General features: G+C 73.4%; 107 protein-coding genes and 1 pseudogene (2 of these 108 cut by a window edge). 58 read left to right on the top strand and 50 right to left on the bottom strand.

The genetic code is table 11. The annotated features are described in order from the left end of the window. On the bottom strand, positions 1–213 hold the 5' portion of the coding sequence (locus tag ABZ312_RS02210; protein WP_500330340.1) for a winged helix-turn-helix transcriptional regulator. The gene continues 195 nt to the left of window position 1, outside the view; the window shows 213 of its 408 coding nt (coding positions 1–213); the start codon lies at positions 211–213; its stop codon lies beyond the left edge, outside the window. 137 nt (positions 214–350) lie between these two features. Between ABZ312_RS02210 and ABZ312_RS02205 the strand changes: the two genes are divergently transcribed. Both ABZ312_RS02205 and ABZ312_RS02200 read left to right on the top strand, forming a co-directional pair. After that, entirely contained in the window at positions 351–1,253 is a 903-nt protein-coding gene (locus tag ABZ312_RS02205) for an NADP-dependent oxidoreductase (protein ID WP_500436210.1), read from the top strand. A gap of 139 nt (positions 1,254–1,392) precedes the next feature. Next, positions 1,393–1,973, top strand: a pseudogene (locus ABZ312_RS02200) (Uma2 family endonuclease). A 28-nt stretch (positions 1,974–2,001) separates the two neighbouring features. Here the strand turns inward: ABZ312_RS02200 and ABZ312_RS02195 are convergent. Next, positions 2,002–4,782, bottom strand: coding sequence for an FAD-binding and (Fe-S)-binding domain-containing protein (locus tag ABZ312_RS02195; protein WP_500436208.1), 2,781 nt, complete (start codon positions 4,780–4,782; stop codon positions 2,002–2,004). Positions 4,783–4,868: 86 nt separating this feature from the next. On the opposite strand from ABZ312_RS02195, the gene serC reads away from it, so the two are divergent. Next, positions 4,869–5,987: a phosphoserine transaminase gene (gene serC, locus ABZ312_RS02190; RefSeq protein WP_500360207.1), complete on the top strand. Its 1,119-nt coding sequence runs from the start codon at positions 4,869–4,871 to the stop codon at positions 5,985–5,987. Between the two features lie 74 nt (positions 5,988–6,061). Here serC and ABZ312_RS02185 read toward each other — a convergent pair whose 3' ends face one another. Together ABZ312_RS02185 and ABZ312_RS02180 are read right to left on the bottom strand one after the other, a co-directional pair. Continuing rightward, positions 6,062–7,078 (bottom strand): TolB family protein, encoded by a 1,017-nt coding sequence (locus ABZ312_RS02185; RefSeq protein WP_500330334.1) that lies wholly within the window; start codon positions 7,076–7,078, stop codon positions 6,062–6,064. Between the two features lie 25 nt (positions 7,079–7,103). Continuing rightward, positions 7,104–7,709 (bottom strand): mycothiol-dependent nitroreductase Rv2466c family protein, encoded by a 606-nt coding sequence (locus ABZ312_RS02180; RefSeq protein WP_500360209.1) that lies wholly within the window; start codon positions 7,707–7,709, stop codon positions 7,104–7,106. A 242-nt stretch (positions 7,710–7,951) separates the two neighbouring features. Here ABZ312_RS02180 and ABZ312_RS02175 point away from each other — a divergent pair, with 242 nt between their 5' ends. From ABZ312_RS02175 to ABZ312_RS02165, 3 genes are all read left to right on the top strand, one after another. Further along, positions 7,952–8,644 (top strand): GDSL-type esterase/lipase family protein, encoded by a 693-nt coding sequence (locus ABZ312_RS02175; protein ID WP_500330374.1) that lies wholly within the window; start codon positions 7,952–7,954, stop codon positions 8,642–8,644. Between the two features lie 33 nt (positions 8,645–8,677). Then, positions 8,678–9,673, top strand: a complete 996-nt coding sequence (locus ABZ312_RS02170) for an aldo/keto reductase (protein ID WP_500360210.1) — start codon at positions 8,678–8,680, stop codon at positions 9,671–9,673. A 69-nt stretch (positions 9,674–9,742) separates the two neighbouring features. Further along, the gene (locus tag ABZ312_RS02165; RefSeq protein ID WP_326575072.1) at positions 9,743–10,162 is read left to right on the top strand and encodes a CBS domain-containing protein; all 420 of its coding nucleotides are present in this window, start codon (positions 9,743–9,745) and stop codon (positions 10,160–10,162) included. 155 nt (positions 10,163–10,317) lie between these two features. Here ABZ312_RS02165 and thpR read toward each other — a convergent pair whose 3' ends face one another. Both thpR and ABZ312_RS02155 read right to left on the bottom strand, forming a co-directional pair. Next, the gene (gene thpR, locus ABZ312_RS02160) at positions 10,318–10,887 is read right to left on the bottom strand and encodes an RNA 2',3'-cyclic phosphodiesterase (RefSeq protein WP_500436206.1); all 570 of its coding nucleotides are present in this window, start codon (positions 10,885–10,887) and stop codon (positions 10,318–10,320) included. Between the two features lie 24 nt (positions 10,888–10,911). Continuing rightward, complete coding sequence (locus tag ABZ312_RS02155) at positions 10,912–12,012, bottom strand: citrate synthase 2 (protein WP_500330329.1); 1,101 nt, start codon at positions 12,010–12,012, stop codon at positions 10,912–10,914. A 330-nt stretch (positions 12,013–12,342) separates the two neighbouring features. Between ABZ312_RS02155 and pdxH the strand changes: the two genes are divergently transcribed. Beyond that, positions 12,343–12,966: a pyridoxamine 5'-phosphate oxidase gene (pdxH, locus tag ABZ312_RS02150; RefSeq protein WP_500330373.1), complete on the top strand. Its 624-nt coding sequence runs from the start codon at positions 12,343–12,345 to the stop codon at positions 12,964–12,966. A 395-nt stretch (positions 12,967–13,361) separates the two neighbouring features. Continuing rightward, positions 13,362–14,693 carry a PAS domain-containing protein gene (locus ABZ312_RS02145; RefSeq protein WP_500330328.1) on the top strand — a complete coding sequence of 444 codons (1,332 nt, stop codon included), beginning with the start codon at positions 13,362–13,364 and terminating at the stop codon, positions 14,691–14,693. Positions 14,694–14,701: 8 nt separating this feature from the next. On the opposite strand, the gene ABZ312_RS02140 is transcribed toward ABZ312_RS02145, so the two are convergent. Next, on the bottom strand, positions 14,702–15,451 hold the full coding sequence (locus ABZ312_RS02140; protein ID WP_500436204.1) for an SIS domain-containing protein: 750 nt from the start codon (positions 15,449–15,451) through the stop codon (positions 14,702–14,704). A gap of 111 nt (positions 15,452–15,562) precedes the next feature. On the opposite strand from ABZ312_RS02140, the gene ABZ312_RS02135 reads away from it, so the two are divergent. After that, complete coding sequence (locus ABZ312_RS02135; protein WP_500330325.1) at positions 15,563–16,255, top strand: iron-dependent transcriptional repressor DtxR; 693 nt, start codon at positions 15,563–15,565, stop codon at positions 16,253–16,255. A 354-nt stretch (positions 16,256–16,609) separates the two neighbouring features. Next, entirely contained in the window at positions 16,610–17,515 is a 906-nt protein-coding gene (locus tag ABZ312_RS02130; RefSeq protein WP_500330323.1) for an alpha/beta fold hydrolase, read from the top strand. Between the two features lie 51 nt (positions 17,516–17,566). Here ABZ312_RS02130 and purU read toward each other — a convergent pair whose 3' ends face one another. After that, complete coding sequence (gene purU / locus ABZ312_RS02125) at positions 17,567–18,445, bottom strand: formyltetrahydrofolate deformylase (RefSeq protein WP_499512450.1); 879 nt, start codon at positions 18,443–18,445, stop codon at positions 17,567–17,569. A 108-nt stretch (positions 18,446–18,553) separates the two neighbouring features. Then, on the bottom strand, positions 18,554–19,000 hold the full coding sequence (locus ABZ312_RS02120) for an SCO4402 family protein (protein WP_499516865.1): 447 nt from the start codon (positions 18,998–19,000) through the stop codon (positions 18,554–18,556). 160 nt (positions 19,001–19,160) lie between these two features. Here ABZ312_RS02120 and ABZ312_RS02115 point away from each other — a divergent pair, with 160 nt between their 5' ends. Next, the gene (locus ABZ312_RS02115; protein WP_500330321.1) at positions 19,161–20,435 is read left to right on the top strand and encodes an ABC transporter substrate-binding protein; all 1,275 of its coding nucleotides are present in this window, start codon (positions 19,161–19,163) and stop codon (positions 20,433–20,435) included. Between the two features lie 146 nt (positions 20,436–20,581). Here the strand turns inward: ABZ312_RS02115 and ABZ312_RS02110 are convergent, their stop codons facing one another. Both ABZ312_RS02110 and ABZ312_RS02105 read right to left on the bottom strand, forming a co-directional pair. Continuing rightward, positions 20,582–21,865, bottom strand: coding sequence for a hypothetical protein (locus tag ABZ312_RS02110; protein WP_500330319.1), 1,284 nt, complete (start codon positions 21,863–21,865; stop codon positions 20,582–20,584). A 204-nt stretch (positions 21,866–22,069) separates the two neighbouring features. Next, the gene (locus ABZ312_RS02105; protein ID WP_500330317.1) at positions 22,070–23,452 is read right to left on the bottom strand and encodes an NsdA family TPR-like regulatory protein; all 1,383 of its coding nucleotides are present in this window, start codon (positions 23,450–23,452) and stop codon (positions 22,070–22,072) included. 251 nt (positions 23,453–23,703) lie between these two features. On the opposite strand from ABZ312_RS02105, the gene ABZ312_RS02100 reads away from it, so the two are divergent. Genes ABZ312_RS02100 through ABZ312_RS02090 form a run of 3 tightly spaced genes read left to right on the top strand, consistent with a single transcriptional unit; the run spans position 23,704 to position 26,835 of the window. Continuing rightward, positions 23,704–24,375: a bifunctional DNA primase/polymerase gene (locus ABZ312_RS02100; protein WP_500330315.1), complete on the top strand. Its 672-nt coding sequence runs from the start codon at positions 23,704–23,706 to the stop codon at positions 24,373–24,375. A gap of 34 nt (positions 24,376–24,409) precedes the next feature. Continuing rightward, the gene (locus tag ABZ312_RS02095) at positions 24,410–25,270 is read left to right on the top strand and encodes an ABC transporter ATP-binding protein (RefSeq protein WP_500436202.1); all 861 of its coding nucleotides are present in this window, start codon (positions 24,410–24,412) and stop codon (positions 25,268–25,270) included. Next, positions 25,267–26,835 (top strand): transporter, encoded by a 1,569-nt coding sequence (locus ABZ312_RS02090; protein WP_500330312.1) that lies wholly within the window; start codon positions 25,267–25,269, stop codon positions 26,833–26,835. Before ABZ312_RS02095 ends, ABZ312_RS02090 begins: the two co-directional genes overlap by 4 nt. A 46-nt stretch (positions 26,836–26,881) precedes the next feature. On the opposite strand, the gene ABZ312_RS02085 is transcribed toward ABZ312_RS02090, so the two are convergent. Next, positions 26,882–28,186: a maleylpyruvate isomerase N-terminal domain-containing protein gene (locus ABZ312_RS02085; protein WP_500330310.1), complete on the bottom strand. Its 1,305-nt coding sequence runs from the start codon at positions 28,184–28,186 to the stop codon at positions 26,882–26,884. After that, positions 28,183–28,731, bottom strand: coding sequence for a sigma-70 family RNA polymerase sigma factor (locus ABZ312_RS02080; RefSeq protein WP_500330308.1), 549 nt, complete (start codon positions 28,729–28,731; stop codon positions 28,183–28,185). Before ABZ312_RS02080 ends, ABZ312_RS02085 begins: the two co-directional genes overlap by 4 nt. Before the next feature lie 219 nt (positions 28,732–28,950). Between ABZ312_RS02080 and ABZ312_RS02075 the strand changes: the two genes are divergently transcribed. The 3 genes from ABZ312_RS02075 (at position 28,951) to ABZ312_RS02065 (ending at position 32,512) form a co-directional block, all read left to right on the top strand. After that, the gene (locus ABZ312_RS02075) at positions 28,951–29,328 is read left to right on the top strand and encodes an STAS domain-containing protein (RefSeq protein WP_500330306.1); all 378 of its coding nucleotides are present in this window, start codon (positions 28,951–28,953) and stop codon (positions 29,326–29,328) included. A 243-nt stretch (positions 29,329–29,571) separates the two neighbouring features. Then, the gene (locus tag ABZ312_RS02070; protein ID WP_500436201.1) at positions 29,572–30,945 is read left to right on the top strand and encodes a glycosyltransferase family 2 protein; all 1,374 of its coding nucleotides are present in this window, start codon (positions 29,572–29,574) and stop codon (positions 30,943–30,945) included. A gap of 178 nt (positions 30,946–31,123) precedes the next feature. Beyond that, positions 31,124–32,512 (top strand): cellulose binding domain-containing protein, encoded by a 1,389-nt coding sequence (locus ABZ312_RS02065; RefSeq protein ID WP_500330302.1) that lies wholly within the window; start codon positions 31,124–31,126, stop codon positions 32,510–32,512. A 28-nt stretch (positions 32,513–32,540) separates the two neighbouring features. Here the strand turns inward: ABZ312_RS02065 and ABZ312_RS02060 are convergent, their stop codons facing one another. Next, a complete protein-coding gene (locus ABZ312_RS02060; protein WP_500330301.1) occupies positions 32,541–33,644 on the bottom strand; it encodes a tetratricopeptide repeat protein in 1,104 nt (367 codons plus the stop codon). A 62-nt stretch (positions 33,645–33,706) separates the two neighbouring features. Continuing rightward, positions 33,707–35,206 carry a class I adenylate-forming enzyme family protein gene (locus ABZ312_RS02055; protein ID WP_500436199.1) on the bottom strand — a complete coding sequence of 500 codons (1,500 nt, stop codon included), beginning with the start codon at positions 35,204–35,206 and terminating at the stop codon, positions 33,707–33,709. Between the two features lie 169 nt (positions 35,207–35,375). Between ABZ312_RS02055 and ABZ312_RS02050 the strand changes: the two genes are divergently transcribed. The 4 genes from ABZ312_RS02050 to ABZ312_RS02035 all read left to right on the top strand — a co-directional run bounded on the left by ABZ312_RS02050 (position 35,376) and on the right by ABZ312_RS02035 (position 39,448). Then, positions 35,376–36,572: an amidohydrolase family protein gene (locus tag ABZ312_RS02050; RefSeq protein WP_500358720.1), complete on the top strand. Its 1,197-nt coding sequence runs from the start codon at positions 35,376–35,378 to the stop codon at positions 36,570–36,572. Then, complete coding sequence (locus ABZ312_RS02045; RefSeq protein ID WP_500436197.1) at positions 36,563–37,684, top strand: acyl-CoA dehydrogenase family protein; 1,122 nt, start codon at positions 36,563–36,565, stop codon at positions 37,682–37,684. Before ABZ312_RS02050 ends, ABZ312_RS02045 begins: the two co-directional genes overlap by 10 nt. A gap of 6 nt (positions 37,685–37,690) precedes the next feature. Next, positions 37,691–38,596: an acyl-CoA dehydrogenase family protein gene (locus ABZ312_RS02040; protein ID WP_500436195.1), complete on the top strand. Its 906-nt coding sequence runs from the start codon at positions 37,691–37,693 to the stop codon at positions 38,594–38,596. A 378-nt stretch (positions 38,597–38,974) separates the two neighbouring features. Next, positions 38,975–39,448, top strand: a complete 474-nt coding sequence (locus tag ABZ312_RS02035) for an ATP-binding protein (protein WP_500330292.1) — start codon at positions 38,975–38,977, stop codon at positions 39,446–39,448. Positions 39,449–39,463: 15 nt separating this feature from the next. On the opposite strand, the gene ABZ312_RS02030 is transcribed toward ABZ312_RS02035, so the two are convergent. Next, the gene (locus ABZ312_RS02030) at positions 39,464–40,390 is read right to left on the bottom strand and encodes a cyclase family protein (protein WP_500330290.1); all 927 of its coding nucleotides are present in this window, start codon (positions 40,388–40,390) and stop codon (positions 39,464–39,466) included. Between the two features lie 95 nt (positions 40,391–40,485). On the opposite strand from ABZ312_RS02030, the gene ABZ312_RS02025 reads away from it, so the two are divergent. From ABZ312_RS02025 to ABZ312_RS02010, 4 genes are read left to right on the top strand one after another with little or no spacing between them, the layout of a single operon-like run. Continuing rightward, complete coding sequence (locus ABZ312_RS02025) at positions 40,486–41,388, top strand: SDR family oxidoreductase (protein WP_500330288.1); 903 nt, start codon at positions 40,486–40,488, stop codon at positions 41,386–41,388. Between the two features lie 28 nt (positions 41,389–41,416). Beyond that, complete coding sequence (locus ABZ312_RS02020) at positions 41,417–42,562, top strand: acyl-CoA dehydrogenase family protein (RefSeq protein ID WP_500436193.1); 1,146 nt, start codon at positions 41,417–41,419, stop codon at positions 42,560–42,562. Further along, positions 42,559–44,025: an aldehyde dehydrogenase family protein gene (locus ABZ312_RS02015; protein WP_500358724.1), complete on the top strand. Its 1,467-nt coding sequence runs from the start codon at positions 42,559–42,561 to the stop codon at positions 44,023–44,025. The genes ABZ312_RS02020 and ABZ312_RS02015 overlap by 4 nt, the downstream gene beginning before the upstream one ends. Continuing rightward, on the top strand, positions 44,025–45,074 hold the full coding sequence (locus ABZ312_RS02010; RefSeq protein ID WP_500330283.1) for a Zn-dependent alcohol dehydrogenase: 1,050 nt from the start codon (positions 44,025–44,027) through the stop codon (positions 45,072–45,074). Before ABZ312_RS02015 ends, ABZ312_RS02010 begins: the two co-directional genes overlap by 1 nt. Positions 45,075–45,080: 6 nt before the next feature. On the opposite strand, the gene ABZ312_RS02005 is transcribed toward ABZ312_RS02010, so the two are convergent. Beyond that, complete coding sequence (locus ABZ312_RS02005; protein WP_500330281.1) at positions 45,081–46,106, bottom strand: GlxA family transcriptional regulator; 1,026 nt, start codon at positions 46,104–46,106, stop codon at positions 45,081–45,083. Positions 46,107–46,176: 70 nt separating this feature from the next. Here ABZ312_RS02005 and ABZ312_RS02000 point away from each other — a divergent pair, with 70 nt between their 5' ends. Next, a complete protein-coding gene (locus ABZ312_RS02000) occupies positions 46,177–47,511 on the top strand; it encodes an MFS transporter (protein WP_500330280.1) in 1,335 nt (444 codons plus the stop codon). 88 nt (positions 47,512–47,599) lie between these two features. Then, positions 47,600–47,926, top strand: a complete 327-nt coding sequence (locus ABZ312_RS01995) for a hypothetical protein (RefSeq protein ID WP_500330278.1) — start codon at positions 47,600–47,602, stop codon at positions 47,924–47,926. A gap of 20 nt (positions 47,927–47,946) precedes the next feature. Here ABZ312_RS01995 and ABZ312_RS01990 read toward each other — a convergent pair whose 3' ends face one another. The 4 genes from ABZ312_RS01990 to ABZ312_RS01975 form a co-directional block, all read right to left on the bottom strand. Beyond that, positions 47,947–48,564 (bottom strand): flavin reductase family protein, encoded by a 618-nt coding sequence (locus tag ABZ312_RS01990; RefSeq protein ID WP_500436191.1) that lies wholly within the window; start codon positions 48,562–48,564, stop codon positions 47,947–47,949. A gap of 402 nt (positions 48,565–48,966) precedes the next feature. After that, positions 48,967–49,803, bottom strand: a complete 837-nt coding sequence (locus tag ABZ312_RS01985; protein ID WP_500330275.1) for an enoyl-CoA hydratase/isomerase family protein — start codon at positions 49,801–49,803, stop codon at positions 48,967–48,969. After that, the gene (locus ABZ312_RS01980; RefSeq protein ID WP_500330273.1) at positions 49,796–52,003 is read right to left on the bottom strand and encodes an acetate--CoA ligase family protein; all 2,208 of its coding nucleotides are present in this window, start codon (positions 52,001–52,003) and stop codon (positions 49,796–49,798) included. The genes ABZ312_RS01985 and ABZ312_RS01980 overlap by 8 nt, the downstream gene beginning before the upstream one ends. 269 nt (positions 52,004–52,272) lie before the next feature. Then, positions 52,273–53,466 (bottom strand): flavin-containing monooxygenase, encoded by a 1,194-nt coding sequence (locus tag ABZ312_RS01975; RefSeq protein ID WP_500358726.1) that lies wholly within the window; start codon positions 53,464–53,466, stop codon positions 52,273–52,275. 132 nt (positions 53,467–53,598) lie between these two features. Here ABZ312_RS01975 and ABZ312_RS01970 point away from each other — a divergent pair, with 132 nt between their 5' ends. The 4 genes from ABZ312_RS01970 to ABZ312_RS01955 all read left to right on the top strand — a co-directional run bounded on the left by ABZ312_RS01970 (position 53,599) and on the right by ABZ312_RS01955 (position 56,136). After that, a complete protein-coding gene (locus tag ABZ312_RS01970) occupies positions 53,599–54,051 on the top strand; it encodes a DoxX family protein (RefSeq protein ID WP_500358728.1) in 453 nt (150 codons plus the stop codon). After that, complete coding sequence (locus ABZ312_RS01965; protein WP_500330268.1) at positions 54,048–54,482, top strand: Zn-ribbon domain-containing OB-fold protein; 435 nt, start codon at positions 54,048–54,050, stop codon at positions 54,480–54,482. Before ABZ312_RS01970 ends, ABZ312_RS01965 begins: the two co-directional genes overlap by 4 nt. Positions 54,483–54,486: 4 nt before the next feature. After that, positions 54,487–55,038 (top strand): GNAT family N-acetyltransferase, encoded by a 552-nt coding sequence (locus ABZ312_RS01960; RefSeq protein ID WP_500358730.1) that lies wholly within the window; start codon positions 54,487–54,489, stop codon positions 55,036–55,038. 267 nt (positions 55,039–55,305) lie between these two features. Next, positions 55,306–56,136, top strand: a complete 831-nt coding sequence (locus ABZ312_RS01955; RefSeq protein ID WP_500358731.1) for a glycoside hydrolase domain-containing protein — start codon at positions 55,306–55,308, stop codon at positions 56,134–56,136. A gap of 62 nt (positions 56,137–56,198) precedes the next feature. Here the strand turns inward: ABZ312_RS01955 and ABZ312_RS01950 are convergent, their stop codons facing one another. Then, positions 56,199–57,365 carry a thiolase C-terminal domain-containing protein gene (locus ABZ312_RS01950; RefSeq protein WP_500330265.1) on the bottom strand — a complete coding sequence of 389 codons (1,167 nt, stop codon included), beginning with the start codon at positions 57,363–57,365 and terminating at the stop codon, positions 56,199–56,201. Positions 57,366–57,437: 72 nt separating this feature from the next. Here ABZ312_RS01950 and ABZ312_RS01945 point away from each other — a divergent pair, with 72 nt between their 5' ends. After that, the gene (locus ABZ312_RS01945) at positions 57,438–58,688 is read left to right on the top strand and encodes an acyl-CoA dehydrogenase family protein (RefSeq protein WP_500436189.1); all 1,251 of its coding nucleotides are present in this window, start codon (positions 57,438–57,440) and stop codon (positions 58,686–58,688) included. After that, complete coding sequence (locus ABZ312_RS01940; RefSeq protein ID WP_500436188.1) at positions 58,685–59,185, top strand: nitroreductase/quinone reductase family protein; 501 nt, start codon at positions 58,685–58,687, stop codon at positions 59,183–59,185. Before ABZ312_RS01945 ends, ABZ312_RS01940 begins: the two co-directional genes overlap by 4 nt. 153 nt (positions 59,186–59,338) lie before the next feature. On the opposite strand, the gene ABZ312_RS01935 is transcribed toward ABZ312_RS01940, so the two are convergent. After that, positions 59,339–59,986 (bottom strand): TetR/AcrR family transcriptional regulator, encoded by a 648-nt coding sequence (locus ABZ312_RS01935; RefSeq protein WP_499512412.1) that lies wholly within the window; start codon positions 59,984–59,986, stop codon positions 59,339–59,341. A gap of 193 nt (positions 59,987–60,179) precedes the next feature. Between ABZ312_RS01935 and ABZ312_RS01930 the strand changes: the two genes are divergently transcribed. Together ABZ312_RS01930 and afsK are read left to right on the top strand one after the other, a co-directional pair. After that, entirely contained in the window at positions 60,180–60,980 is an 801-nt protein-coding gene (locus ABZ312_RS01930; RefSeq protein WP_500330261.1) for a VOC family protein, read from the top strand. Between the two features lie 135 nt (positions 60,981–61,115). Beyond that, positions 61,116–63,497 carry a protein serine/threonine kinase AfsK gene (afsK, locus tag ABZ312_RS01925; protein WP_500436186.1) on the top strand — a complete coding sequence of 794 codons (2,382 nt, stop codon included), beginning with the start codon at positions 61,116–61,118 and terminating at the stop codon, positions 63,495–63,497. Positions 63,498–63,816: 319 nt separating this feature from the next. Here afsK and ABZ312_RS01920 read toward each other — a convergent pair whose 3' ends face one another. Genes ABZ312_RS01920 through ABZ312_RS01910 form a run of 3 tightly spaced genes read right to left on the bottom strand, consistent with a single transcriptional unit; the run spans position 63,817 to position 66,122 of the window. Continuing rightward, positions 63,817–64,596, bottom strand: a complete 780-nt coding sequence (locus ABZ312_RS01920) for an enoyl-CoA hydratase/isomerase family protein (protein ID WP_500331506.1) — start codon at positions 64,594–64,596, stop codon at positions 63,817–63,819. Then, positions 64,565–64,972, bottom strand: coding sequence for a Zn-ribbon domain-containing OB-fold protein (locus ABZ312_RS01915; protein ID WP_500331508.1), 408 nt, complete (start codon positions 64,970–64,972; stop codon positions 64,565–64,567). Before ABZ312_RS01915 ends, ABZ312_RS01920 begins: the two co-directional genes overlap by 32 nt. A gap of 1 nt (position 64,973) precedes the next feature. After that, on the bottom strand, positions 64,974–66,122 hold the full coding sequence (locus tag ABZ312_RS01910) for a lipid-transfer protein (RefSeq protein WP_500331510.1): 1,149 nt from the start codon (positions 66,120–66,122) through the stop codon (positions 64,974–64,976). 57 nt (positions 66,123–66,179) lie between these two features. Between ABZ312_RS01910 and ABZ312_RS01905 the strand changes: the two genes are divergently transcribed. Next, positions 66,180–67,754, top strand: a complete 1,575-nt coding sequence (locus ABZ312_RS01905; RefSeq protein ID WP_500436184.1) for a FadD3 family acyl-CoA ligase — start codon at positions 66,180–66,182, stop codon at positions 67,752–67,754. Positions 67,755–67,770: 16 nt separating this feature from the next. Here the strand turns inward: ABZ312_RS01905 and ABZ312_RS01900 are convergent, their stop codons facing one another. The 3 genes from ABZ312_RS01900 to afsR all read right to left on the bottom strand — a co-directional run bounded on the left by ABZ312_RS01900 (position 67,771) and on the right by afsR (position 71,477). Continuing rightward, positions 67,771–67,914 (bottom strand): hypothetical protein, encoded by a 144-nt coding sequence (locus tag ABZ312_RS01900; RefSeq protein WP_500331514.1) that lies wholly within the window; start codon positions 67,912–67,914, stop codon positions 67,771–67,773. 317 nt (positions 67,915–68,231) lie between these two features. Continuing rightward, positions 68,232–68,366 (bottom strand): hypothetical protein, encoded by a 135-nt coding sequence (locus ABZ312_RS01895; protein ID WP_500331516.1) that lies wholly within the window; start codon positions 68,364–68,366, stop codon positions 68,232–68,234. A 174-nt stretch (positions 68,367–68,540) separates the two neighbouring features. Beyond that, the gene (afsR, locus tag ABZ312_RS01890) at positions 68,541–71,477 is read right to left on the bottom strand and encodes an SARP-family global regulator AfsR (RefSeq protein WP_500331517.1); all 2,937 of its coding nucleotides are present in this window, start codon (positions 71,475–71,477) and stop codon (positions 68,541–68,543) included. A 302-nt stretch (positions 71,478–71,779) separates the two neighbouring features. Between afsR and ABZ312_RS01885 the strand changes: the two genes are divergently transcribed. The 7 genes from ABZ312_RS01885 (at position 71,780) to ABZ312_RS01855 (ending at position 80,211) form a co-directional block, all read left to right on the top strand. Next, positions 71,780–72,493, top strand: coding sequence for an AMP-binding protein (locus tag ABZ312_RS01885; RefSeq protein ID WP_500331518.1), 714 nt, complete (start codon positions 71,780–71,782; stop codon positions 72,491–72,493). A gap of 577 nt (positions 72,494–73,070) precedes the next feature. Continuing rightward, positions 73,071–74,306: an amidohydrolase family protein gene (locus tag ABZ312_RS01880; protein ID WP_500436182.1), complete on the top strand. Its 1,236-nt coding sequence runs from the start codon at positions 73,071–73,073 to the stop codon at positions 74,304–74,306. A 211-nt stretch (positions 74,307–74,517) separates the two neighbouring features. Further along, complete coding sequence (locus ABZ312_RS01875) at positions 74,518–75,390, top strand: TIGR03619 family F420-dependent LLM class oxidoreductase (RefSeq protein ID WP_500331521.1); 873 nt, start codon at positions 74,518–74,520, stop codon at positions 75,388–75,390. 12 nt (positions 75,391–75,402) lie between these two features. Further along, on the top strand, positions 75,403–76,167 hold the full coding sequence (locus ABZ312_RS01870) for an SDR family NAD(P)-dependent oxidoreductase (RefSeq protein ID WP_500436180.1): 765 nt from the start codon (positions 75,403–75,405) through the stop codon (positions 76,165–76,167). A 92-nt stretch (positions 76,168–76,259) separates the two neighbouring features. Beyond that, positions 76,260–77,381: an LLM class flavin-dependent oxidoreductase gene (locus ABZ312_RS01865; RefSeq protein WP_500331525.1), complete on the top strand. Its 1,122-nt coding sequence runs from the start codon at positions 76,260–76,262 to the stop codon at positions 77,379–77,381. Positions 77,382–77,541: 160 nt separating this feature from the next. Further along, positions 77,542–79,281 (top strand): N-acyl-D-amino-acid deacylase family protein, encoded by a 1,740-nt coding sequence (locus tag ABZ312_RS01860; protein WP_500331527.1) that lies wholly within the window; start codon positions 77,542–77,544, stop codon positions 79,279–79,281. Positions 79,282–79,380: 99 nt separating this feature from the next. Further along, positions 79,381–80,211 (top strand): TIGR03619 family F420-dependent LLM class oxidoreductase, encoded by an 831-nt coding sequence (locus ABZ312_RS01855; protein WP_500331529.1) that lies wholly within the window; start codon positions 79,381–79,383, stop codon positions 80,209–80,211. A 13-nt stretch (positions 80,212–80,224) separates the two neighbouring features. On the opposite strand, the gene ABZ312_RS01850 is transcribed toward ABZ312_RS01855, so the two are convergent. From ABZ312_RS01850 to ABZ312_RS01835, 4 genes are all read right to left on the bottom strand, one after another. Continuing rightward, positions 80,225–81,331: an ADP-ribosylglycohydrolase family protein gene (locus ABZ312_RS01850; RefSeq protein ID WP_500331531.1), complete on the bottom strand. Its 1,107-nt coding sequence runs from the start codon at positions 81,329–81,331 to the stop codon at positions 80,225–80,227. Between the two features lie 151 nt (positions 81,332–81,482). After that, positions 81,483–81,965 (bottom strand): hypothetical protein, encoded by a 483-nt coding sequence (locus ABZ312_RS01845; protein WP_500331533.1) that lies wholly within the window; start codon positions 81,963–81,965, stop codon positions 81,483–81,485. Between the two features lie 17 nt (positions 81,966–81,982). Further along, a complete protein-coding gene (locus ABZ312_RS01840; RefSeq protein WP_500331576.1) occupies positions 81,983–82,723 on the bottom strand; it encodes an SCO2400 family protein in 741 nt (246 codons plus the stop codon). A 203-nt stretch (positions 82,724–82,926) separates the two neighbouring features. Beyond that, complete coding sequence (locus ABZ312_RS01835) at positions 82,927–85,500, bottom strand: bifunctional FO biosynthesis protein CofGH (RefSeq protein ID WP_500331534.1); 2,574 nt, start codon at positions 85,498–85,500, stop codon at positions 82,927–82,929. A gap of 123 nt (positions 85,501–85,623) precedes the next feature. Here ABZ312_RS01835 and ABZ312_RS01830 point away from each other — a divergent pair, with 123 nt between their 5' ends. Together ABZ312_RS01830 and trxA are read left to right on the top strand one after the other, a co-directional pair. After that, positions 85,624–86,043, top strand: coding sequence for a MerR family transcriptional regulator (locus ABZ312_RS01830; RefSeq protein ID WP_499512394.1), 420 nt, complete (start codon positions 85,624–85,626; stop codon positions 86,041–86,043). Further along, on the top strand, positions 86,040–86,375 hold the full coding sequence (gene trxA / locus ABZ312_RS01825; RefSeq protein ID WP_500436178.1) for a thioredoxin: 336 nt from the start codon (positions 86,040–86,042) through the stop codon (positions 86,373–86,375). Before ABZ312_RS01830 ends, trxA begins: the two co-directional genes overlap by 4 nt. Positions 86,376–86,434: 59 nt before the next feature. On the opposite strand, the gene ABZ312_RS01820 is transcribed toward trxA, so the two are convergent. From ABZ312_RS01820 to ABZ312_RS01810, 3 genes are all read right to left on the bottom strand, one after another. Then, positions 86,435–87,967, bottom strand: a complete 1,533-nt coding sequence (locus ABZ312_RS01820; RefSeq protein WP_500436176.1) for a sodium:solute symporter family protein — start codon at positions 87,965–87,967, stop codon at positions 86,435–86,437. Positions 87,968–88,248: 281 nt separating this feature from the next. Further along, on the bottom strand, positions 88,249–89,034 hold the full coding sequence (locus tag ABZ312_RS01815; RefSeq protein WP_500331540.1) for an SDR family oxidoreductase: 786 nt from the start codon (positions 89,032–89,034) through the stop codon (positions 88,249–88,251). Between the two features lie 51 nt (positions 89,035–89,085). After that, complete coding sequence (locus ABZ312_RS01810; RefSeq protein ID WP_500436174.1) at positions 89,086–90,279, bottom strand: aminotransferase-like domain-containing protein; 1,194 nt, start codon at positions 90,277–90,279, stop codon at positions 89,086–89,088. Positions 90,280–90,385: 106 nt separating this feature from the next. On the opposite strand from ABZ312_RS01810, the gene ABZ312_RS01805 reads away from it, so the two are divergent. Next, complete coding sequence (locus ABZ312_RS01805) at positions 90,386–91,231, top strand: hypothetical protein (protein ID WP_500436172.1); 846 nt, start codon at positions 90,386–90,388, stop codon at positions 91,229–91,231. A 79-nt stretch (positions 91,232–91,310) separates the two neighbouring features. Here the strand turns inward: ABZ312_RS01805 and ABZ312_RS01800 are convergent, their stop codons facing one another. The 3 genes from ABZ312_RS01800 to ABZ312_RS01790 all read right to left on the bottom strand — a co-directional run bounded on the left by ABZ312_RS01800 (position 91,311) and on the right by ABZ312_RS01790 (position 93,496). Then, the gene (locus ABZ312_RS01800; protein WP_499512388.1) at positions 91,311–91,520 is read right to left on the bottom strand and encodes a DUF397 domain-containing protein; all 210 of its coding nucleotides are present in this window, start codon (positions 91,518–91,520) and stop codon (positions 91,311–91,313) included. A 160-nt stretch (positions 91,521–91,680) separates the two neighbouring features. Beyond that, positions 91,681–92,538, bottom strand: a complete 858-nt coding sequence (locus tag ABZ312_RS01795; RefSeq protein WP_499512387.1) for a helix-turn-helix domain-containing protein — start codon at positions 92,536–92,538, stop codon at positions 91,681–91,683. 247 nt (positions 92,539–92,785) lie between these two features. Next, positions 92,786–93,496 (bottom strand): GOLPH3/VPS74 family protein, encoded by a 711-nt coding sequence (locus tag ABZ312_RS01790; protein ID WP_026251155.1) that lies wholly within the window; start codon positions 93,494–93,496, stop codon positions 92,786–92,788. 483 nt (positions 93,497–93,979) lie between these two features. On the opposite strand from ABZ312_RS01790, the gene ABZ312_RS01785 reads away from it, so the two are divergent. Continuing rightward, the gene (locus tag ABZ312_RS01785) at positions 93,980–96,211 is read left to right on the top strand and encodes a D-alanyl-D-alanine carboxypeptidase (protein ID WP_500436170.1); all 2,232 of its coding nucleotides are present in this window, start codon (positions 93,980–93,982) and stop codon (positions 96,209–96,211) included. Positions 96,212–96,270: 59 nt separating this feature from the next. Here ABZ312_RS01785 and ABZ312_RS01780 read toward each other — a convergent pair whose 3' ends face one another. Together ABZ312_RS01780 and ABZ312_RS01775 are read right to left on the bottom strand one after the other, a co-directional pair. Beyond that, positions 96,271–96,459: a hypothetical protein gene (locus tag ABZ312_RS01780; protein WP_500331548.1), complete on the bottom strand. Its 189-nt coding sequence runs from the start codon at positions 96,457–96,459 to the stop codon at positions 96,271–96,273. A 74-nt stretch (positions 96,460–96,533) separates the two neighbouring features. After that, positions 96,534–97,751 carry a winged helix DNA-binding domain-containing protein gene (locus ABZ312_RS01775; RefSeq protein ID WP_500436169.1) on the bottom strand — a complete coding sequence of 406 codons (1,218 nt, stop codon included), beginning with the start codon at positions 97,749–97,751 and terminating at the stop codon, positions 96,534–96,536. Between the two features lie 157 nt (positions 97,752–97,908). Here ABZ312_RS01775 and ABZ312_RS01770 point away from each other — a divergent pair, with 157 nt between their 5' ends. Further along, entirely contained in the window at positions 97,909–98,334 is a 426-nt protein-coding gene (locus ABZ312_RS01770; protein WP_499512383.1) for an SsgA family sporulation/cell division regulator, read from the top strand. 52 nt (positions 98,335–98,386) lie between these two features. Here ABZ312_RS01770 and ABZ312_RS01765 read toward each other — a convergent pair whose 3' ends face one another. Both ABZ312_RS01765 and ABZ312_RS01760 read right to left on the bottom strand, forming a co-directional pair. Then, entirely contained in the window at positions 98,387–100,675 is a 2,289-nt protein-coding gene (locus tag ABZ312_RS01765) for a heavy metal translocating P-type ATPase (protein WP_500331552.1), read from the bottom strand. Then, complete coding sequence (locus tag ABZ312_RS01760; protein ID WP_500331554.1) at positions 100,672–100,881, bottom strand: heavy-metal-associated domain-containing protein; 210 nt, start codon at positions 100,879–100,881, stop codon at positions 100,672–100,674. The genes ABZ312_RS01765 and ABZ312_RS01760 overlap by 4 nt, the downstream gene beginning before the upstream one ends. Positions 100,882–101,164: 283 nt before the next feature. Between ABZ312_RS01760 and ABZ312_RS01755 the strand changes: the two genes are divergently transcribed. Next, positions 101,165–101,434 (top strand): hypothetical protein, encoded by a 270-nt coding sequence (locus ABZ312_RS01755; protein ID WP_500331555.1) that lies wholly within the window; start codon positions 101,165–101,167, stop codon positions 101,432–101,434. 689 nt (positions 101,435–102,123) lie between these two features. Here the strand turns inward: ABZ312_RS01755 and ABZ312_RS01750 are convergent. Then, positions 102,124–102,519 (bottom strand): nuclear transport factor 2 family protein, encoded by a 396-nt coding sequence (locus ABZ312_RS01750; protein ID WP_500331577.1) that lies wholly within the window; start codon positions 102,517–102,519, stop codon positions 102,124–102,126. A gap of 258 nt (positions 102,520–102,777) precedes the next feature. Here ABZ312_RS01750 and ABZ312_RS01745 point away from each other — a divergent pair, with 258 nt between their 5' ends. Together ABZ312_RS01745 and ABZ312_RS01740 are read left to right on the top strand one after the other, a co-directional pair. Continuing rightward, complete coding sequence (locus tag ABZ312_RS01745) at positions 102,778–104,136, top strand: transaminase (RefSeq protein WP_500436167.1); 1,359 nt, start codon at positions 102,778–102,780, stop codon at positions 104,134–104,136. A 5-nt stretch (positions 104,137–104,141) separates the two neighbouring features. Further along, positions 104,142–104,582 (top strand): Lrp/AsnC family transcriptional regulator, encoded by a 441-nt coding sequence (locus ABZ312_RS01740; RefSeq protein ID WP_500331560.1) that lies wholly within the window; start codon positions 104,142–104,144, stop codon positions 104,580–104,582. 13 nt (positions 104,583–104,595) lie between these two features. Here ABZ312_RS01740 and ABZ312_RS01735 read toward each other — a convergent pair whose 3' ends face one another. Beyond that, a complete protein-coding gene (locus ABZ312_RS01735; RefSeq protein ID WP_499512378.1) occupies positions 104,596–104,817 on the bottom strand; it encodes a S1 domain-containing protein in 222 nt (73 codons plus the stop codon). A 138-nt stretch (positions 104,818–104,955) separates the two neighbouring features. Between ABZ312_RS01735 and ABZ312_RS01730 the strand changes: the two genes are divergently transcribed. From ABZ312_RS01730 to ABZ312_RS01720, 3 genes are all read left to right on the top strand, one after another. Next, positions 104,956–105,375 (top strand): hypothetical protein, encoded by a 420-nt coding sequence (locus ABZ312_RS01730; protein WP_500436165.1) that lies wholly within the window; start codon positions 104,956–104,958, stop codon positions 105,373–105,375. A gap of 62 nt (positions 105,376–105,437) precedes the next feature. Beyond that, entirely contained in the window at positions 105,438–106,022 is a 585-nt protein-coding gene (locus ABZ312_RS01725; RefSeq protein WP_500331564.1) for an RNA polymerase sigma factor, read from the top strand. Positions 106,023–106,033: 11 nt separating this feature from the next. Further along, positions 106,034–106,768 (top strand): hypothetical protein, encoded by a 735-nt coding sequence (locus ABZ312_RS01720; protein ID WP_500436163.1) that lies wholly within the window; start codon positions 106,034–106,036, stop codon positions 106,766–106,768. 22 nt (positions 106,769–106,790) lie between these two features. On the opposite strand, the gene ABZ312_RS01715 is transcribed toward ABZ312_RS01720, so the two are convergent. Then, positions 106,791–107,090, bottom strand: coding sequence for a hypothetical protein (locus ABZ312_RS01715; RefSeq protein WP_500331567.1), 300 nt, complete (start codon positions 107,088–107,090; stop codon positions 106,791–106,793). A 6-nt stretch (positions 107,091–107,096) separates the two neighbouring features. Between ABZ312_RS01715 and ABZ312_RS01710 the strand changes: the two genes are divergently transcribed. Next, positions 107,097–107,219, top strand: coding sequence for a hypothetical protein (locus ABZ312_RS01710; RefSeq protein ID WP_499512371.1), 123 nt, complete (start codon positions 107,097–107,099; stop codon positions 107,217–107,219). 109 nt (positions 107,220–107,328) lie between these two features. Here ABZ312_RS01710 and ABZ312_RS01705 read toward each other — a convergent pair whose 3' ends face one another. Beyond that, on the bottom strand, positions 107,329–107,796 hold the full coding sequence (locus ABZ312_RS01705) for a hypothetical protein (RefSeq protein ID WP_500436162.1): 468 nt from the start codon (positions 107,794–107,796) through the stop codon (positions 107,329–107,331). An 80-nt stretch (positions 107,797–107,876) separates the two neighbouring features. Next, positions 107,877–108,011 carry a hypothetical protein gene (locus tag ABZ312_RS01700; protein WP_500331570.1) on the bottom strand — a complete coding sequence of 45 codons (135 nt, stop codon included), beginning with the start codon at positions 108,009–108,011 and terminating at the stop codon, positions 107,877–107,879. Positions 108,012–108,242: 231 nt separating this feature from the next. On the opposite strand from ABZ312_RS01700, the gene ABZ312_RS01695 reads away from it, so the two are divergent. Further along, complete coding sequence (locus ABZ312_RS01695) at positions 108,243–108,599, top strand: hypothetical protein (protein WP_500360253.1); 357 nt, start codon at positions 108,243–108,245, stop codon at positions 108,597–108,599. 79 nt (positions 108,600–108,678) lie between these two features. Here ABZ312_RS01695 and ABZ312_RS01690 read toward each other — a convergent pair whose 3' ends face one another. Next, positions 108,679–108,975 (bottom strand): GYD domain-containing protein, encoded by a 297-nt coding sequence (locus ABZ312_RS01690; RefSeq protein WP_500331574.1) that lies wholly within the window; start codon positions 108,973–108,975, stop codon positions 108,679–108,681. A gap of 297 nt (positions 108,976–109,272) precedes the next feature. Between ABZ312_RS01690 and ABZ312_RS01685 the strand changes: the two genes are divergently transcribed. Continuing rightward, on the top strand, positions 109,273–109,794 hold the full coding sequence (locus ABZ312_RS01685) for a SigE family RNA polymerase sigma factor (protein ID WP_500360255.1): 522 nt from the start codon (positions 109,273–109,275) through the stop codon (positions 109,792–109,794). Beyond that, complete coding sequence (locus tag ABZ312_RS01680; protein ID WP_500436160.1) at positions 109,791–110,855, top strand: hypothetical protein; 1,065 nt, start codon at positions 109,791–109,793, stop codon at positions 110,853–110,855. The genes ABZ312_RS01685 and ABZ312_RS01680 overlap by 4 nt, the downstream gene beginning before the upstream one ends. A gap of 109 nt (positions 110,856–110,964) precedes the next feature. Here the strand turns inward: ABZ312_RS01680 and ABZ312_RS01675 are convergent, their stop codons facing one another. Continuing rightward, on the bottom strand, positions 110,965–111,347 hold the 3' end of the coding sequence (locus ABZ312_RS01675) for a zinc-dependent alcohol dehydrogenase family protein (RefSeq protein WP_500436158.1). Its footprint extends 478 nt past the window's final position; 383 of the gene's 861 nt are visible here — the last part of the coding sequence; its start codon lies beyond the right edge, outside the window; it ends in the stop codon at positions 110,965–110,967.

Below are 111,347 nucleotides of genomic sequence, written 5' to 3'. Positions count from 1 at the left end.
CAGCGTCTGCGTGAGCATCTTCTGGCTGACGCCCGCGATGCGGCGGCCCAGGTCGCTGTAACGCTGCGGCCCGTCCTTGAGCGCGGCCATGAGCAGGCCGGCCCACTTGTCGCTGATCCGGATGAGCAACTGGTTCGTCGGGCAGCCCTTCATGAACGCGTTGTAAGCCACGCGTGCCTCCTCGCGCCGCTGGGACGCGGTGGTCGTCGCCATGGGGGCTCCCCTCCGGACTCCTCGGTTCGGTACGCACTTCCAGGTACGTACTTACCCGTAGAGAGTAGCTCTCCCTAGGTTTGTGATGGCGGCGGGACCAGTCGCCACCACATCCTCAGGAACAGGGAGCTTCTGCCATGCGTGCTGTCGTGATCAGGGAATTCGGCGGGCCCGAGGTGCTGGAGGTCGCCGAGGTGGCGCTGCCCGAGCCGGGCCCCGGCGAGGTCCGGGTGCGGGTGGCCGCGGCCGGGGTCAACCCCGCCGACCTGGCCGTGAGGGCCGGTCTGCTCGGGGCCGGGGCGCTGGTGCCCGGGGCCTTCCTCGGGATGGGCTGGGACGTCGCGGGGACCGTGGACGCGGTCGGCGCCGGGGCCTCCGCCCCCGTGCCGGGCACGGCCGTCGTGGGCGCGGTGGGCGGGTTCGGGCAGCGGACCAAGGCGCACGCCGAGTACGTCGTGCTGGGCGCGGACGCCCTCGCCGCGGCCCCCTCGTCCGTCGACCCCGTCCACGCCGCCACCCTCCCGACCAACGCCCTCACCGCCGACCAGGCGCTCGGCCTGCTGGCCGCCCGGCCCGGCGACCGCGTGCTGGTCACCGGCGCCGCGGGCGCGGTCGGGGGCTACGCCGTCCAGCTGGCCCGCCACGCGGGGCTGCACGTCGTCGCCCTGGCCCGCCCCGCCGACCTCCCGCTGCTGCGGGAACTGGGCGCCGACGAGGCCGTGTCGTCCCTGGACGGCGTCCGCGCCGACGCCGCCCTCGACGCGGCGGCGCTCGGCGCCCCCGCCCTGGCGGCCGTACCGGACGGCGGCGGCTACGTCACCGTCCGGCCCGACGCGGTGCCCGCCGCCGAGCGCGGCATCCGGGTCGCCGCCGTGCAGGTCCAGCCGGACGGCGGGCGCCTCGCGGAACTCGTGGCCTTGCTGGACCGGGGCGTGCTCACGACGCGGGTGGCCGACACCTACCCGCTGGAGGAGGCCGCCAAGGCCCACGCCCGCCTCGCGGAGGGGGGTGTGCGGGGGAGGCTCGTGCTGGTGCCGTGACCCCGGTGCCGGCGTCGGTGACCTCGGGGGTGCTTCATCGTTTCGAGTGAATGTGCGATCGGGGCACCCCGGGCGGGCGGCGGCTGCCTGAGAATCGGAGGTGTCGTCAGTCGCGTGTGCGGAGCCCTCTGGAGGACCGATGAGCTCACAGCCCCACTGGGCGTCTCGGGCGGCCGCCGGTTCGTACGCGCCGGACGACCCGGAAACCGCGCTCAAGTACGCGATCCGGCACCACGGGGGGGGACCGGGTGCAGATCGTCGAGGGGGTCATCCGGCAAGTGGTGCCACCTACGTGGGGGCATGAGAGGGCCGCAGCCATGATCCGTCGGCAGATCGACCCCGTCGTGCAGAAGATGGGCTGCCTCTCGGGCTCGGGAAACCTGGACCTTCCCGGCAGTGGCAACTGGTACGTGCCGGATCTGGCCGTCGTGCCGGAAGCCTTGGCGGAAGCCGACGCTCTCGTCCCCCACCAGACCCTGCTGGTGGTGGAGGTCACCTCCGAGTCCAACAGTGACACCGACCCGGATCGTCAAACGCCGCCGCTACGCCGAGTACGGCGCCCCGCTGTACCTCCTCGTCGACCGTCAGGAGCGCAGCTGCACCCTGTACGCGGAGCCGGGGGAGCTCGGCTACCGGGTGGTGGACGGCCCGCATCCCTTCGGCACGCCGCTGCGGCTGCCCGAGCCCTTCGGACTCGTGCTGGACACAGCGGAGTTCTGAGGTCCGGTCCTCGCCACGGTCCGCCGACTCACAGCCCGTCCGCCAGCAGCTCCGCGAGGTGCCGGGCGCGTACCCCGCCGAGCTGGGCGAGCTGGGTGCGGCAGGAGAAGCCGTCCGCCAGGACGGCCGTGCCGGGGCGGGCGGCGCGGACGGCGGGCAGCAGACGCTCCTCGGCGCAGGCGACGGAGACCTCGTAATGGCCACGCTCGAAGCCGAAGTTCCCGGCCAGGCCGCAGCAGCCGGAGGCCAGGGTGCCGGTGAGGCCCGCGCGGGAGCGCAGCCGGCGCTCGGCGGCGTCGCCCAGGACGGCGTGCTGGTGGCAGTGGGTCTGGCCGGTGACCGACCGGTCGAGGCGGGGCGGCGTCCAGCCGGGGGCCCGCTCCTCCAGCACCTGCGCGAAGGTGCGTACGGAACCGGCCAGGGCCGCCGCCTCGTCGGTGCCCAGGAGTTCGGGCAGATCGGTGCGGAGCGCCGCCGCGCAGCTCGGCTCCAGGACGACGACGGGATGACCGGCGGCGACCACGGGAGCCATCCGCCGGACCGTGCGGCGCATCACCTGCCGGGCCCGGTCGAGGCGGCCGGTCGAGACCCAGGTCAGGCCGCAGCAGACGCGTCCCGGCGGCAGCACGACGCGCAATCCGGCCGCCCGCAGGACGCGTACGGCGGCGCGGCCGACCTCGGGGGAGAATCGGTCGGTGAAGGTGTCCGGCCACAGCACCACGGTCCCTCCCGCCTCCGGCGCGGGCTCCTGCCGCCGCCACCAGCGTACGAAGGGCTCCTCGGCCAGCGGCGGCAGTTCCCGCTCGGGCGCGACGCCCGCCGCCCGCTTGGCCACGGCGGCCAGCGGCCGTACCCGTGCCAGGGCGTTCACGGTCCCGGCGAGCGGGGCCGCCGCGCGCAGCCACGTCGGCAGCCCGCCCATCAGGTAGTGCGCGGCGGGCCGCGGCCGCCGCCGGTAGTGGTGGTGGAGGAACTCCGCCTTGTAGGTTGCCATGTCGACGCCGACCGGGCAGTCCGAGCGGCAGCCCTTGCAGGACAGGCAGAGGTCCAGGGCGTCCAGGACCTCCGGCGAGCGCCAGCCGCCGGTGACGATCTCGCCGGCGAGCATCTCGTGCAGCAGCCGGGCCCGGCCTCGGGTGGAGTGCCGCTCCTCGTGCGTCGCCCGGTACGAGGGGCACATGACGCCCGCCCCCGGATCCCCGGCCCCCGGACCCCCGCCCGTGTCACGGCACTTGGCGACGCCGACGCAGCGGCGCACCGCCGCCGAGAAGTCCCCTCCGTCGTGGGGGTAGCCGAAGGCGACGTCGACCGGCCGGTGCGGCAGGACGGCGAAGCGCAGGTGGGCGTCGAGCGGTTCGGGCCGCACCAGCATGCCGGGGTTGAGGCCGCCCGCGGGGTCCAGTGCGTCCTTGAACCGGCCGAAGAGGGCGACCAGTTCGTCGCCGTACATCCTGGGCAGCAGCTCCGCGCGGGCCTGCCCGTCGCCGTGCTCCCCGGACAGCGAGCCGCCGTGGGCGACGACGAGCTCCGCGACGTCCTCGGAGAAGCGCCGGAAGCGGGCCACACCGGCCGCGCCGAGCAGGTCGAAGTCGATGCGCACGTGGATGCAGCCGTCGCCGAAGTGCCCGTAGGGGGTGCCGTGCAGGCCGTGCTCGCGCAGCAGCGCGCGGAATTCGCGCAGGTAGGCGCCGAGCCGCGCCGGGGGCACCGCGCAGTCCTCCCAGCCGGGCCAGGCCTCCGCGCCCCCGGGTGTCCGGGTGGCGGTGCCGGCGGCCTCCTCGCGGATCCGCCACAGCCTGCGCTGCGCGACGGGGTCGGTCACGACGACCGAGTCGCCCGCGTCGGCGAGCCGCCGCAGCGCCTCCGCCTCGCCGGTGCCGTGCATCTCGACGAAGAGCCACGCGCCGCCCCGCGGCAGCAGCCCGGCGGCCTCGCCGCCCACCAGGTCGGCGGCCATGCCCTCCACCGTCAGCGGGCCGTACGGCAGCAGGCCGTTCGCGGCGTCGGCGGCGGCGCCTTCGTCCGGGTAGCCGAGGACGACCAGGACGCGCACCGGGGGCGCGGGCACCAGCCGGACCTCGGCCTCTGTGAGCACCGCGAGCGTGCCCTCGCTGCCGGTCAGGGCCCGGGCCAGGTCCCGGCCGCGTTCGGGGAGCAGGGCGTCGAGGGCGTAGCCGGAGATGCGGCGGGGGAGCTGCTGCGGATAGCCGGTGCGCAGCAGGGCGAGATGGCCGTCCACCAGTTCCCGCAGGTCGGCGCGGAGCGGGTCGGCGGTGCGCAGCGGCTCGCCGTCGTAGGTGAGGCACTCCAGGGCCCGGACGTTGTCGGCGGTGGTGCCCCAGGCGACGGAGTGGGGGCCGCACGCGTTGTTGCCGATCATGCCGCCGAGGGTGCAGCGGCTGTGGGTGGACGGATCGGGGCCGAAGGTCAGCCCGTGCGCGGCGGCGGCGCGCCGCAGGTCGTCCAGGACCACTCCCGGCTGCACACGGGCCGTCAACGCCTCGGGGCTGAGTGACACGATCCGGTGCATGTGCCGGGTGAAGTCGAGGACGACCCCGGTGCCCGTCGCCTGCCCGGCGATCGACGTGCCGCCGCCGCGCGGCACCACCGGCACCCCGTGCGCCCGGCACACGGCGAGCGCCGCGGCCACGTCGTCGGCGTCGCGCGGCGCGACCACGGCCACCGGAACGCGCCGGTAGTTGGACGCGTCCATCGTGGTCAGCGCCCTGCTCTGCGGGTCGAAGGAGACCTCGCCCCGCACCGCCCGCTCCAGCTCGCGGCGCAGTCCGTGCCGCAGATCGTCCGCCATGCCCCTCAGCCTGCCCCACCGCGCCGCATGTCTCACCGGATGGACCGGAGCCCGTAACCGGGTCGTCACGCACTACGCTGCGAGACGTGGCCGAGATCCAGATTCCCGCTGACATCAAGCCCGCCGACGGACGATTCGGTTCGGGCCCCTCCAAGGTGCGGCCCGAGGCGCTCAGCGCCCTGGCCGCCACCGGCACCTCGCTGATGGGCACCTCTCACCGGCAGGCGCCGGTGAAGGACCTGGTCGGCCGGATCCGGGACGGCATCCGCGAGCTCTTCTCGCTCCCCGAGGGCTACGAGGTGGTGCTCGGCAACGGCGGCTCCACCGCCTTCTGGGACATCGCCACGCACGGGCTCATCGAGCGCAAGTCGCAGCACCTCAGCTTCGGCGAGTTCTCCTCCAAGTTCGCCAAGGCGGCCAAGCTGGCGCCGTGGCTGGACGAGCCGACCGTGATCTCCGCGGACCCGGGCACGCACCCCGAGGCGGCCGCCGAGGCCGGCGTGGACGTCTACGCCTTCACCCACAACGAGACCTCCACCGGTGTCGCGATGCCGCTGCGGCGCGTGGCCGGCGCCGACGAGGGCGCCCTCGTCCTGGTCGACGCCACCTCCGGCGCGGGCGGCCTGCCGGTCGACATCGCCGAGACCGACGTCTACTACTTCGCCCCGCAGAAGTCCTTCGCCGCCGACGGCGGGCTGTGGATCGCCGCGTTCTCCCCGGCCGCGCTGGAGCGCGCCGCGCGGATCGCCGCGTCCGGCCGCCACATCCCGGCCTTCTTCGACCTGCCGACCGCGATCGACAACTCGGGCAAGAACCAGACGTACAACACCCCCGCGCTCGCCACCCTGTTCCTGCTGAACGACCAGCTGGAGTGGATCAACGGCCAGGGCGGTCTGGACTGGGCCGTCGCGCGCACCGCCGACTCCTCCTCGCGCCTGTACACCTGGGCCGAGGACTCCAAGTACGCCACCCCGTTCGTCACCGACCCGGCCAAGCGCTCCCAGGTCGTCGGCACGATCGACTTCAACGACGAGGTCGACGCGGCGGTGATCGCCAAGGTGCTGCGCGCCAACGGCGTCGTCGACACCGAGCCGTACCGCAAGCTGGGCCGCAACCAGCTGCGCGTCGCGATGTTCCCGGCCGTGGAGCCGGCCGACGTCGAGGCCCTGACCGCCTGCGTCGACTTCGTCGTCGAGCGGCTCTGAACCCGGGCCCCACGGGGCCACCACCGCCGGCGGGCGGGGCGATCGCCCCGCCGCGCCGGTGTTCCCGGGGCGTCTCAGCGCTCCCGGCGCAGCAACCGGCGCACCCCCACCAGCAACGCGGCGACCGCGGCCAGGGTGACGGCGCCCAGTGCGAACTGCCGTGTCGAGACCGCCTCGTCGGCGCCGGAACCGGCGGCGTCCGCCGAGGAACTCCCCGACGGCCCGGGGGAGGAGGAGGCGGCACGGCGGGCCGCGTCGGGCAGGTCGTCCCCGTTCAGCGGTACGCGCCAGACCTCGCTGTCCGCGCCCTCGCTGCCGTACATCAGGGCCCGGCCGTCCGGGGTGAAGGCGACGGACTCGCCCTGCCGCTGCAGCGGCACGTGCATCTGGTCGATCCGGCGCGCCGTGCCGTCGGACCAGCGGTACATCAGGGCGCCGAGGTAGCCGCGCAGCACCAGCCGGCTGCCGTCCGGGGAGAAGGCGCCGTCGGTGATCCACAGCGGGATGGCCGCGATGCGCCGGAAGACGTTGGTGCCGCTCGCGGAGAGCTTCGCCGGGCCCTCGTAGAGGGCGCCGCCGTCCTCGTTCTTGCTCGCGATGTACACCCGCCCGGTCGTGGGGTCGACCATCATCGCCTCGGCGTTGCGCGGGCCGCCGTCGTACTGGACGGTGTACTGCGTGGCCGTCACCGTCCGGTCCGTCAGCCGTTCCGGCTCCGGGAAGCGGTAGATCCACACGTGCGGCCAGGAGCCGCCGAGGTTGTCGCCGATGTCGCCGACGTACAGGGCGCCGTCCGGGCCCATCGAGATCGCCTCGACGTCGCGCGGGCTGCCCACGCCGCGCAGGGTGACGGTGGCGACCGTCTTGCCGGTCGCGGAGTCGACGGCGTAGACGTACGGGCCGTCGTCGCTGTCGTTGTGCGTCCAGTAGACGCCCTTGTGGAGGCGGCTGGCGACCAGGCCGCTCGACTCGGTGATCCGCGGGTCCGACATCGTGAAGGCCACGGACTCCCCGTCGTCGGCGGCCGCGCTGCCGACGAGGGGACCCATGACGAGGACGGAGGCCGCGGCCGCGGCGAGCAGTGGGCGCATGCGCCAAGCCTGCCAGGTGGACGGCTCAGGCGAAGTCGAGGCCGCCGGTGCGGCTGCGCTTCAGTTCGAAGAAGGTGGGGTGGCCGGCCAGCGCCCGGACCCCGTCGAACAGCCGCGCCGCCTCCTCGCCGCGCGGGATCGAGGTGAGGACGGGGCCGAAGAAGGCGGCCCCGTCGATGTGCAGGGTGGGCGTCCCGACCTCCTCCCCGACCGGGTCCATGCCCTCGTGGTGGCTCCTGCGCAGCTCCTCGTCGTACGCGGTGCCGCCCGCGGCCTGCGCCAGCTCCGGCGGCAGGCCCGCCTCCGCCAGCGCCTCGCGCAGCACCTCGTCGGAGGCCGGGCGGTCCTGCACGTGCAGCCGGGTGCCGAGCGCCGTGTACAGCTCGCGCAGCACGTGCTCCCCGTGGTGCCGTGCGGCGGCGACGCACACCCGTACCGGGCCCCAGCCGGTGCTCAGCAGCCGCTCGTAGCGCTCGGGCAGGCCCTCGCGGCCCTCGTTGAGCACGGACAGGCTCATCACCCGGAAGCGCAGGCGCAGTTCGCGTTCCCGCTCCACCTCCAGGATCCAGCGGGAGGTGATCCAGGCGAAGGGGCAGATGGGGTCGAAGTAGAAGTCCACCGAGTGCGTCATGCCCGTCACCGTATGAGCGGAACGGCCCGCTCAGCAGGGCCATTCGAGGGCTTCTCCGCTGGGCCAATCACCGTGACCGCCCGGCCTTCCCGGCCCCGCGGCAGTGACGGTGCTAACACCGCCGGACCCGAGGTCAGGGCCCTGCCGGGGAGCCCGCGGGCCCTAAGATCCCCTCCATGTCCAGCGCACCCCCCGGCCCCGGCGACGGGCCCCGCCGCACGCCCGGACGCCGCACGGCGTGGATGTTCGTCGGCGACTCCATGACGATCGGCAGCGCGGGGGAGCACACCTGGCGCTACCGCATGTGGCAGCACCTGCGGTCGCTGGGGACGGAGGGCGAGGACTTCGAGATCGTCGGCCCGCGGACCGCGCTGCACGACCCCGGTGCCGACGCGGCCGTCTCGCAGCGCTACGCCGACCCCGCCTTCCCCGTCTCCGCGCGCCGCCACCTGGCCGGCTGGGGCGAGGGGTGGCTGCACATGGCGCCGCTCATCGAGGGCGCCGTGCGGGAGCACCGTCCCGACGTGCTGCTGGTCTCGCTGGGGCTGATCGACCTTGGCTTCTACACCAACCCCGAGCAGACCGAGGCCAACGTGCGGCTGTTCGTCGGGCGGGCGCGGGCGGCCAACCCCCGTGTCGCCGCGGTGCTGCTGCCCGTCATACCCAACTCGCGCTGCGACCAGGACCCCGGATTCGGCGCACAGTGCGAGGAGTTCAACACCCGCCTGGCCAAGACCGTCGCCGACCTGGGCACCGCGGCCTCGCCGCTGCTGCTGGCCTCCCGCCCGGCCGGCTACGACATCGCCCGGGACACCTACGACGGCACCCACCCCAACGCCTCCGGGGAGCACCGGCTGGCGGCCGCGTTCGCCGACGCCGCGCACCAGGCGTGGGGCCTGGGGGCGCCGTACCGACACCCCCTCAACTCCGCTTGATTCGAGCGCACTCCAAGAGCTTGGCTGGTCCCCATGGAGTACACACAGCTCGGACGCACCGGACTCAAGGTCAGCCGGCTCGTACTGGGAACGATGAACTTCGGCCCGCAGACGGACGAGGCCGACAGCCACGCGATCATGGACGCCGCGCACGACGCGGGCGTCAACTTCTTCGACACGGCCAACGTCTACGGCTGGGGCGAGAACAAGGGCCGCACCGAGGAGATCATCGGCAGCTGGTTCGCCAAGGGCGGCGGCCGCCGCGACAGGACCGTCCTGGCGACCAAGGTCTACGGCAACATGGGCACCGACGGCACCCCCTGGCCGAACGACGACAAGCTCTCCGCGCTCAACATCCGGCGTGCCGCCGAGGCGAGCCTGAAGCGCCTGGGCACGGACCACATCGACGTCTACCAGTTCCACCACATCGACCGCGCGACGCCGTGGGAGGAGATCTGGCAGGCGATCGACGTCCTGGTGCAGCAGGGCAAGGTGCTCTACGCCGGGTCGTCCAACTTCCCCGGCTGGGGCATCGCCAAGGCCAACGAGGCCGCCGCGCGGCGCCATTCGCTCGGCCTGGTCAGCGAGCAGTGCCTGTACAACCTCGCCGAGCGCCGCGCGGAGATGGAGGTCATCCCGGCCGCGCAGGAGTACGGCCTGGGCGTCATCCCCTGGTCGCCGCTCCACGGCGGCCTGCTGGGCGGCGCGCTGCGCAAGGAGCGCGAGGGCGGCGGCTCCCGCTCCACCTCCGGCCGCAGCGCCGACTCGCTGAAGGACAGCGCCCTGCGCGAGCAGGTCCAGGCGTACGAGGACGCCGTCGACAAGGCCGGCCTGCAGCCCGGTGACGTCGCCCTGGCCTGGCTGCTGGGCCGTCCCGGGATCACCGGCCCGATCGTCGGCCCGCGTACCCGCGAGCAGCTGGACTCCGCGCTGCGCGCGGTCGAACTGGAGCTGCCCGCGGAACTGCTCGCCGAGCTGGACGAGATCTTCCCGGGCCCGGGCCCGTCCCCGGAGGCCTTCGCCTGGTAGGCGCCCGCGGTGGTCCGCCCCGTCGTGCGCCCGGTCGCAGATTCACCCGGTCGGGCGCACGATGAGGGTATGACCACAGCCAAAGAGATCATGCATCCCGGCGCCCGTGCGATACCGGCGACCGAGACTCTCGACCGGGCGGCGCAGCTCATGCGCGAGCTCAACGTCGGCGCGCTGCCGGTCCACGACGTGAACGACCGGATGTGCGGCATCATCACCGACCGGGACATCGTCACCAAGTGCATCGCCGCGGGGCGCGACCCCTCCAAGGTGACCTGCGGCGACCTGTGCGAGGGCACGCCCCGCTGGATCGACGCGGACGCCGACGTCTCCGACGTCCTGACCGAGATGGAGTCGCACCGCATCAAGCGGCTCCCGGTGGTCGAGGACAAGAAGCTGATCGGCATCATCACCGAGGCCGACCTGGCCCGCCACCTCACCGACGAACAGGTGGCGGAATTCGTCGAGAGGGTCTACGCCGGCGCCTGAGACGAGCCGGCCGAGACGGGCCGGCCCCTCCCCTCCGGTCGTCTAGCCGCGCACGACGGTGCCGACGATCACCACGACCACCAGCAGGGCGAGGGCGGCGGTCATTACTCGGGTACGGGTCTTCGGGTCCACACGTCGAGGTTAACGGGGCGGCCTCAGTGCCCCAGCGGGCAGGTCCGCACCGTCTCGTAGCGGGGTTGCGCCCCCGGCACCCCGGGTGTGGGCGGATGGCTCCGCACCAGGGAGATCGCCGCCGCCGTCCACGGGGTCCCCGCGAACTGCGCGAGGGCGTCCGTGAAGGGCCTCAGGCCCACCCTGGTGCGCCCGGCGCGCTGCCGGGCCAGCGTCAGGTGGGCGTGGAAGCGGCCGTGCTCGTCCTCGTGGTGGACGCCCGCCCGCCGGGCGGCCGCCTGCGCCGCGGCCGCGGTGCGTCCCAGGTCGTCCCCATCCAGTCCGGCCCAGAGCGTGCGGTCGCCGAAGCGGCCGCCGCCGGTCAGCGCGATCCGGCAGTGCGGATGGCGCCGCGCCGCCCGGTCCAGACGTTCGACCAGACCGGGCAGCAGGGCCTCGTCCACCTCGCCGAGGAACGCCAGCGTCACGTGCCATCCGCCACGCTCCGTCCAGCGCAGCCCGTCCGCGCCCGGCAGGGCGCGGAGCGCGTCGACGGCGCCCCCCAGTTCGGCGAGGGCGGACCTGGGGGGCACGACGGCCACGAACAGCCTCATCCCCCCAGGGTGCACCGCACCGGACTAGCGTGCGATGTCCGCGTAGCCCTCGACCTCGCGCGGGTCCCGGGAGCCCGGGCCGACGTAGCGGGCCGAGGGGCGCACCAGGCGGCCGGTGCGCTTCTGCTCCAGGATGTGCGCGGACCAGCCGGCGGTGCGGGCGCAGCTGAACATCGACGTGAACATGTGGGCCGGGACCTCGGCGAAGTCCAGGATGATCGCCGCCCAGAACTCCACGTTGGTCGCCAGCACGCGGTCCGGGCGCCGGGAGTGCAGCTCCTCCAGGGCCGCCTTCTCCAGCGCCTCCGCGATCTCGAAGCGGGGGGCGCCCAGCTCCCTGGCCGTACGGCGCAGCACCCGCGCCCGCGGGTCCTCGGCGCGGTAGACGCGGTGGCCGAAGCCCATCAGACGCTCGCCCTTGTCCAGGGCCTGCTTGACGTACGCCTCGGCGTCGCCGGTCCGCTCGATCTCCTCGATCATGCCCAGCACGCGCGAGGGCGCGCCGCCGTGCAGCGGGCCCGACATGGCGCCCACCGCGCCGGACAGCGCGGCGGCCACGTCGGCACCGGTGGAGGCGATAACGCGCGCGGTGAAGGTGGACGCGTTCATGCCGTGCTCGGCGGCGGAGGTCCAGTAGGCGTCCACGGCCTTGACGTGCTTGGGGTCCGGCTCGCCGCGCCAGCGGATCATGAAGCGCTCGACGACCGTCTCCGCCTTGTCGATCTCGCTCTGCGGCACCATCGGCAGCCCCTGGCCGCGCGCCGACTGCGCCACGTACGACAGCGCCATCACGGCCGCGCGCGCCAGGTCCTCGCGGGCCTGCTCGGCGTCGATGTCCAGCAGCGGCTTCAGACCCCACACCGGCGCGAGCATGGCCAGCGCCGACTGGACGTCCACGCGGATGTCACCGGAATGGACGGGGATCGGGAAGGGCTCGGCGGGCGGGAGGCCGGGGTTGAAGGCACCGTCGACCAGCAGGCCCCACACGTTCCCGAAGGAGACGTGGCCCACCAGGTCCTCGATGTCCACTCCGCGGTAGCGCAGGGCGCCGCCTTCCTTGTCGGGTTCGGCGATCTCCGTCTCGAAGGCGACGACTCCCTCGAGTCCGGGTACGAAGTCGGACATCAGGCGGCTCCTCTTGATGCGGTCGACGATCCGGTGGTGCTTGTGGCACGCGGGGTGGTGCAGGGGTGGTGCATGGGGGTTGGCACTGGGTGCCCCGCACGATATCCCCCGATGTCGAGAGGGCACAGATACCCGGCCTGTAAGTCTGTCCCCTCCCGCAGGTGACGTGAAGCGTGAGGTCCGGCACATGTTCCGGCGGGTGTTCCGGCGCAGGTCCGGCGCAGGTCCGGCGCAGGTCCCGCGCGGGTTCCGGCGCACCGTCCGGCACACGGTGCCGCCGCCGTGCTGCAAGATGTGCGGGTGCAGCACAGCCACCACGACCCCGCCGCCATGCGCAAGCAGTACCGCGCCCACGGACTGACCGAGGACGAACTGGCCGGCGACCCGTACACGCAGTTCGCGCGCTGGTTCGCCGACGCCGTCAACGCCCGCGTCGACGAGCCCAACGCCATGGTGGTCTCCACCGCGGGGGCGGACGGACTGCCCAGCTCGCGCACGGTCCTGCTGAAGAGCTACGACCACCGCGGCTTCGTCTTCTTCACCAACTACGGGTCGAGGAAGGGCCGGGAGCTCACCGAGCGGCCGCACGCCTCGCTGCTCTTCCCCTGGCACCCGATCGCGCGCCAGGTCATCGTGGCGGGCGCCGTCGAGCGCGTGTCGCGCGAGGAGACCGAGGCGTACTTCCGCACCCGTCCGCACGGCTCGCGGATCGGGGCCTGGGCGAGCGAGCAGTCCTCGGTGGTGGGCTCGCGGGAGGAGCTGGAGCACCGCTACGAGGAGCTGACGGCCCGCTATCCCGAGGGCAGCGACGTGCCCGTGCCGCCGGACTGGGGAGGCTTCCGGGTGGTCGCGCGCAGCGTGGAGTTCTGGCAGGGACGGGAGAACCGGCTGCACGACCGGCTGGTGTACACCACCGCGGAGGACGGCTGGACGGTGCGGCGCCTGTCGCCCTGAGGGCCGCGCGACGCCGGGGGAGGGGGCGGGACAGGTCACCGCCCGCAGACGCAGGCGACCCGCGGGCTGCTCCCCGGACGGCGGGCCGTCCGGGCATCGGCCGGACGAATCCGACGAGCCCGCGGGTCGGGTGACTGCGATGGATTTGGCCCGCTACGCACATCGCGCGCAGGCGAGGAGCGCAGGCGTCAGCCCGCAGCCACCTCACGCGTCCGATGGGAACTCATTCTCCGGACCACCTCCCTTCGTGTGTGTCCGCAACCTTAGGAAAGGCTCCGGCGGACGACAAGCGGTTTTTCTCGCGGTTCTTTCCGCCCCGTGGACCACGGCCTCGCGGCCACCGAATTTCGTGAAGTTCCTGTGTCGTCGGTCACACAGGGGTTGAATGTCCAGACGTGCAGTCATTCGATGCGACGCCGCAACTGCTCGCCGCGCTCCTCGACGGCATGGAGGCCGGCCTCTGTGCCCTGGACCGCGACGGAGTGATCACGCACTGGAACGCGGAGGCCGCCCGCATCCTGGGCTGGACGGCCGAGGAGGCCGTCGGCCGGCGCGGTTTCGCCGGCTGGGCCGCGCGCACCGCCGACGCCGAGGAGGTGCGCGAGCGGCTGCTGGGCGCCATGGCCGCGGACGGCCGCCAGGTCCACGAGTTCGCGCTGCTGACCAAGGACGGCCACCGGGTGCTGGTGCGCACCCAGGCCGCCGCCGTGCACGGCTCCGACGGGCGCCCCGCCGGGGTCTACTGCGCCTTCTCCGAGGTGCACGCCCAGATCGACCTGGAGCGCTCGATAGCCCTCAGCGAGGCGCTCTTCGACGACGCCTCGACCGGGGTCGTCCTCGTCGACGCCGACCTGCGCCCCGTCGTGGTCAACGCGTACGCCGCCCGCGTGCTGCGCACCAGCCGGGACGCGCCGCTCGGGCGGCCGCTGGGGGACTTCCTCGACCAGGGCGTGGAGGAGCTGGAGAGCGCCCTGCAGCACGTGCTCGCCGAGGGCGCGCCCCCCGCGGCCAGCGAGCTGTGGGTGGGCCTGCGGGAGGAGGGCGGCACGCGCTGCTGCTGGCGCAGCGGCTTCGTGCGGCTCGGTTCGCCGCTGGGGGAGGAGCCGGTGCCGCTCGGCGTCGGCTGGCTCTTCCACGACGTCACCGAGGCCAAGCTGGCCGAGCAGGAGGCGGCGCGGCTGCGCTTCCGCAGCAACCAGCTGCACCGGGCCGCGCTGGCTGCTGCCGAGTGCGAGGACCCCATGGAGGCGGCGACCGCTTACGTGGACTTCGCCCTCGCCGGGTTCGCCGAGCACGCGCTGCTCGACGTGCTGGCGCCCGACGGGGCCCGGCTCGTCCGGGTCGCCGCCACGCCCTCCGGCGGCGCGGGGCCCTGCCTGCCGGTGTCCGGCGGCATCCCGGTCCGGTACGGGGAGGGGCACCCGGCCCTGCAGGCGGTCGCCCGTACCGGCTCCGTGCGCGCCGGCTTCGGGGCCGCGGCCGCCGAGCCGGCCTCACGGGCCCAGGTCGCCGGCTGGGCCGCCGCCCGGCGCTGGCCCGACGGCACCGTCCACGGACTGTGCGCCGTGCTCCGCAGCCGCGGCCGCACGCTCGGCGTGCTCACCTTCCTGCGCGGCACGGGCCGCCGTCCCTTCGACCGGGCGGACGCCACCTTCGCCGAGGACGTCGCGCTGCGGGTGGCGGCCTCCCTCGACCTGCCGCCGCTCGACCTTCCGCCGCGGGCCTGACCGTGGGCTCAGTGGCGGTAGAAGATCCGGTCCGCGTACTCCTCGAAGACCTTCGCGTTCCACTCGTGGCCCCCGTCGACGTTGCCCGAGCGGAGCATGGGCGGCGTGACGCCGCGCCCGGCCAGGTCCGCAGCGGCCGTGGCCACGACGGCCTGCATCAGCGCGCTGGTCACCACGGTGGAGGCCGGACCGAACGGCGCCGGGATCCCCGGCACGGACAGCTCCGCGTCGCCCGGCGCGATCTTGCTGTCGATCACGACGTCGCAGTGGTCCTTCAGGAAGGTGCCGCTCGCGTGCCGTGAGTGCGTCTCCTTGGCGTACGCCACCGATGTGACGCCGATCACCTTCATCCCGAGGGCCTTGGCCTCCTGCGCCATCTCCACGGGGAGCGGGTTGCGGCCGGACAGGGAGATGACCACCAGGAGGTCGTCCGCCCGCGCGGGAGAGCTGCGCAGCACGACCCGGGCCAGGCCGCCGACCTGTTCGAGCGCGCTGCCGAGCGTGGCCGGGACGACGTCCACGCCGACCGCGCCGGGCACGGCGAGCAGGTTCACCAGGGCGAGGCCGCCCGCGCGGTAGACGACGTCCTGCGCGGGGAGCGAGGAGTGCCCGGCGCCGTAGGCGAACACCCGTCCCCCGGCCGCCACGGTGTCCGCGAGCGCGGCCGCGGCCGCCTCGATCCCCGCGGACTCCTCGTCCCTCACGCGCCTCAGCAGTGCGATGGCGGCATCGAAATATGTGGCGGCCAGATCGGTCATGCCGAGAACCGTGGTGCCGCGGCGTCCGCCTGTCAACCACGGGGCACCGGTTGTCGGTCGTATGCGTCAGAATTGAGTCCAGGGCCACGTACGAGCCACCGAGGGGCGCGCATGTCCGGACTGATCGACACGACGGAGATGTATCTCCGCACCATCCTTGAGCTGGAGGAGGAGGGTGTCGTCCCCATGCGCGCCCGAATCGCCGAACGGCTCGACCAGAGCGGACCGACGGTCAGTCAGACCGTCGCGCGCATGGAGCGGGACGGACTGGTGCACGTCGCGGGCGACCGGCATCTGGAGCTGACCTCCGAGGGCCGGCGGATCGCGACGCGCGTGATGCGCAAACACCGGCTGGCCGAGTGCCTGCTGGTCGACGTCATCGGCCTGGAGTGGGAGCACGTGCACGCCGAGGCGTGCCGCTGGGAGCACGTGATGAGCGAGGCGGTCGAGCGCCGCGTCCTCGAGCTGCTGCGGCACCCGACGGAGTCGCCGTACGGCAACCCGATCCCGGGCCTGGAGGAGCTGGGCGAGAAGGACGGCGCGGACCCGTTCCTGGACGAGGGCATGGTCAGCCTGACCGACCTGGAGACGGGCGTGGCCGGCGCGAGCGTGGTCGTGCGGCGGATCGGCGAGCCCATCCAGACGGACGCGCAGCTGATGTACACGCTGCGGCGGGCCGGCGTGCAGCCGGGCGCGGTGGTGTCGGTGACCCCGTCGGCGGGCGGTGTGCTGGTCGGCAGCGGTGGCGAGGCCGCGGAGCTGAGCGCGGAGACCGCCTCGCACGTGTTCGTCGCCAAGCGGTAGTCGCGTCACGCGCCGGCTGGATTCCGGCCGGGTCGTGGGCGCCACCGGTGCCGGGGCCGTTGTTCGAGGGACCCCGGCGCCTCCCCATGCGCCGGAGTCCCTACCTCCCCCGTCCCCCGTTCCCCCCCCCTGGGCCCCCGTGGAGCCCACCCGGATCCCCGAGCTGTCCGGGTGGCTCCCCGCTGCCCGTCTTCCCCGCCGGGCCGCGTCCCGCTGAAGTCCTCCCCTCGGCGCGCGCCGGCAATCCTTGAGCGTTGTCACTCGAAAGAGCGGTGTTGCGCGTGTGAAGACGCATATCGAACAGGATTTCGATAGCGTGGGGGTCTGAACGTCACGTACCAGGGGGTGCGGCACATGGCCAGGCGCGTCGAAGTCACCGGAGCGGGCGGCCTCCCGCTCACGACGTGGGAGTACGCCGACGGGTCCGCTCCCGCCTCCGGGCCCGGGGCGGGGCCGGCCTCCGAGCCCGAGGAGGCGCCGCGGCCCGCCGTCCTGCTGCTGCACGGCCTGATGGGACGGGCCTCCCAGTGGGCCGGCACCGCCCGGCGGCTCGCCGCCCGCCACCGAGTGGTGGCCCTGGACCAGCGCGGCCACGGAAGAAGCGCCAAGCCCGAGGGGCCCTACACGCGTGACGCCTACGTGGCCGACGCCGCCGCCGTCGTCGAGCAGCTGGGGCTCGCCCCGGTCACCGTCGTGGGGCACTCGATGGGCGCCCTCACCGCCTGGCAGCTCGCCGTGCGCCGCCCGTCGCTGGTGCGGGCCGTGGTGCTGTGCGACATGCGCGCGGTGGCCCTCGGGGAGGCGAGCCAGCGCTGCTGGGAGGACTGGTTCAGAGCCTGGCCGCTGCCCTTCGCCGGTCCCGACGCGGTGCGCCGGTGGTTCGGCGAGGAGGATCCGTGGCTGGAGGGTTCCCGCCCGGCCCGCGGGGAGTTCTTCGCCGAGGTGATGGAGGAGCACGCCGACGGCTGGCGCCCGGTGTTCGAACGGCGCCACATGCTGCGCTCCCGGGAGTCCTGGATCCACGACGCCCACTGGGACGAGCTGGCCCAGGTGTCCTGCCCCGCCCTCGTCGTGCGGGGCTGGGACGGCGAGCTGGGCCGCGCAGAGGCCCAGGAGATGGTGCGCGTGCTGCCCCGGGGCTCGTACGCGGAGATCCCCGACGCCGGGCACCTCGTCCCCTGGGACCAGCCCGAAGCCTGGTACGCGGCGGTCGAGACCTTCCTGGCGGACGTCGCCGGCGTGCCCGTCTGCCAGGCCTGAGGCCCGTCCGGGCCGGCGCCCCGGCCTGCTCCGGGGGCCGCCGGCAGGGTGTCAGGCGAAGACGACGGTGCGGCGGCCGTTGAGCAGGACGCGGTGCTCGCTGTGCCACTTCACGGCGCGTGCCAGGGCCTGGCACTCCACGTCGCGGCCGATGGCGACCAGCTGCTCCGGGTTGACCCCGTGGCCCACCCGCTCGACCTCCTGCTCGATGATCGGGCCCTCGTCGAGGTCGGCGGTGACGTAGTGCGCCGTCGCGCCGATCAGCTTCACCCCGCGGGCGTGGGCCTGGTGGTAGGGCCGGGCGCCCTTGAAGCTGGGCAGGAAGGAGTGGTGGATGTTGATGATGCGGCCGGCCAGCTCCTTGCAGAGGTGGTCGGACAGGACCTGCATGTAGCGGGCGAGGACGACCAGTTGGACGTTCTCCTTCTCCACCAGGGAGAGCAGCTCCGCCTCGGCCTCGGCCTTGTTCTCCTTCGTCACCGGGATGTGGTGGAAGGGGACGTCGTAGGAGCCCGCCAGCTCCGCGAAGTCGGTGTGGTTGGAGACCACGGCGGCGATCTCCACCGGCAGCGCTCCGATGCTGGTGCGGAAGAGCAGGTCGTTCAGGCAGTGCCCGAACTTGCTGACCATGAGGATGATGCGCATCCGCTCGGCGGAGGGCGTGATCTGCCAGTCCATGGCGTAGGCGTCGGCGACGGCCGCAAAGCTGGCCCGCAGCTTGTCGGCGGTGACCGGGTGGCCCGCGGAGAAGTGCACCCGCATGAAGAACAGCCCCGTGTCGTGGTCGCCGAACTGCTGGCTGTCCTCGATGTTGCACCCGGTCATGAAGAGGTAGCTCGACACGGCGTGCACGATCCCCGCCTTGTCGGGGCACGACAGGGTGAGGATGTACTGCTGGGACTGCGGCGGCGAATCGTCGACGGCGTTCACGGGGCTAGGGTCGCACAAAGTCGCCCCGCCGTTCCAAGGCGTCCGCCAACCGGGCGCCCCGGGTGTCGTCGCAGGTGGCACCCCGCTCGCGTGCCGCGCGCGGACGGCTCAGGCCGTGCGTGTGTAGATCTTGAGGATGTCCAGTGACCGCGGCGGCGTGTCCGGGTCCTCGCCGTCCCCGGTGGCCATCCGTACGTGCGCCTCGCGGGCGGCCCGCACGGCCTCGGGCCACGCGTGGTGCTCCAGGTACGCGGAGACGGGGGCGTCCGCGCCCACCTGGTGAAGTATCTTCAGCACCCGCAGCACGGCCACGTCGACCAGGGCCGCCTCCTGGGAGTCCCGGAAGACGGTGCCCACGTACTTCTCCGCGGACCAGTTGTCGAGCCAGGTGTCCTCGACCAGGCGGTAGACGGCGTCGGTCACGTCGCCGTAACCCGGTTGCCCGGTGAGCCAGACTTCGCGCTGGAACACCGGGTCGCTGATCATGTGCAGCGCGGAGCGCACGTTCGTGCGCCAGCGCCACCAGGGCATGTCGTTGAGCGGCATGCCCCCCATCGTGGAGGAGCGGGTGCCGCGGCGGGAAGACTTCTCCGTACTCTGCACAGTGCACGATCGTACGTGCTCCAGGCTCCACACACTCTGTTCACCCGATGGTGACCCTCCGTTCCCTCGCGTTCACCCTGGTGTTGCGACAAACGCGGAATCTTCCCATTCCATGAGTGATTGGCGTACGCGCAGAGCCGTTCCGTTCGCATCCGCGATGGCCGGCGTCGCCCTGCTGGCAGGATGCGGCACGCTCCCGGGGGGGACGGGTGGCACCACGGGCCCGGTCGTCGTCATGACGTGGGCTCCGGAGAACACCAGTGCGACCAACATGCCCGGCATGCCCGGCATGGCCAAGGCCTTCGCCAAGTACGTCAACGCCCGCGGCGGCATCGCCGGCCGGGAGCTGAAGGTCATTACCTGCAACGACCACAACAGCGCCCTCGGCGTCGGGGACTGCGCCCAGCGCGCCGCCGACGAGGGCGCGGTCGCCGTCGTCGGCTCCTACAGCCAGTTCGGCGCCGCCTTCACCTCCACGCTGGAGGCCGAGGGGATCCCGTACCTCGGCGGTTACGGCATCACCCAGGACGAGTTCGAGAGCCCGCTCTCCTACCCCGTCAACGGCGGCCTGCCCGCGCTGATGGCCGGGGCCGGCCGTCAACTGGCGGGCAAGTGCGACAAGGTGAGCCTCATACGCCCCGACACCGCCGCGGGCGACCTCTTCGCACGCTTCCTCGACGCCGGCCTGCGCGACGAGGGCCGCACCAGCGCCACCGACCTGCGCGCCCCCGAGGACGCCACCGACTACAACGGGATCTCCCGGCGGGCGATCGGCAGCAACCACCCCGGCGACTGCGTGAGCGCCGCGCTCGGCGACAAGACCGCCACCTTCTTCGACGCCTTCCGCCGGACGACCACCACCGACCCGGCCACCGGCCTGGTCGACGGCCCCAAGGCCCAGATCGCCTCCGTCCTCGGCAGCGTCCAGCAGTCCACCCTGGACAGCACCGGCGGCAGCAACAGCCCGCTGGAGGGTGCCTTCGTCACCGGCTGGTACCCGCCGGCGTCCGACTCGCGCTGGGCGCTGATGCGGAACACGATCAAGAGGTACGCCTTCGGCGACAACAGCATCGACCCGAACGACCCGGGCGTGCAGACCACGTGGATCGCCTACACGGCCCTCGCCGAGGTCATCGAGAAGATGGGCAAGGACCAGGCGGTCACGGCCCCGTCGCTGAAGCAGGCGCTGGACGAGGCGCACGACGTCTCCACCGACGGCCTCACGCCCCCGCTCGGCTGGCGCGAGCAGGACACGGCCTCCATCATCGACCAGCCGCGCCTGGTCAACGGCCGGATCACCTTCCAGAAGGTCGAGAAGGGCCGACTGGTCGCCGCGCGCAAGGGCTTCGTGGACGTGACGAAGACGCTGGAGAACGCCCCGGGCTGACGGGCGCCGGGGGGTCCACGGGCGCCGGGGTCCACGGGGGCCGGGGTCCGCGGGTGCCGCGGCGGGAGCGGGGAAGCGCCGACGGCCACGGCCGCCGGCGCTTCACGTCCCCCGGGGCCGGGATCCGTTCCCGGGGGCCCGTCGTCTCAGAGCTGACCGCCCTGGTGCTGCGTCAGCCCGTACTTCTTCGCGATGGGGTTCCACAGCGCCGCCGCGCGCGATTTCGCCTGTGTGGCGGTACCGCTCTGAGTGTTGCCCGCCGCGTACTGGTCGGTGTGGCGCGCCTGGCCGTGACGGCAGAGCTTCTTGCCGGCCTTGAGCTGGTCGGCCCAGGCCGCGTAATGGTTGTCGGCGGCCGCGGAGGCCGTCCACGCCTTGTTGAGGGCGTCGGTGAGGTCCTGGTGGTTGGGGAGCTGGTCCACCGGCAGCGACTTCAGCTGCGTCATCAGGTCGTTGCGCTGCTGCGCGGCGGCCCGCAGGTCGGCGGCCGCCCCGTCCAGGTTCCGGCAGCCCTTGATGCCGGCGACCGCGTTGATCACGGAGGTCCGGTTGCTGCCGCTCGTCTTGAGCAGGGCCTCGAGCCCCTTGGCCTGCTCCTCCGCCGCGCCCTCGTCGCCTCCCCCGGAGGAGGCCGGGGACGAGGCGCTCGACGAGGCCGACGGGGACTGGGCCGCGGCGGGGTCGTCGTCCCCGCCGCTCATCAGGGCGCCCGCGAGGAGACCGGCGACGGCGCAGCCGCCGACGACGATGCCGATCAGCGCGGCCGGGGTGAGCTTGCGACGGGCCGGGGCGGGCTGGTCGTAGTCGTAGGACGGCTGCGGCGCGTAGGCGGGCTGCTGACCGTAGGCGGGCTGTGCGTAGTCCGGGGACGCCGCGTAGCCGGGCTGCTGCGGGGGCGGGCCGTCCTGGCGGTACAGGTGCCCGAAGTCGTCGTGGGGCTGCTGTGCCGGGAGCATCGCGTCGTTGCCCTGGTGACCCTGGGGGTCGTGCGGATAGCCGTAGCCGGGGGCCTGCTGCGGGGCTGGCGCGTCTTCGAAGCGCGGCAGGTGCTGGGTCGCGTCCGCGTCGGCCAGGGTGCCCGGGCGTACGCCGTACGGGGCGGCCCCGGGCATCGGGTAGGGCGGCAGGACCTGTGTGGCGTCCGCCACCGGGCCGGGCTGGAACTGGGGCGCCGGGGGCTGCTGCGGCTCGTGGGCCGGCATGGGCGGCCGCGCCTGCGGGTACGGCGGGAAGAGCTGCGTCGCGTCGGTGTCCGGGAGGGACTGGTGCGGGGGGCCGTACGCCTGGGGCTGCTCGCCCCACGGCTGCCCGGCCGCGGGGCCGGAACCCCAGGCCGCGGTCGCTCCCGGGCCGGGTATGCCCCCGTCCGCGGGCAGCACCACGCCCTCGTGCACCTCCGGATACGCCTCGTCACCGCGTCCGCCGTGCATCACCGGTACCTCTGCCTTCTCCGTCGCTACGGAATCGTCGGCTCACGCTACCGGGTCTGCTTCGGACGTCACCATGCCGCGGTGGGTCCGACGGGATCCGGGGGGCCGCCCCGTCGCAGAACAGGGTGCCCCTACCGGTGGGTTGATGTCGTTCCTGTAACGATTCGCGGGACGGGGGCGCGCGACGCCCCCGCCCCCGTGCCGTCACGCAGCCAGTTCCTCCTCCTCCAGGCGGGCGTCGAACTCCCGGACGGAGCTCTCCGCCGCGTACGGCTGCAGGCGCAGGCGGAGGTCGTCGAGGTACTCCGCGCCGCGGGTGGTGCGCAGCGTGGCGAGCAGTTCGACGGCCTGGGCGCCGGTGTGGCAGGCCTGCTCGACCTCCCGCTGCTGGACCTGTGCCTGGGCGAGCAGGAGCAGGCCGATCGCGCGGCGGCGGGCCTTGTCCGGGGCGTGCCCGGCCAGCGCCTCCTCCGCGCGGCGGACCGCCTGCGGTGCCTGGTTGAGGTCGCGGTGGCAGTGGGCGAGCTCGTCGGCGAGGTAGGCCGGTCCGAAGTGCCGGATCCAGTCGGGGTCGTCGCCCGGTTCGGAGCGCTCCAGCGCCTCCACGGCCTGCCCCGCGACGGCGCCGCAGGCCCGGGCGTCACCCATCAGCGCGTGGCCGCGCGCCTCCGCCGCGTAGAACATGGCCTGCGCGGTGGCGGTGACCTGACCGCGGGCGCCCTCCTGGGCGGCGCGGGCGAGTTGGGCGATCTCGCGCGGGGTGCCGAGCTGCGCGGCGAGGTGGCTCATCCCCGCGGCGAGGACGTAGCCCCCGTACGCGCGGTCCCCCGCCGCCTGGGCCAGCCGCAGCGCCTGGATGTAGTAGCGCTGCGCCAGGCCGGGTTGGCCGGTGTCGACGGCCATGTAGCCGGCGAGTTCGGTCAGCCGGGCGACGGCCGAGAAGAGCTGACGGCCCGTCGCCTCCCGGTAGGAGCCGGCGAGGAGCCCGGAGACCACGCTGTTGAGGTAGTGCACCACCACGGGGCGCACCTGACCGCTGCCGAAGCGGTGGTCGAGTTCGTTCAGCGCCCGGGTGGTCGCCCGTACCGCCTCGACGTCGGACATGCCGACACGCTGCCCGCCGGCGCGGGCTACCTGGGCGTCGGCCCGGGTGATCAGCCAGTCCCGGCTGGGCTCGACCAGGGCCGAGGCCGCCACGGTGGATCCGGTGAGGAAGTCCCGGCGGCCGACGTCGCTCCGCCACAGCTCGCAGACCTGCTCGATCGCGCCGAGCACGGTGGGCGAGAAGTGCAGGCCGACACCGGTGGCCAGGTTCTTGCCGTTGGCCATGCCGATCTCGTCGATGGTGACGGTGCGGCCCAGCTTCCGGCCGATGGCCTCGGCGATGATCGCCGGTGCCCTGCCCCGCGGTTGCTGGCCGCGTAGCCAGCGGGCCACGGAGGTCTTGTCGTAACGCAGGTCGAGGCCGTGCTCCGCGCCGCACATGTTGACCCGGCGGGCCAATCCGGCGTTGGAGCAGCCTGCCTCCTGGATCAGTGCCTGCAGCCGTTCGTTCGGCTGGCGTGCGACGAGCGGTCGTGCGGCCATGGGCTCCCCCTCACAGCTGCCGCTTTCGGGACCTCAAGATCCCTTCCCGAAGATCCCTTCCCGGTACGCGCCACTCAAATTCGCCGCAAAGGACATAATTTGCGGTGGGATGCATGCCTACACACCCAAGGGTGACTACCCGGATGTCGGACCTCCCCCTACCGCGCGCCCCCACCAGTGCTCCCGTGCGCCCGCCATGAGCCGCGAGGCCGGGACGTCACCGCCCGTAACCCGCGCTGGGCAGCGCAGTTGTGAAGGTCGTGGAAGACACCGTGGAACACACCATCGCAGCCCCGCCGCGGATCGCCGGCCAACTCCTCGAAGCCGCCGTCGGGTACGCGGAGGAGCGGCACTGGGACGTGCTGCCCGGTGCCTGGCTCGTCGAGGACGCCGCCGCCGGCCGCGGCGGTCCGCGCACCCCGCGCTGTTCCTGCGGCGACACCGCCTGCCCGGCGCCCGGGGCGCACCCGACCGGGCCCGGCTGGGTCGGTGAGGCGAGCGGGAGCGGAGCCACGGTACGCAGGATGTGGCTGCGGCAGCCCCATGCCTCGGTCCTGCTCCCCACCGGACGAACCTTCGACGCCATCGACGTCCCGGAGGACGCCGGTTGCCTCGCGCTGGCCCGCATGGAGCGCATGGAACTGCCGCTTGGCCCGGTGCTCGGGACCCCGTCCCGCCGGATGATCTTCTTCGTACTGCCCGGAGCCGGCGCGAAGGCGCCGGACCTGCTGCGCCGGCTCGGCTGGGCGCCCTCCTCGCTCGACCTGGTGGTGCGCGGCGACGGCGACTGGGTCCCGGCCCCGCCCACGCGGCTCGGCACGGGCGGCGTCGTCCAGTGGGTGCGCCGGCCCACGGCCCTCAACCGGTGGCTGCCGGACACCGAGGAACTGATCTCCCCCCTCGCCTACGCCTGCGGACGCTAGCCGGGCCCCACCCCCGTCGTCATAGGCTGGGCGGATGCCGAATGCATCCGTCGCGCCCGCCGTACGCGTCCATGGACTATGGAAACGCTTCGGGCAGCAGATCGCCGTCGCCGGGATCGATCTGACCCTGCCCGCCGGGCACTTCGTGGGGATCGTCGGACCCAACGGCGCGGGCAAGACCACGACCCTGTCGATGGTGACGGGCCTGCTGCGGCCCGACGACGGCCTCATCGAGGTCGGCGGTGCCGACGTCTGGCGCGACCCGGTCGCCGTGAAGTCCCGCATCGGCGTCCTGCCCGAGGGGCTGCGGCTCTTCGAGCGGCTCACCGGCCGCGAACTGCTGGCGTACACGGGCCGGCTGCGCGGCATCCCGGGTGCGGAGACCGACCGCCGGGCCGCCCAGCTGCTCGATGTCCTCGACCTGGCCGGCGCCGCCAACAAGCTCGTCGTGGACTACTCGACGGGTATGCGCAAGAAGATCGGCCTGGCCGCGGCACTGCTGCACAATCCCGAAGTGCTCTTCCTGGACGAGCCCTTCGAGGGGGTCGACCCCGTCTCCGCCCAGGTCATCCGCGGGGTGCTGGAGCGCTACACCGGCTCCGGGGCGACCGTCGTCTTCTCCTCGCACGTCATGGAGCTGGTGGAGAGCCTGTGCGACTGGGTCGCGGTGATGGCCGCCGGCCGGATCGTGGCCCAGGGCCCGCTCGCCGAGGTGCGCGGGCAGGCGCCGACGCTGCAGGACGCCTTCCTGACCCTGGTGGGCGCCCGGGACCGCGGCCCGGGGCAGGACCTGGACTGGCTCGGCGGGGCGAACGCTCCGGCGGCGCGGGGCGCCGGGCAGGGCGGGGGCGGCGCGGACGGCGGGGCCGGGCCGGCCGGGGCGAGCCGGTCGTGACGGGCACCTTCGTACGGCTCAAGCTGTCGGTCCTCCGCAACGGGTTGCGGCAGTCGACGGGTCGCCGGGTCGGCTGGATCATCGGCAGCCTGGTGTCCCTGCTCTACGCGCTGGGCCTGGGCGTGGGGCTGGTCGCCCTGCGCGGGAACGACTACGCGCCCTCGGCGGCCATCGGCGTGGCGGTCGTGCTCGGGGTCGGCTGGGCCGCCATGCCGTTGTTCGTCTTCGGCGGCGACGACACCCTCGACCCGACCCGGCTGGCGATGCTGCCACTGCGGCCGCGGCCGCTGATCCGGGCGCTCCTGGTGTCCTCGCTGGTCGGCGTCGGGCCGCTGCTCACCCTTCTGGTGGTGGCCGGCGCGGCGGTGTCCGTCGTGGCGGGCGCCGCCTCGGCGGTGGCGGCGGTGATCGCGGTGCCGCTCACCGTGCTGCTGTGCGTGGCCCTGTCGCGGGCCGTCGCCGCGGCCAACACCCGGTTGCTGACCAGCCGCAAGGGACGCGACCTGGCGGTGCTCAGCGGCCTGCTGGTCGCGGTGGGCGCCCAGTTGGTCAGCCTGGGCGCCAACGCGCTCACCTCCGGGCACGGCCTGGAGCGGGTCGGCGCCCTCACCTCGGTGCTGCGCTGGCTGCCGCCGGCGTCGGCGCTGGACGCGGTGCGGTCGGCGGGGGAGGGCGGGTACGGGCTCGCGGTCGCCGAACTCGCCTGGACCGGTGCCGTGCTGGGGCTGGTGCTCGTGTGGTGGCACCGCAGTCTGGACCGGCTCATGACCCGCCCGGACGCCTCCACCGTGCAGGCGGGCCCGTCGAGGGTCCGGGAGACCCGGTTCCGGCTGCTCCCGGAGGGGCGCACCGGCACCGTCATGGAGCGCCAGTTCCGCTACGCCTGGCGCGATCCGCGGACCAAGGCCGCCTGGGCCACCGCCCTGGCCCTGGGGCTGCTGCTGCCGCTCGTCTCGGCGGTCCAGCAAGGCAGCGTCTACACCGCCTGCTGGGCGGCCGCACTGCTCGGGCTGCAGATGTACAACCAGTTCGGCATGGACGGCTCCGCCTTCTGGACGGTCGCCGCGACCGTCTCCTCCCGCACGGACGCGTACGCGGAACTGCGCGGGCGGGCGCTGGCGATCGCGGTGGTGGGCGTCCCGTACGTGGCCGTCGTGACCATCGGCGCGGCCTTCCTGCTGGGGCGGGCCGACGCGGCGGCCGAGACCCTCGGGCTCTCCATCGCGCTGCTGGGGGCGCTGATCGCCACCGGCGCCTGGGCGAGTGTGCGCTTCCCCTACTCCATGCCGCAGGAGAACCGCTTCGGCAGCGCCGCCGCGCCGGGACAGGGGAGCCTGGCCTGGCTCAGCCTCGCCGGGGGCGCGGTGACGGGCGCGGTGATCACGCTTCCCGTGCTCGGCGTACTGATCTGGCTCCACGTCTCGGGGCGGCACGGCGCGCTGTGGCTCGTCCTGCCGCTGGGCTGCCTCTACGGGGCCGCGTTCGCGGTGCTGGGGGTCCGCACGGCGGCGCCCCGCCTGCTGGGCCGCCTGCCGGAGGTGCTCACGGCGGTGAGCAAGGGGTAGCCGCCGCCGGCCAGGTTCCGTGCCCGGGGCCCCTGGGCGACATGGCCTAGAGGCGTGACAACGATGCCGTGGCGTGCAGGACGTCCCGGATCGCCGCGTGGTCCCCGTCGCGCCCGGCGGCGACGCGGCTGGGCGCGATGTGGCCCGCGGCCAGCTGGCAGAAGTCGAGCTGGTCGACGGCGATCTCGGCGACCACCGTCTCCGGGGTGCCGATCGCGCCGGGCGAGTCCAGGGAGATGTACCAGTGGCCGCCGCCGGAGCCCTCGACGTGGAGGTCGAGGGTACGGCCGGGCGCACCGGCCCGTACGAGACGGGCGGTGGACTCGGCCCGTCCCGCCTGGCGGAGCGCGGCCAGGGCGGTGGGCAGCATCCGGGCCGCGAGGTCGATCATGCGGTTGAGGTGCGGCGCCGCCGGCGGCCCGTACTCGGGGTAGTCCAGGGCCTGCGCGATGTCCTCGGCGTGGATCCAGCACTCGAAGGCGCGGTCGATCAGGGCGTCCCGCATCGGCACGACGGCGTCGGTGAAGTCCACGGGCAGCCCGCCGGTCGCGGAGCCGGCGAAGGACAGCGTCCGCACGATGTCCCGGGTCTGGGTGCGCCACTTGTTGCGGACGAAGGCGTGCGTGTGGCGGCGGCAGCGCTCCCCGGCGAGTTCGGTGCGCTCCAGGCGTGTGCGGGGCGCGCCGGGGCCGAGCGGGTCGTCGAGGCCGAGCGCGGTGGCCACGACCCCGTCCACCGAGCCGAGATGGGCCAGGACGCCGCAGAGCGTCAGCTCGCGCGACCCGCCCGCCCAGACCAGCTTGACGGGCGTGTCCCACTCGGGTTCGCCGAGGTCGGCGAGGAGCGCGTCGAGGCGCGCGGTCTCGGCGTCGTACGGCGCGGCCCATCCGGGGACGGGGATGCGGGCCGGGCGGCGGCCCAGGCAGCCCTCCAGGACGCGGGCGCGCAGCAGCGGGTCGAGGTCGAGGGACTCCTCCTGGTGCAGCAGGCCCACCGCGCGGCGCAGCCGCACCGCCTCTTCGGCGCAGGGCGCGCAGTCGGTGAGGTGGACCTCGACGGCGCAGGCCTCGTCACGGGAGCAGGCCGACAGTGCCCACGCGCCGAGCAGGGAGCGCAGCACGCGGTGGTCGTACTCCGGGGGTCCGGGCCGCACGGGCTCCTTCTCCGCTTCTCGCTCCGGCTCGTGCGCCGTCTTCGCCGCCTCGCGCGCGGGCACGTCCGGCGACGACGGGGGCGCGGCAGGCCGGGCCTGGGGCAGCGGGCCGTCCTCGGCGGCGCCGCGGGGCATCGGCACACGGGGCAGGTTGGTCCCGGGCGGGGGAGGCTCGCCGTTCTCGGCCGGTCCGTTCACAGGGACCTTCCCTGGGGCGAGGTGTCCTGCGCGGCGGTGGACAGCAACTGCAGCCCGAGCCGGAGGCGGCGGCGCGCCTCGTCCTCGGTGACCCCGAGGTCGGCGGCGGCCTCGCGGTAGTCCATGCGGCGGCGGTAGGCGAGGTCGAGGGCCAGGCGCAGGGGTTCGGGCATGGAGGTCACGATGTAGTCGGCGCGGGCGGCCGTCGAGGCCTCGCGGACCCTGGCCTCGACCTGCTCCGGGGTGCCGGCGCCGCGGGTCTCCGACTGGCGCAGCCGGTGGACGGCCTGGCGCTGGGTGAGGCCGGCGACCCAGGAGCGCAGCGAACCCTGCTTGGGGTCGTAGGCGTCCGGGTTCTCCCAGATGTAGCCGAAGACCTCACGGGTGATCTGGGCGGCGGCCTCCTCGTCGTCCATGACGCGGTGGGCGAGGCTGTGCACAAGGGAGGCGTAGCGGTCGTACAGCTCGCCGAGCGCGGCCTCCTCGCCGCGCGCGAGCCGCTGTTGCATCTTGCGGTCCCAGCGGGGTGGTGCGGATGCCGCCATCGCGTCTCCCCCTTTGTCACCGTCGTCCTACTACGGTCGCACTGCCTCGGATCGAATGTATCCGCCGATTGCTGCCACGTACGACGCCTTGAGGCAAGCTTCTGCCATAACTGATCGATTCTGGTAATGAGTTATCCGGGTGTGACCGGAAGATTGCGGGGAAGCGGCTCAGGCGGGGCATAGGGTCTGTACGACCGCTGCCGGGAGAAGGGCCAGACAGTGGCATTGCAGGTGGTGCAGGACGAACGGGACGGTTGGGTGGTCCTGACCGTTTCGGGGGAAATGGATCTCGTGACCGCGCCGGTGGTGCGCCAGCACGTGCACGACGCGGTGGCCGACGGGCGCCACAGTGTGGTGCTGGACCTGGCCGGGGTCCACTTCTGCGACTCCAGCGGTGTGGGTGTGCTGATCGCCGCCCGGCGGCTGATGCGGTCCTGCGCCGGGCAACTGCGGCTGATCCTCCCGCGGAACAGCCCCTCCGACGGTGTCGCGCACGTCAACCGGGTGCTGGCCGCGCTCGGCGTGCGCCGGCTCTTCGAGGTCTTCCCCGATCTCGAGGCCGCCACCGACGACGCGGCCCGGCCGCTGTCGGCCTAAGCCTTCCTTCCGTGCCGCCCAGGGGCGGGCGCGGGCCCGTCAAGTGCCGTGTGAGCACTCTCACATCCTCTGTCCGCTTCGTCCATGAAGGGCCTGTGGACGCCTGATTGTGAGCTGCCGGGCGAAATCTGCGGAGGATGCACCTTTCGCCGGACCTCCGCCCGGGTTACCTTCGTGCGCAGAACACGTGTTCAAGGTTCTGTCCGGCGGGTGGGGGCGTTCGTACGGAGGTCTCCACTGCCCATGCTCGATCTCGCGGGTGCTTGGGACCACCTCTCGTGGTCCTTGCGTCATGTGCACTGGTACGGAGTGACCGTCGGGTCCCTCCTCGCCGTCAAGCTGCTGCTCTCCATCCGCCGGCGCCGCCGTCCTGAGCTCGCGTTCGACAAGCCGGTGACCCGGCTACGCATCCACGGCGTGATCACGGTCTACAACGAGGCCCCGGCGATGCTGCGCGGCTGCCTGGAGTCGGTCCTCGCGCAGACCCTGCTACCGCACTCCCTCACCCTGGTCGACGACTGCTCCGAGGACCACTCGGCGCGTGCCCTGGCCGAGGAGATGCGCCCGCAGTTCCAGCGCGCCGGGGTCCGCCTCGACTTCGTCCGCTTCCCCGGCAACCGCGGCAAGCGCCACGGCCTCGCCGCGGGCTTCCGGCAGGAGCCGCTCGCGGACGTGTACCTGTGCATCGACTCCGACACGCTGCTCGACCGGCACGCCGTCGCGGAGCTCGCCCGGCCCTTCGCCAAGCGCCGGGTCCAGTGCGTCACCGGGTTGGTGCTCGCCCACAACCGCGGCACCAACCTGCTGACCCGCCTCATCGACATGCGCTACGTCAACGCCTTCCTCGGCGAGCGGGTGGCCTACTCCCGCCTCGGCTCGGTGCTCTGCGCCTGCGGGTCGCTGGCCATGTACCGCGGGTGGGTCGTCCGCAAGCACCTCGACGACTTCCTCGACCAGCGCTTCCTCGGCCGCCCGGCGACCTTCGGGGACGACCGGCGCCTGACGTACTACTGCCTCACCGAGGGGCTCTCCCTGATCCAGCCGTCGGCCGTCGGCTACACCGACGTCCCCGAGCGCCTCGGCCACTACGTGCGCCAGCAGATCCGCTGGGGCAAGTCGTTCATCCGCGAGGGCTTCCTGCTCCTCGCCAAGTTCCGGCTGCACCGCATGTACTGGTGGCTGAACCTCGTCGAGCTGGTCACCTGGGTCGCCTTCACCGCGGGGCTGCTCGCGGCGCTCGTCGCGGTCCTGATGCACCCGCAGGGCTGGACGCTGCTGGCCGGCTACCTCGCCTACATGTGCGTCATGGCCTGGGTCCGGTCCGTCCACTACCTGCGCGGCGCCGCGCAGGTGAGGATCGTCGACCGGATGCTGACGTTCCTCGCCGCCCCGCTGTACGCCCTGCTCAACATCGGGTTGCTGCTGCCGCTGCGACTGTGGTCCCTGGCGACGCTGCGGCGCACCAACTGGGGCACCCGGGCCCGGATCGAGGTCGGCGGTGCCCACGACGACATCGCCTTCCAGCCCCATCCGCAGCCCCACCTCCCGCGCCAGCGCGGGGAGACGGCTCCACCGGCGGTCGGCGCCGTCGCGCCCGTGCGCGACGCCGCCTCGTAGGCGGCGCCCGCGTTCCGCCGCCGGTCCGACCGGATCCCGCAGACCGCATGGCGTGCCCTCGGTATCGCCCCTCCACCGCGCTAGGAGCTTCCCCGTGGGTCCTGCCCGCCCCTCTGTCCGCCCCTCCGTCCGGTCAGACCGGCTCGTACCCTCGGGGCGCGGGAAGCGGAGCCACCCCGTGTGGAGGGTGGCCGGGTACCTGCTGCTCGCGGTCGCCGTCGGCGCGGGCGTCACGGCGCTGTACCCCGTGTGGCGCGAGGCACATCGGCCGCCCCCTGAGCTCACCGTCCGCTACAAGGCGGGCACGTCGGCGTCGGCCGCCACGGCCCGGCCGTGGCTGGAGGTCGTCAACACCTCGGACCACCGGGTGCGTCTGGCCGACGTGGCGGTCCGGTACTGGTACACGCAGGACGGCGGTTCCCCGTACGCGTTCAACTGCGTCCAGGCCTCGGTGGGCTGCCCGAACGTCGACGGGAGGACCGTCGCCATGGACCGTCCGGCACCGGCCGCCGACCACTACCTCGAGATCACCTTCACGAAGGCCGCGGGCACCCTGGCCCCGGGCGCGAAGAGCGGGGCCATCGGGGTGCAGCTGTACCGTCCCGGCGGGAAGGTGGACCAGCGCGACGACCGGTCGTTCAGCCCCGCCCACGACACCTTCCAGGCGTCGAAGCTGGTGACCGGCTACCTGGACGGCAGGCACGTCTGGGGCGACGAGCCCGGCGGTGACGTCACCACGTCCCCCCGGGGCCCGGCCGCAGGCGCGGCACGGCCCGCGCCGCCCTCCGGGATCGTCTTCGACGACTTCCGCTACAGCGGCCCCCGTGACCCGGCGCTGCGCGCCCACGGCTGGCTGGTGCGCACCAGCGGGGGTGGTCCCGGCATCCGCGACACGTGGTCGGCGGGAGGGGTCAGCTTCCCCGCGGACGAGGACGCGCTGGGCGGCCAGGTCCTGCAGCTGCGCGCCGCCACCGACGGGACGAAGCGCGGCACCACCCAGGCCGAGGTGCACACCACCGGCACGAAGTTCCTGACCGGGACCTTCGCCGCCCGGATCCACTTCACGGACGAACCGGCGAGCGGCCGCAACGGCGACCACGTCAACGAGACCTTCTACATGATCTCGCCCCACCACCACGCCGAGTACAGCGAGCTCGACAACGAGTACCAGCCGAACGGGGGCTGGGGCGCCCCCGGCCCGAGGCTCGACACGACGACCTGGCGCAGCGCGAGGGAGGGGGACCGGGTCACCCGGGCCACGACGTCCAGCCTCAGGGGGTGGCACACGCTGGTCACCACGGCCGCGCACGGCGTGGTGACCTACAGCCTCGACGGGCACGAGCTGTTCCGGACCGGGGGCAAGTACTACCCGACCCAGAGCATGTCCGTGAACTTCAACGCCTGGTTCGTGGACCTGCCGTTCGCCGGGAAGCGCAGCTGGGACATGAAGGTCGACTGGTTCTACCACAACGCCAGGAAGGCCCAGTCCCTGACGGAGGTGGAGAAGACGGTCGACGGCCTCGCCGCGGGCGGCACGGGCTACGTGAACACGGTCCACAAGCCCTGAGCCGGTACGGCGGCGGGGCCGGCCGGGGTCAGGAGTCGGCCGGAGCCGGGCCCAGCGTGGTGGTGCCGATCGCCGCGCGGTGGCCCAGGCCCGTCCGGTAGGCGTCCAGCGCGGCCTCCACCCGGCCGGACCGGCGCAGCAGGTCGCCCAGCAGCCGGCAGATGTCCGCCAGGTCCCCGGCGGCTCCCGCGCGTTCCAGCAGCGCCAGGGCGGACACGTAGTGCTCCTCCGCGGCCTCCGGGTCACCGCGCTCCTCCGCCAGCAGCCCGAGCAGCCGGTGCGCCCCGCCGGCGTGGACGGCGCCGCGCCAGGGGCCCAGCTCGTCCAGCAGCCGGGTCAGCAGCTCCTCGGCCTCGGCGGGCTTGCCGCGCCGCCGGAGCACGTCGGCGAGCTCCACCTCGACCTGCACCGTGAACAGCACGGACCGGCCGGCGGACAGCATGTCGCGGGCGGTGCGCAGCTCGCGCTCGGCCTGCTCCAGGTCGCCGTCCTGGGAGTGGACGTAGCCGCGCATCCAGTGGCAGTGGGCCAGGTCCGTGTGCAGCTCCAGCCGCTGGAACAGCTCCTGCGCCTTCGCCAGGGAGGCCTCGGCCTCGCCGGTACGTCCCGCGACGATCAGGGTGCGGGCGATGCTGCGGTGCATCTGGGCGACCAGGGCCGGATCGCCGGCCCCGGGGGCGAGGTTGAGCGCCTGCTCGGCGGCGTGGGCGGCCCGGGCGTAGGCGCCCAGGTCGGTGTACGGCCCGATGGCCGCGATGTGCAGCATCAGCAGGGCGTCGGGGTCGGGCCGGGCGTCGTCCGACACGGTCTGCCGTTCGAGCCGGGTGATGCCCTCCTCCAGCAGGTGGGAGGCGTACCGCACCTCGCCCGCCAGCAGGTGGGACACGGCCCGGCCGCGCAGCGCCGCGGCGCGCCGGGCGTCGGGGGCCGCGGGGTCCGCGTCGAGCAGCCGCTCGGCGGTCTCGAAGTGGAGCCGGGCCTGGGTGAGTTCGCCCGCGTCGAGGGCGGCGTCTCCCAGCCGGAGCAGTTCGAGGGGATCCTGCGGGCCGTCCTGCGGGCCGCTTTCGGGACCTGTGCCGGGACCTTCGTCCAGGCCGTCCCGCGCCCGGTCCTGGCCGTCCTGTGTGCCCACCGTGACCCTTCCCCTTTGGAACTCTTGCGGAGGAGGGTACGCGGCTTTGCGGCGGACGTGCCTCACGCTTTCGTAAAGCGCTCCCTGAGCTTGTACTTGAGGACCTTGCGCAGGGTCTCGTTCCGGGGCAGCACGTCCACCACCTCGAGCTGTTCGGGCAGTTTGTGGACGGCCAGGCCCGCCTCGCGGAGGAAGGCCGTGACCTCGGCGAGGGTGAGCGGTCCGGCGTCCGGCGGCTGCTCGACGACGGCGCAGACGCGTTCCCCGCGCTGGGGGTCGGGCAGGCCGATCACGGCGGCGTCGGCGATGCCGGGGTGGGCGTAGAGGAGTTCCTCGATCTCCTTGGCCGAGACGTTCTCACCCTTACGGATGATGATGTCCTTGAGGCGCCCGGTGAGGACCAGGTAGCCGTCCGGGGTGAGCCTGCCGACGTCCCCGGTACGCAGGAAGCCGTCGGCGTCGAAGGCCTGTTTGGTCAGCTCCGGGTCGGTGTAGCCCTGGCACACGGCCTCACCGCGCAGCAGCACCTCGCCGTCGTCGGCGATGCGTATCTCCATGGAGGCGGGCGGGCGGCCCTCGGTGGTGGCGAGCCGGTCGACGGGGTCGCGCGGCGAGCCCATGGTGATCATGGGGGCTTCGGTCATGCCGTAACCGTGCGCGAGGGCGCAGCCGAGGTCGCGGACCACCTCGTGGTAGAGCTCGGGCGGCTTGGGGGCGCCGCCGCCGGACAGCAGGCGCAGGGTGGGGATGATCCTGCTCCCCGCGGGCTGCTTGCGCTGCTCGGCGAGGAAGAGGGAGTAGAAGGCGGTGCTGCCGCCCGCCATGGTGACCCCGTGCCTGCGGTAGGCCTCCAGGGACCCCGGGAGCGAGAAGTGCTCCAGCAGCAGGGCCGGGAAGCCGCACAGGAGCAGCATGACCAGGTAGTCGGGGCCGCCGATGTGCGCGTACGGGAAGGCGACGGAGCCGACGTCGTCCGGGCCGAGCTCCAGGGCGAGGGCGAGGCAGGAACCGCCGGCGATGAGGCTGCGGTCGGTGTGCAGCACGCCCTTGGGTTCGGAGGTGGTGCCGGAGGTCCAGTAGATCCAGCGGACCCGCGTGCCGTCGGAGGGCGGGGCGGGGAGGGAGTCCGGGTCGGCCTCCGGCAGGGAGTCGTAGGCCTCCAGGACGTCGTGCGCGCCGAGGCGGCGCGCCATCGCGGTGTGGTCGAAGCCGCGCCATACGCCGGGGACGGCGAAGAGGGCGGGGCCGGTCTGGCGCAGGATGTGGCCGACCTCGTGGTCGCGGTAGAAGGGCATGACCGGGGTCTGCACGGTGCCCAGCCGGGCGAGGGCCGCCGACAGGACCACGGTCTCGATCCGGGTCGGCAGCTGCCATGCCACTGCGCTGCCGGGCCGGATGCCGCGGGCCTGCAGCCCGGCGGCGACCCGTTCTGCGCGGTCGCGCAGCTGCCCGAAGGTCAGCCGGCGGTCGTCGGTGTCGAGCAGCGCCGGGGCGTCGGGGGTCAGGGCGGCCCGCCCTTCGATGAGCGCCCAGAGGGTCGGCGAGTCGCCCAGGCTTCGCATCTCTTCTCCTCCCGGTCAGCGATCTGACGTCACGTCAGATTCAGTCGCCCGGAGCGTAGGCGCCCGGCCGGGCGCGGTCCAGGGTCCGCGCGTCGCCGATGGACGCTCCGGGGCGGCGGGCGTACTGTGAATCTGACGGTCCATCAGATTCAAGGAAGGGCGGGGAGCGATGGAACTGCCCCGGATCATCAGCGTCGACGACCACGTGATCGAACCCGCACACCTCTTCGAGACCTGGCTGCCGGCGAAGTACCGGGACCGCGGACCCCAGCCGCTGACCGCCGGGATCGGGGAGCTCGCCTACGTCGGCGGGAAGTACCAGATCACGATGGACCCGGACGGCCCGCCGACCGACTGGTGGATCTACGAGGACCTGAAGTTCCCCTACAAGAGGAACATCGCCGCCGTCGGCTTCGACCGGGACGAGATGACCCTGGAGGGCATCACCCGCGAGGAGATGCGGCGTGGCTGCTGGGACCCCAAGGCCCGGCTCGTCGACATGGACCTCAACCACGTCGAGGGCTCGCTCTGCTTCCCCACCTTCCCGCGCTTCTGCGGCCAGACCTTCGCCGAGGCCAAGGACAAGGAGGTCGCCCTCGCCTGCGTCCGCGCCTACAACGACTGGATGGTCGAGGAGTGGTGCGGGGACAGCGGCGGCCGGCTGATCCCGCTCTGCCTGATCCCGCTGTGGGACGTCGGCCTGGCCGTCGCCGAGATCCGCCGCAACGCGGATCGCGGGGTGCGGGCCGTCACTTTCAGCGAGATCCCGACCCACCTCGGGCTGCCCAGCATCCACTCGGGGTACTGGGACCCCTTCTTCGCCGTCTGCGAGGAGACCGGGACGGTGGTGAACATGCACATCGGCTCGTCCTCGCAGATGCCGGCCGCCTCCCCGGACGCGCCGCCCGCCGTGCAGGCCTCGCTCTCCTTCAACAACGCGATGGCCTCGATGATGGACTTCCTCTTCAGCGGGGTGCTGGTGCGCCACCCGCGGCTCAAGCTCGCCTACAGCGAGGGGCAGATGGGCTGGATCCCCTACGCCCTGGAGCGGGCCGACGACGTCTGGGAGGAGCACCGGGCGTGGGGCGGCGTGCGCGACGTGATCCCCGAGCCGCCCTCCACCTACTACTACCGGCAGATCTTCTGCTGCTTCTTCCGCGACAAGCACGGAGTCGCCTCGATCGACGTCGTCGGCCGCGACAACGCGACCTTCGAGACCGACTACCCGCACGTCGACTCGACCTTCCCGCACACCAAGGAGGTCGCCCTCGACCATGTGAAGGGCCTCGACGACGAGACGGTGTACAAGCTCATGCGCGGCAACGCCATCCGCATGCTGGGGCTGGAGCCGGACCGGTGGACCTGACGTACACCGAGGCGGAGCAGGCGTACCGGGGCGAGCTGCGGGCCTGGCTCGCCCGGACGCTGCCCATGCTGCCGCCCGCGCCGGACCCCGCCGACTGGCCCGCCCGGCGGGCGTACGACACCGGCTGGCAGCGGCGCCTGTACGAGGCGGGATACGCAGACGTCCACTGGAACGCCGACCCGACCCGGCGGCTGATCTTCCTGGAGGAGACCGAGCTGGCCGGGGCGCCCTACGTCGGCGCGAACTTCGTCGGTCTGCTGCACGCCGGGCCCACCATCGCGGCCGAGGGGACGGCCGGCCAGCGTGAACGCTGGCTGCCCCCGGTGCTGCGTGGGGACGAGGTGTGGTGCCAGGGGTTCAGCGAGCCGGGGGCGGGCTCGGACCTGGCGTCCCTGCGGACGCGGGCGGTGCGCGACGGCGACGCCTACGTGGTCACCGGTTCGAAGATCTGGACCTCGCACGCCGAGGTCGCCGACTGGTGCGAACTGCTGGTGCGCACCGATCCCGACGCACCGCGGCACCGCGGCATCAGCTGGCTGGCGATGCCGATGGACGTGCCGGGCGTGACGGTGCGGCCGCTGCGGACCCTCGCCGGTACGACGGAGTTCGCCGAGGTCTTCCTGGACGAGGTGCGCGTGCCGGTCGCCAACCGGGTCGGCGCGGAGAACGACGGCTGGCGGGTCACGATGGTGACGCTCTCCTTCGAACGCGGCACCGCTTTCGCGGGTGAGGTCGTCGCCTGCCGGCGGACCCTGTGCGAACTGGCCCGCACCGCCCGGGAGACGGGAGCCTGGGACGACCCCGTGCTGCGGCGCCGGCTGGGCCGTCTGGCGGCGGAGTTCGGCGTCCTGTGGCGGCTGGTCCAGTGGAACGTCAGCGACGGCGCCCCGGGCGTCGGGGGCTCGGTCCTCAAGCTGCGCTACTCGCACGCGCGCCAGGAGCTCTACGACACCGCCGCCGAGGTCCTCGGCCCGTCCGGTGCGCTGGACGCGGACCGCCCGTGGACGGCGGACCGGCTCTCCTCGCTCTCGTACACCATCGCGGCGGGCACGTCGCAGATCCAGCGGAACATCGTCGCCGAGCGGATCCTCGGCCTGCCGAAGGGGGTGTGAGCGGCCGTGGAATTCCGCCTCACCGAGGACCAACGGGCGCTCGCCGACGGGACCCGTGGACTGCTGGCGCGGCTCTACCCGGCGGAGCGCCTGCGGGAGGACGCCGCCGGGGCGGCCGCGGGGACCCCGGTTCCCCTCGACCGCCAGATGTGGCGGGCGCTGGGGGAGGCGGGGTTCTTCGCACTGCGGCTTCCGGAGGAGCGGGGCGGGATCGGCCTCGGACTCCCGGAGGCCGTGCTCGTCTTCGAGGAGGCCGGACGGGTGCTGCTGCCGGGGCCGCTGGTGGCGACGCACCTGGCGGCCGGACGGGTGCCGGGGGCGGCGGAGGGCACCACGGTGGTCACCGCGGTCGACGGCGAGCTGGCCGAGTGGCTGGAGGCGTCCGACCACGTGCTGGGCTCCTTCGACAAGGCCGAGCCGGTGCGTTCGGTGGACCCGTTCACCCCGCTGCACCGGGTCGTGGGCGGCGAACCGGCCTGCGGCGGGGGAGCCGGCGACCTGCTGACCTCCGCGCAGCAGACCGGCAGCGCGGCGCGCACCCTGGAGCTCGCCGTGCGGTACGCCGGGACCCGGGAGCAGTTCGGGAGACCCATCGGCTCCTTCCAGGCGGTCAAGCACCTGTGCGCCGAGATGCTGGTCCGGGTCGAGATGGCACGCACGGCGGTGCGTGCGGCGGCGGTCTCCGGGGATCCGGGCGAGACGGCGGCCGCACGGCTGCTGGCGGAAGAGGCGGCCGTCCGCAACGCCCGCGACTGCCTGCAGGTGTTCGGCGGTATGGGTTTCACCTGGGAAGCGGAGGTGCATCTCCACGTCAAGAGGTCGTGGATCCTGCGGAGCCGGGGCCGTTCGGTGGCGGAGTGTGAGGAGCAGCTCGCGGAGAGACTCCTCGACGAGACTATTTGCTGGGTTTAGGTAGTTATGACTGATTCGTCACGGATAAGGAGTCCCCGAGCGTCGATATCGGGTTGTGTCCGAGGTGTGACTCGTCACGCCGTGGAGTCGGAGCCTGCCTCGGGTACGCTCCATCGGGTGCGTGTGGTGGCGAAACGCGACGGATGTGGCAGTGGCGGGGTCTCGGTACCCGGCGGGCTGCCTGTACCGGGCTGTTCGAATTCGCCCCGTAATGAGCCCCGCACAGTATGCAGCACTCGTGCCCCCTTGCGCTGGAATATGCCCGAAGCGCTTGTTGCGGTCACTGCGGGTCAATCATGCTGGGTTGCGAAGAGGTCACGTACGGTGACCCTGCCGAGGCGCGAGGCGACGTGTCCGCCGGTTCGGATGGTGTGAGCGGTGCAGGTGCTCCAGGTTCAGCTTGAGGTCGGCCCCGACCCCGCGGAGGTGGGCCGGGCCCGTCGGTGGGCCCGCTCGCGTCTCGCGGGCTCCGGCATAGGCGCCGACGAGCCGGTCGCCGAGACGCTGATCCTGCTCATCTCCGAACTGGTCACCAATGCCGTCGTGCACACCGGCTGTCCCGCCGTGCTGCGGATGCTCTTCCGTTCCTCCGGCGCCGCACAGAGCGGCGAACAGGAGACCGTGCGCGTCGAGGTGGCCGACACCAGCGACGCGCCGCCACGGCCACGGCACGCCGACAACGACGAGACCGGCGGCCGGGGACTGGAACTCGTAGACGGCCTCGCGGACCGCTGGGGCTGGCAGCGTGAAGGTGCCGGCAAGCAGATCTGGTGCGAGATCGACCGCAGCGAGCGCCCCGCGATCGTCCCCGCGCAGTCCATGGGCGGGCTCATCCGCCGCCCCGCCTTCTGACCGTACGGACCGCCCTCAGAGCACCGCCACCGGCGCGACCGGACTGCCGACCCCGCCCACGAAGGGCTGCGGGGTGGCGTCCAGCAGGAACGCGTACCGCCCCTCCTCGGCACAGGCTTCCGACAGCGCCTCGAGATTCCAGTTCTGGCCCTGGGGCATGCCCATCTCCACCAGGTCCAGGGCGTGCACGGCGAGCCACAGGTCCTCGATCTCCGGCGGGAAGATCTCGAAGGTCAACGTGTCGTTGGCGACCGCCGCGACGTCGCGGGCGTGGAACCACTCGGGGGTGCGCACCGACAACCCCGGTGAGGGGAAGGCGTAGGCGTGCTTGTCGCCCGCCAGGTACAGCCGCATCTGACCGGTGCGGACCAGCACGACGTCCCCGGCGCGGACGGTGGTCCGGGCCAGTTCCTCGGCCGCGTCGAGGTCGTCGGGGGTGACCGCGTGGTCGCCGGGCAGCCGGTCGGTGCCGCGGGCGCGGGCCACGTCGAGCAGGACGCCGCGGGAGAGCAGCGTCGTGATCTTCTCTATACCGCTGAAGGCGGCGCCACCGTGGGCGGTGATGGAGCCGGCCGGGCGGCCGTTGTAGATCCGTCCCGAGTGCGAGACGTGGGTCAGGGCGTCCCAGTGGGTCGCCGCCTGCAGTCCCATGGTGACGATGTCGTCGCTGGTGGCGACCGTGCCCGGGCCGAACATCTCGTGGTTGAGCATCACCATGGTGCGCAGGGGGTTGACCCGGCCCGGGATCATTCCCGTCTGCACCCCGTCCTGCTGCAGGGGCAGCGCGAGCGGCACGCGGCGTCCGCCGCGCACGGTACCGGCCGCCGCGCGGACGACCTCGTCGGTGACCAGGTTGAGGGTGCCGGTCTCGTCGTCCGCACCCCAGCGGCCCCAGTTGTTGACGCGCTTGGCGATGTCGTGGAACTCGGCGGGGAACGCCATCGCTGCCTCCTGGTCTCAGGGCTTGTGCTGGGGTGCGTCCGTGCTCCTAAAATCTAACGGTCCGTCAGAAACTCTGAGAAGGGGCGGGACCGGACGTGGGCAACTTCCTGAACGGAAAGGTCGTCGCGGTCACCGGGGCCGGGCGCGGCATCGGGCGGGCCGTCGCCCTCGCGTGCGCGGCCGAGGGCGCCAAGGTCGTCGTCAACGACTACGGTGTCGCAGTCGACGGCAGCGGACCGACCGGTGAGGTCGCGGCCGCCGTCGTCAAGGAGATCGAGGCGGCCGGCGGTGAGGCCACCGCGGTGACCGACGACGTCTCGTCGATGGCGGGCGGCGAACGGATCGTCTCCACGGCCGTGGAGACCTACGGCCGCGTCGACGGAGTCGTCTGCGTCGCCGGGATCCTGCGCGAACGCATGCTCTTCAACATGGCCGAGGAGGAGTGGGACCCGGTCCTCGCCACCCATCTCAAGGGCACCTTCACCGTCTTCCGCGCCGCCTCGGCCGTGATGCGGCGGCAGGGCTCGGGCACCCTCGTCGGCTTCACCAGCGGCAACCACCAGGGCAGCGTCTCCCAGGCCAACTACTCCGCGGCGAAGGGCGGGATCATCTCGCTGGTGCGCAGCGCCGCACTCGGACTGCACCGCTACGGCGTGACCGCCAACTGCGTCGCCCCCGTGGCACGCACCCGCATGTCGGCCAACGTGCCCATGGAGCTCGCCGAGATCGGTGAGCCCGAGGACGTCGCCGCCATGGTCGTCTTCCTGCTCAGCGATCAGGCCCGCGACATCACCGGACAGGTCTACACGGTCGCCGGACCCAAGATCGCGGTCTGGGCGCAGCCCCGCGAACTGCGCGCCGCCTACGTGGACGGCGGGGGATGGACACCGCAGCGCATCGCCGCCGCCCTGCCCGGATCCGTCGGCACCGACCCCATGCCGATGCTCGCCCAGCTCGAGGCCATGCGCGCCGCCGCGGCCGCCTCCCGAGGGCAGTGACGGCCCCGCACCGAGGAGAGGGCGGACCATGGACTTCACCTTCGGCCCGGAGACGGAGGCCTTCCGCGCGGAGGCCCGGGAGTGGCTGGCGGCGCACCCGGACGGCGCACCCGGCCGGGAGTGGGAGCGGGAACTCGGCGCCGCCGGCTGGATCGGCCTCGGCTGGCGCGGCGACTACGGCAACCGGCGTGCCACCCTGCCCCAGCAGGTCGCCTGGGGCGAGGAGTACGCCCGCGCCGAGGCGGCCGCCCGGTCCGGGCACATCGGCGAGAACCTGCTGGCCCCCACCCTGGAGGCGCACGGCACGCCCGACCAGCGCGACCGCTTCCTGCCGCCGGTCGCCCGCGGCGATGAACTGTGGTGCCAGGGGTACAGCGAGCCCGGGGCGGGCTCCGACCTCGCCGGCGTCCGTACCGCGGCCGCCTCGGACCACGACGGTGACGGTCCCTGCTACCGCGTGACCGGCCAGAAGATCTGGACCTCCCTCGCCCAGGACGCCGACTGGTGCTTCGTCCTGGCCCGCACCGAACCCGGCTCGCGCCGGCACCACGGACTGAGCTTCCTGCTGGTCCCCATGGACCAGCCCGGCAGGGTCGAGGTCCGCCCCATCCGCCAGCTCACCGGGACGGCCGAGTTCAACGAGGTCTTCTTCGACGGGGCCCGCGCCGACGCCGCCCACGTCGTCGGCGGCGAGGGGAACGGCTGGCAGGTCGCCATGTCCCTCCTGGGCTTCGAGCGCGGGGTCTCCACCCTCGTGCAGCAGATCGGCTTCGAACGCGAACTGCGGCAGGTCGTCGACCGCGCCGTCGCCACCGGGGCGGTGACCGACCCCGTGCTGCGGGACCGGCTGGTGCGCCAGTGGGCCGAGTTGCGCACCATGCGCTGGAACGCCCTGCGCACGCTGGGCACCGCCGACCCGGCCGCCCCGAGCGTCGCCAAGCTGCTGTGGGGCGGCTGGCACCAGCGGCTCGGCGAACTGGCCGTCGCCGTCCGCGGCGCCCCCGCCGCGACCGGCCCAGCGCCGTGGGAGCCGGAGCGGCCCTACGAACTCGACCAGACCCAGCGCATGTTCCTCTTCAGCCGCGCCGACACCATCTACGGCGGCTCGGACGAGATCCAGCGCACGATCATCGCCGAGCGGGTGCTCGGCCTCCCGAAGGAGCCTCGCGGATGAACAGCGACGGGACGTACGGCCATTGGATCGGCGGCCGGTGGCACGAACCGGCCGGAGCGCACTATCCAGTTGTCAATCCGGCCACGGAGGAGACCGTCGGGCACGCCCCCGAAGCGGGCCCGGCGGACGTGGACGGCGCGGTGCGCGCAGCCCGGGAAGCGTACGAGGGCTGGTCCCGTACGAGCCCGGCGGAGCGCGCCGCGATCCTGGAGCGGATCGCGGACGTCCTCGCCTCGCGGTCGGCGGATCTCGTACCGCTGCTCCAGCAGGAGACGGGAGCGACGATCCGTGTCGCGTCGAGCATGCAGATTCCTACGGCGGTGGACCGCTTCCGGCGCTACGCACGGGGCGCGCTGGAACCGGACACGATCCCCTTCGCGCCGCAGCCCGTGAAGGCCTCGCCGCTCGCTCCCGGCGGGCTGGTCAACGCGGCGGCGGCACGGCGTCCGGTGGGCGTCGTCGCCTGCATCACCTCCTACAACTTCCCCCTGGTCAACCTGGCCGGCAAGGTCGCCCCCGCCCTGGCCATGGGCAACACCGTCGTCGCCAAGCCCGCGCCCCAGGACCCGCTGACCTGCCTGCTGCTCGGGGGGATCATGCGGGAGGCGGGCCTGCCCGACGGGGTGTTCAACGTCATCACCGGCTCGGGCGCCGCGGCCGGTGAGGCTCTGGTCGCACACCCCGGCGTCGACATGATCAGCTTCACCGGCTCGACGGCGGTCGGGCAGGCGATCGCCCGCGTCGCGGGCGCGTCGATGAAGCGGACCCTGATGGAACTGGGCGGCAAGGGCGCGGCGATCATTCTCGAGGACGCCGCACCGGGCGTCCTCAGATCAGCGGTATCTGCTGTCGGTTCAACATGGGCATTCCATTCAGGTCAGATCTGCACGGCGCCGACCCGTGTGCTCGTCCCCCGCGGGCGGTACGAGCAGGTGATCACCGCCCTTGAACAGTACGCCCGTTCGCTGACCGTCGGGGACCCTGTGGATAACTCCACCGTCGTCGGCCCGCTGATCACCGCCGCCCAGCGCGACCGCGTCGAGGCCTACGTCGCCGGCGCCCGCGAACAGGGCGCCAGCGTCGTCACCGGCGGCGCGCGCCCCGACCTCAAACCCGGCTACTACGTGGCCCCCACCCTCCTCGCGGACGTCACGCCCGAAATGACGGTCGCCCGCGAGGAGATCTTCGGCCCGGTCGTCGCCGCTCTCCCCTACGGCACCGAGGACGAGGCCGTCGAGATCGCCAACGGCACCCCGTACGGCCTGTACGACTACGTCTTCGGCAGCGACACCGCGCGCGCCTGGGCCCTGGCCGCCCGCCTGCGCAGCGGCAACGTCGGCATCAACACCGTGCAGCGTCACCCCGAGACGCCCTTCGGCGGCTTCAAGCACAGCGGGATCGGCCGCGACGGCGGCTCCTTCGGACTGCACGCGTACAGCGAGCTCCAGGCGGTGGTGTGGTGATGAGAGGCGTGATCTTCGACGGGACGCAGCCCGCGGTCGTCGACGACCTGGAGGTCCGGGACCCGGGCCCCGGCGAGGTGCTGGTCCGCATCCACGCCGCCGGGCTGTGCCACAGCGACCTGTCCGTCGTCGACGGGGTCATCCCCTTCCCCGTACCGGTCGTGCTCGGCCACGAGGGGGCGGGCGTCGTCGAGGCGACCGGCGCCGGCGTCTCGCACGTCTCGCCGGGCGACCGCGTGGCCCTGTCCACCCTCGCCAACTGCGGCACCTGCCCGGACTGCGACCGGGGGCGCCCGACGATGTGCCGCAAGGCCATCGGCCGTCCCGGCAGGCCCTTCAGCCGTCAGGGCGAACCGCTGTTCAACTTCGCCTCCAACTCGGCCTTCGCCGAACTGACCGTCGTCAAGGCCGTCCAGGCCGTCCCCCTTCCCCAGGGCATCCCCCTCACCTCGGCCGCGCTCATCGGCTGCGGGGTGCTGACCGGGGTCGGCGCCGCCCTCAACCGCGCCCGGGTCGACCGCGGCGACACGGTCGTGGTCATCGGCACCGGCGGCATCGGCCTGAACGTGCTGCAGGGCGCGCGCATCGCGGGCGCCTCCCGGATCGTCGCCGTCGACACCAACCCGGCGAAGGAGGAACCCGCGAGGCTGTTCGGCGCCACCGAGTTCGTGGACTCGGCGGAGGCGGCGCGTGCGCTGCTGCCGACCGGCGCCGACCACGTCTTCGAGTGCGTCGGCCACGTCGGGCTCATCCGCCAGGCCGTCGACCTCCTGGACCGCCACGGCCAGGCCGTCCTGCTGGGCGTGCCGCCGGCCGATGCCGAGGCGTCCTTCCTGGTGTCCTCCATGTACCTCGACAAGTCCATCCTGGGCTGCCGCTACGGCTCGGCACGGCCGCAGCGCGACATCGCGCTCTACGCCGACCTGTACCGGCAGGGCCGGCTCCTGCTGGACGAACTCGTCACCCGCACCTACCCGGTGGAGGACTTCGCCAAGGCGGCGGAGGACGCCCGGGGCGGCCGCGTGGCGCGGGGCGTGCTGACCTTCTGAGGCGGGTCAGAACGCCGCCGTCGCCCGGAAGGTGCGCCGGTAGGCGCTGGGCGAGACGCCGAGGACGGCCTGCAGGTGCTGCCGCATGGAGGCCGCCGTGCCGAACCCGGCCTGCGAGGCGACCTGGTCGACCGACAGGTCGCTGGACTCCAGCAGGTGCCGGGCGCGCTCGACGCGCTGCTGCGTCAGCCACTGCCCGGGGCTGGTGCCCACCTCCTCCCGGAAGCGGCGGGTGAAGGTGCGCACGCTCATCGCCTCGCGCTCGGCCAGCTCGCGCAGCGTCAGCGGCCGGTCGAGCCGGTCCAGCGCCCAGGAGCGCGCCGCGGCCGTGGTGGCCTGCTGGGGCTCGGGGACGGGCCGTTGGATGTACTGGGCCTGTCCGCCCTCCCGGTGCGGCGGCACGACCGTACGGCGCGCGCTGGCGTTGGCCACGGCGGTGCCATGGTCACGGCGTACGAGGTGCAGGCACAGGTCGATGCCCGAGGCGACGCCCGCGGAGGTGAGGATGGCGCCGTTGTCGACATACAGGACGTCCGGCTCGACCCGCACCTGGGGGAAGAGCCTTTGGAAGTGGTCCGTGCTCGACCAGTGGGTGGTGGCGCGCAGGCCGTCCAGGTGGCCGGCCGCGGCGAGGAAGTACGAGCCGGTGCAGATGGAGACGAGCCGGGCGCCGGGGCGGATGCGGGCGAAAGCCGCCGCCATCTCCTCGGGCAGCCGGCCCTCGGTGTGCGCGACGGAGCGCTCGTGGGCGGCGGGGACGATGACGGTGTCGGCCGTCTCCAGGACCTCGGGGCCGTGGGCGACGTGGATCTCGAAGTCGGCGTCGGCGCGTACCGGTCCGGGACCGTGCGGGGAGCACGTCACCACCTCGTACAGATCGACCCCGTCGGAGTCCCTCGCGCCGCCGAAGATGCGGTGCGGGATGCCCACTTCGAAGGGGATCACACCGTGCTGCACCAGGACGACGACCCGGTGGCGCACCGGTGTGCGCGGAGCGGCGGTCGGCGAAGGCGTCTCCATGGATTCAGCCATGGCCCGATCCTTGCACAACATGGCCATCCGGCCACTCGTTCCGCGAAAAGCGATGCCGGATGCTGACCTGGTGACGCAGACTCCCGAGCTCCCTGTGCAGCCCCTGGCCGACAGGGGCCCCGACGTTCCCCGGCCGTTCCGCACGCCCCGGATCCATCGCGCGTGGTCGGTGGCGGCCGCCGCCTTCGTCACGCTCATCGGCGCCGCCGGCTTCGCCTCCCTGCCCGGACTGCTGATCGAGCCGCTGCACGGCGAGTTCGGGTGGTCGCGGGGCATGATCGGCCTGGCCGTCTCGGTCAACCTCGCGCTCTACGGGGTGACGGCGCCGTTCGCCGCCGCGCTCATGGACCGCTTCGGCATCCGACGGGTCGTCGCGGCGGCGCTCGTCACCATCGCGACCGGTGCGAGCCTGACCGTCTTCATGACCGCGAGCTGGCAGCTCGTGCTCCTGTGGGGCGTGCTCGTCGGGCTGGGCAGCGGCTCCATGGCCCTGGCCTTCGCGACCACCGTCACCAACCGCTGGTTCGAGGACCGGCGCGGCCTGGTCACGGGCATCCTGACGGCGGCCGGCGCGGCGGGACAGCTGATCTTCCTCCCCCTGCTCTCCGTCATCATCGAGCACGCGGGCTGGCGCTCGGCGGCCCTCACCGTGGCGGGCGCCGCGGTCATCGTCGCGCCCCTGGTCTACCTGCTGCTGCGGGACCACCCCGCCGACGTGGGCCTGGCCCCGTACGGCGCCGCGGAGTTCGTGCCGAAGCCGCCGCCGGTGACGGGGGCGGCCAAGCGGGCGGTCAAGGCGCTGTTCGACGCAGCCCGCGGCGGCCCGTTCTGGCTGCTGGCGGGGACCTTCGCGATCTGCGGCGCCTCGACGAACGGCCTGGTCAAGACGCACTTCGTGCCCGCGGCCCACGACCACGGGATGCCGGTGACGGCCGCCGCGTCACTGCTCGCCGTGATCGGCATCTTCGACATCGCGGGCACGGTGGCCTCCGGCTGGTTCACCGACCGCTTCAGCCCGCGGCGGCTGCTGGCCACCTACTACGGGCTGCGCGGACTGTCGCTGATGTTCCTGCCCGTGCTCCTGAACGACGCCGTCCACCCGCCCATGGTGCTGTTCATCGTCTTCTACGGCCTGGACTGGGTCGCCACCGTGCCGCCCACCATCGCCCTGTGCCGCGAGTTCTACGGCGCCGACAGCGCCATCGTCTTCGGCTGGGTACTCGCCTCCCACCAGCTGGGCGCCGCCCTGGTGGCCTTCCTCGGCGGCGCGGCGCGCGACGCCTTCGGCTCCTACGACGTGGTCTGGTACTCCTCCGGGGCGCTGTGCGCGGTGGCGGCGCTCATGGCGCTGGTGATCCGGCGGCGGGAGACCCCGGGCGCCGGGGCGCTCCCGCTCGCGGCGTAGCCGGCCGGCCCCGGCGCTGCCGGGTCCCGCGGCCGCCCCTGGTGACGGCACGGGAACTGCGTGCGGCGCCGGGGCGTCCGTCCTGTGCGTGAGGGAAGCGACCAAGGGCCTCACCGCCCTTCTTGTGGCGGGCCTGGGTGCGGCGTCCGTGCTGCTGGCCTGGGCACCGCTCGCCAGAGTCAACGTCGAGGGCGGTTTCGAAGGGCAGCGCCGGGACTTGAGCGTCCTCTACGTCGACCTTCCGCTCATCGCCGCGGGAGGCGCGCTGGTGCCGCTCGCCTTCTGGCTGCTCACGCTGCGCGGGTCGCGCCGCCCCGGGCTCGCGGCCCTGGTGGCGGTGGCCGTGGCCGCCCTCGGGATCTGGGCGCTGACCAGTTGGTGGGCGCCCCACCGGGCGCCGGAGTTCACGGGCTGAGGCGCGTACGGCGGCCGCGGTCAGGGCGCGAGCCGGCCGAAGCGGCCGCGGTGGAAGAGCAGCGGCTCGCCGTCTTCCGCCCCGTGGCCCAGATCCCGGACCCGGCCGATGACGACGAGGTGGTCGCCGCCGGTGTGCACGGCGTGGATCGCGCAGTCGATCCACGCGGCCACGCCGCGCAGCCGGGGCGAGCCCGTCTCCGGCGCCGGATCCCACTCCACACCCGCGAACTTGTCCCCGCCGCTCACGGCGAAGGAGCGGCACAGCTCCTGCTGGTCCGCGCTGAGCACGTTCACGCAGAACACCCCGGCCCGCGCGATGCGCGGCCAGCTGGTGGACGTGCGTGCCACCATGAAGACGACCAGCGGCGGATCGAGCGACAGCGACGCGAACGACTGGCAGGCGAACCCGGCGGGTCCGCTCTGCGCGTCGTCCCCGGGCGCCGCGATCACCGTCACGCCGCTCGCGAAGTTCCCCAGTACCTGCCGGAATTCGGACTGGTCCACCGGGGCGCGCTCGTCCGGCCGCACGGCCCGCAGTTCGGGCGGCGGCAGCGGGTCCACCCGCCCGGCCGTCGTCGCCGCCCCGGCCGACCGGAGGTAGCGGACGACGGCGACCGCCATGCCTGCTTGTCCCATCACACGGTCCATTGAAACTGACGGGTCGTCAGAAGTGAAGTCCTGCGCGAAGGACGGTCGAAGGCCGCGCGTACCGTGCCTGTCATGGGATGGGGTACGGGGCGGGGGTCCCCGGCGCGGCCCGCGGTCGATCCGTGGGGTGATGCCGGACGCGCGGCGGCGGTCCAGGACCGTCGCCGGCAGGGCGTGCTGGTCACCTCGTTCTACGCGGGGCGCCGGGACCCGGAGGGCAGGACCGGGTGGGCGCGGCAGCGGCAGGTCGCGTTCCAGATCTCCGTCGTGACGATCGCGGTGGTCGGGCTCGTCCTCGCGGGCGGTCTGCTGGCGTACGGCACCGGGCTGCTGGAGGAGTACCGGCCCCAGCCCGGGGCCGGGGCGCCCGAGGGGCGAGCCTTCGCGGTGTCACCGGCCACGGAAGTCCGGTGGGCGGCGTTCGAGGAAGGCGCACAGTCCTTCTCGGGCGTCGGCGGTGGTCATGTTCTGTTCCTGTGCGGCCGCCTCGGCGGCGAAGGCCGTCGCGCGGTCGGAGTCCAGGGACGCGTTGACGAGCTGCTTGGTCAGGGCGAGGGCGCGGGTGGGGCCGGCGGCGAGCCGCTCGGCGAGGGTGTCGGCGGCCGCGTCGAGCTCGTCGGCGGAAACGACGCGGTTGACCAGCCCGAGGCGTTCGGCGGTGGCGGCGTGGAGGTCGTCGCCGAGGAGGAGGAGTTCCTTCGCGCGGTGCGGGCCGATCAGGCGGGGGAGGAGGTAGGCGCCCCCGCCGTCGGGGACGAGGCCGCGGCGGACGAAGACCTCGATGAACTTCGCCGTGTCGGCGGCCAGGACGAGGTCGCAGGCGAGGGCGAGATGGGCACCGAGACCGGCGGCCGTGCCGTTCACGGCGGCGACAACGGGTTTCTCGCAGTCGAGGACGGCGGCGATGAGGCGCTGGGCCCCGGACCGGATCGTCCGGGCCACGTCGCCCGCGACCCGGTCCGCGGCGGCCGGACCGCCGCGCAGGTCGGCCCCCGCGCAGAAGGCCCGGCGGCCGGCGCCGGTCAGGACGACGGCCCGCACGGCCGGGTCCGCGGAGGCCTCCAGAAATTTCTGTATGAGGCGTTCACGCAGGTCAGGGGTGATGGCGTTCATCGCCTGGGGGCGGTTGAGGGTGAACCGGGAGACCCCGTTGTCGGTGACGTGGAGTACAACGGATTCCACGGAGTCATCACGCTCCGTGACCACTCCACGGGGGGAGTCAGTCATGTGTGTTCTCCTGACGGCAGACGGCCAGTGCGTCCAGGGCGCAGGCGCCCTGCCCGCGCGGCAGCACCATCAGCGGATTGATGTCGAGTTCGGCGAGGCCGTCGCCGAGTTCCAGGGCCATGCGCTGCACGCGGAGGATGACGTCGACGAGCGCGTCCGCGTCGGCGGGTGGCGCCCCGCGCACGCCGTCGAGCAGGCGGGCGCCGCGCAGTTCCCGGAGCATGTCCCGCGCGGTTCCGGCGTCGAAGGGCGGTACGCGTACGGCCGTGTCCCGCAGGACCTCGACGAGGACCCCGCCGAGGCCGGCGGTGACGGTGGGCCCGAAGAGCGGGTCGTGGCTCATGCCGACGACCATCTCGACGCCTCGCTCCATCATCTGGCAGACGAGGACGCCGTCGAGGTCCAGGTCCTCGCAGCGGGCGATGTCGGCGAGTTCGCGGTAGGCGTCGCGGACCTGGCTGGCGGAGGTGAGGCCGATCTTGACCAGGCCGAGTTCGGTCTTGTGCGCGAGCCGGTCGGCGGACGCCTTCATCACCACGGGGTAGCCGACCTGGGCCGCCGCCCGGACGGCACCGGCGGCGCTGGTGACCAGTTGCTCGCGCGGGACGCGGATCCCGTACGCCCGCAGCAGTTGCTTGGCGGCGTGCTCGCTCAGCCGGCGGCCGGGGTGCAGAAGGGAGCGCGCCTTCCGTGCGGAGGAGGAGGGCGTGCGCGGCGCGTCGTCGAAGGGGGAGCGGTAGCCGGCGGCGAAGCGGTGGTGGTCCAGCCAGGCCCGTACGGCGGTCACGCAGTTGCCGAAGGTGCGGAAGGTGGCGAGCCGGGAGGAGCCGAGCAGGGTGGTCCGGTAGGCCTCCTCGGTGCCCACGGGGGAGCCCCAGATCACGCACACCAGTTTGTCGGTGGCCTCGGCGGCCTCGGCGAGGTCCTGGGCCAGCCGGTCGCTCATCGGCGGGAAGGGGCCGGTGATCGGGCAGACGAGGACGCCGACCGCAGGATCGGCGAGGATCGCGTCGATGATCTTCCGGCCACGCCAGTCCCCGACGGGATGGCCCCCACTGTCCACGGGGTTGGAGACGTTCAGGTACTCCGGTATCCACTGGTGGAGTTCGGCCTGCTTCGGCTCCGGGAGGGTGGGCAGCGGCAGCCCGGCGGCGGTGGCCAGGTCCGCGAAGTGCGCCCCGGTGCCGCCGGAGATCGAGTAGACGACCACGCCCTCGGCGGCCGGTGGCCGGGCCCGGGCCAGCAGGGCGGCGGTGTCCTGGAGTTCGTCCAGTGCGTCGACGCGGATCACGCCGAACTGGCGGAAGGCGGCGTCGGCGACCGCGTCGGATCCGGTGAGCTTGCCGGTGTGGGTGGCGGCGGCGCGGGTGCCCGTCTCGGTACGGCCCACCTTGACCATGACCACCGGCACCTTGTTGCGGGCCGCGCGGTCGGCGGCGAGGGCGAACGAGCGGCCGTCCTTGAGGCCTTCGGCGTAGACCGCGATCGCACCGACCTCGGGCCGCCCGGCGAAGTAGGAGAGGAAGTCGGCGGTCTCCAGGTCGGCCTCGTTGCCGGTCGGCGCCCAGTGGCTGAGCCGGATGCCGAGCTCCTGCAGGGCGTAGACCGGACGGCCCTGGTGGCCGGACTGGGTGATCAGGGCGATCGCCGGCCCGGGGAGGTCCTCACGGAACGCCTGGAAGGCGTTGAGGTTGGTGTTCGGCCCCAGCAGCCGCAGTCCGCTGCCCGCGACGGCCCGGCCGAGCCGCTCCTGGGCGGCGGCACCCGCCTCCCCGGTCTCGGCGAAGCCGGAGGCGAAGACGACCGCGAACCGTGCCTTGGCCCCGGTGAGCTGCTCCAGGACGGGGAGGGGGTCGGCGACGAGCAGGACGGCGAGGTCGACCGGCTCGGGGAGATCCGCGACGGATGCGTGGCAGGGCAGGCCGAACACGGTGCCGCGGCCGGGGTTGACCGGGTGGAGCCGGGCGCCGACCCGCTCGGCCCAGGTGACGAGTTGCCGGGTGATGCCGGTGTTGGGGCGGCCCTCGGCGTCCGAGGCGCCCACCACGGCCAGGGACTCGGGCCGGAAGAAGCGGTCGAGGTCGGGCACGCAGGCGTGCAGCGGTCGCCCGCTGACGTCCACGTCGTCCGTGCCGTGGCCCGGGCCGCCGGCGTCCGCCGCGGGATCGGTGCCGCGCGTGCTGAAGGTCGATCCAAGCATGTGTCTCGCCCGTCCCGCTCGAAGGTCCAGAGAACTGACGCAATGTCAGATTACTGAACTGACGATCCGTCAGGAACGGGGAGGATGCGAGAAACCTGTGCACCCCCGCGGGAAGACGGTCCGGCCGGCCGAGGGGGGAGGGCCGGCCGGACCGCCGGACCGGGGTGGAGCAGGAGCGGTACGGGGGCGCGCAGGGGTGGTGCGGAGGCGGTGCGTGCGGTGTCGCGGGTGCTCGTCCGTATCCCCTCGGTACCCACCGCGCGCGTTCGCTACCGCCGCGCCACGGCTTTGGCGATCCGGCGCGCGTCGATGGCCATTTCGCGGAACATGCCGCTGATGGGATTGGTGAAGCCGGTGAAGTACAGACCGGGAGCGTTCTTCGGGCTGCGGCCGCCGTGCCGCACGGGCCGGCCCCGCTCGTCCAGCACGTCGAGGTGACCGACGAGCGGTTCCAGGCCGCGCCGGTAGCCGGTGGCCGCGACCACCGCGTCCGGGGTGATCCGCGTGCCGTCGGCGAGCAGCACCTCGCGCCCGTCGAAGCCCTCGACGGCGGCGACGGGCTCCACCTTCCCCGACCGGACGGCGTCGATGATGCCGACGTCCTGGACGGGGATGGAGCCCTCCCGCACCCGCGAGTAGAGCCCGTTGTCCGGGCGGGGCAGTCCGTACGCGGACAGGTCCGGCACGGAGACGCGCTCCACGTAGGGCGCGATCTTGTCGACCAGCTTCGTGGGGAGGCGGCGGACCATGATCCCGGTGCGCTGCGCGGGCCACCCGGCGGTGGAGCGGCGCATGATGTGCGGGGGCGTCCGCACCGCCAGCCGGACGCGGGCCGCGCCGGACTCGGCGAGGTCGACGGCGATCTCGGCGCCGGTGTTGCCCACGCCCACGACCAGGACGTCCCGGCCCTCGTAGGGCCGGCCGTTGCGGTAGCGGGAGGCGTGCAGCAGCTCTCCGTCGAAGGTGTCGCGCCCGGGCCAGTCCGGAAGGTGCGGCGAGTGGTTGTAGCCCGTGGCGACGACGACGCTGCGCGCGGTCAGCCGGCGCCCGCCGGTGGCCGGGAGCACCCAGCCCGCCGCCGGGTCCCCGGCGGGCTCGATCCGCCCCACCTCTATGCCGGTGGCGACGTCCAGCCCGTGGAACTCGGCGTACTGCTCCAGGTAGCGGACGACGTCGTCGCGGCCCACCCAGCGGCCGTACGACCGGGGTATCCCGAGGCCCGGGAGCGCGGACAGGCGTCTGGTCGTGTGCAGCCGCAGCCGGTCGTAGTGGCCGCGCCAGGAGGCGCCCACCGCGTCCGACCGCTCGACGACCAGGGTGCGCACGCCCCGGTGCCGCAGCGACGCCGCGACGGCGAGACCGCCGGGACCGGCGCCGACGACGATGGCGTCCGGCGCCGCCGTGTTCGGTAGGCGGGTGGCGGCGGATGCGGAGGTGCCGGCGGATGCCGAGGTGTCGGTCATGGCTGCTCCCGTGCCTGCAGGGTGAGGGTCACTCCGGAAGGTAGCGCGCTTTCGCCCCGGCACCTTGCGGAGGTGCGACCGCATCCGGTCAACTGACATACCGTCAGATTCCTTGTCCCGGGGAGGCACACGATGCAGACGATCTGGCTGACCGGCGCCGAATGGCTCGCCGTCCTGCGCATCGGCCTCGGGCTGTGGTGGCTGGAGAGCTGGCGCCACAAGGACAAGAAGGGCTGGTTCGAGCAGGGCACCGGCATCGCCTGGGCCGCCGACGTCGCCGCGAAGCACCGCTGGACCTTCGTCCAGGGCGGATTCACCGCGGTCGTCGCGCCCCGCCCCAAGGTGATGGCCTATGTCGTCGTCCACGCCGAACTGGCCGTCGGGCTCGGTCTCACCGCCGGGCTGCTGACACCGGTCGCGCTGGCCGGCGGCATCGTCCTCAACCTGCTCTACCTCATCCTCATGATCCACGACTGGGCGGAGCAGGGGCAGAACGCCATGATGATCCTCGCCTCCGTCGTCCTCCTCTTCGCCATGGGCTGGCAGACCTGGTCCCTCGACAGGGTCTGGGGGCTCTTCCTGTGACCGGCCTGCCCGAGCCCGACGCCTTCACGCGCACCTACTGGAACGCCGCCGCCGAGGGCCGGCTGCTGATCCGCCGGTGCCTGGCCACGGGCTGCGGCGCCGCCCACCACTACCCCCGGGAGTTCTGCCCGCACTGCTGGAGCGAGGAGGTCGTCTGGGAGCAGGCCGCGGGCCACGCCACCCTCTACACCTGGTCCGTGGTGCACGCCAACGACCTCCGGCCGTTCGCCGGACGGGTCCCCTACGTCGCCGCCGTCGTCGACCTCGCCGAGGGGCCGCGCATGATGACGGAGGTCGTCGGCTGCGCCCACGACGCGCTGTGCGTCGGGATGGACCTGCGCGTCTGCTTCCGCCCCGCGGCCGCAGGCGGGGAGATCGCGATCCCCGTCTTCCGCCCGGCCCGGGCGGCACCGCCTCCTTTGCTTGAATGAGGGCGTGCTGAGGCCGGTGGAGTTGGAAGCGTACGGACTGCTGCTCAGGCCCTGGGAGGAGACGTCCGGCGACCTCGACGCGGCACTGCGCGGCCTCGCGGACCCGGACTTCCGCCGCTGGAACACCGCGCACGCCCCCGAGCCCGACGAAGCCGGGGTGCGGGCGTTCCTGCGGCGCCGGCGCGACGGCTGGGGGGCCGGCGACCTCGCGTCGTTCGCCGTCACCGAGGCTGGTGTGGTGCTCGGCCAGGCCGGGCTAGGGATGATCGACCACACCATGCGCGGTGCACGCGTCAGCTACTGGATGCTCCCCGAGGCCCGTGGGCGCGGCGTCGCCACCCGGGCCCTGGAGGCGGTCACTCGGTGGGCCTTCCGCGATCTCGGCCTGCACCGGCTGGAGCTGGGCCACGCCGTCGGCAACGAGCCCTCCTGCGGTGTCGCGCGGCGCTGCGGTTACGTCCTCGAAGGGGTCCTGCGCGAGGCGGTCGTCGACCTGTCCGGCGCCCTTCGGGACGTCCACCTGCACAGCCGCCTGGCGACCGACCCACGTCCCTGACTCCGGCGACCGCACGGAGATTTGCCGTGCCTTGGGGGAATCTTGTGCCGATCGGGACAAGTGCTTTCCCGATCACCGTGTGCGGGTTGGCTAGGGTGCGATCCGCCCCTCGCGCGCCGCGGACCCGTACGCCGGTGCATCCGCGGGCCGCACAGCCGCCGCACGCGTGCCGCACGCCGTGCCGGACGCGCGCGCCGTGCCGGGGGCCTCAGCAGTCCTGCCAGGCGCACCCGGTGCGGTGCGTCCCGTGTCGTGAATGGGGTGGGGATGTCCGGTCACCGGATGTCGAAGAAGCGTCGCTACATCGCCTGGGCGGTGGCGGCGGCCGCGGTGCTCGTGGGTGCTGGTGTCGCGGCGGGGGCCTCGATGGCGACCACGGTGTCGCGCCCGGCCCCGAAGGTCTACACGGGGCGGGCGTTCGACACCTGCACGGCGCCCTCCGCGTCGGCGATGAAGGCGTGGCACAACGGGTTCTACGGTGCGGCGGCGGTGTACGTCGGCGGCAAGAACCGGGGGTGCGCGCAGCCGAACCTGACCGCGTCCTGGGTCAAGTCGGTCAGCGCCACGGGCTGGAAGCTGATCCCCCTCTACGTGGGCGCGCAGCCGCCGTGCCAGACCAGCCGCAACCCGGAGAGGCTGACCGCCTCCTCTGCGGCCTCGCTGGGCGCGGCGGATGGCGCGGACGCGGTGGCCAAGGCGTCGGCGCTGGGGATGAAGGCCGGCAGCCCGGTGTACCTGGACATGGAGTCGTACGACGTCACCAACACCTCGTGCAACAACGCGGTGCTCGCGTACGTCCGGGCGTGGGACAAGGCCGTGCACGCCAAGGGCTACTGGGCCGGCTTCTACGGCTTCCGCAGCTCCAGCGCGAAGGCCGTCGCCACGGCGACCAACCGCACCGACCTGCCGGACGTCCTCTGGTACGCGCTGTGGGACGAGCACAAGACCACGACCACGGACTGGCCGTTCTCCGCGTCGCTGTGGACCGGGCACCGCCGCGGCCACCAGTACATGGTCAACAGCAAGGAGACCCGCGGCGGTCACACCATCACCGTGGACCGCAGCGACTGGGACGCCCCGGTCGCCGTCACCGGCTGACGCCCGAGGGGGCGGTGGAGCCCCGGCGGGGCGGAGGGAGGCGGGTCAAGGGCCCGTGACCCTCAGTCCCGCCCCAGCACCACCGTCCCCGAGGAGCAGAACCAGCCGCCCGTCCCCGAGGCCACGGCCAGCTCCGGCAGCGCCCCACCGGGCTTGCGCACCTGGCGCTCGCCCGCCTCCCCCCGCAGCTGCCGTACCGCCTCGACGAGCAGGAACAGTCCCCGCATGCCGGGATGGCAGGCGGACAGCCCGCCGCCGTCGGTGTTGACCGGCAGGGGCGACGCGGCCACGAAGGGCCCGCCCTCGCCCTTGGCGCAGAAGCCGAGGTCCTCCAGCGTGACCAGGGTCATGTAGGTGAAGGCGTCGTAGATCTCGGCGAGGTCCATCTCGTCAGGGGTGACGCCCGCGCGGGAGAAGGCCAGCCGCCCCGAGACCGCGGCGGGGGAGACCGTGAAGTCGTCCCACTGCGACATCGTGGCGTGCGAGACGGCGGTGCCGGAGCCGAGCACCCACACCGGGGGCGGCGCCGCGTCCCGCGCGTACTCCGCGGCGGCCAGGAGCACCGCGCAGCCGCCGTCGGAGCGGATGCAGCAGTGCAGTTTGGTGAACGGGTCGGCGATCACCGGCCCGGACAGGACGTCGTCGACGGTGATCGGTGTGCGGTACATCGCGTCGGGGTTGCGGGCCGCGTTCGCCCGGGCCCGGACGGCGACGGTGGCGAGCTGCTCGGCGGTGGTGCCGTACTGGTGCATGTGGCGGCGGGCGGCCATCGCGTACTTGGCGATCAGCGTGTGCCCGTAGGGGGCCTCGAACTGCAGGGGCCCGCGCGTCCCGAAGGACAGGTTGGCGGTGCGCCGCCCGGCCTTGAGGTCGGCACGGGCGGTGGAGCCGTAGACCAGGAGCACGACGTCGGCGTGCCCGGCGGCGATCGCGTCGGCGGCGTGCGCGGCCATGACCTCCCAGGTCGCGCCTCCGACGGAGGTCGAGTCGACCCAGCGCGGCCGCAGTCCGAGGTACTCGGCGACCTCGACCGGCGCGAGCGTGCCGAGCCCGGCCGAGGCGAAGCCGTCGACGGCCGACCGTGGCAGCCCGCTGTCGGCGAGCGCGCGGCGCGCCGCCTGGGCGTGGAGCGCGTAGGGGGTGGCGTCGTCGACCCTGCCGCCGTCGGACAACGCGACGCCGAGGACGGCGACTTCACGGCCGTTGCGAGTACTCTGACCCTGAGCCATGAATCTGACGGTACATCAGATTTGGGGTTTCCGGACGCCGCCGGATCCCCCGAGGTGGGAGGAGAGCTCGCCGTGGACGCCGCCTTCACCGAGGAGCAGGAAGAGATCCGCCGCACCCTGCGCGAACTGCTCCGCAAACGCTGCGGACCGGACGAGGTGAAGTCCGCCGCCCGCACCCCCGAGGGCCACGACGGCGCCTTGTGGCGGCTGCTGGCGCGGTCGCTGGGGCTGCCAGGCCTCGCCCTGCCCGTCGCGTACGGGGGCTCCGGCTGCGGCCCAACGGAACTGGTGCTGGCCTGCGAGGAGACCGGCCGGGCGCTGCTGCCCTCACCGCTGCTGGGCACGACCGTGCTCACCGCCCCCCTGGTCGAGGCGCTCGGCACCGACACCCAGCGCCGTGCCCTTCTGCCGCGCCTCGCCTCCGGGGAGCCCGCGGCCCTTGCCGCACCCCTGGTCGCCCTCGGCCTCACCGGCCCCAACACCGGTGACTGGGCGGGCGGCGGCCGCGCGGGGGGCGTGCAGGCCCGCCGGGCGGACGGGGTCTGGCGGCTGTACGGGCAGGCGGACCAGGTGCTCGGGGGCCCCGGCGCCGGGCTGCTGCTGGTGGCCGCCCATACGGGTGGCTACGCCCGCAGCCGGATCCGGCTCTTCCTCGTCCCCGGCGACGCCCCGGGCCTGGTCCGCAGGCGGCTGACCGCCCTGGACGAGACCCGCCCGCAGGCCCGCGTCGAACTGCGCGACGTCCCCGCCGAGCCCCTGGGCGGGGAGGAAGCGGTCGATCCGCGCCCCGCGCTCGCCCGTACGGGTGCCCTGGCCGCCGCCGCACTGGCCGCGGAAGCCGTCGGGGCGGCCTCCCAGGCGCTCGCGGGGACCTTGGAGTACGTCGGGGTCAGGGAGCAGTTCGGACGGCCCGTGGGCTCCTTCCAGGCCGTCAAGCACCGTCTCGCCGACCTGTACGTCCAGGTCCAGGCCGCCCGCTCGGCCGCCTACTACGCCGCCTGGGCCGTCGGGTGCCCCCCGGAGCAGGCACCGGACGCCGTGGTGGCGGCACCGCTCGCGCTCGCCCAGGGCCTGGAGGCACTGCGCGCCACCGCAGGCCAGGCGGTCCAGTTGCACGGCGGCATCGGCTTCACGTGGGAGCACCACGCGCACCTGTACGTGAAGCGGGCCGCCTCCGACGAGCTGCTCTTCGGCCCCGTGCACGCGCTGCGGGCCCACGCGGCCGAGCGGGCGGGCGTCTTCGCACCCGCGGCCGCGGCGGCGTCCCCACCGACGTCCACACCCACGACCGCGCCGACGACCAAGGGGAGGGCAGCGGCATGAGCGTGCTGCGGACCGCCGTGCAGAAGATGTCGTCGACCCGGGCGTTCGCCAGGGTCGGGCCGCATGTCGTCCCGGCGCTGGACCGGTTCGTGCACCGGGCGACCCGCGGCAGGGTGCTGCTCAGCGCGCGGATGCTGCCCGGGTTGGTGCTCACCGCCACCGGCGCGCGCAGCGGGCTGCCCCGGCGCACCCCGCTGGCCTGCATGCCCGAGGAGGGCGGGACCTTCGTGCTGGTCGGCAGCAACTTCGGGCGCACGGACCACCCGGCGTGGACGGGGAACCTGCTGAAGCACCCCGACGCGGAGGTCAGCTGGCGCGGCCGGGACGTCCCGGTCCGGGCGCAGTTGCTGACGGGCGGGGAGCGCGAGGTGGTCTGGGCGGCGCTGCTGGAGTTCTGGCCGCCGTACGCGACCTACGCGCGGCGCGTGGAGCGGCGGATCCGGTTGTTCCGGCTCGTCCCCAGGGAGCCGGGCGGTGGCGGGGCCGTGGAGCCGTAGGGCCGTGGAGCGGAGCCCCCGGAAAGGACAACGCGGGCGCCTGGGCCGGCAACCTCCCCCGAGGACCGGTCGGCGCCCGCGTCGTTGCAGGCAGGACTTCGACGTGAACGTAGATCAACAATGCCGCCGGAGGCGGGCGTCAGCGCCGCGGCGTCACCGCGTCGGCTTCTTGCCCGTCACACCGAGGTGCACCAGCAGCGAGAGGTTCGGCTTCAGCTCGGCCTGCTTGACGCCCCAGCTCTGGAAGCCCTTCTGGTGCGCGGCGACCGCGGCGAGCATGGCCACGAGGGATCCGGCGACGGCTGCCGGGCTGACATCCTTGTCGACGCGGCCCTTGCCCTGGAGCTCCTTGATCGAGTCGGAAAGGGAGTTGGTGAGGGGGTTGAGGATCTTCATGCGGATCTTGTAGAACCGCTTGTCCCCTTCGGCCGCGCCCAGGTCGACGACGCGCAGGATGGCGTCGTGCTTGCGCCAGAAGGAGAGGAAGCCCTCGACCAGTTCCTCCGCCGCCGTGGCGCCGGACTTGCCGGCCCAGGAGCGGCCGGCGACGAGGTCCGTCAGCGCGGCCCCCTCCTTGGCCATCTCCTCGGCGAGCTCGAGGACGGCGCCCTCGACGTCGGGGAAGTATTGGTAGAACGTTGCGGGGGAGGTACCCGCCATCCGGGCGACGTCGATGACCTTGACGTCCCGGTACGGCGACGTGCTGAGCATTTCGCCGAGGCAGTCGAGCAGCTTCTGCCGCGTCGCCTGTCCCCGGCGCCCTGCCACACGGCCGTCGACGGTGCGAACTTGTCCTGTCATGCCGTCAGTTTACGGGCTGGTGATCAGCGCGCGATTCGGTGCCTGCAAATGGGGAAGGCCATGTGTTCGATTTCTCCTCGGGCGCGGCGGGGGATCCGCCGATAACGTGTCAAGTCAGACACTCCGTCGATCCACGCGAATCCCCACGTGAATCGGGATCGCCAGCCGCATCACCGGACGAATCGAGGACGAGATGGCCGTGCACCCCGACGGCACCCCCTGCTGGGCCGACGCCATGCTCAACGACCTGGAGGCCGGCAAGCGCTTCTACGGCGGACTGCTCGGCTGGACCTTCGGGCGGGGGGAGGAGCAGTACGGCCAGTACACCCAGGCGTACGGCCCGGACGGGAAGAACGTCGCGGCCCTCTCCCCCAAACCGGACGGCCGGATGCCGACGGTGTGGAACCTCTACCTCGCCTCCTCCGACATCCGGGCCACCGCGGGCAGGATCCGTGACTCGGGCGGCCAACTCATCATGGAGCCCATGCCCGTTGGGCCCTTCGGCACGATGCTCATGGCGGCCGACCCGGGCGGCGCGGTGTTCGGGGTGTGGCAGGCCGGCACGCACGGCGGCTTCGAGGCGACCGGCGTCCCCGGCTCCTACATCTGGACCGAGGTCTACACGCGTGAGACCGAGCGGACCGACCCCTTCTACGAGGAGGTCTTCGGCTTCGGCAGCAAGCGGATCGAGGACGAGGCCATCGACTTCCGGATCTTCGTCCCCGAGGGCGAGGAGGTCACCCCCGACAAGGCCGTCCTCGGCCGCTTCCGGATGGGGGAGGGTTTCCCGCAGGAACTGCCCGCCCACTTCGTCGTCTACTTCGCCGTCTCCGACGCCGACCGCGCCGCGGAGGCGGTCGCGCGGCTCGGGGGCCGGGTCACGATGGGTCCGATGGATTCGCCTTTCGGCCGTTTCCTCCTGGCGAGCGACGACCAGGGTGCCCATTTCGCCCTGATCGATCCCGGTACCACGGTCGGTGAGAAGCCGTCCTGAACGCGCGCGGATCCGCAACCGAATCAAAGGTAATCGCGTGTCGACACCGCCCCGGGTTCGCAACTGATACTCATCCCAGGAAGAATCAGGGACGGACCCCGGGATGGGGGGAACCCACGGGGAGGTGGCAGGGCAGTGGTGCAGCAGCTGACGCAGCACGATCCGAGACGGATCGGCCCTTTCGAGGTGCTGGGCAGGCTGGGCGCCGGCGGTATGGGCCTGGTCTATCTCGCCCGCTCGGCGTCCGGCCGGCGCGTGGCGATCAAGACCGTACGGGCGGAGCTCGCCGAGGACCAGTTGTTCCGCGTGCGCTTCGCCCGTGAGGTGGAGGCGGCCCGCGCGGTCAGCGGCTTCTACACGGCGGCGGTCGTCGACGCCGATCCCAGGGCCGCCGTGCCCTGGCTGGCGACGGCCTTCGTGCCGGCGCCCTCGCTCGAGGAGATCGTCAACGAGTCCGGGCCGCTGCCCGTGCAGGCCGTGCGGTGGCTGGCGGCCGGGGTCGCGGAGGCGCTGCAGTCGATCCACGGTGCGGGCCTGGTCCACCGGGACCTGAAGCCCTCCAACGTGCTCGTCGTGGAGGACGGCCCGCGGGTGATCGACTTCGGCATCGCGAGCGGGGTGTCCAACACGCGGCTGACGATGACGAACGTCGCCGTCGGCACGCCCGCGTACATGTCGCCCGAGCAGGCCAAGGACTCGCGCAGCGTCACCGGCTCCAGCGACGTGTTCTCGCTGGGCTCGACGCTGGTCTTCGCCGCGACCGGGCACGCGCCCTTCCACGGGGCGAACCCCGTGGAGACGGTCTTCATGCTGCTCCGGGAGGGCCCGGACCTGTCGGGTCTGCCCGGCGACCTGCGGCCGCTCATCGAGGCGTGCATGCGCATGGAGGCGGACCGCCGGCCGAGTCCGGCGGACCTGCAGGCGCAGTTGGCGCCGCATCTGTTCTCCTCCGCGGGTGACGACACCGGCACGGCCTCCGCGTGGCTGCCGCCCGCGGCGGTGGGCCTGATAGAGGAACGGCGCAGTGGCGGGCGCCCCGGCGCGGGGCCGGGCGCCCCCGGCGGTGGCGCTGGCGCCGGAGCGGCCGGTGTCGGCGGTGCGGGTGCCCCCGTGCCCCCGATGCCCGCACGGCCCCCCGCACCCCCCGTGGTGCGCCCCCCGGCCGCCGCCGAGGGCCCGGGCGGACCGGTGCAGCTCGCCGGTTCGGCACCGATAGGGCCCGGGATGCGGCTCGCCGAGCGCAAGAACCAGGCCGCGGTCACCGCCGCCGCCGGGGACGGGCTCGGCTGGGCCGGCCGCGGCGGCGCGGCCGGGGGTCCGCCGGCGGCGGTGCCCGGCCAGGGCAACGCCCAGGGCGCGCCCCAGGGCGCCCCGCAGGCGCCCGCGGTCCCGCCGGGTGAATGGCGGCCGTGGCGGTTCCGCATGTCGAACGACGTGTGGGGCACGCCGGTCGTGTCCTCGGGACGGCTCTACGTGACCTCCTTCGAGGTGCACGCGCTGGACGTGGCCACCGGGCGGCGGCAGTTCAAGACCCGTGACGTGGCGTGGACGATGGCGGTCTCGGGCGGCCGGATCCACGGCTCCGACGGGCCGAGCCTGTACGCGCTGGACGCCGCGGACGGCTCCGAGCACTGGCGCACCGGTGTGGACGGCTGGATCTACTCGCTCCGTGCGGACGCCGGGACCGTGGTCACCGGCACCCGCGGCGGCGGCGTGCAGGTCTGGGACGCCGCGGCCGGACGGCTGCGCTGGGAACGCGGCGGGGCGCAGACGGAGTTCGAGACGCCCGAGTCGGGTCCGAGCGTGGTGGACGGGGTCGTGTACTTCCACGGCGGCGGCCGGCTGCACGCCCTGGACGCGACGAGCGGCGCGGAGCACTGGTCGTACCCGACCGGGGAGGGCGGCGCCATGCCGACCCGTCCGGTCGTCGCCGACGGCGCGGTCTACGTGACCGTGGGGAACCGCGTGCTGGCGCTGGACGCCCGCAGCGGCGCCGAGCGGTGGCGCTTCGACGCCCCCGCGGTGATGTTCGCGCCGCCCGCCTACGTGCCGGGACCGGGTGTCACGGGCGGCGGCGTCTACGTCGCCGACTACCTGGGCACCGTGTACGCCCTGGACCCGGCGGACGGGCGCGACCGCTGGCGGGTCGCGACGGAGCAGCGGCAGAGCGTGGAGCCGGTGCTCGTCGCGGGCGGCTCGGTGATGCTGGGCGCGGGCGGCGCGCTGTACACGCTCGACGCGGTCTCCGGCACCCCGAAGTGGCGCTTCGCCGCGCAGGGCGAGATCGTCGGCTCCCCGGTGGTGGCCGACGGGCGGGTGCACTTCGGCTCGAAGGACCACTGCCTCTACACGGTCGACGCGAGCGGCGGCCAGTTGCGCTGGAAGCTGGAGACCGGCGGGGAGATCACCGGTTCGCCGGTCGTCTCGGAAGGCGTGGTCTACGCGAGCAGCAAGGACCGCTGCGTGTACGCCCTCAACGCCGTGAAGGGCACCGAGGCGGCCACCCGGCGCGCGTGACGTACCCGGCTGACGGCCGTCGTGCCACACACGGAAGGGGCTGACGACGGCCGCCGCCGGCCAACTTACGCGGCGGGGGGCCGCGGCGCCACGCGAGGGGCGTCGGGGTGACCCTCGTTCACCGCGTTCCGGCGACGGCGCCGACGTGGGCTCCACCGCGCGCCACGACCCGCCCCCGTGCCCGCCCCCGTGCCCTCCGACGTGACGGTGCGCCGCGACGGGGTCCGGGAGCAAGGGCGGCCACGGGAACGCGATGACCGCCGGCAGCACCGCGCGGCCACCCGGCGTCCGCCGAACCGGCCCGCGGCCCGGGACACCGTCACCGCACCCGGTGCTCCCGGGTGCGGTGCGCGAACAGCCGGGCCTGGTGGCCTGGCGGGAGGTTGCCGAGGGCGATGAGGTGCGGCGCGTGCGCGAAGGCCTGGGCCCGCGCGGCCTCGTGGGCCGACCAGACGGCGCGGACGGTGCCCTGCACGGCCTCGGTGGGGTGGGCCGCCACGACCGCCGCCGCGCGCAGGGCCGCGTCGAGCAGCAGCGGGCCGGGCACGACCTCCGAGACCAGCCCGGTCTCGTGGGCCCGCCGGGCGCCGATCCGCTCCGCGGTGCCCATCAGGGCCATGCGCATCACCTCGCCGTAGGGCATGCGCTGCGCCATGGCGATGGCCTCGTACGCGCTGACCATGCCGTAGCTGGTATGCGGGTCGAAGAAGGTGGCGTGCTCGGCGGCGATGACGAACTCGCACTCGCCGAGCAGGTAGAAGGCGCCGCCGCAGGCCATGCCGTTGACGGCGGCGATGACGGGCTTCCACAGGTCGTTGGCCTTGGGCCCGACCGTCAGCAGCGGGTCGTCGAGGGCGTAGGGGGAGGGCGGCTGCGGGACCTGCACCGCGCGGTCCAGGCCGGTGCAGAAGGCGCGGTCGCCTGCTCCGGTGAGGACGACGGCGCGGACCTCGTCGCCGGCGCGGAACTCCCGCCAGAGCGCGCTCAGTCCGGCGGCCGTGGCGAGGTCGAGCGCGTTGTGCCGTTCCGGCCGGTCGAGGGTGACGACGGCGACGCCGTCCTTCGTCTCACAGCGCAAGCCAGCGCGGGATGCCGTCATGGAAGACCGCCTTCACGGGGGCGCCGATGCGGATGCGGGCGGGGTCGAAGGAGTCCAGCCGGGCGTCCGGTGCCGTGACCAGGTTGCCCACCAGCCGGATCCGGGGGTCCTCGGCGAGTTCGATGAGGACCACGTTGTACGGGGCCTGTTCGGCGTAGCCGGACAGCAGCGGGGGATGGGGGACGACGTACGACCAGACGCGTCCGCGGCCGCTCACCGGCCGCCACTCGCAGGCGAAGGAGTGGCAGTACGGGCAGCACGGGCGGGGCGGGAAGCGCAGCCGTCCGCAGTCCGCGCAGGCCTGGACGCGCAGTTCGCCGGCGCGGGCGTACTCCCAGAAGGGGGCGCCGTCGTCGTCGGTGACGGGGCTCAGCATGTCAGCTCCTCAGGATCAGGGCGGAGGTCGGGACGCCCTCGCCCGCCGTGACCAGGCAGGTCCGCGCGCCGGGCACCTGGGCGGTGGAGGTGCCGCGCAACTGCCGCACGCCCTCGGTGATGAGGTTGAAGCCGTGGACGTACGCCTCGCTCAGCCCGCCCCCGGAGGTGTTCAGCGGCAGCCGGCCGCCGATCTCCAGGGCGCCGCCCTCGGTGAAGGCGCCCCCCTCCCCGCGGGCGCAGAAGCCGTAGCCCTCCAGGGAGAGCGGGACCAGGGCGGTGAAGGCGTCGTAGATCTGGGCGACGTCGATGTCCTGCGGGGTGAGGTCGGCGTGCTTCCACAGGTGGCGGGCGGCGGTCCAGGCGGGGCCCGTCAGGGGGTCGTCGGTCCAGTAGTTGACCATGCCGTGGTGCTGGGCCGGCAGGCCCTGGGCGACGGAGTGGACGTAGACGGGGCGCTGCCGGGCGTCGCGGGCGCGGTCGGCGGAGACCACGACGCAGGCCAGGGCGCCGTCGGTCTCCAGGCAGTTGTCGTAGAGGCAGAGCGGCTCGCTGATCCAGCGCGAGGTCATGTACATCTCGCGGGTCAGCGGGCGTTCGTACATGATCGCGGCCGGGTTCTGGTTGGCGCGGTTACGGCAGGCCAGGGCGACGTTGAAGAGGTGGTCGCGGGTCGCGCCGTACTCGTGCAGGTAGCGGCGGGTCAGCATGCCGATCTCGTCGGCGGGCCGCAGCAGGCCGAAGGGCCGGGTCCACTGGGCGGGGGTGGGTAGTTGGACGGTGGTGTTCGTCCACGGGCGCGGGCCGCTGCCGCGCTTGCGGGACCGCCAGGCGACGCCCACGGTGGCCTGGCCGGTGGAGACGGCGGCGGCGAGGTGGGCGACGGTGGCGCAGGAACCGCCGCCGCCGAAGCCTGCCTTGGAGAAGAAGGTGAGGTCGCCGAGGCCGACGGCCTTCGCCAGCTCGACCTCGTCGGTCTCCTCCATGGTGTACGACGCGAGGCCGTCGACCTCGCGCGGCTCGATCCCGGCGTCGTCGAGCGCCGCAAGGATGGCGCGGCAGGCGAGGGACTTCTCCGACTCGGGGAGGTGCTTGGCGAAGGGGGTCGCGCCTATGCCGACGATCGCGGTGGCGTCCTTCAATGCTGACATCCCGTCAGGCTATCGCTAATCTGACGGATAGTCAGCTCATGGGGAGGTGCTCGGCGCATGCGCGGTGACCTGGAGTGGGGCAGCGTCCCACGGCTCGTACGGGAGGCCGCGCGACGCTGGGGGGAGCGCGAGGCGGTCGTGGACGGCCGGACCCGCGTCACGTACGCGGAACTCGGTGCCCGGGTCGAGCGCGCCGCCGCGGCGGCCGTCGCCTCCGGGATCGCCCCGGGGGACCGGGTCGCCGTCTGGGCCCCCAACACGCTCGACTGGATCACCGCCGCCCTGGGGTCGGTCACCGCCGGCGGGGTGCTCGTCCCGCTCAACACCCGCTTCAAGGGCGCGGAGGCGGCCTACGTGCTGCGCCGCACCCGCGCCCGGCTGCTCTTCGTCACGGGCACCTTCCTCGGCACCTCCTACGTCGCCTCGCTGCGGCGCGCGACGCAGGAGCACCCGCTGCCGGACCTGGAACAGGTCGTCGTCCTCTCCGACGCGGCGCCGGAAGGCCACGGCTACCGGCGCTGGAAGGACTTCCTGGCCGCGGGCGCCCCCGTCACCGGTGCGGCGGTACGGGCCCGTTCCGACGCGATCGACGGCTCCGCGCCCTCGGACATCACCTTCACCTCCGGGACGACCGGCCACCCCAAGGGCGCGGTGGTCACCCACGCCCAGACCCTGCGCGTCTACGACGTCTGGGCGGACCTGGCCGGGCTGGAGGAGGGCGACCGCTACCTGATCGTCAACCCGTTCTTCCACACCTTCGGCTACAAGGCCGGGATCATCGCGTGCCTGATGCGCGGCGCGACGATGGTCCCGCAGCCGGTGTTCGACGTGGGCACCGTCCTGGCCAACATCGCCGCCGAACGCGTCACCGTGCTGCCGGGGCCGCCCACCCTCCACCAGTCGGTCCTCGACCACCCCGAACGGGCCCAGCACGACCTGAGCTCGCTGCGGCTGGTCGTGACGGGCGCGTCCGTGATCCCGCTGCAACTGGTGGAACGGCTGCGCAGCGAGCTGAAGATCGCCACGGTGCTGACCGCCTACGGGCTGACGGAGGCGAGCGGCACCGTGACGATGTGCCGGCGCGGCGACCCCGCGGAGGTGGTGGCCGCGACCTCCGGACGGGCCATCCCCGACACGGAGGTGCGGGTGCTCTCCGAGGGGCCGGGCCGCCCCGGCGAGGTCCTGGTGCGCGGCTACCACGTCATGTCCGGCTACTGGGAGGACCCCGGGGCCACGGCCGAGGCCGTCGACGCGGACGGCTGGCTGCACACGGGGGACGTGGGCGTGATGGACGCCGACGGCAACCTGCGCATCACCGACCGCGTCAAGGACATGTTCATCGTCGGCGGGTTCAACGCGTACCCCGCGGAGATCGAGCAGGCGCTCGCCCGCCACCCCGACGTGGTGGAGGCGGCGGTGGTGGGCGTCCCCGACCCGCGGCTCGGCGAGGTCGGCCGCGCGTACGTCGTGCGCCGGGACGGGGCCGTGGTCACCGCGGACGACCTGATCGCCTGGTCCCGGCGGGAGATGGCCAACTACAAGGTGCCGCGCGAGGTCGAGTTCCTGGCGGAACTGCCGCGCAATGCGAGCGGGAAGGTGCTCAAGACGCGGTTGCGGGGACGGGGACGATGAGGAGCGTGCCCGGCTGTCAGGGGGCGTGGAAGTTGTCGGGCGAGACGATCGTCTGGTGCCAGTCGTCCACGCCGCCCGCGGCGGCGGCCGGGAGCGCGGCGGCGAGGAGCCCGGCCGCGACGGCGGCGAGGACGACGGCGGCCTTGCGTACGAACTTCATGACGACCTCCGGAGGAGAAGCCGGGTGCCGGGTCGACTGCGCCGGGAACCTACCGTGTCGGACCCGCGGGTCCGCACGTGTCGTGCGCCGGTGGACTTCGATGCGATCCGGGGCATGACAAAGACCGACTGCGGCGCCCCCTCCGCGCCGCAGTCGGTCCGTGGATCCTTCGTGCCGTTCCCCCCTCGGAGGCGCTCCCCCCTTGGCGCGCCCCCAGGCCGTGCTGTCCCCCGTGCCCCCGTCGTGCTGTCCCCCGTGCCCCTGTCGTGCTGTCCCCGTGCCCCCCTCGGGCCGGCCGTCCCCGTGTCAGGCGCCGGTCAGGGCGAGTGCCAGTTGTCGGGCTTGACCGTGGTGTCGTCGCCCTTGACCTTGGGCTCCTCGGTCTCTTCGGTCTCGACGACTTCCGGTTCTTCCTCGACGGTGGAGCCGGACTCGGGTGCCGTCTCGCTCATGGTGCCTCCCCTGTGGGTGGAACTGGGCCGATACGAAGCCCGCCTGGCAACGACCCCCGTGCGCTACCAGGCGGGCAGCTCTTGCAGTGATGGAATCGTGGCAGGCGTCGATAATCAACCGATAAACGGAACTGTTGATGTCCTGTATCAGCGGTGTTGCGTGGTGCGGAACCGCTACACGGCGATCGCCGGGGCGGCCGGACCGTGCAGCAGGCTCCGTACCTCGTCGGCGTCGGGGGAACCCAGCGTGACGAAGGCCGCCAGGGCGTCCCGCCAGCAGGCGCGGGCACGGTCCACCTGGCCCGCCCCCGCGAGGGCGCGACCGAGGACGGTGAGCACCTTCGCGCGGTAGAGCTCGCCCCCGAGGTCGCGCAGCGCGTTCAGCGACTGCTCGGCCAGCGCCGCCGATTGGCGGTGGGCGCCGGAGGACAGGTGCACCTCCGCCATGCGGAAGAGGGACATGGCCTCCCAGAAGCGCTGCCGGGCCGCCCTGAAAGCGGGGAGCGCCTCGGAGAGCGCCGCCAGGGCCTCCTCGCGGCGGCCGGCCGCCGTCAGCGCGATGGCGAGTGCGTACAGCCCGTTGCCGAGGCGGAATCCGGCCCGCAGGTCACGGTAGATCGACAGGGCCCGCTCCGCCGAGGCCACGGCGGCGGAGACGTCCCCGAGTTCGATCTGCGCGCGGGACAGGTTGCTCAGCGCGGCGGCGCCGCCGTGCCGGTTGCCGTCGGCCACGAAGGCCTCCAGTGCCTGGGAGTGGTGGTCCGCGCAGTCCTGGAAGCGCCGCCACGCGAGGGCCACCATCCCGCGCAGATTGGGGGCGTAACTACTGGTCAGAGCGTCGCCCACGGCCCGCCCCAGCACGAGGCTGCGTTCGGCCTCCCGGTCGGCCTCCTCCAACTGTCCGGCCAGGATGTACTGCTGGCCCAGCAGCACGCGGGCCCGGCCCTCCACGAGCGGTTCACCGCAAGCGTCGGCCGTCGCGACGAGGGCGCGCGTCGCCTGCTCGTATTGGCGCGCGTAGATCCCGGACTCCATCAGGTCCTGGCTCACGAGCAGCAGGTCGACGGCCCGCCGCATCGGGCCCTCGCAACCCCCGGCGGCAGCCTGCCGGACGGCGGCGACGAGACTGGGCGCCTCGGTGAACAGCCAGTCCAGGCCCTCCTCGCGGGAGCCGAACGGCAGTCCCCCGCGGCCCACGGGGGCGAGGTGCGCGAGCAGGCGGTCGCCGGGGTTCTCCAGCTCGTAGGCGCACATTGCCGACGCGAGGTAGAAGTCCAGCAGCCGGGACACGGCGGCGCAGCGGGCGTCCTCCCCCTCGTGGCGCTCGGCGCAGTCGCGGGCGTACAGGCGGACCAGGTCGTGGTAGCGGTAGCGGGCGGGTGCGGCGGACTCGATCAGGCTGATGTCGACCAGAGTCTCCAGCAGTTCCTCGGCGTCGTAGACGTCCAGGTCGAGGACGGCCGCCGCCGCCTCCAGGGAGATGTCCGGGCCGTCAGCGAGGGCCAGCAGGCGGAAGGCGCGGGCCTGCTGCGCGGTGAGCTGGCCGTAGCCGAGTTCGAAGGTGGCCTTGACGGCGAGGTCGCCGGCCTTGAGCTCGTCCAGGCGGCGGCGTTCGTCGCTGAGCTTGCGGGCGAGGAAGGCGACCGTCCAGGTGCGGCGGGTGGCCAGGCGGGAGGCGGCGATGCGGATGGCGAGCGGCAGGAAGCCGCAGGCGGCGACGACGTCGAGGGCGGCCTGGCGTTCGGCGGCGACGCGCTCCTCCCCGACGATGCGGGTGAAGAGCAGCAGGGCCTCTTCCGGGCTCATGACGTCGAGGTCGACCAGGTGGGCCCCGGCCAGGTCGACCATGCGGACCCGGCTGGTGATCAGCGCGGCGCAGCCGGGAGTGCCCGGCAGGAGGTGGCGGACCTGGGCGGCGTCGTGGGCGTTGTCCAGCAGGGCCAGGATCCGGCGGCCCGCGAGGGTGGATCGGTAGAGCGCGGCGCGGTCGGCGAGGGACTCGGGTATCGCGGAGTCGGTGACGCCGAGGGAGCGCAGGAAGGAGGCGAGCACCGTCTCCGGTTCGGCGGGCCGGGCGTCGGTGCCCTGGAGGTCCACGTAGAGCTGGCCGTCGGGGAAGGTGCCCGCGACGGCGTGGGCGACGTGGACGGCGAGGGTCGTCTTGCCGACGCCGCCGATGCCGGCGACGGCGGAGACCGACATGACCCCGCCGTCCACCGAGGCCGCGCCCAGGCGTTCGGCGAGCTCGCGGACGAAGGCGTCCCGGCCGGTGAAGTCGGCCACGGTGGCGGGCAGCTGGGCCGGCCGCACCGGCTCGGCGACCGCCTCGGCCTGCGGGACGGGCGGCGGCAGCAGCGACGGGTCGGCCTCCAGCACGCGCTGGTGCAGCTCGGTGAGCTCGGCGCCCGGGTCGACGCCCAGCTCGTCGTCGAGGAGGCGGCGGGTGTCGGCGTAGACGCCCAGCGCCTCGGCCTGCCGCCCGCTGCGGTACAGCGCGAGCATCAGCAGGGCACGCGGTCGTTCGCGCAGCGGGTGCTCCGCCGACAGGACGGTGAGTTCGGAGACGGCCTCGGCGTGGCAGCCGGCCTGCAGGTCCAGGTCGAGGCAGCTCTCGGTGAGCTGCAGCCGCCATTCCAGCAGGCGGGTGCGCTGGGTCTCGGCGTACGGGCCGGGGAGCCCGGCCAGGGGCTCGCCGTCGAAGAGGGCCAGCGCGCCGCGCAGTTCCTCGCGGGCGGTGGCCAGGTCGCCCGCCGCGCGGGCCTTCTCGGCCGCGGCCTGGTGCCGTTCGGCGAGGACGAGGTCGAAGCCGTCGCCCGGGTGCAGCACGTAGCCGCCGTCGACGGTGGCCAGGGCGTCGGCGCCGAGGGCCTTGCGGAGGCGGAAGGCGTAACTGCGCAGCGCCGCCAGCGCGGTGGGCGGTGGGTCCTCGCCCCAGACGGCGTCCAGCAGTTCCTGCGCGGTGGCCGTGCGGCCGCCACGCAGCAGCAGCGCGCCGAGCAGCGCCTTCTGCTGTGGCGACCCGGCGGAGATCGGCTCCGTGCCGCGCCAGGCCCGCACCGGGCCGAGGACCGCGAAGCGCAGCGCTCCGCCGTGGTCCTTACCGCTTGCCATGCCTGCCCCCAGGTGCCGCCGTACCTTCGCGACGAGCGCGTATATCGATCGTTCATCACGAGCCGGAACAGTCTTCACGGACGGCGGGACCATCCCGATCGGTTCCGCCGCTTGTGCCAGTTTGCCGCCTCAACCTGTACGCGGTCACCTATGGGTGGCTTTCGGGAGGGGCGTTCCAGGGAGTAGCGGGGAATGTTCGGTCCAGTTTCATGTGAAGTGCGGGCATATGCCGTCGGTCTGACGGGTGTTCCGTCCGCGGAGGTGGGGAGCCGCCCATGTGCTCGCGTTGTGTGCCGCAGGCCGTGAGCGGACCGCGGAGCCGCAGCGGCGGTGCGCCGGCGCCCTCGGTGTACCGGCTGCCCGGTCCCGCCTTGCGCCGCCGGGCCGTCCGGCATCCGGAGGGGCGACCGTACGCGCCGTACGACTGCGACTACGCCGCTCTGGACCGCCGTGCCCGCGCGGTCGCGGCGCGGCTGGGACGGCTGGTGCCGCCGGGCAGCCGGGTGCTGCTCGCCTATCCGCAGGGCGCGGACCTCGCCGGGGCGTTCTACGGCTGCCTGTACGCCGGGATGGCGGCGGTGCCGCTGGTCGGCGGCGGCCCGGACGGGGCGGGGACGGTCGCGGAGGCCGTCGACCGCTGCCGCCCCGCGATGGTGCTCACCGGTGCCGACGCGTGGACCGCGCTCTCGGTGGACCGCTCGCGCACCCAGGTCGTGGAGGCCGACGGGCGCCGGGTGGGCGGTGAGCCGGTCGACCGCCTGGCGCAGGAGTGGCGCCCGGTCGGCGTCCTGCGCACGGCGCCCGGCTACGAGCGGTACGTCGCCGACGGGCTGGGCGGGGGCCGCATGGAGCCCGCGCTGCGGCACGGCGACCTCGCGGACGCGGTGGGTGAGCTGGCGGTCGCGGCGGGCCGGGGGACCCCGGAGGACAGCCTGGGGTGGATCGCCTCCGTGCACGGGTTGGAGGACGCGGTGTGGCGCATGCTTCTGCTTGCGCCGGGCGGCGGGGTGGCGTGACCGCGGGTCCCGTTGCGGGCGGTTGTCGTGTGCGGGTTGTTTGCGCCTGCGGCCGGCTGCGCCGGGCTGCCCGGTGGGTGTGTGCGGGTGCGTTGCGCCTGCGGCGGGCATCCCCGCCCTCCCGCCCGATTGCCCGGCGCGGTCAGTGACCGCCCCGCTGCGAACGTTGTGGGGTCGGTGCCGCGCCGGCGTACGCCCCCAGCCTTCGGCCGGGGGGACCCCCACCTCGGCGCTCGCGGCGCTGCCCCACATCATCCGGCACCGCGCGCACCGCTTGTCGCCTGCGGGGGCACCCCGCCACACCCCCTCCTGCCGGCTTGGGCGACTAACGGCCAGTGGGGGTTCGGAGAGCGGTGCGGGGTTGCCGCAGGTGCCCTACCCCCACCGGCCGTCATGCGCCCCATCCCACGGGAGGGGGTGTGGTGGGGTGCGCCCATGGGGGTCCCCCCCCGGCCGAAGGCTGGGGGAGGGCGGGCGGCGGGGAAACCCCAAAGCGCAACCACAACGGCGCCGCACACAAAGACGGGCCGCCCACAGACCTACTGACGACCCGTCAGATTCGCGCTACCGTGAGCCCATGGAGACCTTCCCGAGGATCATTTCGGTGGACGACCACACGGTCGAGCCCCCCGGCGTCTGGCGGGACCGGCTCCCGTCGGCGTACCAGGACAGCGCGCCGCGCATCGTGCGCGCGCCCCTGAGGTCGATGACCTTCGTCGGGGGCAGGTTCACCCCGCGCATGGGTGAGCCGGGTGACGAGGGTCCCGTCGCCGACTGGTGGGTCTACGAGGACCTGCGGCGCCCCCTGACCCGGCTGGACACCGCCGTCGGGTACAGCAGGGACGAGGTGCGGCTGGAGGCGATCACCTACGAGCAGATGCGCCCCGGTTCCTACAGCGTCCCCGAGCGGCTGGCGGACATGGACGTCAACCACGTGCAGTCCGCCCTGTGCTTCCCCACCTTCCCGCGGTTCTGCGGCCAGACGTTCACCGAGGCCAAGGACCGGGAACTGGGGTTGCTGTGCGTGCGCGCCTACAACGACTGGATGGTCGAAGAGTGGTGCGGCCCGCAGGCCGGGGGCCGGCTGATCCCGCTCACCCTCATCCCGTTGTGGGACGCGGATCTGGCCGCCGCGGAGGTGCGCCGCAACGCCGAGCGCGGGGTGCGGGCGGTCTGCTTCTCCGAGATCCCGCCGCACCTGGGGCTGCCGTCCGTGCACACCGACGCGTGGGACCCCTTCCTGCGTGCCTGCGACGAGACCGGCACCGTCATCGCGATGCACATCGGCTCCTCCTCGCGCATGCCGTCCACCTCCGCCGACGCGCCGCCCGCGGTCGGCTCCACGATCACCTTCGCCAACTGCTGCTTCTCCATGGTCGACTGGCTGATGTCGGGGATCTTCGACCGCTTCCCCTCCTTGCGGATCATGTACGCGGAAGGCCAGATCGGCTGGATCCCGTACATCCTGGAGCGCGCCGACGTCGTCTGGGAGGAGAACCGGGGCTGGGGCGGCGTGGCCGACAAGGTGCTGCGGCCGCCCTCGGAGCTGTTCCGGGAGCACATATACGGGTGCTTCTTCGACGACGCGGTGGGCCTGCGCAACATCGACGCGATCGGTGTCGGCAACGTCCTGTACGAGACTGACTACCCGCACTCCGACTCGACCTGGCCCAAGTCCCGTGAGGTCGGCGAGGCCCAGATGGGGCACCTCGCCCCGGACGTCGTCGAGCGGATCGTACGCGGCAACGCGATCGAGCTGCTGGGGCTGACCCTGGAAGGTTTGTGGTCCGGGCAGGGCGGGGCCGCCGGCTGAGGAGGTCCCGCCTGCTGTCGGCGGCCGCGTCGCGCACGGTGCGCGGCGCCTGGTGGGCTTCTCCCGTCATCCGGGAGGACGCCGACGGCCCGCGGCTGTCGGCGTTCGGCATCGGCGCGCCCTTCGACGGGTTCGCCGCGCGCTGACCGGCGCCGGCGCCGGCCCGGCCCGACCCCTTGTCTGACGGACCGTCAGGTCCGACCATGGCGGCATGACCAAGACCGCGTACGGCATGCAGCTGCCGGTGCAATCGCTCAGCACCCTCTACGCGGAGCCGTGGGAGGCCGCGGCGCCGCCGGGCGACCTGGTGGACGTCGCGCGGGCGGCGGACCGGCTCGGCTTCGCGTACATCGGGTGCTGCGACCACGTGGCGATCCCGCCCCGGCTCGCCCCCGCGATGAGCCCCACCTGGTACGACCCGGTCGCCACGCTGGCCTTCCTGGCCGCCGTGACGACGCGGGTGCGGCTGCTGAGCCACGTCGCGGTGATCGGACTGCGGCATCCGCTGTTGACCGCCAAGCAGTACGCGACGCTGGACCACCTCTGCGGCGGCCGGCTGATCCTCGGGGTCGGGGCCGGGCACGTCCGGGAGGAGTTCGAGGCCCTTGGGGTGGACTTCGAGCGGCGCGGGCCCCTGCTGGACGAGGCGATCGACGCGGTGCGGGCGCACTTCGCGGCGGGGGAGCAGAAGCCGGAGCCGGTGCAGCGCCCGGTCCCGGTGTGGGTCGGGGGGTCGTCGCCCGCGGCGGTGCGGCGCGCGGCGCTCAAGGGCGACGGCTGGCTGCCCCAGGGGGACTCCCGGAAGGCCATGCCAGCGCAGATCGCCCGGCTGCGGGAACTGCGCGGCGGGACGCCGATCACCATCGGGGTGATCGCGGAGCCGTTGTACGTCGGCGAGCCGGGGTGGCCGGTGGGGCGGCGCACGCTGACCGGGAAGCCGCAGGCGGTGGCCGAGTCGCTGCGGGAGTACGGCGCGATGGGGGTGGACCAGATCCAGGTGAGGTTCCGCGTCCGGGGAGCGGCGGAACTGCTCGACCAGATGGAGGCGTTCGCCGACGGCGTGGCGCCGCACCTCGACGCGTAGGGAGTGACGGACATGGGCAAGCTGGACGGCCGGGTCGTGCTGATCACCGGCGCGGCGCGTGGGCAGGGCGAGCAGGAGGCGCTGCTCTTCGCGGCGGAGGGGGCGCGGGTCGTCCTCGGGGACGTGCTGGACGAGCGGGGTGCCGCCGTGGCGGAGGGGATCGGCGGCGACCGGGCGCGCTACGTCCACCTGGACGTGACGAGCGAGGCGGACTGGGCCGCGGCCCTGGACGTCGCCACCGAGGCCTTCGGGCGGCTGGACGGGCTGGTCAACAACGCCGGCATCCTGCGCTTCAACGAACTCGTCGACACCCCGCTCGCGGAGTTCCAGGAGGTCGTCCTGGTCAACCAAGTCGGTACCTTCCTGGGGATGCGCACCGTGGCCCCGCTGCTCGCGGCGGCCGGCGGCGGCACCATCGTGAACACCGCCTCCTACGTGGCGCTGGCCGGCATGGCCGGGGTGACCTCGTACGCCGCGACCAAGGCGGCCGTCGTCGGCATGACGCGGGTGGCCGCCTTGGAGCTGGCGCCCAAGGGCATCCGGGTCAACGCGATGTGCCCGGGTGCGATCGACACCCCCATGTCCAACCCCGGGGAGGGCGTGCCCGCGGAGGCCCTGGACCAGCTGTACGGCAATCTCGTGCCGCTCGCCCGGATCGGGCGCCCGGAGGAGGTCGCCCGGCTCGCGCTCTTCCTGACCAGTGACGACTCCTCGTACGTCACCGGGCAGCCGTTCGTCATCGACGGCGGCTGGCTGGCCGGGGTCTCGCTCTTCTGACGGCGATCGGGTATTGACCTCCCCCGCCGCCGGTGGAAGAGTCGGAGCGGGAATCTGACGATCCGTCAGAAAAGCTAGGGACGGTGAACCCCTTGGAATTCGGGATCTTCGTACAGGGATATGTGCCCAAGTTCCGCTCGGAGGTCGACCCGCAGGCCGAGCACCACGCGCTGATGGAGGAGACCGAGTACGTCGTGCAGGCGGACCGGTCGGGCTTCAAGTACGCCTGGTTCAGCGAGCACCACTTCCTCGAGGAGTACTCGCACCTGTCCGCCAACGACGTCTACATCGGCTACCTCACCCACGCCACCGAGCGGATCCACCTCGGGTCGGGCATCTTCAACCCGCTCCCGCAGGTCAACCACCCGGTGAAGGTCGCGGAGAAGGTCGCCATGCTCGACCACCTCTCGGACGGGCGCTTCGAGTTCGGCACCGGCCGCGGCGCCGGCAGCCACGAGATCCTCGGCTTCCTCCCCGGCGTCACGGACATGAACGCCACCAAGGAGATCTGGGAGGAGACCGTCGGCGAGTTCCCCAAGATGTGGCTCAACGAGGAGTACCCGGGCTTCCAGGGCAAGCACTGGTCCCTGCCGCCCCGCAAGGTGTTCCCCAAGCCGTACGGGACGTCGCACCCGGCCATGTGGTACGCCGCGGGCTCGCCGCCCTCCTACGCCATGGCCGCCCGCAAGGGCCTGGGCGTGCTGGGCTTCAGCGTCCAGAAGGTCTCCGACATGGAGTGGGTGCTGGAGCAGTACAAGACCGCGGTGCGCGACGCCGAGCCCATCGGGGACTTCGTCAACGACAACGTCATGGTGACGACCACCGCGATCGTCGCCGAGACCCGCAAGGAAGCGATCCGTGTCGCCGCGAGCAGCAACCTCAACTACCTGCAGTCGCTGGTCTTCCGCTACCACGACACCTTCCCGCGCCCGGAGTACATCCCGCAGTGGCCGGAGCTGCTGCCGACGTACACCGAGGAGCTCATCGAGATGCTCCTCGACGAGGAGCTGATGATCTGCGGCGACCCGGACGACGCGCTCAAGCAGTGCAAGCGCTGGGAGTCCGCGGGGGCCGACCAGCTGTCGTTCGGGCTGCCGGTGGGCGTCCCCTTCGAGGACACGATGCGCACGATCAAGCTGGTGGGGGAGCACGTCATCCCCAAGATCGACACGGACCCGGTGCACCGGACGACCCGCTTCCGCCGGGCGGCGTGACGCCGCGGGCCACCGACAGGGCGGCGCCTTCCCGGACCGCCGCCCGGCCCCCGTCCGGACCGGCACCGCGGCGGCGGCCCGCCGCGCCCGGGGACGGCCGGGGGCCACACCCGCGCGGCGGGCGGCCCGCCCGCGGCCCCAGCAGGAGGAGGGACCACGCATGCTCGACCACCTGATCCGCGGCGCGACGCTCGTCGACGGCACCGGTGCCCCGGCCCGTACGGCCGACGTCGGCCTGCGGGACGGCCGCGTCGTCACGGTCACGCCGCCCGGCCGGACCGAGGAGCCCGCACGGACCACCGAGGACGCGACCGGGCTGGTCCTCGCCCCGGGCTTCGTCGACCCGCACACCCACTACGACGCCCAGCTGTTCTGGGACCCCTTCGCGACCCCCTCCATGAACCACGGGGTCACCACCGTCGCCGGCGGCAACTGCGGTTTCACCCTGGCGCCGCTCAAGCCGCAGGACGCCGACTACACCCGCCGGATGATGTCCAAGGTCGAGGGGATGTCGCTGAAGGCCCTGGAGTCCGGGGTCGACTGGAGCTGGCACGGCTTCGGCGACTACCTGGACGCCCTGGAGGGCCGGATCGCCGTCAACGCCGGTTTCATGGTGGGCCACTGCGCGCTGCGCCGCTACGTCATGGGGCCCGACGCCGTCGGCGGGCAGCCCTCACCGGACCAGCTCGACCGCATGCTGCGGCTCTTCCACGAGTCCATGGAGGCCGGCGGCTGGGGCCTGTCGACGACCCAGTCCGCCACCCACTCCGACGGCGACGGCCGCCCGGTGGCCTCGCGGCACGCCCGGCCCGCGGAACTGCTCGCGCTCTCCCGGGCCGTCGGGGAGCACGAGGGCACGCAGATCGAGGCGATCGTCGCCGGTTGCCTGGACACCTTCTCCGACGACGAGATCGACCTCTTCGTCGACATGACCGTGGCCGCGGGCCGCCCGCTCAACTGGAACGTGCTGACCGTCGACGCGGCCGTCCCGGACCGTGTGCCCCGCCAGCTGCAGGCCTCCGAGCGGGCCCGCAAGGCCGGGGGCCGCGTCGTCGCGCTGACGATGCCCATCCTGACCCCGATGAACATGTCGCTCGGCACCTTCTGCGCCCTCAACCTCATCCCCGGCTGGGGCGAGATCCTCTCCCTGCCCGTCCCCGAGCGCATCGCCCGGCTCCGCGACCCCGAGGTCCGCGCGGGGATGCTCCGGCGCGCCGGCAGCCCCGAGGCGGGTGTCTTCCGCCGGCTCGCCGACTTCGGGCGGTACGTCATCGGGGACACGTACTCCGAGGAGAACCGGCGGGCCGGCGTCAGCGGCCGGGTCGTGCGGGACATCGCCGCCGAACGGGGCCAGGACCCCTTCCGCACCCTCGTCGAGATCTGCGCGGCCGACGGGTTGCGGACGGTGCTGTGGCCCATGCCCACCGACAACGACCCGGACAGCTGGGAGCTGCGCCGGAACACCTGGGAGCACGAGGACGTGCTGCTCGGGGGCTCCGACGCGGGTGCCCACCTGGACCGCATGTGCGGGGCGCCGTACACCACCCGGTTCCTCGGCGACTGCCTGCGCGGCCGCCGGCTGGTCCCGCTGGAGAAGGCGGTGCGGATGCTCACCGACGACCCGGCGCGGCTGTTCGGGCTCCGCGGGCGCGGCCGGGTCGCGGAGGGGTACCACGCCGACCTGGTGCTGTTCGACCCCGAGCGGATCGACGCGGGCACCGCCACCCTCGTGCACGACCTGCCGGGCGACAGCCCGCGGCTGGACTCCAGGGCCCGGGGCGTGGTCAGCGTGCGGGTGGGCGGCGTGGAGACGATCCGCGACGACGGGATCACGGGGGCCGTCCCCGGCCGGGTCCTGCGTTCCGGACGGGACACCCGCACGGTCCCCACGGGCGTGTGACCCCGGGCCGCCCCCGTGGCGGGACGCCGTGCCGCGGGTGTCCGTGCCGCGCGGCACGGGCATAACACTGGCCCACAGCACGGGAGGTGCGACGACGCCATGCGGATCGCCACGACGATCTTCCTGACCGACCACTCCGTCCCCGCCGTCCGGCTCGCCCGGGAACTGGAGGAGCGCGGCTTCGACGGCCTGTACCTCCCGGAGCACACGCACATCCCGGTCAGCCGCCGCACCCCCGCGCCGATGGGCGGCCCGCTGCCGCCGGAGTACGGCCGCACGCTCGACCCCTTCGTGGGCCTGTCCGCCGCCGCAGCCGTCACCCACCGGCTGCGGCTGGGCACCGGGATCACGCTGGTCGCGCAGCACGATCCGATCGTGCTGGCCAAACAGGTCGCGAGCCTGGACTTCCTCTCCGGCGGCCGGTTCACCCTCGGCGTCGGCTTCGGCTGGAACGTCGAGGAGGCCGCCGACCACGGGGTCGACTGGCCGCGCCGCCGGGAACTGGTGCGGGAGCGGATGGCCCTCATGCACGCCCTGTGGGCGCCGGAACCGACCGCGTACGAGGGCGGGTCCTGCCGGGTCGCGGCCAGCCACGCCTGGCCCAAGCCCGCGTCGGGCGGGCGGCCCCGCATCCTGTGCGGCGGCGCCGGGGGCCCCGCGCTGTTCGCGCACATCGCCGAGTACGCCGACGGCTGGATGCCGATCGGCGGGGGCGGGCTGGCGGAGAGCGTGCCGCGGCTGCGCCGGGTGTGGGAGGACGCCGGCCGGGACGCCAAGGCGCTCCAGGTCGTGCCGTACGCCGTGCGCCCCAGTCCGGGCAAGCTGGCGTACTACCGGGACCAGGGTCTGGAGGAGGTCGTGCTGCAACTGCCGTCCGCGGGAACGGCGGACGTGCTGCGCACGCTCGACGACTACGCGCAGTACACCTGACCTCGGCCGGCGCTCAGGTGCCGGGGTAGCGCTCCAGCCACGCCGCGGACGCGCCGCCGGGACCGTGCAGCGCGGGGCCCTGCGTCATCTCCATGGCGAAGTCGTCGGCGAGCTGGAGGACGGTGCCCCGGCCCTCCAGTTCCGCGGTCCAGGCCGGGGGCAGGGCGGTCTCGCCGTGCTGCACGCCCAGCAGGTTGCCGCAGATCGAACCGGTGGAGTCGCTGTCCCCGGAGTGGTTGACCGCCAGCAGCAGTCCGTGCCGGACGTCCTCGGCGACCAGGGCGCAGTAGACGCCGACGGCGAGTGCCTCCTCGGCGGTCCGGCCCGCGCCCAGGGACTCCACCCGCTCCGCGCCGGGCAGCCCCTGGCGTACGGCGCCGAGGGCGGCCTGCAGTGCCACGGAGGTCTCCTCGTGCCCGGGGCGCGCCGCGATCAGGGCCAGCGTGTGCTGCACGGCGCCGTCCAGGGCCTCGCCGCGGGCCAGGCCGTGGACGATGACGGCGAACGCCCCGGCGGCCAGGACGCCGGTGGGATGACCGTGCGTCTGCGCGGCGCACTCGACGGCGAGCTGGAACACCAGTTGCGGCTCCCAGCCGACCAGCAGCCCGAAGGGCGCGGACCGTACGACCGCGCCGCAGCCCTTGGCGTCCGGGTTCTTGGGGTCGTCGAGGGTGCCCATCCGCTCGTCGCCGAGCCCGGTCAGGCAGGCCTTCCCGGGGCCGCGGCGCGCGTACAGCCACTCCTCGCGGGCCAGCCAGCCGGCGTCCTTGCGGCGCTCGTCGGGCCCCCAGTCGTTCTGGGTGGCCGCCCAGCGCAGGTGGGCCCGGTGCACGTCGGTGGGCGGGTGCCAGGCCCCGGCGTCGCGGCGCACCTGGGCGCGTATCAGGCCCTCGGCGGTGAACAGCGTCATCTGGGTGCCGTCGGTGACGGCCCCCCGCCGCCCGTACGCCGGGACGTAGTCGGTGACCCCGTCCTTCCCGTGCGCCTGCCGCAGGGCGGCCAGGGAGTCGGACTCGACGCCGGCGCCGAGGGCGTCGCCGATCGCACCACCGAGCAGACAACCGCGTACCCGGCTGCGGAAGTCCTGCTGCTCGGCACGCCCCCATATGGCCCCGACCATGTCCGACGCCTCTCTGCTCGACCCGACCAAGCACTGTAATCGACCCAGATCGGTCGGCTTCCGGTCACGACCGGAATGTGGTCGGTCACGCATCGGCGAAGGCCCCCGCTGCCGTGGCAACGGGGGCCTTCGAGGGGCCGGGGCCCGGGGGTCACCAGTTGCGGCCCTGCCACGCGGGCCGGGGGGCCTGGATGCCGCGGGTCCGTGCCCAGCGGGCCGCGCCCGCGAGCAGGGAGGTGACGATCAGCCCGATGAAGAGGTTCACCACGCAGGTGGCGAGCATCTCGTTGGAGCGGTGCAGGGCCAGCGGGATCACCACGGCGAAGAGGGTCAGCCCGGCCATGATCCAGCCGAAGAACAGCGTGGCGCGGGGCGTCGTGGTGAGGAGGACGCGCAGCAGGAGCGTCGCGGCGAGCGCGACGAGCGCTGCCCCGAGGACGTAGGCGGTGGCGGCGGCGTCGCGCCACAGCCCGTAGCCCTGCGGGGCGAAGAGCGGCAGCAGCAGGAATCTCTGCGCGACCAGGATGCCCGCCTTGGCCAGCAGGCCGGCGAGCACCGCGGTCAGGGCTCCGACGCCCCACAACCGCCAGGCGTGGACGCGGCGGCGGTCGTGGTCGGCGTAGCTGCTTGGCACGTGGGGTTCCTTTCCGGTCAGCCGACGCAGAGGACCAGGAGGCACAGCTGCATCGGTGACTTCGTTGCCGGCGGCGTGGGGGCCGCCGTCGTCGTGGGGGGTGTGGCCGGGACGTCCGCGGGGGAATGGGGGGCGGACGAGGGCGCGGTGGTGTGGGGGGCGGTGTCCGTGGGCGCGGGGACGGCCGCGACCGTGCCGGCCCGGGGACCGGTGTCGCCCTGCGGGGCGGTGTGCGCCGGCGCGGTCGTGCGCGTCCCGGTCGGCGCGGAGCGGGGCGCGTCGCCGCGCGGCGCGGTGGTGGCGGGGTGTGCGCGCTGACCGGGCCGGTGCGTGGCGTCGCCGCCGGGCTGCGCGGGGATCGAGGACAGCGGCAGGGTGCGGGCGGTGGCCGGGGTCAGGGTCTCCGCGGCCGCCGCCGTGTCGGCCCGGCTCTTGGAGCCGCCGTGCGGCAGCGCCGCGACGGTGAGGCCGCCGCCGACGAGTGCCACGGCCGTGGCCGCCGCGGCGCGCCGCCGGTTCTTCTTCCAGCGTTCCAGCTGCCGTCGCCGGGCCGCACGACCCTGCAGCGACGGGTCGGCGTCGTCCTGTTCGGTTCCGTCGGGGTCGTCCGGGGAGTCCGCGTCGCGGAGCCGCTCCCGTTCGGCGGCCGGGTCCGGGCCCTGCCACATGGGCGGTGCTATGTCGGGTGCGTACGCGCCGCACCCCGGACACACGAGAGCCCCGTTGAGATGCCGACGGCAAGAGGAGCAGTAGTCCATCTCCGAGTCTTTCTCTGCTGACAACGCCGCCGGGGGACGTCGGCGGCAGGTCCGCGCGCACGTTCACCGTGCAGGGCGGGACGGCCAGCAACGCTAACGACACCTCCCGAAGGAGGTGCGCAGCCTGTGTGACGCTTTTGGAGAGTTGCTCGGACTCTTTTGCAGAGGTTGCCGGGGGGCGCGGCCGGGGGCCGCGCCCCGGCTCAGTCCTCGAGGACGGGCAGCAGTTCGGGCAGGTGGCCGTCGGAGGCCAGGCCTGCGGCGATGCGTTCTGCGGGTACTTCGCCGTAGGTGGTGGTGCGCTGGCGGGCGGGGCGGCCGGCGGCGTCGGCGATGGCGACCAGGTCGCGGATGGAGCGGTAGGAGCCGTAACCGGAGCCCGCCATGCGGGAGATGGTCTCCTCCATCAGGGTGCCGCCGAGGTCGTTGGCGCCGGAGCGCAGCATCTCGGCGGCGCCGTCGGTGCCGAGCTTGACCCAGCTGGTCTGGATGTTGCGGATGTGGGGGTGGAGCAGGAGGCGGGCCATGGCGGTGACCGCGCGGTTGTCGCGCAGGGTGGGGCCGGGGCGGGCGATGCCGGCCAGGTAGACGGGTGCGTTGGTGTGGATGAACGGCAGGGTGACGAATTCGGTGAAGCCGCCGGTCTCCTGCTGGATCCGGGCGAGCAGGCGCAGGTGGGCGAGCCAGTGGTGGGGCTGGTCGACGTGGCCGTACATCATGGTGGAGGAGGAGGGCAGGCCCAGTTCGTGTGCCGTGGTGATGACCTCGACCCAGGTGGCGGCGGGTAGTTTGCCCTTGGTCAGGACCCAGCGGACCTCGTCGTCGAGGATCTCGGCGGCGGTGCCGGGGACGGAGTCCAGGCCGGCTTCCTTGGCGGCGCTCAGCCATTCGCGGAGGGACATGCCGGTGCGGGTGGCGCCGTTGACGACCTCCATGGGGGAGAAGGCGTGCACGTGCATGCCGGGTACGCGTTCCTTGACCGCGCGGGCGATGTCGAAGTAGGCGGTGCCGGGCAGGTCGGGGTGGATGCCGCCCTGCATGCAGACTTCGGTGGCGCCGAGCTGCCAGGCCTGTTCCGCCCGGTCGGCGACCTGGGACAGGGACAGGGTGTAGGCGTCGGCGTCGGTGCGGCGCTGGGCGAAGGCGCAGAACCGGCAACCGGTGTAGCAGACGTTGGTGAAGTTGATGTTCCGTGTGACGACGTAGGTGACCTCGTCGCCCACCGCGTCGCGGCGGACGTCGTCGGCGATCCGGCACAGCGCGTCCAGCGCCGCCCCGTCGGCGTGCAGCAGCGCGAGCGCCTCGGCGTCGGTCAGCTTCGTGGGGTCGTCGGCGGCCACGGACAGCGCGGTGCGCACGTCGGCCTCGATGCGGTCCGGGACCAGCCCGGGGGCGGCCTGCTCGCGCAGCGCCTCCCAGTCCCCGTAGACCTCGTCGAAGTCCTCCCGGCGGTCGCCTGTGCGTCCCTCGGTGTCGATGGTGCGGTGCAGGTCGGTGCGGCCGGCGGCGGTGAAGACCTCCTCCGGCTCCTGCCACGGACGGCCGGTGACCTCGGCGTCCTCGCGCGCCAGACCTGTGGCCGGGTCGGCCAGCGCCCGCACGTGCGGCAGCAGCCGCGGGTCCAGCCACGGCTCGCCGCGCCGGACGAACTCCGGGTACACGCAGAGCCGTTCGCGCAAGCGGAAGCCCACCTCCGCCGAGCGTGCCGCCAGCTCCTCGATCTGCGGCCAGGGCCGCTCGGGGTTGACGTGGTCCGGGGTCAGCGGCGACACCCCGCCCCAGTCGTCGATGCCGGCCCCGATCAGCCGGGCGTACTCCGCGTCCACCAGGTTCGGCGGTGCCTGGAGGCAGGCCGACGGCCCCATGATGTGCCGGGCGACCGCCACCGTGGCCACCAGGTCGTCCAGTTCCGCGTCCGGCATGCCGCGCATCGCGGTGTCCGGCTTGGCGCGGAAGTTCTGGATGATCAGTTCCTGGATGCCGTGGTACGACCGCGCGACGCGGCGCAGCGCGAACAGCGACTCGGCACGCTCCTCGTAGGTCTCACCGATGCCGATGAGCAGCCCGCTGGTGAACGGCACGGAGCTGCGCCCCGCGTCCTCCAGCACCCGCAGCCGTACGGCCGGTTCCTTGTCGGGGGAGCCGTAGTGCGGGCCGCCGGGCTCGCTCCACAGCCGGGTCGCCGTCGTTTCCAGCATCATGCCCATCGAGGGGGCGACCGGCTTCAGCCGCTGGAAGTCCGTCCAGCTCATGACCCCGGGGTTGAGGTGCGGCAGCAGCCCCGTCTCCTCCAGGATCCTGATGGACATCGCCCGCACGTACGCGATGGTGTCGTCGTAGCCGTGCGCGTCCAGCCACTCCCGCGCCTCCGGCCACCGCTCCTCCGGCTTGTCCCCGAGGGTGATCAGCGCTTCCTTGCAGCCCAGTTCGGCACCGCGCCGGGCGATCTCCAGCACCTCGTCCGGGGACATGAACATCCCGTGCCCGGCCCGCCGCAGCTTGCCGGGGACGGTCACGAAGGTGCAGTAGTGGCATTTGTCCCGGCACAGGCGGGTGAGCGGGATGAAGACGCTCTTGGAGTAGGTGATGATCCCGGGCCGTCCCGCCGCCTCCAGGCCCGCGTCCCGCACCCGGGCCGCGCTCTCCGTCAGGGCGGCGAGGTCCGCCCCCCGCGCCTGGAGCAGCACCGCGGCCTCCGCGGTGTCGAGCGCGACGCCGTCACGGGCGCGCCTCAGGGCACGGCGCATGCTGTTGGTGGTGGGCGGAGTGTGGGTCATCCTCCGAGGATAGGCGCGGCGTACGTCAGTCGGCGGTGTCGGGAGGATCACCGGGCCGCCGGGCCCCGACGGGGAATATCCGGGCTGGCCTTGACGTCCGCGTCAAGGTCTACCGTCGGGGGCATGCGGATCGGAGAACTCGCCGAACGGGCCGGGACCACCACCCGCGCCCTGCGCCACTACGAGTCGCTCGGCTTGCTGCGGGCCCGGCGCACGGGCAACGGCTACCGGGCCTACGACGAGCAGGACCTGCGACTGCTCCGGCAGATCCAGGCGCTGCGCGCCTTCGGCTTCGAACTGGAGGACACCCGGCCGTTCGTGGACTGCCTGCGGGCCGGCCACCCGGAGGGTGACTCCTGTGCCGCCTCGATCGACGTCTACCGGCGCAAGCTGGCCGAGCTCGACGAGTGCATCGACCGTCTGGGGGAGCTCCGCGAGCGGCTCGGCTCGCAGCTCGTCCGCGCGGAGCTGGCCTCGGCCGGGGGCACCTCCGAACCGCGCTGTGAGTTCAGCTGCGAGGCAGACGAGGGGAGTACGCGATGACGACGCACATCGAGGGCCTGACCGAGGTGACCGAGGCGACGTTCGCCGAGGAGGTGCTGGGGGCCGAGGGGCCGGTCCTGGTGGAGTTCACCGCCGACTGGTGCCCGCCGTGCCGCCAGATCGCCCCGGTCCTGGCGGAGGTCGCCCACGAGGAGGCGGGCCGGCTGAAGGTCGTCCAGCTCGACGTGGACCACAACCCGCAGGCGACGGCGGCGTACGGCGTCCTGTCGATGCCGACCCTGATGGTCTTCCGGTCGGGGGAGCCGGTGAAGTCCCTGGTGGGGGCGCGGCCCAAGCGGCGGCTGCTGCAGGAGCTCGCCGACGTCCTGTGAGCGGGCGGGCGCCCGGGCGGGTCCCGGGGCGGGTGAAGGCCCGCCCCGGGACCCGGCCGTCAGGCCTTCGCGGGCTCCTCGGGCAGGGTCGCGGCGGCGGCCGCGTCGTCCCCGTCCCCGTCGGAGTTGATCCGCGCCAGGACCGCGTCGCGCTCCGGGGTGTCCTCGGGCTTGACGAGGCCGATGAGCACGTACAGCACGAGGCTGACGGCGAGCGGCGTCACGATCTGGATCTGCAGCTGCACCCCGTCCAGGCCGTAGTTGGTGAGCCAGAAGGCGAACAGGCCCGCCGCCCAGGAGACCAGCGCCGCCGTCGGGCCGGACCTGCGGAACGTCCGCAGCAGGCCGAGCATGAACGGGATCGCGATCGGGCCCATCAGGCCGGCCACCCACTTGATGACGACGGTGATGATGTCCTTGAAGGTCGGCGAGTTGACCTGGGTGGCCACCGCCATCGACAGGGCGAGGAAGGCCACGGTGGTGAGCCGCGCCGCGAGCAGTCCGGCCCGCGCGTTCCAGCCGCGCGCCGCCTTGGACAGCACCGGGGCGATGTCCCGGGTGAAGACGGCGGCGATGGCGTTGGCGTCCGAGGAGCACATGGCCATGGTGTGCGAGAAGAAGCCGACGACCACCAGGCCCAGCAGGCCGTGCGGCAGCAGTTGCTCGGTCAGCAGGGCGTACGAGTCGGACGCGTCCGGCTTCTGCGCCTTCACCAGCAGCGGGGCGACCCACATCGGGAAGAACAGGATCAGCGGCCAGACGAACCACAGCACGGACGACAGCCGCGCCGAGCGCGTGGCCTCGCGGGCGTTGCTCGTGGCCATGTAGCGCTGGGCCTGGTTCCACATGCCGCCGTTGTACTCGAACGTCTTGATGAACAGGTACGCCAGCAGGAAGGTCAGGGTGTACGGGCCGGCGGTCGGGGCGGTGTGGTTGTCGGGCAGCTTGTCCCAGACCGTCCACAGCCCGCTGATACCGCCGATCTCGCCCAGCACCGCGACCAGCATGGCGAGGCCGGCCAGCAGCTGGATGACGAACTGGCCCAGCTCGGTGAGGGCGTCCGCCCACAGGCCGCCGACGGTGCAGTAGACGGCCGTGACGGCGCCGGTGATGAGGATGCCCTGGTTGAGGGAGACACCGGTGAAGACCGACAGGAGGGTGGCGATCGCCGCCCACTTGGCGCCCACGTCCACGATTTTGAGCAGCACGCCGGAGACGGCGAGTGCCTGCTGGGTCGGGACGTTGTAGCGGGTCTTCAGGTACTCCAGCGGCGAGGCCACGTGCAGCCGCGAGCGCAGCCGGTTGAGCCGGGGCGCGAAGAGGTTGGCCCCGATGGCGATGCCGATGGCGATGGGGAAGGACCAGGTGACGTACGAGGTGACGCCGTAGGTGTAGGCGATGCCGGCGTACCCGGTGAACATGACCGCGCTGTAGCCGGACATGTGGTGCGAGATGCCGGACAGCCACCAGGGCATGCGACCGCCCGCGGTGAAGAAGTCGCTGACGTCGTCGACGCGTTTGTGGGACCACAGGCCGATGGCGACCATCACGCCGAAGTAGCCGACGAGTACGGCCCAGTCGAGACTGTTCATGCGTTGTTGCCCCTTCCAGGGGTCCGCCTTGTGAACGGGAGCGCACTTCGCCGGTACGTCCGTCGCGGGGCGGCGCCCCAGATTGAACCGCCTGGAAAGGGACTGGTCAATACCATCGGTGTTCAAGGACATGAACACCGATCAGCGAGTAGAACGATTTTACTTGTTCTTGACCTTACTTCACGTTGTTGTGAACCTGCCCGGCGCCCCACGATGAGCGGGTACTTCGCCGGAACGACCGCACGTCGACCGGAGCCCGCCCGGGGCTCCGACCGTCCCTGTCAGCGCATCAGTTCGCCCGCGTTCACCAGCAGCGACTGCCCGGTGATCGCGCGCGCCCGGTCGGAGGCCAGGAAGACCGCGGCCTCCGCCACGTCGCCGTCCGTGGCCAGCTCCGGCAGCGCCATCCGGTCGGTGAGCCGGTGCAGCACCTCGTCCTCGGGCACGCCCTCGGTGTGCGCGGTGAAGCCGACGTAGGCCTGGACCGGCGGGCCCCACATCCAGCCCGGCAGCACGGTGTTGACCCGGATCCGCTCCGGGCCGAGTTCACGGGCGAGCGAGTACATCGCCGAGGTGAGCGCGCCCTTGGAGGACGCGTACGCCGCCTGACGCACCTGAGACGGCGCGGCCACGGCGGACTGGGTCCCGATGAAGACCACCGAGCCGCCGCCGCGCCCGCGCAGACCGGGCAGGCAGGCCCGGGTCATCCGCAGCGTGCCGAGCAGGTTGACGTCCAGTACCGTCTTCCAGGTCTCGAAGTCGGCATCGGCCAGACCGCCGAAGTGGCCGTCCATGGCGGCGACGTGGACGACCGCGTCGATCCCGCCGAAGCGCTCCTGCGCGAGGGCGGCCAGCGCCTCGCACTGCGCGGCGTCCTTGATGTCAGTGGAGCGCCAGGCGACGTGGGCGCCCCCGGGGTCGATCTCGTCCGCCGCCTTGGCGAGGTGGGCCTCGGTGCGGGCCCCGAGCACCGCGTTCCCGCCGTCGCGGACGACGGCCTGGGCGACGCGCTGTCCGAGGCCGGCCCCGACCCCGGACACCACCACGGTCTTGTCGCGCAGCAGCACGGCCCACCACCTCCACCCGGACGGATGAACTGACGGATCGTCAGAATAGGCTCACCCGCCCGCGATGGCCAGGGCCTTGGCGAGCCGGCGCAGCCCCTCCCCGATCTCGTCCGGGGTGTGCGTCACGAAGGACAGCCGCAGCGCCGCACGGTCGGGCTCGCCCGCGTAGAAGGGCGCCCCCGGCACGTAGGCCACGTCGTGGGCCACCACCTGGGGCAGCAGCTCCGTCGCGTCGTAACCGGCGGGCAGCCGGGCCCAGACGAACATGCCGCCTTTGGGCCGGTTCCACGTGCTGCCCTCGGGCAGCGCGCCGGGCAGCCCGGCCAGCAGGGCGTCCCGCCGCTCCCGGTAGGCGGCGCGGACCCGGGTCAGATGGGCGTCGAGGTCGGAGTCGGCGAGGTAGCGGGCGGCGGCGGCCTGGTCCACGGTCGAGGTGTGCAGGTCGGCGGACTGCTTGGCGACCACGCACGCCCGGCGCAGGGCGGCCGGGGCGCGCAGCCAGCCGAGCCGCATCCCGGGGGCCATGATCTTGGACAGGCTGCCGAGCAGGACCGTACGGTCGGCGGCCGCCTCGTGGGAGGCGATCCACGACTCCGCCTCGCCGTCGTAGCGCAGTTCGCCGTACGGGTCGTCCTCCGCGATCCACAACCCGTGCCGTTCGGCGATCAGGGCGACCGCCTGCCGGCGCTCGTCGGTCGTCGTGCGGCCCGTGGGGTTCTGGAAGGTCGGCACCAGGTAGAGCAGCTTGGCCTTCTCCCGGACGACGGCCAGTTCCAGGGACGTCGGGTCGATGCCGTCCGCGTCGGAGGGGACGGGCACCACGCGGGCGCCCGCGAAGGCGAAGCACTGCAGCGCCGCCAGGTAGCCCGGGTCCTCCACGAGGACGACGTCCCCGGGTTCCAGCAGGGCGGTGGAGACCAGGGCGAGGGCCTGCTGGGAGCCGCCGGTGACGAGCAGGTCGTCGGAGCCGGTGGGCAGTCCCGCCCGGCTGAGCCGGCCGGCGACCGCCGTGCGCAGCGCCGGGTCCCCCTCGGTGGTGGAGTACTGCAGCACCCGCTCGGGCGCCTCGGCGAGGACGCGGTCGTACGCGGCGCGTATCGCCGCGGCGTCGAAGAGCTCGGGGGCGGGCAGCCCGCCGGCGAAGGAGATCACCTCCGGGCGGGCGGTCAGCGCGAGGATCTCCCGTACCGGCGAGCCGCCGACGGAGGTGGCGCGGGTGGTGAGGCCGGGGACGGCGGCACGCATGACGGGCTCCTTCGCTGTGGGCGGGTGATCTCGCGGACCGTACACAGATGTGTCGGGCGTCGCCACGGGCTTCCATTTCTGACGCTCAGTCAGCTACACCGTATGCATGACCGAAGAAGACACCCGCAGCGAGGTCTACGCCGAACTGGCCTCCGTCGGCCCGTACGGCCCCGGCCTCGGCCACGCGCTCATCACCATGGTCGAGCCGCACCCCGGCCACGAGTACGCCTACAACCGCTGGTACGAGGACGACCATTTCATCGCCGGTGCCATGGCCATGCCCTGGATGTACGCCGGGCGCCGCTGGGTGGCCACCCGCGACCTGCAGTTACTGCGCTACCCGGAGAAGTCCGCGGTGGCCCGGCCCGTCACCGAGGGCTGCTACGTCACCGTGTACTGGATCACGGCCGGGCGCTACGCGGACCACATGAAGTGGACCGTCGCCATCAACCGGCGCCTCAACCGCGACGCCCGTGTCCACCACGACCGCACCCACGTCTTCACCGCCTTCCAGGACCACGCCGTCACCGTCTACCGAGACGGGCCGGCCGGTCCCCGGGACTTCCACGCGCTCGACCACCCCTACGCGGGGCTGGTCGTCGAGGTGGTCGACACCGACACCCCGCAGGAGTGCGACGCGCTGCTCGGCTTGCTGCGCGACCGCCACCTGCCGCGGCGGCTGACCGGCTCGCCCTCCGCGATGGTGACCGTCTTCCGTCCCACGCCGCTGCCGCTGGAGCGGATGTCGTACGTGAAGCAGGTCGAGGGCGTCGGCACCCGGCTCACCCTGCTGTGGTTCCTGCAGCGGGACCCGCGCGAGGTGTGGGAGGAGCACTTCACGGGGCTGGACGCCGAGGTGGCCGGCACGGGGCTCGGCCGGGTCGAACTCGTCGCGCCCTTCGTCCCCACGGTGCCCGGGACCGACACCTACGTCGACCGGTTGCGGGGGTAGGGCGCCGGGGTGGCAGTGAGCCCCCTCGGCCAGGACGGCGTGCCGGTCGAGAGGGCCCGTACGGATACTGCGTCGGTGCTCAGTCGAGGTCGTACGTCCCGTGGCCGACGTCCGCGACGAACGCCGCCCAGGCCTCGGGGGAGAAGGCGAGCGTCGGGCCGTCGGGGTCCTTGGAGTCGCGGACGTCGACGGCCGACGTCGTACGGGAGGCCACCTCGACGCAGGCGCCATTTCCCTGGGAACGGGTGGACTTGGTCCACGCCCTGGTGTTTCCGAGCTGAATAGCCATGATCGCTCCGAGCTTTCTTTTTTGTGCAGCTCTGACGTGATCGAAGCTACTCGCCAACATCACTGCCCACAGCGGCTATTACCCCCTACGGGTGGCATATTCCAGGAGGTCTTCCGCCTCACGGGACGCAGGTGTACTCTGCGGCATTCCCGCCGGGGGGTCAGCGTGCGTACTCCTTCGCGGCGTCCGCGATGAACTGCCGGCTCTGCTCCGCGCTGAGCGCCTGGGCCCGCAGGTGCTCGTACATCACGCTGTAGCCGTGCACGTCGGTCGGCTTCTCCAGGTACAGGTCGCTCGTGACGCCCTCGATGTAGACGACGCTGGAGTCGGTGGCGTCGGCGAACTCCAGGATCGCGAAGTTGCCGGACATGCCGGGGTGGGCCCCGGCGTCGTACGGCAGGACCTGGACCGTGACGTGCGCCTGGGTGCTCATCTGGGCCAGGTACTCCAGCTGTTCGCGCATCACGTCCTTGGTGCCGACGACACGGCGCAGCGCGGACTCGTCCATCACCACCCAGAAGCGCAGCGGCGAGTCCGGGTCGGTGACGCGCTCCTGGCGCCGCAGCCGGATCTCGATCCGCTTCTCGATCTGCTCGGGCGTGGCCTCGGGGAGCGTCCCCTCGATGACGGCCGAGGCGTAGTTGCGGGTCTGCAGCAGGCCCGGCACCACCAGGGAGTCGTAGACGCGCAGGGACTCGGCCTCGGTCTCCAGGCCGATGTAGACGCTGTAGGGGACGTCGCCGAAGGCGTGCCACCAGCCCTGCTGCCGGGACTCGCGCGCCATGTTCATCAGGGAGTCGACGAGGCGGCTGTCCTCGACCCCGTACACGCTGCACAGGTCGCGCACGTCGCGCTGGCTGATGCTCCGGCGTCCGTTCTCCAGCCTGCTGATCTTCGACTGGGAGACCAGCAGCCGTGCGGCGACCTCCTCCGCGGTCATCCCTTTCTGCTCGCGCAGCTTGCGCAGTTCCGAGCCGAGTCGGCGTCGCCTGACGGTCGGATTGACGTTGGCGGCCACGGGATGTGCACCTCCGGATTCCGGACTGGTCCGTGTTCTCTGCAGATATGTACTGCTGGTCAGCAGAGTGCCACTATCGGTCATCCCACCGCTGGGAATTGGTCATATGCTGCGCTCGTCGAAAGAGCGGACAAACGGCAACGCGCGGGGCGGCGGCCGGCCGGTGCCGGTCGCCGCCCCGCGCGCGGCGGTTGCGATGGGATCGCGGTCGTCACGGTGTCCGGGCCCTGCCGCCGGACACCCCGGGTCAGCGGACGCCGGCGCGGACCATGCCGTGGCCCGTCGCCCTGGCCGCCGCCGGACGCCCCTGGGCGGGGGCGCGCTTCGGCTGCGCGGCGGCACCGTTCTGCACGTCCATCACGGCGTGCGCGACGAGGCCGCCCATGGGGTCGTACCTGATCAGGTCACGGAGCCGCGATCGGGACGACCGGCCTTCGTTGCCCGGGTACAGGTGCTTGCCGAGCCCCACGGCATGGGCGATCGCGGCGAGCGCGGCGGTCCGCGGGTCCGGTGGCACCCCGGTGCGGATCGCACTGTCCAGCCGGGCCCTGATCTCCCGGCTGACCTCGCTGTCGGTCGCCTGATAGCGCGTGGTCGGCAGCACCCCGCACATCTGCCCCGGCACGGCGTGCACCATGCCGCACCGTTCCAGATGCGTGAGATACGTCTGGCGCAGCCCCAGGCGGGGCCCGCCGATCCAGTGGACGGCGCGCACGGGGCTGCCACGACGGCGCAGCAGTTCGAGCGCGGAGTCCAGGGTCGGATCTCCTGTCGGCCGTGGGTGCACCACGGCGATACGATCCCCGTCAGGGGCTATCCGTCCTGCGAGGGCCAGCTCCACTAGCTGTGCCCCGGCAAGACCGAGGTCGAGCGACTGCGGCTGCGCCGTGGTACCCGTGGCCGGGTCCAAGGCGAGAAGCAGTAGCTCCTCCGGAAGTGTTCTGCGGCTCCTGCCCATCCATGCCTCCCCGCGTGGATGAATGACAGGGTGACGCCTCTCACACCGGCCTGTCGAGAGCGCCTTGCCCGTTCGTGCGGGAACCGACTCATATGTCGTTCTCGTCTAGCACCGAGGGCGGCGGTGGCTCGCGGGGGGCCGTCGGCGTCCCACGGCGGGTCCCACGGCGGCTTCACAGCAGGGGCCTGGAAACTGGTGTAAGGGTGAGCGGGGCGCCGCGGCGGCGCACCGCACGAGTGTGGAGGAGGTCCGGTGGCGGGCGAGTCCCCCGGCAGGGCGGAGCAGCAGGAGTTGTCGGGGGAGGCGACCGGAGGCGGGGCGGTGGATCCGAGGCTGTCGGTCTTCCGCGGGGTCGTGGGAGCGCCCCGGGGCGCATCGGAACCGGCCACCGGAGACCCGGAGTTCGCGCCGGAGCCGCCCGAAGCGGAGGGCGTGCCGGAGCCGGATCGGAGTGCTTCCGCTACGCCGGATGACGGAGCGGACGTGGACGGCGAGCCGCAGGACGCTACGCCGGACGCGGAGGACGCCCCTCCGGCCGACGGCGCGGGGGACGATGCGGAATCCCGTACCGACGACGCAGTCGCCGAGGAGGCGGGCGCGGAGGAATCCGGGACGGACGGAGGCGAGGACGCGGCCGGGGACGAGGCCGGGGACGAGGCGGAGGCCGAAGCCGGCACCGAGGACGGCCCCGAGGGCCGGACCGAGGAGGACCGCACCGAGGACGCGGCCGCCGAGGACGGCGCCGCGGAACCCACCGCCGGCGGGACGCCCGTGGAGGAGCCCGCGGACGCGGTGGACGCGGAGGACACCGAGGCGCCCGAGGAGCCCGAGGAGTCCGCGGACTCCGGGGCCGAGCCGGAGGAACCTTCCGCCGCCGGGGAGACCGGGGCCGGCGAGGAGCCTTCCGCGGGGACGGACGAGCGGGCCGGGGCGGACGCCGAAGCGGAGCCCGGGGACGACGACGCCGGCGACGCGGGCGAGGAGACCCCGGACGACTCAACGCAGGACGCTCCCGGGGAGTCCCGCGACGCCACCCCCTCGGACGACCACGAGGGCGACGACGAGGGCGACGACGAGGACGACGACGCTGAGGGCCCCTCACAGGGCCCCGGAGACGTCAAGGGCGGACCCGGGGCGCGCGAGGCGTCCGGGGGCGGACACGACGGCCCCAGGGCCGGGGAGGGCACGCTCACGCTGCGCGCGCCCCGCACCGAGGGCGGCGGCACGCCGGTCAGGGACGGCACCCTGACGCTGCGCGCGCCCTCCGCGTCCGCGCCCGTCAAGGCGCCTTCCCGGCCGAGCGGAACGTTTGTCCCGCTGCGGACCGACGACCGCCCGGCCGTGGTCCCGCAGGCCCCGGCGCCCGTGGAGACCCCGCGGACCACGGAGCCCGGCGGCGGTTCGCGGACGAAGCAGATGCCGCTGCCCCCCGACCCCGACGAGCCGCTGCGGCTGCTGGCGGAACTGACGAACACGCCGCCGCCGCCGCAGACGCCGCTGCGCACGACCGTGCGGCGGATCAAGATCTGGACCCCGCTGGTCCTGCTGCTGATCGTGGCCTTCTGCGTGGCGCAGGCGCTGCGCCCGCTGCCCGAGCCGGAGCTGGACCTGACCGCCGAGACCTCGTACACCTTCAAGGGCGACGAACTCGCGCTCCCGTGGCCCAGCGAGGGCCAGGCCGTCGTCGAGGCCGAGGGACTGGGCCGCATGGGCGAGTTCGGCGAGCAGGTGCCGACGCCGATCGCGAGCGTCGCCAAGGTGATGACGACCTACGTCATCCTGCGCGACCACCCGATCAAGAAGGGCGGCAAGGGCGAGGCCGTCGAGGTCGACCAGAAGGCCGAGGACCAGTACCACAGCGGCGTGCAGGAGTCGGAGTCCGTCGTCCCCGTCACCGCCGGGCAGAAGCTCAGCGAGTACGAGGCGCTGGAGGCCGTCATGCTGCCCTCCGCCAACAACATCGCGCGACTGCTGGCCCGTTGGGACGCGGGATCGGAGGAGGCGTTCGTGAAGAAGATGAACGCCGCCGCCAAGGAACTCGGGATGGACGACACGACCTACACCGACCCGAGCGGGCTGGAGGCGACCACCGTCAGCACCGCGAGCGACCAGGTCAAACTGGGGCACGCGGCGATGAAGGACGAGGTCTTTGCGGAGATCGCCACCAAGATCCAGTACACGGACATCAACGGCGACGACCAGAAGAACTACAACCAGCTGGCCGGCTACCACGACATCGTCGGCATCAAGACCGGCACCAGCACCAAGGCCGGCGGCAACCTGCTCTTCGCCGCCTACCGCACGATCGGCGGCACCAAGCAGCTGATCGTCGGCGCGATGCTCGACCAGCAGAAGGCGCCGATCATCGACACGGTCCTCAGCCGCAGCAGCACCCTGATCGACGGCACGCGGGACGCGCTCGCCTCGGCCACGATCATCAAGAAGGGCGACGTCGTCGGCTACGTCGACGACGGCCTCGGCGGCCGCACCCCGGTGGTGGCCGGGAAGGACGTCACCGCGATCGGCTGGACGGGCCTCAAGGTCGACATCTCGGTGGAGACCGGCAAGGGGGGTCTGCCGCACTCGGCGCAGGCAGGTGACCAGGTCGGTGAGCTCGTCGTCGGCAAGGGCGACAGCATGATCCGGGTCCCGGTCGTGCTGGAGTCGGCCCTCGTCGAGCCCTCCTTCGGCTCGAAGCTGACCCGGGTCGCCTGACCCGGGTCGGCCCCCGCCCGCGGTGCGCGGGCGATCGGATGGACGGGCCGGCCGGACCGCTACACGTGATCCAGCCGGCCCGCCTTCGCCTCCTCGACCAGCGAGCGGAACTGCTCGGCGCTCATCCGCACCCGCTGCCCGAAGTCGTCGGTCAGCACGACCCGCTGGTCAGCCGGCGCCGTCGCGTCCACGTACAGCGTGGGACAGCCGCAGTCGCAGTTGCCGCAGAACACGGCCACCTGTTCCATCGGTCCACCTCCGCCCGGTCCGCGCCCGGCCGGTCACCGGGCGTCATGGGCGGCATACCCGGGGTGACGGTGTTTCAGGCCGGTGAAGCCGTCGAGGCCGCCGGGGACACCGAAGCCGCCCGGGCCGACAACTCGCGCTCCAGCGGGGTGCGGAAGCGGGGCGTGACGCGGACGGCGTCCAGCCACCCCCGCAGTCGCGCGGCCTCTTCCTCGATCGCGGCGACGGCCTCGCGGCCCGGGTCGCCGAAGAGCCGGTGGACGACCTCGCCGTCGGCGCGCTGCGCCCAGCCGCCGACGACCTGGCCGTTCCACCACACGGTCGGGCCGATGTTGCCCGAGCGGTCGAAGAGCGCCGCCCGTTCCCGTTCGTCCTGCGGCAGGTACCAGTCGCGCCGCTGCCAGCCCATCGGCGTCGGGTCCAGTGCGGGCAGCAGCGCCGCCCACGGTGGTGCCGGCGGGACCGGGTCGCCGTCGCCCGGCAGCACGTGGCCGGTCTCCCCGTCGAGCAGGACCTCTTCGGTGCCGAGCGCCGCCAGGGCCTTGCGGACCTCGGTCAGCGTCCAGCCCGTCCACCACTTCAGGTCGGCCTCCGTGCCCGGGCCGTACGCCGCCAGCCAGCGGCGCACCAGCTCGACGCGCGCCTCCGCGGTGGGCGGCGTCCGGATCACCGTGCCCGGCGCCCACCGGTACTGACTGCTCGTCCAGCCGCCCACCGGCCGTCTGCGGACGATCCGGCCCTCCGCCGCCAGCACCCGCAGGACGCGTGTCGACACCGCCTGGGTGGCCTCGTACGGCTTGCCGCGTGCCACCACGACCTGTTCGCGCAGCCGGGGCACGTCGGAGGCGAGCTGCGCGGCCGTCGCCTCGCCGCGTCCGGTCAGGGCGGCGAGCACGGACTCCTCCAGCTCCGCCAGCCACCGCTCGTCCCAGCCGCCGCCGTCGGCCAGGTGCTTGAGCAGTTTCCGCCGCTCCTGCGCGGCGATCGCCAGGGCCGCCGCGGAGAGCACCACCGGCGCCGAGGCGGTGGTGACCACGAACATCGTCCGCCGCATCGCGAGCAGCCGGGTCAGGCTCCGGTCCTCGTACAGGGCCCGGTCCAGGGCCGCGGCGCCGGGCTCGTGCATCCTGGCGGCGGCCGACACGTAGACCGTCGCCGGGTCCGTGCCGTGCAGCGCCACCAGCGACTCGGTGACTTCTTCGGGGGTCGCGGCCCGCCGTTCCGGCGTCAGCCGGTGCCGTACCGCCATGCGCCGCCGCCGCTCCTGCGCCCCCACCGTTCGTCGTGCGTCCATGGCTCATCGTGGCACGGCCCACCGACAGCGACTCCGGACGCCTGTGACGTACATCACGCAATCGGAGCCGGAAGTCGCGTAAGGACAGCGGCCGTCGGCGCTCTCCCGGTGGACCGGAACGCATCCGGAGCGCACCGCCCGCCTGCCGAGGAAGGCCATGCTGACCGACATCGACCACATCGTCAGGGCCCGTCTGCGCACCCCGCGCTCGGGGCCCCGGGGCCGGGAGATCACCGCGACCCTGCGCTACCGCCGCGACGACCCGCTCGCCGCCCGGATCACCTTCCCCGCGGAGGTCTCCCTCGACGGCGCCGAGGTGACCTGGGTCTTCGCCCGCGGGCTGCTCACCACGGGCCTGTACGAGCCCGCCGGGGAGGGCGACGTGCACATCCGGCCGAACGGGCCGGAGCACACCGCGATCGAGTTCCGCACCGACGAGGGCACCGCACTCGTGGAGGTGCGCACCTCCGGTCTGCGGAGCTTCCTGGCCCGGGTGTACGAGGCCGTGCCGCCCGGGCAGGAACTGCGCCACCTGGACATGGACGCGGTCATCGCCGCCTTGCTGGACACCGACGGCGAGTGACCGCCCCACGGCCGGTGGCCGCCCCCCACGGCCCCGGGGGCGGCCGTGGGGGTCAGCGCGCGAGCGGACGGAACCCGCGCAGGCGAAGCGAGTTGCCGACCACGAAGACCGAGGAGAAGGCCATCGCGGCGCCCGCGATCATCGGGTTGAGCAACCCGGCGGCGGCGAGCGGCAGGGCCGCCACGTTGTAGCCGAAGGCCCAGAAGAGGTTGCCCCTGATCGTGCCCAGGGTGCGCCGGGACAGCCGGATGGCGTCGGCGGCCACCCGCAGGTCGCCCCGGACCAGGGTCAGGTCGCTCGCCTCGATGGCGGCGTCCGTGCCGGTGCCCATGGCGAGCCCGAGGTCGGCGCGGGCCAGCGCGGCAGCGTCGTTGATCCCGTCGCCGACCATGGCGACGGACCTGCCCTCCCGCTGGAGCCGGGCCACGACGGCGACCTTGTCCTCCGGCATGACGTCCGCGATCACATCGGCGGCGTCGATGCCGACCTCGGCGGCGACGGCCCGGGCCACCGCCTCGTTGTCGCCGGTGAGCAGCACCGGGGTGAGGCCCAGTCCGCGCAGCATGCGGACGGCGTCGGCGCTGGTCGGCTTCACGGCGTCGGCGACGACGAGCACGGCACGGGCCCGGCCGCCCCAGGCGGCCGTGACCACCGTGCTGCCCCGGGCCTCGGCCTCGGCCTTCGCGCGGGCCAGCCCCGCCGGGAGCGGCTCGGGCAGTTCCTGGCGGCCCACCGTGACCTCGTGGCCGTCGACGGTGCCCTGGACGCCGAGTCCGGGCAGCGCGCGGAAGCCCGTGACGCCGGGCAGCGGGCCGGTGCGCTCCTCGGCCGCCCGGGCGACCGCGCGGGCGATGGGATGCTCGGCGGCGTGCTCCAGGGCGCCGGCCAGGCGCAGCACCTCGTCCTCCCGCTCGCCCTCGGCCAGGTGGACGGCGGTCAGGGTCATGGCGCCGGTGGTGACCGTGCCGGTCTTGTCCAGCACGATGGTGTCGACCCGCCGGGTGGTCTCCAGGACCTCGGGTCCCTTGATGAGGATGCCGAGCTGCGCGCCCCGTCCGGTGCCGACCATCAGCGCCGTGGGCGTGGCCAGTCCGAGCGCGCACGGGCAGGCGATGATCAGCACGGCGACGGCCGCGGTGAAGGCGGCGGTGGGGCCCGAGCCGTTGCCGAGCCAGAAGCCGAGGGTCGCGAGCGCGAGCCCGATGACGACGGGGACGAACACCGCGGAGATCCGGTCGGCGAGGCGCTGCGCCGCCGCCTTGCCGTTCTGGGCGTCCTCCACCAGGCGGGCCATCCGGGCCAGTTGGGTGTCGGCGCCGACCCGGGTGGCCTCCACGACCAGCCGGCCGCCGGCGTTCACCGTGGCTCCGGTGACGGCCCGGCCCGGCCCCACCTCGACCGGTACGGACTCGCCGGTGAGCATCGAGGCGTCGACCGCCGAGGTGCCCTCCCGTACGAGGCCGTCGGTGGCCACCTTCTCGCCCGGCCGCACCACGAACAGGTCGCCTACGGCCAGTTCGGCCGTGGGGACGCGCACCTCGCGCCCGCCGCGCAGCACGCCGACGTCCTTGGCGCCCAGTTCCATCAGGGCGCGCAGCGCGGCGCCCGCCCGGCGCTTGGAACGGGCCTCGAAGTAGCGCCCGGCCAGGATGAAGGCGGTGACGCCGGAGGCGACCTCCAGGTACAGGTTGGCGGAGCCGTGCCCCTGGGCGACGGTCAGCTCGAAGGGGTGCGTCAGGCCCGGCACGCCCGCGTCGCCGAAGAAGAGCGCCCAGACCGACCAGCCGAAGGAGGCCAGCGTGCCCATGGAGATCAGCGTGTCCATGGTGGTGGCGCCGTGCCGCAGGTTTGTCCACGCCGCACGGTGGAAGGGCCATGCCGCGTACGCCACGACCGGCGCGGCCAGGGTCAGCGACAGCCACTGCCAGTTGCGGAACTGCAGGGCCGGGACCATGGCCATCGCGATGACGGGCACGGCGAGCACGACGGCGGTCAGCAGCCGCTGCCGCAGCGCCGTGAGCTCGCCCGGCGCGGACTCCGGTTCCTCCCGCGACGCGTCGGTGACCGGCGGGGCGGGGAGCGCGGCGGTGTAACCGGTGGACTCGACGATGGCGATCACGTCGCCGACGCCGATCCCGTCCCCGAACGCCACCTTGGCCTTCTCGGTGGCGTAGTTGACGGTGGCCGTGACGCCGTCCACCCGGTTGAGCTTCTTCTCGATCCGGGCCGCGCACGAGGCGCAGGTCATCCCGCCGATCGCGAGTTCGAGCTCGGTGACGCCCGCAGGGGCGGCCTGCGCGGCGATCCGCGGGGTGACCTGCTGCTGATCCGGGACGGTCATGCCCGGCCGACCAGTTCGTAGCCCGCCTCGTCCACGGCGGCGCGGACGGCCTCCTCGTCCAGGGGGGCGTCGGAGTCGATGGTGAGCAGGCCGGTCTTGGCGTCCACCGTGATGCCGATCACACCGGGGAGGGTCGAGACCTCCTTGCTGACCGCGGACTCGCAGTGACCGCAGCTCATCCCGGAGACGCTGTAGCTGACAGACATGGGTTCTCCTCGTGCGTTCTGTGCGTGTTCCGGTGAACGGCGTCGGGCACCGTGCCGTCCACCCACCACCAAATTATACCCCCTAGGGGTATCGGGGAAGGGGAGGGTGGGGGAGCGGGGGGTGGTGTGGCGCGGGGTCCCGCGTGCCCGCGGGCGCACGCCACGATGCCGTCCATGACAACTCAGCCCGCGCCGCTGCGCCTTGACCCGCTCGGCCGCGACCAGCACGGGGAGAACGCCGCCCTGCGCGCCCTCGGCCCGGTCGCGCGCGTCGAGCTCCCCGGTGCTGTCCCCGCCTGGGCGGTCACGCGCCACGACCTGCTGCAGGAAACTGCCGGCGGATCCGCGCACGGCCAAGGACCCCCGCCACTGGCGCGCCCTCGCCGAGGGCGAGGTCCCCGAGGGCTGGCCGCTGATCACCTTCGTCACCATGCCGGGCATGATGACCTCCGGCGGCCCCGACCACCGGCGGTTGCGGGGCCTGGTCGCCCAGGCCTTCACTCCGCGCCGGGTCGCCGCGCTGCGGCCGCGCGTCGAGGCGCTCGCCGCGTAACTGCTCGACGGCCTCGCCGCCGCCCTCGCCGGGGCGGGCCCGCGGACCTGCGCGCCCACTTCGCCTACCCGCTGCCGATGCGGGTCGTCTGCGAACTGCTCGGGCTGCCCCGGGAGCGGCACGACGAGTGCCACCGGCTCTCTCGTTCACTGGTGAGCAGCGCCACCGGGCCGCAGGACGTCGTCGCCGACCAGCGTGCGCTGTACGTACGGGCGCTGCTCGACCACCCCGGGCAGCTGGACCTCGTCCGGCCGGGCCGGGCGAGCTGGAGCGCGGTCGCCGAGGAGACCCTGCGCCGGGACTCGCCCGTGGGCCAGTTCCCGCTGCGCCCGCGGTCGCAGACATCCCGGTCGGGGACACCGTCATCCCCCGGGGCGACGCCTTCCTCGCCTCCTGCGCCGCATCCGGACGCGCGATCCGGAGCGGCACGGCCCCGACGCCGACCGCTTCGACGTCACCCGCCCCGCCGGCCGCCACCTCACCTTCGGGTATTGGCCGCACCACTGCCTGGGCGCCGCGCCGGCCCGCCTGGAGGCGGAGATCGCGCTGCCCGCGCTGTTCGCACGCTTCCCGGCCCTGCGGGCGGCCGTCGCGCGCGGAGAGCCGGAGCCGTTGCGGTCGATGGTGAGCAACAGCGTGCAGGTCTTCCCCGTCACCGCGTGGGACCGGGCCCCGGGGCGCCTGCCCGCTCAGGACCAGAAGCGGTTGGCGGCGTCGAGGTCGCCCACGCACTCGTCCAGGTCCGTGATCCGGTCGCCGACGATGCGGAACACGATGCCGCCCGGCTGGTCGAGGTAGCCGCCCCCGCGCTCGGCCGTGAGGTGGTGGAGGGACATCGCGTGGCCCCGGCCGTCAACGAGCACCTGCCGCAACTGGACCCGCATGCTGCCGTCGGTCTCCTCGGCGAGCCTGCGGTAGTAGCCGATGATCTCGTCCCGGCCCTTGTAGTGACCGGCGAGCGGATGGTCGCCGGGGGAGTGGTGGGCCGCGTCCCCGGCAAGCAGTCCGGCCAGTGCGTCCATGTCGCCCCGGGTGAGCGCCGCGTACACCTTGTGGACCAGCATGGCGTGCGGGTGTCCCGCCATGGCCATCGCCGCCTTTCCCTGCCGTCCGTCCACCGACCGACACCAGCCACCCTGGCACCGGTCCCCGGCGGGCGCACCCGCTACGGCCGTGACGGATCTCCGGCCGGGCCGCCGGCTCCGCCCGGCAGGTGCGTGTGGCCCTCGCGCTGACCGTCGGATGGAGATTCGATAGCTCGCACGATCGAATCTGGCGCCGGGGGATGGATTGACAATGGAATCACGCGTATGGTCGGAGCCGTCCGTCGCCGAGGAGGCCCCATGTCCGTCGACCGCACCCGCCTGAAGGAACTGCTCGTCCGGGAGACCGCCGAGGCCGCCGCCCGCAACCCGAAGTCACGGGCCGCGTACGAGGCGGCCGACCACCTCTTCGGCCGGGTGCCGATGACCTGGATGAACAAGAACGCGGGAGCCTTCCCCCGGTACCTCGCCGGTGCCCGCGGCGCCCGTGTGACCGACATCGACGGCCACGAGTACGTCGACTTCTGCCTCGGCGACACCGGCGCCATGGCCGGGCACTCCCCGGAGCCCGTCGCCGCCGCGATCGAGCGCCGCTACCGCGAGCAGGGCGGCGCCACGGCGATGCTCCCCACCGAGGACGCCGAGTGGGTCGGCGCCGAACTGGCCCGCCGCTTCGGGCTGCCCCGCTGGTCGTACTCGCTGACGGCCACGGACGCCAACCGCTGGGCGATCCGGCTCGCCCGGGCCGTCACCGGACGGCAGAAGATCCTCTTCAACAGCTACTGCTACCACGGCAGCGTCGACGAGTCCCTGATCGTCACCGGCCCCGGCGGGCGCGGCGGGGCGAGCCGCCCCGGCAACGTCGGAGCGCCCTGCGACGTCACGCTGACCAGCCGTGTCGCGGAGTTCAACGACCTGGAGGGCCTGGAACGGGAGCTCGCCCACGGGGACGTGGCCGCCGTCCTGATGGAGCCCGCCCTCACCAACATCGGGATCGTGCTGCCCGAGCCCGGCTACCTGGCGGGCGTCCGCGAGATCACCCGCCGGCACGGCGTCCTGCTGATCAACGACGAGACCCACACCTTCTCCGCGGGGCCGGGCGGCGCCACCGCCACCTGGAACCTCGACCCCGACATCCTCACCATCGGCAAGGCCATCGCCGGCGGCGTACCGGCCGGTGCCTACGGCCTCTCCGCCGACCTCGCCGACCGCCTGCTGTCCCGCGGCGACCTCGACCTGGTCGACATGGGCGGCGTCGGCGGCACCCTCGCGGGCAACGCCCTGTCCGTCGCCGCCATGCGTGCCACCCTCGAACACGTCCTCACCGACGAGGCGTTCACCGGCATGTCCGCCCTCGCCGCCCGCTTCGAGCGGGGCGTCGCCGACGCCGTCGCCGCGCACGGCCTGCCCTGGTCCGTCAGCCGCCTCGGCGCCCGTACGGAATACCGCTTCGCCGCACCGGCGCCGCGCGACGGCACCGAGTCGGCGGCCGTCTCCGACCCCGAGCTGGAGGACTTCCTGCACCTGTGGCTGGCCAACCGCGGCATCCTCATGACGCCGTTCCACAACATGGCCCTGATGTGCCCGGCCACCACCGAGGCCGACGTCGACACCCACACCGCCCTCTTCGCCGGTGCGCTGGCCGAACTGGCAGGCTGAGCCCCGTGGACGACATCGACCGCGCCATCCTCCGTGAACTCCAGACCGACGGCCGCATCCCCTACGCGGACCTCGGCCCGAAGGTCGGGCTCTCCCCGTCCGCCGCCCGCCAGCGACTGCAGCGGCTCATCGACGGCAAGGTCGTGCAGGTCGTGGGCGTCACCGACCCCATGGCCATGGGCGGGCAGGCGATGGCGCTCCTCGGCGTCCGCGTGGACGGCGACCCGCGCGCGGTCGCGGACACGCTCGCCGCCCGGGACGAGGTCGTCTACGCGGTCCTCACCGCCGGGCCCTACGCCCTCTTCGCCGAGGTCGTCTGCCCGGGCCCGTCCGACCTGCTGGACTTCGTCAACGACGTCGTCAGGGCCGTCGAAGGGGTTGCGGGGGTGGACACCTTCCCGTACTTCGGCATCCACACCCACCGCTTCCTGTGGGACGTGGGCTGACCCGCGGGTCCGCTCAGCCCTTCGGGACGACCCGCAGGGCGCGGTAGTCGTACCCGTCCTGCGCGAATCCGGGCGCCTCCCACTCCAGGGCCACCGACTGGCCGGCGGACAGGGTGCGGAAGCCGTTCATCTCGATGTCGCTGTAGTGGGCGAAGCACCCCCCGGGCGTCTCGGGGCAGTCCAGCACGCCCCAGCCCTCTTCCTCGTACCACTCGCGTACGGTCGCGTTCGCCATGCCCGCAGCCTAAGCGCGTCCGCGCCACGGGGCCCCGTCGCCTCCGCCGCCCGGTGTAACGCTTTCGCGGCGCGCCGCGCCCCACTCAGTAGCCACACGCGTCACACGCGGACGGGGACGACGGAGCGAAGGGGCACGATGAAGCAGGACGTGAGCAATCCACCGGCGACGGTTCTGGGTCCTCGTCTCGCCGCGGATGTCGTGTCCATGGCCAGGGAGGGCTCCCGCGTCAGGCTCGACTACTCCCCGGCCAGCCTCGGCCTGGTCGACCGCGTCATCGAGGCGATCCGCGGCGAGCAGCCGCCCCTCCAGGCCGTCACCCCCACGCTCCGCGGCTTCGGCGCCTACACGGGCGAGGTGCTGGTCCGCACGGCCGGAGCGACCTGGGTGGACTTCGACGAGGAGCAGCGGGGTACATTCGGCCAGCCGTTCGGTATCCGGACGCCCGACGGAAGGGTGTGGAATCCGCTGGGCAAGGCCGTCAAGCGCTACGAGAACGGGCCGGTGGACAGCCTGCGCCTCTTCTGCCTCTCCGTGGCGGGCCGGGCCGAGGGGTGACGCCCGCCGCGCCGCGGCGCGGCAGACGGCGGCACGGGGCCGACGAGCACAAAGAGGACGCAGTGGGGAAGGCGGAGGTCCGCCGGCGCGGCCGGATGGGCGAGGAGGAACTGGGCGACGCGGTCCGGCGGGCCCGCGCCGGCGACGAGACGGCGTTCGGCGCCCTCTACCGGGAGGTCCATCCGATGCTCCTGGGCTACCTGCACGGCCTGGTCGGCGACGACGCCGAGGACGTGGCCTCCGAGACCTGGCACGACGTCGTACGGGACCTGCGCGGCTTCCGCGGCGGCGGCCAGGCCTTCCGGGGCTGGGCCGCCACCATCGCCCGGCACCGGGCCCTGGACCACCTCCGCCGGGCCAGGGCCCGGCCGCGCACCGCGCCCCTGGAGGAACGCACGGCCGAGCCCTCGACCCTCGAGGACGCCGGAGGCACCGCCCTGGAGAACCTGTCCACGCGGCGCGCGCTCGAACTGATCGCGGCCCTGCCGCAGGACCAGGCCGAGGCCGTGCTGCTGCGGGTCGTGGTCGGGCTCAACGCCCCCGCCGCGGCCAAGGTCCTCGGCAAACGCCCGGGAGCGGTGCGGACGGCCGCCCACCGGGGCCTGAAACGCCTCGCGGAGCGCCTCGACGGCGCCATGGAGAAGTGACGGACTGACGGATGAGGAACAGCCGAGCACACGACGACCGGATGGACGCGGCCCTGGCCGAGCGCCTCCTCGACGCGGACCGCAGCGCGGCCGGCGACGGCCCGGCGGACGCCCTCGCACGCCTGCTCACGGCCGCCGCGGCACCGCTGCCGGGCGACCCCGAACGTGAGCGCGCCGCGCTGGCGGCCTTCCGGGAGGCCCGGTCCGCCACGAGCGGCGGCCACGGCCGGAGGCAGGCCCGCCGCGACCGGTCCGCCCGGCGCACCAGGGCGGCGCTCGGCGGACTCGCCGCGGCCTTCGCCCTCGGCGGAGTGGCCGTGGCCGCGCAGACCGTCTCGCTCCCCGGCCCCTTCCACCCGGGCACGGCCGGACCCCGGCCGGTGTCGCCCGCGCCGTCCTCCGCTCCCGCGGGCCCGGGCGGCGGCACGCGCACCGCGTCCCCGCACGGCACCACCGTCACGCCCACGGCCCCGCTCACGCCCCCACCCGTCCCGTCACGCGGCCCGCACGCCTCGGTGCCCCCGCTCGCCGCGCCCACGGACGCCGGGCTGAAGGGGCTGTGCCGGACATACGCCAAGGCGGCGGAGCACCACAAGAGCGTCAACGCCTCGACCCTGGCCCGGCTGGAACGCGCGGCCGGCGACGCCGCCGCCGTGCCCGCCTACTGCGCCCGGCTCACCGGCGCTCCCGAGGTCACGGCTCCGCCGGTCCGCCCTCAGACCCCGGAGGGGAGCCTCCGCCGCTGACCGTGCAGGGCCCGACGGGCCCTCAGCCCCACACCGAGCGGACGCCGTTGACCAGGTTGACGACCGTCCCCAGCACCAGGAACCAGCCGAAGCAGAGGTAGACCCGCCCCACGGTCCGGTCGCCCCGCACCGGCGAGGACACCGGACCGGGCGCCGGAGCGGATTCCACGCGCACCGGCTCGTCGGGGGCGAGCAGGCCCCGCGCCGCGCGGCGCCACACGCGGCCCGCCCGTATGAGCACGATCGCCACGAGGCAGCAGAACGCAGCCGTCTGGAAGTAGGTGCCAGGTGATGCCAATTGCGCCGAGGCGTAGCTCTGCATGAACGCGTGACCTTCCAGGATTCCGGACGCGCCGGACCGCACACCGGCCTGCCCGTACCGACGGGCGAGGCGGTCGAGGACGGCCCGGCCGGCGATCTCGGCGGAGAGCCGTACGCGGCCATCTTGTGATGATCCGGAACGCAGGTCAACACCCTCCGGCCGCCCGAAGAAAGGCGGACCGCACGGCGGAGCGGAAAGCGAGGAATCGCCCTATCCGCACACCCCCTCCAGGAATCGGTCAGAGGCAGGCGACGTAGTACAGGGTGTGGCCCGCCGCCCGCGCCCGCCGGGCCAGTCCGACGAACAGCCGCGCGCACTCCTCGGCCTCCTGACGGTCCCCGAAGCGGACCTCCTCGATACCCTCCCAGCGCTCGGCGATCCCCGGCAGGGCCTCGTCGCCGACGGCCGCGAGCGTGTCCCGCCAGTCCTCCGGTATCTCCTCGATCAGCAGCCCCGGCTCCGCGTGCCACTGCGCCGGATCGGGCCACGCCGGCTCGGGTCCTTCGTCCGCGGCCTCGAAACCGGTTCCCCACGCGTAGGCGACCAGTTGCCCGAGCACGACGACCGGATCCAGGCTCTTCATCTCGAACCAGTCGGCGCCGGCCTCGTCGAGCCGCGACCAGGGATATCCGCGCAGGTCCGGCCCGACCGCCCAGTCGATCGCCGTGCCGCGGTCGGTGGTGTGGAAGGCGTACCGCACGCCCATCGCGCACCTCCCCCTGCCGAGTCCTTGTGCCACCACGACCAGTGGAGCAGACGCCACTGACAACCGGCCCGGTCAGCCGATCAGACGGTCAGCCCGAACGCCGCCCGCGCCTCGGCCTCGGGGTCGGTCAGCTGCGAACCGGCGTCGGCCATGAGGCGCCGGGCCCCGGCGGCACCCCCGGCGGAGAAATTCGCCCCGGGTCCATGCGGTGGCATTCCCGTCCGGCTCCCACGCGGCGGCGCCCACCCGGGCGGGCGCCGTGTCCGGCGACACCGTCACCACGCCACCCCGAGCCGCCCTCCCCGCCCCTTGCCACCCTCCACACGCAACCCCTCCCGGGGGTTGCGGACTCAGGCCCCCGCGGAAAGGTTCTCACCCGGCTCCGGCCCCGCGTCTGGCATGTGACCCCGCCGGTCAAGGGAACCGGCCGCACCAAGGGGGTATCAATGGACGTCGAGCAGGTCATGGACTTCCTCGTCGACCACCGGGCCCCCGGCTACGTCTCCGAACAGCTCCCCTCCATGTCGTGGATCATCGACGCGGAGCACATGGCCCGCATCGTCCAGGTGGCGAATCGGTGGCTGCGGTCCGACGACCCATTCCGAGCGGCCGTAGCGATCGGCCTGGAGAACGAGACGTATCTCGCCGACTCCTGGGAGGAGATCGCCGCCCTGGCCGCACCCCTCAAGGAGCGGTTCCCGTCCCTGGCCGCCGACGTGGACGCGTGGATGGCGCGGGCAGAACCCTCCTACGAGCGGCTGAGGCGCGGCTCCTTCTTCGAACAGGCCGCCGACGGCTCGTGACCGCGCTCCGCCCGGTCCTCCCGTCGTCCCGGGGGCCCGCCCGAAGTTCGTCCAGGTGCGGTGGCGAGGCCCTCGTTCCTCAGGCGGACGCCTTGGCGATGATGCCCTCGACCTCGTCCCGCCCGAAGGCCCGCAGGGTCGTGCTGCGGATGTTGCCGATCGCGCCGAGCCGCAGCAGCGCCGCGGCGGCGGTCTCGTCGTCGGGCGCCTCGACGAGCGCCACGAGGTCGTAGGGCCCCACGGTCCAGTAGATGTCCACGAGCCGCCCCCCGACGCGCCGCAGGGCGTCGCCGAAGGCGTCGGCCCGGTCGGCCGTGTCGGCGTAGGCGCGGATCCCCTGGTCGGTCCAGCTCAGCAGCGTGATGTAGAGCGGCACGATCTCTCACCTCGACAAAGAGAGGGGCGTCCTCTCACAGCGTATGTGCGCCCCTGTCGGGCCGCATCCGGCGCGGGGGCGGCCGTCGCCCGATCAACGAGGATGCTGTTGCCACCGGCCTCCGCCGTCGCGCGGACGAGCTTTCAGGTCCGCTCCGCCCAGGCGTCGCGCGCGGCCCTTCTGGGTGAGCGCGCCGGTTCCGGTACCCGAGTCGTGGGCCGTGCAACCTTTCGCCTCGCTTCTTGCATCAGGGTGTCGGGCTTCACCTGGAGTGCGGCCTGGAAAGGAGTGCCGTCCATGGCGGAGCGCGGGCGTGATGAGGAGTTCAGGGAGTTCGCCGAGTCCAGAGCGGACTGGCTGCGCAGAGTGGCCTTTTTGTTGTGTTCGGACTGGCATCGGGCTGATGACCTGGTGCAGGAGACCTTCACGAAGTTGTACGTCCACTGGCGGCGGATGCGGCGTGCGGAGAACCCGGACGGTTATGCCCGGGCGGTGCTGGTGAACACGTTTTTGGCGGAGCAGCGTTCGCCGCGGCTGCGGTGGGCGGCTCGGTGGCAGGGCCGGCCGGTGGAGGACCATCCGGCGCCGCCGGCCGATCCGGATGCCTCCCTTGATCTGCGGCGGGCGTTGGCGGCGATTCCGCCCCGGCAACGCGCGACTTTGGTGCTCCGCTATTACCACGATCTGAGTGTCGAGCAGACCGCCGATGCGCTGGGTTGTTCTCCGGGGAACGTCAAGAGCCAGACGGCGCGTGGTCTTCAGGCTCTGCGTGGGGTGCTCGCCGCCCGTTCCGCCACTACTGCTGGGAGGACTGTGTGAAGCGTGACGGGACCGATGAGATGACCCGGGAACAGGTTGAGTTGGCCGCCACGGCTGCGCCCGCGAGTGGTGTCGATGTCAGCAGGGAGGTGCGGGAGGGCAGGGTCCGGGTGCGGCGCAGGCGGTTCGCGGCGCTCGGTGCGGTGGCGGCTGCGGTGGCGGCGACCGCGGTGGTGTCGTTCCTGCCGCCCGGTGTCGACCGGGCCGAGCGGCCGACGCCGGCCGCGAGCCGGGTCTGGACCGCTCCCACCCCCGCCCCGGACACAGGCCACGCCCCCTTGACCCTGGAGGCGTCCTTCGGCTGGCTCCCGGCTGGCTTCGACAAGATCGAGTACTCGCCGCAGCAGAAGAGAACCGTCGTGAGCGTCGCGGGCAAGATCCCCGAAGGCGGTGTGAGGGGGCCCGGCCTCTCGCTCGACGTCTACCCCGAGGGAACCAAGCCGTCGCTCGGGCGCCCCTGGTACCCCGGAGGTCCTCGGCAGTACCGGATCGACGCGCCGCCGGTCAACGGCCGCCCCGCGTACTGGGTGGGGAAGAGCCCGACGGCAGCCTGGGGCCCCGCGGGTGTCTGGCATCTGCGCTGGCAGACCGCGGACGGCCGGTGGGCGGAGTTGCAGGGTGACGGTATGCCGGGGACCGCGGGGCAGCAGACCCTGCACAAGATCGCCGAAAGAGTCGTCGTGGCTCACCGGGCGATTCCGTTGCCGTTCCGGATCAGCGGTGTGCCCGCGGGATTCGCCGTTTCCGAGGCCTCCTTCGACATGGGGCGGAGGCCGGACGACGCGCCCTGGACGGCCACCGTCGACTTCATCGTCGGCGGGATGTACATCCACACCACGGTCCAGCCGGACCTGCCCGAGCCCACCATGAGCCCGCCGCCAGGCGCGGTTGTCCAGCGCTCCACGTCCACCTGCGTCCGGGAGGACGGCCTCAAGCTCTGCACCGGTTCGGAGTACGGCGTGGACGCCTACCGCGCCGTGGGCGGCCCGAAGGGCTGGCTCAAGCGGTTCACCCTGCTCGGGACGGACCAGCACGACTGGACGACGAACGTGCTGGGCTGACGTCGACGGGCGCCCCGAAGCGGCTGCCCGAGCCCTGTGGCACGCATACGGTACGGCCGTGATCACGAGAAAGGGCCAGTTCCGGGGGATCAAGCCCCCTGAACTGGCCCTACGGCATGCGCCCCGGCGGTTCACCCACCGCTGTTCGAGGGCTGTCTTGGTACGGCGTCCTACGTGTCTCGGCGAGCGTGATGGCTTCGATGAAGCGTTCGAGCGGGAACGGCCGGCCTTCGGGGATGCTCAGCACGCCGTCGGCGACGAGATCACGGACCTCGGACAGCGCGCGCAGCGCGTCCTCAGGTGAGGCACTCCCGAACCAGCGGTTCAGCCAGAAGCCACGGACCGCTTTGGTCTCGTAGATGACCGAGCGCGCCGACAGCGGGATCGTCAGCGCTGCCGGGTCGGTCTGCCGATGGGTGGAGAGCGCGCCGTAGACCACGACCTGTCCTCCGGGAGCCAAGGCCTGGGACACCTGGGCACCAACGGGGCCCG

Source organism: Streptomyces sp. NPDC006207 (assembly GCF_040613835.1).
Lineage (GTDB): Bacteria > Actinomycetota > Actinomycetes > Streptomycetales > Streptomycetaceae > Actinacidiphila.
The sequence above is the reverse complement of the archived record's forward strand: the minus strand, read 5'-3'. Positions and strand labels throughout refer to the sequence as shown.

Coding starts and splice junctions, on each gene's coding strand:
- ABZ312_RS01775 (WP_500436169.1), bottom strand. CDS start 97,751: ATGGACGCACGACGAACGGTGGGGGCGCAGGAGCGGCGGCGGCGCATG.
- ABZ312_RS01700 (WP_500331570.1), bottom strand. CDS start 108,011: ATGCCACCGCATGGACCCGGGGCGAATTTCTCCGCCGGGGGTGCCGCC.
- ABZ312_RS01875 (WP_500331521.1), top strand. CDS start 74,518: ATGACCAAGACCGCGTACGGCATGCAGCTGCCGGTGCAATCGCTCAGC.
- ABZ312_RS02105 (WP_500330317.1), bottom strand. CDS start 23,452: ATGGCCGCACGACCGCTCGTCGCACGCCAGCCGAACGAACGGCTGCAG.
- ABZ312_RS01840 (WP_500331576.1), bottom strand. CDS start 82,723: ATGGACTACTGCTCCTCTTGCCGTCGGCATCTCAACGGGGCTCTCGTG.
- ABZ312_RS01780 (WP_500331548.1), bottom strand. CDS start 96,459: ATGGAACAGGTGGCCGTGTTCTGCGGCAACTGCGACTGCGGCTGTCCC.
- ABZ312_RS02170 (WP_500360210.1), top strand. CDS start 8,678: ATGGAGTACACACAGCTCGGACGCACCGGACTCAAGGTCAGCCGGCTC.
- ABZ312_RS01935 (WP_499512412.1), bottom strand. CDS start 59,986: ATGACAGGACAAGTTCGCACCGTCGACGGCCGTGTGGCAGGGCGCCGG.
- ABZ312_RS01930 (WP_500330261.1), top strand. CDS start 60,180: ATGGCCGTGCACCCCGACGGCACCCCCTGCTGGGCCGACGCCATGCTC.
- ABZ312_RS01905 (WP_500436184.1), top strand. CDS start 66,180: ATGCGCGGTGACCTGGAGTGGGGCAGCGTCCCACGGCTCGTACGGGAG.
- ABZ312_RS01910 (WP_500331510.1), bottom strand. CDS start 66,122: ATGTCAGCATTGAAGGACGCCACCGCGATCGTCGGCATAGGCGCGACC.
- ABZ312_RS01950 (WP_500330265.1), bottom strand. CDS start 57,365: ATGGCTCAGGGTCAGAGTACTCGCAACGGCCGTGAAGTCGCCGTCCTC.
- ABZ312_RS01790 (WP_026251155.1), bottom strand. CDS start 93,496: ATGGGCAGGAGCCGCAGAACACTTCCGGAGGAGCTACTGCTTCTCGCC.
- ABZ312_RS01920 (WP_500331506.1), bottom strand. CDS start 64,596: ATGACGGCATCCCGCGCTGGCTTGCGCTGTGAGACGAAGGACGGCGTC.
- ABZ312_RS02155 (WP_500330329.1), bottom strand. CDS start 12,012: ATGTCCGACTTCGTACCCGGACTCGAGGGAGTCGTCGCCTTCGAGACG.
- ABZ312_RS01830 (WP_499512394.1), top strand. CDS start 85,624: ATGCGGATCGGAGAACTCGCCGAACGGGCCGGGACCACCACCCGCGCC.
- ABZ312_RS01715 (WP_500331567.1), bottom strand. CDS start 107,090: ATGCAGAGCTACGCCTCGGCGCAATTGGCATCACCTGGCACCTACTTC.
- ABZ312_RS01770 (WP_499512383.1), top strand. CDS start 97,909: ATGCTGACCGACATCGACCACATCGTCAGGGCCCGTCTGCGCACCCCG.
- trxA (WP_500436178.1), top strand. CDS start 86,040: ATGACGACGCACATCGAGGGCCTGACCGAGGTGACCGAGGCGACGTTC.
- ABZ312_RS01990 (WP_500436191.1), bottom strand. CDS start 48,564: ATGGGACAAGCAGGCATGGCGGTCGCCGTCGTCCGCTACCTCCGGTCG.
- ABZ312_RS02020 (WP_500436193.1), top strand. CDS start 41,417: ATGGACTTCACCTTCGGCCCGGAGACGGAGGCCTTCCGCGCGGAGGCC.
- ABZ312_RS01835 (WP_500331534.1), bottom strand. CDS start 85,500: ATGACCCACACTCCGCCCACCACCAACAGCATGCGCCGTGCCCTGAGG.
- ABZ312_RS02110 (WP_500330319.1), bottom strand. CDS start 21,865: ATGCACGGCGGACGCGGTGACGAGGCGTATCCGGAGGTGCACGAGGGC.
- ABZ312_RS01760 (WP_500331554.1), bottom strand. CDS start 100,881: ATGTCTGTCAGCTACAGCGTCTCCGGGATGAGCTGCGGTCACTGCGAG.
- ABZ312_RS01765 (WP_500331552.1), bottom strand. CDS start 100,675: ATGACCGTCCCGGATCAGCAGCAGGTCACCCCGCGGATCGCCGCGCAG.
- ABZ312_RS01870 (WP_500436180.1), top strand. CDS start 75,403: ATGGGCAAGCTGGACGGCCGGGTCGTGCTGATCACCGGCGCGGCGCGT.
- ABZ312_RS01695 (WP_500360253.1), top strand. CDS start 108,243: ATGGACGTCGAGCAGGTCATGGACTTCCTCGTCGACCACCGGGCCCCC.
- ABZ312_RS01975 (WP_500358726.1), bottom strand. CDS start 53,466: ATGACCGACACCTCGGCATCCGCCGGCACCTCCGCATCCGCCGCCACC.
- pdxH (WP_500330373.1), top strand. CDS start 12,343: ATGCGCAAGCAGTACCGCGCCCACGGACTGACCGAGGACGAACTGGCC.
- ABZ312_RS01895 (WP_500331516.1), bottom strand. CDS start 68,366: ATGAGCGAGACGGCACCCGAGTCCGGCTCCACCGTCGAGGAAGAACCG.
- ABZ312_RS01855 (WP_500331529.1), top strand. CDS start 79,381: ATGCGGATCGCCACGACGATCTTCCTGACCGACCACTCCGTCCCCGCC.
- thpR (WP_500436206.1), bottom strand. CDS start 10,887: ATGAGGCTGTTCGTGGCCGTCGTGCCCCCCAGGTCCGCCCTCGCCGAA.
- ABZ312_RS02195 (WP_500436208.1), bottom strand. CDS start 4,782: ATGGCGGACGATCTGCGGCACGGACTGCGCCGCGAGCTGGAGCGGGCG.
- ABZ312_RS01800 (WP_499512388.1), bottom strand. CDS start 91,520: ATGGCTATTCAGCTCGGAAACACCAGGGCGTGGACCAAGTCCACCCGT.
- ABZ312_RS01980 (WP_500330273.1), bottom strand. CDS start 52,003: ATGCTTGGATCGACCTTCAGCACGCGCGGCACCGATCCCGCGGCGGAC.
- ABZ312_RS02005 (WP_500330281.1), bottom strand. CDS start 46,106: ATGGCTGAATCCATGGAGACGCCTTCGCCGACCGCCGCTCCGCGCACA.
- afsR (WP_500331517.1), bottom strand. CDS start 71,477: ATGGCAAGCGGTAAGGACCACGGCGGAGCGCTGCGCTTCGCGGTCCTC.
- ABZ312_RS02030 (WP_500330290.1), bottom strand. CDS start 40,390: ATGGCGTTCCCCGCCGAGTTCCACGACATCGCCAAGCGCGTCAACAAC.
- ABZ312_RS02165 (WP_326575072.1), top strand. CDS start 9,743: ATGACCACAGCCAAAGAGATCATGCATCCCGGCGCCCGTGCGATACCG.
- ABZ312_RS01735 (WP_499512378.1), bottom strand. CDS start 104,817: ATGGCGAACGCGACCGTACGCGAGTGGTACGAGGAAGAGGGCTGGGGC.
- ABZ312_RS02070 (WP_500436201.1), top strand. CDS start 29,572: ATGCTCGATCTCGCGGGTGCTTGGGACCACCTCTCGTGGTCCTTGCGT.
- ABZ312_RS02185 (WP_500330334.1), bottom strand. CDS start 7,078: ATGCGCCCACTGCTCGCCGCGGCCGCGGCCTCCGTCCTCGTCATGGGT.
- ABZ312_RS01705 (WP_500436162.1), bottom strand. CDS start 107,796: ATGGGCGTGCGGTACGCCTTCCACACCACCGACCGCGGCACGGCGATC.
- ABZ312_RS01820 (WP_500436176.1), bottom strand. CDS start 87,967: ATGAACAGTCTCGACTGGGCCGTACTCGTCGGCTACTTCGGCGTGATG.
- ABZ312_RS02050 (WP_500358720.1), top strand. CDS start 35,376: ATGGAACTGCCCCGGATCATCAGCGTCGACGACCACGTGATCGAACCC.
- ABZ312_RS02175 (WP_500330374.1), top strand. CDS start 7,952: ATGTTCGTCGGCGACTCCATGACGATCGGCAGCGCGGGGGAGCACACC.
- ABZ312_RS01915 (WP_500331508.1), bottom strand. CDS start 64,972: ATGCTGAGCCCCGTCACCGACGACGACGGCGCCCCCTTCTGGGAGTAC.
- ABZ312_RS01805 (WP_500436172.1), top strand. CDS start 90,386: ATGACCGAAGAAGACACCCGCAGCGAGGTCTACGCCGAACTGGCCTCC.
- ABZ312_RS01860 (WP_500331527.1), top strand. CDS start 77,542: ATGCTCGACCACCTGATCCGCGGCGCGACGCTCGTCGACGGCACCGGT.
- ABZ312_RS02115 (WP_500330321.1), top strand. CDS start 19,161: ATGAGTGATTGGCGTACGCGCAGAGCCGTTCCGTTCGCATCCGCGATG.
- ABZ312_RS01685 (WP_500360255.1), top strand. CDS start 109,273: ATGGCGGAGCGCGGGCGTGATGAGGAGTTCAGGGAGTTCGCCGAGTCC.
- ABZ312_RS01970 (WP_500358728.1), top strand. CDS start 53,599: ATGCAGACGATCTGGCTGACCGGCGCCGAATGGCTCGCCGTCCTGCGC.
- ABZ312_RS01985 (WP_500330275.1), bottom strand. CDS start 49,803: ATGACTGACTCCCCCCGTGGAGTGGTCACGGAGCGTGATGACTCCGTG.
- ABZ312_RS02015 (WP_500358724.1), top strand. CDS start 42,559: ATGAACAGCGACGGGACGTACGGCCATTGGATCGGCGGCCGGTGGCAC.
- ABZ312_RS01730 (WP_500436165.1), top strand. CDS start 104,956: ATGAAGCAGGACGTGAGCAATCCACCGGCGACGGTTCTGGGTCCTCGT.
- ABZ312_RS02180 (WP_500360209.1), bottom strand. CDS start 7,709: ATGACGCACTCGGTGGACTTCTACTTCGACCCCATCTGCCCCTTCGCC.
- ABZ312_RS02095 (WP_500436202.1), top strand. CDS start 24,410: ATGCCGAATGCATCCGTCGCGCCCGCCGTACGCGTCCATGGACTATGG.
- ABZ312_RS02205 (WP_500436210.1), top strand. CDS start 351: ATGCGTGCTGTCGTGATCAGGGAATTCGGCGGGCCCGAGGTGCTGGAG.
- ABZ312_RS02055 (WP_500436199.1), bottom strand. CDS start 35,206: ATGCGAAGCCTGGGCGACTCGCCGACCCTCTGGGCGCTCATCGAAGGG.
- ABZ312_RS01750 (WP_500331577.1), bottom strand. CDS start 102,519: ATGGCGGGACACCCGCACGCCATGCTGGTCCACAAGGTGTACGCGGCG.
- ABZ312_RS02010 (WP_500330283.1), top strand. CDS start 44,025: ATGAGAGGCGTGATCTTCGACGGGACGCAGCCCGCGGTCGTCGACGAC.
- ABZ312_RS02135 (WP_500330325.1), top strand. CDS start 15,563: ATGTCCGGACTGATCGACACGACGGAGATGTATCTCCGCACCATCCTT.
- ABZ312_RS01940 (WP_500436188.1), top strand. CDS start 58,685: ATGAGCGTGCTGCGGACCGCCGTGCAGAAGATGTCGTCGACCCGGGCG.
- ABZ312_RS01720 (WP_500436163.1), top strand. CDS start 106,034: ATGAGGAACAGCCGAGCACACGACGACCGGATGGACGCGGCCCTGGCC.
- ABZ312_RS01900 (WP_500331514.1), bottom strand. CDS start 67,914: ATGAAGTTCGTACGCAAGGCCGCCGTCGTCCTCGCCGCCGTCGCGGCC.
- ABZ312_RS01955 (WP_500358731.1), top strand. CDS start 55,306: ATGTCCGGTCACCGGATGTCGAAGAAGCGTCGCTACATCGCCTGGGCG.
- ABZ312_RS02130 (WP_500330323.1), top strand. CDS start 16,610: ATGGCCAGGCGCGTCGAAGTCACCGGAGCGGGCGGCCTCCCGCTCACG.
- ABZ312_RS01880 (WP_500436182.1), top strand. CDS start 73,071: ATGGAGACCTTCCCGAGGATCATTTCGGTGGACGACCACACGGTCGAG.
- ABZ312_RS01810 (WP_500436174.1), bottom strand. CDS start 90,279: ATGCGTGCCGCCGTCCCCGGCCTCACCACCCGCGCCACCTCCGTCGGC.
- ABZ312_RS01850 (WP_500331531.1), bottom strand. CDS start 81,331: ATGGTCGGGGCCATATGGGGGCGTGCCGAGCAGCAGGACTTCCGCAGC.
- ABZ312_RS02080 (WP_500330308.1), bottom strand. CDS start 28,731: ATGGCGGCATCCGCACCACCCCGCTGGGACCGCAAGATGCAACAGCGG.
- ABZ312_RS01745 (WP_500436167.1), top strand. CDS start 102,778: ATGTCCGTCGACCGCACCCGCCTGAAGGAACTGCTCGTCCGGGAGACC.
- ABZ312_RS02140 (WP_500436204.1), bottom strand. CDS start 15,451: ATGACCGATCTGGCCGCCACATATTTCGATGCCGCCATCGCACTGCTG.
- ABZ312_RS02120 (WP_499516865.1), bottom strand. CDS start 19,000: ATGGGGGGCATGCCGCTCAACGACATGCCCTGGTGGCGCTGGCGCACG.